Origin of the sequence: Heyndrickxia sp. FSL W8-0423, from assembly GCF_038009395.1 — a bacterium.
Classification (GTDB): Bacteria; Bacillota; Bacilli; order Bacillales; family Bacillaceae_C; genus Heyndrickxia; species Heyndrickxia sporothermodurans.
In genome coordinates this window covers 1,495,514-1,610,856 of sequence record NZ_JBBPBE010000001.1, presented here as the reverse complement: position 1 = coordinate 1,610,856, position 115,343 = coordinate 1,495,514, and the positions used below count along the sequence as shown (strand labels likewise).

General features: G+C 34.8%; 113 protein-coding genes, 2 pseudogenes and 1 riboswitch (2 of these 116 running past the window's edge). Of the genes and pseudogenes, 27 read left to right on the top strand and 88 right to left on the bottom strand.

Going from position 1 to position 115,343, the window contains the following annotated elements; all coding sequences use genetic code 11:
- The 5 genes from MKY81_RS08110 to MKY81_RS08090 form a co-directional block, all read right to left on the bottom strand.
- Positions 1–1,256, bottom strand: partial view of a right-handed parallel beta-helix repeat-containing protein gene (locus MKY81_RS08110; protein WP_108072487.1) — the 5' portion only. Its footprint begins 142 nt before the window's first position; the window shows 1,256 of its 1,398 coding nt (coding positions 1–1,256); its start codon is at positions 1,254–1,256; its stop codon lies beyond the left edge, outside the window.
- 474 nt (positions 1,257–1,730) lie between these two features.
- Positions 1,731–2,225 carry a hypothetical protein gene (locus MKY81_RS08105; RefSeq protein ID WP_066233632.1) on the bottom strand — a complete coding sequence of 165 codons (495 nt, stop codon included), beginning with the start codon at positions 2,223–2,225 and terminating at the stop codon, positions 1,731–1,733.
- Between the two features lie 24 nt (positions 2,226–2,249).
- On the bottom strand, positions 2,250–4,400 hold the full coding sequence (locus MKY81_RS08100) for an FtsX-like permease family protein (protein WP_066233629.1): 2,151 nt from the start codon (positions 4,398–4,400) through the stop codon (positions 2,250–2,252).
- 10 nt (positions 4,401–4,410) lie between these two features.
- Positions 4,411–5,034, bottom strand: a complete 624-nt coding sequence (locus MKY81_RS08095) for an ABC transporter ATP-binding protein (RefSeq protein WP_066233626.1) — start codon at positions 5,032–5,034, stop codon at positions 4,411–4,413.
- Positions 5,035–5,100: 66 nt separating this feature from the next.
- Positions 5,101–5,385, bottom strand: coding sequence for a lactococcin 972 family bacteriocin (locus MKY81_RS08090; RefSeq protein ID WP_066233623.1), 285 nt, complete (start codon positions 5,383–5,385; stop codon positions 5,101–5,103).
- A 692-nt stretch (positions 5,386–6,077) separates the two neighbouring features.
- Between MKY81_RS08090 and MKY81_RS21105 the strand changes: the two genes are divergently transcribed.
- Together MKY81_RS21105 and MKY81_RS08085 are read left to right on the top strand one after the other, a co-directional pair.
- Entirely contained in the window at positions 6,078–6,389 is a 312-nt protein-coding gene (locus MKY81_RS21105) for a transposase (protein WP_107919767.1), read from the top strand.
- Between the two features lie 38 nt (positions 6,390–6,427).
- Positions 6,428–7,306, top strand: coding sequence for an IS3 family transposase (locus MKY81_RS08085; RefSeq protein ID WP_328797664.1), 879 nt, complete (start codon positions 6,428–6,430; stop codon positions 7,304–7,306).
- A 163-nt stretch (positions 7,307–7,469) separates the two neighbouring features.
- On the opposite strand, the gene MKY81_RS08080 is transcribed toward MKY81_RS08085, so the two are convergent.
- The 15 genes from MKY81_RS08080 to MKY81_RS08010 form a co-directional block, all read right to left on the bottom strand.
- Positions 7,470–9,092 carry a hypothetical protein gene (locus tag MKY81_RS08080; protein WP_341117460.1) on the bottom strand — a complete coding sequence of 541 codons (1,623 nt, stop codon included), beginning with the start codon at positions 9,090–9,092 and terminating at the stop codon, positions 7,470–7,472.
- Positions 9,093–9,094: 2 nt separating this feature from the next.
- A complete protein-coding gene (locus tag MKY81_RS08075) occupies positions 9,095–9,877 on the bottom strand; it encodes an ABC transporter ATP-binding protein (RefSeq protein WP_181294674.1) in 783 nt (260 codons plus the stop codon).
- 92 nt (positions 9,878–9,969) lie between these two features.
- Positions 9,970–10,926 (bottom strand): endonuclease/exonuclease/phosphatase family protein, encoded by a 957-nt coding sequence (locus MKY81_RS08070; RefSeq protein WP_341117457.1) that lies wholly within the window; start codon positions 10,924–10,926, stop codon positions 9,970–9,972.
- Between the two features lie 157 nt (positions 10,927–11,083).
- Positions 11,084–12,034: a DMT family transporter gene (locus tag MKY81_RS08065; protein ID WP_108072483.1), complete on the bottom strand. Its 951-nt coding sequence runs from the start codon at positions 12,032–12,034 to the stop codon at positions 11,084–11,086.
- A 273-nt stretch (positions 12,035–12,307) separates the two neighbouring features.
- Positions 12,308–12,985 (bottom strand): ribulose-phosphate 3-epimerase, encoded by a 678-nt coding sequence (locus MKY81_RS08060; protein WP_066236051.1) that lies wholly within the window; start codon positions 12,983–12,985, stop codon positions 12,308–12,310.
- Between the two features lie 4 nt (positions 12,986–12,989).
- A complete protein-coding gene (locus tag MKY81_RS08055; protein ID WP_341117453.1) occupies positions 12,990–13,214 on the bottom strand; it encodes a hypothetical protein in 225 nt (74 codons plus the stop codon).
- 32 nt (positions 13,215–13,246) lie between these two features.
- Positions 13,247–13,357 (bottom strand): transaldolase family protein, encoded by a 111-nt coding sequence (locus tag MKY81_RS08050; protein WP_341117450.1) that lies wholly within the window; start codon positions 13,355–13,357, stop codon positions 13,247–13,249.
- A gap of 93 nt (positions 13,358–13,450) precedes the next feature.
- Entirely contained in the window at positions 13,451–14,482 is a 1,032-nt protein-coding gene (locus MKY81_RS08045) for a zinc-binding dehydrogenase (protein WP_066235907.1), read from the bottom strand.
- 1 nt (position 14,483) lies between these two features.
- The gene (locus MKY81_RS08040; RefSeq protein WP_066235909.1) at positions 14,484–15,536 is read right to left on the bottom strand and encodes a galactitol-1-phosphate 5-dehydrogenase; all 1,053 of its coding nucleotides are present in this window, start codon (positions 15,534–15,536) and stop codon (positions 14,484–14,486) included.
- A 105-nt stretch (positions 15,537–15,641) separates the two neighbouring features.
- Positions 15,642–16,913 carry a PTS galactitol transporter subunit IIC gene (locus tag MKY81_RS08035; protein WP_066235911.1) on the bottom strand — a complete coding sequence of 424 codons (1,272 nt, stop codon included), beginning with the start codon at positions 16,911–16,913 and terminating at the stop codon, positions 15,642–15,644.
- A 50-nt stretch (positions 16,914–16,963) separates the two neighbouring features.
- Complete coding sequence (locus MKY81_RS08030; RefSeq protein ID WP_066235913.1) at positions 16,964–17,245, bottom strand: PTS sugar transporter subunit IIB; 282 nt, start codon at positions 17,243–17,245, stop codon at positions 16,964–16,966.
- Between the two features lie 105 nt (positions 17,246–17,350).
- Positions 17,351–17,629, bottom strand: a complete 279-nt coding sequence (locus MKY81_RS08025; RefSeq protein ID WP_066235915.1) for a PTS sugar transporter subunit IIB — start codon at positions 17,627–17,629, stop codon at positions 17,351–17,353.
- 12 nt (positions 17,630–17,641) lie between these two features.
- Positions 17,642–18,112: a PTS sugar transporter subunit IIA gene (locus tag MKY81_RS08020; RefSeq protein ID WP_066235917.1), complete on the bottom strand. Its 471-nt coding sequence runs from the start codon at positions 18,110–18,112 to the stop codon at positions 17,642–17,644.
- 29 nt (positions 18,113–18,141) lie between these two features.
- Positions 18,142–20,187, bottom strand: a complete 2,046-nt coding sequence (locus MKY81_RS08015; RefSeq protein WP_108072477.1) for a BglG family transcription antiterminator — start codon at positions 20,185–20,187, stop codon at positions 18,142–18,144.
- A gap of 226 nt (positions 20,188–20,413) precedes the next feature.
- Positions 20,414–20,722, bottom strand: a complete 309-nt coding sequence (locus MKY81_RS08010; protein ID WP_066235921.1) for an MGMT family protein — start codon at positions 20,720–20,722, stop codon at positions 20,414–20,416.
- Positions 20,723–20,810: 88 nt separating this feature from the next.
- Positions 20,811–20,855, top strand: a riboswitch (PreQ1 riboswitch).
- 8 nt (positions 20,856–20,863) lie between these two features.
- On the opposite strand from MKY81_RS08010, the gene MKY81_RS08005 reads away from it, so the two are divergent.
- Together MKY81_RS08005 and MKY81_RS08000 are read left to right on the top strand one after the other, a co-directional pair.
- Positions 20,864–21,349, top strand: a complete 486-nt coding sequence (locus tag MKY81_RS08005; RefSeq protein ID WP_341117441.1) for a QueT transporter family protein — start codon at positions 20,864–20,866, stop codon at positions 21,347–21,349.
- 262 nt (positions 21,350–21,611) lie between these two features.
- The gene (locus tag MKY81_RS08000) at positions 21,612–21,746 is read left to right on the top strand and encodes a hypothetical protein (protein WP_341117440.1); all 135 of its coding nucleotides are present in this window, start codon (positions 21,612–21,614) and stop codon (positions 21,744–21,746) included.
- 824 nt (positions 21,747–22,570) lie between these two features.
- Here the strand turns inward: MKY81_RS08000 and MKY81_RS07995 are convergent.
- The 7 genes from MKY81_RS07995 to MKY81_RS07965 all read right to left on the bottom strand — a co-directional run bounded on the left by MKY81_RS07995 (position 22,571) and on the right by MKY81_RS07965 (position 30,566).
- Positions 22,571–24,085, bottom strand: a complete 1,515-nt coding sequence (locus MKY81_RS07995; protein ID WP_341117438.1) for a GMC family oxidoreductase — start codon at positions 24,083–24,085, stop codon at positions 22,571–22,573.
- A 50-nt stretch (positions 24,086–24,135) separates the two neighbouring features.
- Positions 24,136–25,359: a M16 family metallopeptidase gene (locus MKY81_RS07990; RefSeq protein WP_341117435.1), complete on the bottom strand. Its 1,224-nt coding sequence runs from the start codon at positions 25,357–25,359 to the stop codon at positions 24,136–24,138.
- Positions 25,349–26,560: a nucleotidyltransferase family protein gene (locus tag MKY81_RS07985; RefSeq protein WP_341117432.1), complete on the bottom strand. Its 1,212-nt coding sequence runs from the start codon at positions 26,558–26,560 to the stop codon at positions 25,349–25,351. Before MKY81_RS07985 ends, MKY81_RS07990 begins: the two co-directional genes overlap by 11 nt.
- Before the next feature lie 13 nt (positions 26,561–26,573).
- Positions 26,574–27,464 (bottom strand): GNAT family N-acetyltransferase, encoded by an 891-nt coding sequence (locus MKY81_RS07980; RefSeq protein WP_341117430.1) that lies wholly within the window; start codon positions 27,462–27,464, stop codon positions 26,574–26,576.
- A complete protein-coding gene (locus MKY81_RS07975) occupies positions 27,461–28,702 on the bottom strand; it encodes an MFS transporter (RefSeq protein ID WP_341117429.1) in 1,242 nt (413 codons plus the stop codon). The genes MKY81_RS07980 and MKY81_RS07975 overlap by 4 nt, the downstream gene beginning before the upstream one ends.
- A gap of 343 nt (positions 28,703–29,045) precedes the next feature.
- Positions 29,046–30,203 carry a sedoheptulose 7-phosphate cyclase gene (locus MKY81_RS07970; RefSeq protein WP_341117426.1) on the bottom strand — a complete coding sequence of 386 codons (1,158 nt, stop codon included), beginning with the start codon at positions 30,201–30,203 and terminating at the stop codon, positions 29,046–29,048.
- Positions 30,204–30,221: 18 nt separating this feature from the next.
- A complete protein-coding gene (locus MKY81_RS07965; RefSeq protein ID WP_341117424.1) occupies positions 30,222–30,566 on the bottom strand; it encodes a cupin domain-containing protein in 345 nt (114 codons plus the stop codon).
- A 115-nt stretch (positions 30,567–30,681) separates the two neighbouring features.
- Here MKY81_RS07965 and MKY81_RS07960 point away from each other — a divergent pair, with 115 nt between their 5' ends.
- Positions 30,682–31,248, top strand: coding sequence for a ribbon-helix-helix domain-containing protein (locus MKY81_RS07960; protein ID WP_341117421.1), 567 nt, complete (start codon positions 30,682–30,684; stop codon positions 31,246–31,248).
- Positions 31,249–31,257: 9 nt separating this feature from the next.
- Here the strand turns inward: MKY81_RS07960 and MKY81_RS07955 are convergent, their stop codons facing one another.
- The 12 genes from MKY81_RS07955 to MKY81_RS07900 form a co-directional block, all read right to left on the bottom strand.
- Positions 31,258–32,544, bottom strand: coding sequence for an aminotransferase class III-fold pyridoxal phosphate-dependent enzyme (locus MKY81_RS07955; RefSeq protein ID WP_341117420.1), 1,287 nt, complete (start codon positions 32,542–32,544; stop codon positions 31,258–31,260).
- Between the two features lie 210 nt (positions 32,545–32,754).
- Entirely contained in the window at positions 32,755–33,099 is a 345-nt protein-coding gene (locus MKY81_RS07950) for a hypothetical protein (protein WP_341117419.1), read from the bottom strand.
- A gap of 26 nt (positions 33,100–33,125) precedes the next feature.
- Positions 33,126–33,476: a hypothetical protein gene (locus tag MKY81_RS07945; RefSeq protein ID WP_341117417.1), complete on the bottom strand. Its 351-nt coding sequence runs from the start codon at positions 33,474–33,476 to the stop codon at positions 33,126–33,128.
- Positions 33,477–33,727: 251 nt separating this feature from the next.
- Positions 33,728–33,979, bottom strand: coding sequence for an FAD-dependent oxidoreductase (locus MKY81_RS07940; protein ID WP_341117415.1), 252 nt, complete (start codon positions 33,977–33,979; stop codon positions 33,728–33,730).
- 146 nt (positions 33,980–34,125) lie between these two features.
- Entirely contained in the window at positions 34,126–35,904 is a 1,779-nt protein-coding gene (locus tag MKY81_RS07935) for an outer membrane protein assembly factor BamB family protein (protein ID WP_341117414.1), read from the bottom strand.
- The gene (locus MKY81_RS07930) at positions 35,897–36,904 is read right to left on the bottom strand and encodes a nucleoside-diphosphate kinase (RefSeq protein ID WP_341117412.1); all 1,008 of its coding nucleotides are present in this window, start codon (positions 36,902–36,904) and stop codon (positions 35,897–35,899) included. The genes MKY81_RS07935 and MKY81_RS07930 overlap by 8 nt, the downstream gene beginning before the upstream one ends.
- Before the next feature lie 65 nt (positions 36,905–36,969).
- Complete coding sequence (locus MKY81_RS07925; protein WP_341117411.1) at positions 36,970–37,980, bottom strand: phosphotransferase; 1,011 nt, start codon at positions 37,978–37,980, stop codon at positions 36,970–36,972.
- Positions 37,981–38,093: 113 nt separating this feature from the next.
- Positions 38,094–38,915 (bottom strand): PIG-L deacetylase family protein, encoded by an 822-nt coding sequence (locus MKY81_RS07920; RefSeq protein ID WP_341117409.1) that lies wholly within the window; start codon positions 38,913–38,915, stop codon positions 38,094–38,096.
- Complete coding sequence (locus tag MKY81_RS07915) at positions 38,908–40,164, bottom strand: glycosyltransferase (RefSeq protein ID WP_341117407.1); 1,257 nt, start codon at positions 40,162–40,164, stop codon at positions 38,908–38,910. Before MKY81_RS07915 ends, MKY81_RS07920 begins: the two co-directional genes overlap by 8 nt.
- A gap of 14 nt (positions 40,165–40,178) precedes the next feature.
- Entirely contained in the window at positions 40,179–41,420 is a 1,242-nt protein-coding gene (locus MKY81_RS07910) for a DegT/DnrJ/EryC1/StrS family aminotransferase (protein WP_341117406.1), read from the bottom strand.
- A 9-nt stretch (positions 41,421–41,429) separates the two neighbouring features.
- The gene (locus tag MKY81_RS07905) at positions 41,430–42,191 is read right to left on the bottom strand and encodes a class I SAM-dependent methyltransferase (protein ID WP_341117404.1); all 762 of its coding nucleotides are present in this window, start codon (positions 42,189–42,191) and stop codon (positions 41,430–41,432) included.
- Between the two features lie 387 nt (positions 42,192–42,578).
- A complete protein-coding gene (locus MKY81_RS07900) occupies positions 42,579–43,856 on the bottom strand; it encodes an IS110 family transposase (protein WP_100346401.1) in 1,278 nt (425 codons plus the stop codon).
- Positions 43,857–44,330: 474 nt separating this feature from the next.
- On the opposite strand from MKY81_RS07900, the gene MKY81_RS07895 reads away from it, so the two are divergent.
- Both MKY81_RS07895 and MKY81_RS07890 read left to right on the top strand, forming a co-directional pair.
- A complete protein-coding gene (locus MKY81_RS07895) occupies positions 44,331–45,212 on the top strand; it encodes a helix-turn-helix domain-containing protein (protein WP_341117402.1) in 882 nt (293 codons plus the stop codon).
- 156 nt (positions 45,213–45,368) lie between these two features.
- A pseudogene (locus MKY81_RS07890) lies at positions 45,369–45,560 on the top strand (QueT transporter family protein); the annotation flags it as partial.
- Between the two features lie 46 nt (positions 45,561–45,606).
- On the opposite strand, the gene MKY81_RS07885 reads toward MKY81_RS07890, so the two are convergent.
- The 7 genes from MKY81_RS07885 to MKY81_RS07855 all read right to left on the bottom strand — a co-directional run bounded on the left by MKY81_RS07885 (position 45,607) and on the right by MKY81_RS07855 (position 55,858).
- Positions 45,607–46,824 carry an MFS transporter gene (locus MKY81_RS07885; RefSeq protein WP_341117400.1) on the bottom strand — a complete coding sequence of 406 codons (1,218 nt, stop codon included), beginning with the start codon at positions 46,822–46,824 and terminating at the stop codon, positions 45,607–45,609.
- Positions 46,825–46,841: 17 nt separating this feature from the next.
- Positions 46,842–47,291, bottom strand: a complete 450-nt coding sequence (locus MKY81_RS07880) for a MarR family winged helix-turn-helix transcriptional regulator (protein WP_341117399.1) — start codon at positions 47,289–47,291, stop codon at positions 46,842–46,844.
- Between the two features lie 102 nt (positions 47,292–47,393).
- Positions 47,394–48,764 carry an MATE family efflux transporter gene (locus MKY81_RS07875; protein ID WP_108072470.1) on the bottom strand — a complete coding sequence of 457 codons (1,371 nt, stop codon included), beginning with the start codon at positions 48,762–48,764 and terminating at the stop codon, positions 47,394–47,396.
- A 29-nt stretch (positions 48,765–48,793) separates the two neighbouring features.
- Positions 48,794–50,974 carry an ATP-dependent helicase gene (locus MKY81_RS07870; RefSeq protein ID WP_327991769.1) on the bottom strand — a complete coding sequence of 727 codons (2,181 nt, stop codon included), beginning with the start codon at positions 50,972–50,974 and terminating at the stop codon, positions 48,794–48,796.
- Positions 50,975–51,074: 100 nt separating this feature from the next.
- Positions 51,075–52,334 carry an exo-beta-N-acetylmuramidase NamZ family protein gene (locus MKY81_RS07865; protein ID WP_108072466.1) on the bottom strand — a complete coding sequence of 420 codons (1,260 nt, stop codon included), beginning with the start codon at positions 52,332–52,334 and terminating at the stop codon, positions 51,075–51,077.
- Between the two features lie 68 nt (positions 52,335–52,402).
- Positions 52,403–54,007, bottom strand: coding sequence for a serine hydrolase (locus MKY81_RS07860; RefSeq protein ID WP_341118753.1), 1,605 nt, complete (start codon positions 54,005–54,007; stop codon positions 52,403–52,405).
- A 78-nt stretch (positions 54,008–54,085) separates the two neighbouring features.
- Positions 54,086–55,858: a glycoside hydrolase family 3 protein gene (locus MKY81_RS07855; RefSeq protein ID WP_108072464.1), complete on the bottom strand. Its 1,773-nt coding sequence runs from the start codon at positions 55,856–55,858 to the stop codon at positions 54,086–54,088.
- 376 nt (positions 55,859–56,234) lie between these two features.
- Here MKY81_RS07855 and MKY81_RS07850 point away from each other — a divergent pair, with 376 nt between their 5' ends.
- On the top strand, positions 56,235–57,938 hold the full coding sequence (locus tag MKY81_RS07850) for a M4 family metallopeptidase (protein WP_108072462.1): 1,704 nt from the start codon (positions 56,235–56,237) through the stop codon (positions 57,936–57,938).
- An 80-nt stretch (positions 57,939–58,018) separates the two neighbouring features.
- Here MKY81_RS07850 and MKY81_RS07845 read toward each other — a convergent pair whose 3' ends face one another.
- Positions 58,019–58,231 (bottom strand): hypothetical protein, encoded by a 213-nt coding sequence (locus tag MKY81_RS07845; protein ID WP_341117391.1) that lies wholly within the window; start codon positions 58,229–58,231, stop codon positions 58,019–58,021.
- 135 nt (positions 58,232–58,366) lie between these two features.
- On the opposite strand from MKY81_RS07845, the gene MKY81_RS07840 reads away from it, so the two are divergent.
- From MKY81_RS07840 to MKY81_RS07830, 3 genes are read left to right on the top strand one after another with little or no spacing between them, the layout of a single operon-like run.
- Positions 58,367–59,983 carry a spore germination protein gene (locus tag MKY81_RS07840; protein WP_341117389.1) on the top strand — a complete coding sequence of 539 codons (1,617 nt, stop codon included), beginning with the start codon at positions 58,367–58,369 and terminating at the stop codon, positions 59,981–59,983.
- A complete protein-coding gene (locus MKY81_RS07835; protein ID WP_341117388.1) occupies positions 59,980–61,185 on the top strand; it encodes a Ger(x)C family spore germination protein in 1,206 nt (401 codons plus the stop codon). The genes MKY81_RS07840 and MKY81_RS07835 overlap by 4 nt, the downstream gene beginning before the upstream one ends.
- A gap of 23 nt (positions 61,186–61,208) precedes the next feature.
- A complete protein-coding gene (locus MKY81_RS07830) occupies positions 61,209–62,327 on the top strand; it encodes a GerAB/ArcD/ProY family transporter (protein WP_341117387.1) in 1,119 nt (372 codons plus the stop codon).
- 44 nt (positions 62,328–62,371) lie between these two features.
- Here the strand turns inward: MKY81_RS07830 and dacB are convergent, their stop codons facing one another.
- The 7 genes from dacB to MKY81_RS07795 all read right to left on the bottom strand — a co-directional run bounded on the left by dacB (position 62,372) and on the right by MKY81_RS07795 (position 71,097).
- A complete protein-coding gene (dacB, locus tag MKY81_RS07825; RefSeq protein WP_066235948.1) occupies positions 62,372–63,874 on the bottom strand; it encodes a D-alanyl-D-alanine carboxypeptidase/D-alanyl-D-alanine endopeptidase in 1,503 nt (500 codons plus the stop codon).
- A 202-nt stretch (positions 63,875–64,076) separates the two neighbouring features.
- The gene (locus tag MKY81_RS07820) at positions 64,077–64,784 is read right to left on the bottom strand and encodes a response regulator (protein WP_235598417.1); all 708 of its coding nucleotides are present in this window, start codon (positions 64,782–64,784) and stop codon (positions 64,077–64,079) included.
- 1 nt (position 64,785) lies between these two features.
- A complete protein-coding gene (locus MKY81_RS07815; RefSeq protein WP_341117386.1) occupies positions 64,786–66,372 on the bottom strand; it encodes a sensor histidine kinase in 1,587 nt (528 codons plus the stop codon).
- Positions 66,373–66,526: 154 nt separating this feature from the next.
- On the bottom strand, positions 66,527–68,053 hold the full coding sequence (locus MKY81_RS07810; protein ID WP_108072452.1) for a tripartite tricarboxylate transporter permease: 1,527 nt from the start codon (positions 68,051–68,053) through the stop codon (positions 66,527–66,529).
- An 18-nt stretch (positions 68,054–68,071) separates the two neighbouring features.
- Positions 68,072–68,524: a tripartite tricarboxylate transporter TctB family protein gene (locus MKY81_RS07805; protein WP_108072450.1), complete on the bottom strand. Its 453-nt coding sequence runs from the start codon at positions 68,522–68,524 to the stop codon at positions 68,072–68,074.
- Positions 68,525–68,634: 110 nt separating this feature from the next.
- On the bottom strand, positions 68,635–69,663 hold the full coding sequence (locus MKY81_RS07800; protein WP_341117383.1) for a Bug family tripartite tricarboxylate transporter substrate binding protein: 1,029 nt from the start codon (positions 69,661–69,663) through the stop codon (positions 68,635–68,637).
- Positions 69,664–69,984: 321 nt separating this feature from the next.
- Complete coding sequence (locus MKY81_RS07795) at positions 69,985–71,097, bottom strand: AbrB family transcriptional regulator (RefSeq protein ID WP_341118751.1); 1,113 nt, start codon at positions 71,095–71,097, stop codon at positions 69,985–69,987.
- 192 nt (positions 71,098–71,289) lie between these two features.
- Here MKY81_RS07795 and MKY81_RS07790 point away from each other — a divergent pair, with 192 nt between their 5' ends.
- The 6 genes from MKY81_RS07790 to MKY81_RS21100 all read left to right on the top strand — a co-directional run bounded on the left by MKY81_RS07790 (position 71,290) and on the right by MKY81_RS21100 (position 77,541).
- Positions 71,290–72,171: a LysR family transcriptional regulator gene (locus MKY81_RS07790; RefSeq protein WP_108072446.1), complete on the top strand. Its 882-nt coding sequence runs from the start codon at positions 71,290–71,292 to the stop codon at positions 72,169–72,171.
- A gap of 152 nt (positions 72,172–72,323) precedes the next feature.
- Positions 72,324–73,880, top strand: a complete 1,557-nt coding sequence (locus MKY81_RS07785) for a sensor histidine kinase (protein ID WP_341118750.1) — start codon at positions 72,324–72,326, stop codon at positions 73,878–73,880.
- A 17-nt stretch (positions 73,881–73,897) separates the two neighbouring features.
- Positions 73,898–74,581: a response regulator gene (locus MKY81_RS07780; protein ID WP_108072443.1), complete on the top strand. Its 684-nt coding sequence runs from the start codon at positions 73,898–73,900 to the stop codon at positions 74,579–74,581.
- A gap of 105 nt (positions 74,582–74,686) precedes the next feature.
- Positions 74,687–76,084: a CitMHS family transporter gene (locus tag MKY81_RS07775; RefSeq protein WP_107957931.1), complete on the top strand. Its 1,398-nt coding sequence runs from the start codon at positions 74,687–74,689 to the stop codon at positions 76,082–76,084.
- 793 nt (positions 76,085–76,877) lie between these two features.
- Positions 76,878–77,270, top strand: coding sequence for a hypothetical protein (locus MKY81_RS07770; protein ID WP_066235967.1), 393 nt, complete (start codon positions 76,878–76,880; stop codon positions 77,268–77,270).
- A gap of 139 nt (positions 77,271–77,409) precedes the next feature.
- Complete coding sequence (locus tag MKY81_RS21100) at positions 77,410–77,541, top strand: hypothetical protein (RefSeq protein ID WP_181294675.1); 132 nt, start codon at positions 77,410–77,412, stop codon at positions 77,539–77,541.
- Here the strand turns inward: MKY81_RS21100 and MKY81_RS07765 are convergent.
- From MKY81_RS07765 to MKY81_RS07750, 4 genes are all read right to left on the bottom strand, one after another.
- On the bottom strand, positions 77,538–77,837 hold the full coding sequence (locus MKY81_RS07765; protein WP_066235969.1) for a hypothetical protein: 300 nt from the start codon (positions 77,835–77,837) through the stop codon (positions 77,538–77,540). The genes MKY81_RS21100 and MKY81_RS07765 overlap by 4 nt on opposite strands.
- Positions 77,838–77,877: 40 nt before the next feature.
- Positions 77,878–78,921 (bottom strand): hypothetical protein, encoded by a 1,044-nt coding sequence (locus MKY81_RS07760; RefSeq protein ID WP_066235972.1) that lies wholly within the window; start codon positions 78,919–78,921, stop codon positions 77,878–77,880.
- An 85-nt stretch (positions 78,922–79,006) separates the two neighbouring features.
- Entirely contained in the window at positions 79,007–79,372 is a 366-nt protein-coding gene (locus tag MKY81_RS07755) for a YiiX/YebB-like N1pC/P60 family cysteine hydrolase (protein WP_341117380.1), read from the bottom strand.
- Complete coding sequence (locus MKY81_RS07750; RefSeq protein WP_341117378.1) at positions 79,351–79,695, bottom strand: hypothetical protein; 345 nt, start codon at positions 79,693–79,695, stop codon at positions 79,351–79,353. The genes MKY81_RS07755 and MKY81_RS07750 overlap by 22 nt, the downstream gene beginning before the upstream one ends.
- Before the next feature lie 454 nt (positions 79,696–80,149).
- Here MKY81_RS07750 and MKY81_RS07745 point away from each other — a divergent pair, with 454 nt between their 5' ends.
- Positions 80,150–80,329 (top strand): hypothetical protein, encoded by a 180-nt coding sequence (locus MKY81_RS07745; protein ID WP_066235976.1) that lies wholly within the window; start codon positions 80,150–80,152, stop codon positions 80,327–80,329.
- A 246-nt stretch (positions 80,330–80,575) separates the two neighbouring features.
- Here the strand turns inward: MKY81_RS07745 and MKY81_RS07740 are convergent, their stop codons facing one another.
- Together MKY81_RS07740 and MKY81_RS07735 are read right to left on the bottom strand one after the other, a co-directional pair.
- Positions 80,576–81,568, bottom strand: a complete 993-nt coding sequence (locus tag MKY81_RS07740) for a S8 family peptidase (RefSeq protein ID WP_341117375.1) — start codon at positions 81,566–81,568, stop codon at positions 80,576–80,578.
- Between the two features lie 147 nt (positions 81,569–81,715).
- On the bottom strand, positions 81,716–82,978 hold the full coding sequence (locus MKY81_RS07735; RefSeq protein ID WP_341117374.1) for an ATP-binding protein: 1,263 nt from the start codon (positions 82,976–82,978) through the stop codon (positions 81,716–81,718).
- Between the two features lie 343 nt (positions 82,979–83,321).
- On the opposite strand from MKY81_RS07735, the gene MKY81_RS07730 reads away from it, so the two are divergent.
- Positions 83,322–85,397: a carbon starvation CstA family protein gene (locus MKY81_RS07730; protein WP_066235982.1), complete on the top strand. Its 2,076-nt coding sequence runs from the start codon at positions 83,322–83,324 to the stop codon at positions 85,395–85,397.
- Between the two features lie 4 nt (positions 85,398–85,401).
- On the top strand, positions 85,402–85,596 hold the full coding sequence (locus MKY81_RS07725) for a YbdD/YjiX family protein (RefSeq protein WP_066235983.1): 195 nt from the start codon (positions 85,402–85,404) through the stop codon (positions 85,594–85,596).
- Between the two features lie 78 nt (positions 85,597–85,674).
- Here the strand turns inward: MKY81_RS07725 and MKY81_RS07720 are convergent, their stop codons facing one another.
- Positions 85,675–86,298 (bottom strand): 3'-5' exonuclease, encoded by a 624-nt coding sequence (locus tag MKY81_RS07720; protein WP_341117373.1) that lies wholly within the window; start codon positions 86,296–86,298, stop codon positions 85,675–85,677.
- A gap of 226 nt (positions 86,299–86,524) precedes the next feature.
- Here MKY81_RS07720 and MKY81_RS07715 point away from each other — a divergent pair, with 226 nt between their 5' ends.
- The gene (locus tag MKY81_RS07715) at positions 86,525–86,950 is read left to right on the top strand and encodes a universal stress protein (protein ID WP_341117372.1); all 426 of its coding nucleotides are present in this window, start codon (positions 86,525–86,527) and stop codon (positions 86,948–86,950) included.
- Between the two features lie 53 nt (positions 86,951–87,003).
- Here MKY81_RS07715 and rlmN read toward each other — a convergent pair whose 3' ends face one another.
- From rlmN to metA, 3 genes are all read right to left on the bottom strand, one after another.
- On the bottom strand, positions 87,004–88,065 hold the full coding sequence (rlmN, locus tag MKY81_RS07710; RefSeq protein WP_066235989.1) for a 23S rRNA (adenine(2503)-C(2))-methyltransferase RlmN: 1,062 nt from the start codon (positions 88,063–88,065) through the stop codon (positions 87,004–87,006).
- Positions 88,066–88,239: 174 nt separating this feature from the next.
- Complete coding sequence (locus MKY81_RS07705; RefSeq protein WP_325948882.1) at positions 88,240–89,235, bottom strand: alpha/beta fold hydrolase; 996 nt, start codon at positions 89,233–89,235, stop codon at positions 88,240–88,242.
- 94 nt (positions 89,236–89,329) lie between these two features.
- Positions 89,330–90,238: a homoserine O-acetyltransferase MetA gene (gene metA, locus MKY81_RS07700; protein WP_107958618.1), complete on the bottom strand. Its 909-nt coding sequence runs from the start codon at positions 90,236–90,238 to the stop codon at positions 89,330–89,332.
- 187 nt (positions 90,239–90,425) lie between these two features.
- Here metA and MKY81_RS07695 point away from each other — a divergent pair, with 187 nt between their 5' ends.
- Positions 90,426–90,851: an SRPBCC family protein gene (locus MKY81_RS07695; protein WP_325948883.1), complete on the top strand. Its 426-nt coding sequence runs from the start codon at positions 90,426–90,428 to the stop codon at positions 90,849–90,851.
- Positions 90,852–91,184 (top strand): ArsR/SmtB family transcription factor, encoded by a 333-nt coding sequence (locus MKY81_RS07690; protein WP_066235998.1) that lies wholly within the window; start codon positions 90,852–90,854, stop codon positions 91,182–91,184.
- Between the two features lie 59 nt (positions 91,185–91,243).
- On the opposite strand, the gene MKY81_RS07685 is transcribed toward MKY81_RS07690, so the two are convergent.
- The 7 genes from MKY81_RS07685 to MKY81_RS07655 form a co-directional block, all read right to left on the bottom strand.
- A complete protein-coding gene (locus tag MKY81_RS07685) occupies positions 91,244–91,873 on the bottom strand; it encodes an efflux RND transporter periplasmic adaptor subunit (RefSeq protein WP_066236000.1) in 630 nt (209 codons plus the stop codon).
- A gap of 35 nt (positions 91,874–91,908) precedes the next feature.
- Entirely contained in the window at positions 91,909–93,522 is a 1,614-nt protein-coding gene (locus MKY81_RS07680) for an MFS transporter (RefSeq protein WP_341117371.1), read from the bottom strand.
- Positions 93,523–93,732: 210 nt separating this feature from the next.
- Positions 93,733–94,164, bottom strand: a complete 432-nt coding sequence (locus MKY81_RS07675) for a MarR family winged helix-turn-helix transcriptional regulator (RefSeq protein WP_341117370.1) — start codon at positions 94,162–94,164, stop codon at positions 93,733–93,735.
- A gap of 216 nt (positions 94,165–94,380) precedes the next feature.
- Positions 94,381–95,085: an N-acetyltransferase gene (locus MKY81_RS07670; protein ID WP_108070563.1), complete on the bottom strand. Its 705-nt coding sequence runs from the start codon at positions 95,083–95,085 to the stop codon at positions 94,381–94,383.
- 97 nt (positions 95,086–95,182) lie between these two features.
- On the bottom strand, positions 95,183–96,406 hold the full coding sequence (locus tag MKY81_RS07665; protein WP_066236013.1) for a cation:proton antiporter: 1,224 nt from the start codon (positions 96,404–96,406) through the stop codon (positions 95,183–95,185).
- Positions 96,406–96,909 carry a cation:proton antiporter regulatory subunit gene (locus MKY81_RS07660; RefSeq protein ID WP_066236014.1) on the bottom strand — a complete coding sequence of 168 codons (504 nt, stop codon included), beginning with the start codon at positions 96,907–96,909 and terminating at the stop codon, positions 96,406–96,408. The genes MKY81_RS07665 and MKY81_RS07660 overlap by 1 nt, the downstream gene beginning before the upstream one ends.
- A 50-nt stretch (positions 96,910–96,959) precedes the next feature.
- Positions 96,960–97,508, bottom strand: coding sequence for a tyrosine-type recombinase/integrase (locus tag MKY81_RS07655; RefSeq protein WP_066236017.1), 549 nt, complete (start codon positions 97,506–97,508; stop codon positions 96,960–96,962).
- Between the two features lie 187 nt (positions 97,509–97,695).
- On the opposite strand from MKY81_RS07655, the pseudogene MKY81_RS07650 reads away from it, so the two are divergent.
- Positions 97,696–98,182: pseudogene (locus MKY81_RS07650) on the top strand (cation:proton antiporter regulatory subunit).
- Positions 98,183–98,274: 92 nt separating this feature from the next.
- Here the strand turns inward: MKY81_RS07650 and MKY81_RS07645 are convergent.
- The 7 genes from MKY81_RS07645 to MKY81_RS07615 all read right to left on the bottom strand — a co-directional run bounded on the left by MKY81_RS07645 (position 98,275) and on the right by MKY81_RS07615 (position 105,855).
- Positions 98,275–98,835: a GNAT family N-acetyltransferase gene (locus MKY81_RS07645; protein ID WP_066236021.1), complete on the bottom strand. Its 561-nt coding sequence runs from the start codon at positions 98,833–98,835 to the stop codon at positions 98,275–98,277.
- Between the two features lie 15 nt (positions 98,836–98,850).
- Positions 98,851–99,915: a C45 family peptidase gene (locus MKY81_RS07640; protein ID WP_341117367.1), complete on the bottom strand. Its 1,065-nt coding sequence runs from the start codon at positions 99,913–99,915 to the stop codon at positions 98,851–98,853.
- A 171-nt stretch (positions 99,916–100,086) separates the two neighbouring features.
- On the bottom strand, positions 100,087–101,016 hold the full coding sequence (locus tag MKY81_RS07635) for an ABC transporter ATP-binding protein (protein ID WP_328007301.1): 930 nt from the start codon (positions 101,014–101,016) through the stop codon (positions 100,087–100,089).
- A 3-nt stretch (positions 101,017–101,019) separates the two neighbouring features.
- Positions 101,020–102,081, bottom strand: a complete 1,062-nt coding sequence (locus tag MKY81_RS07630; RefSeq protein ID WP_066236027.1) for an ABC transporter ATP-binding protein — start codon at positions 102,079–102,081, stop codon at positions 101,020–101,022.
- A gap of 17 nt (positions 102,082–102,098) precedes the next feature.
- Positions 102,099–103,118, bottom strand: coding sequence for an oligopeptide ABC transporter permease (opp3C, locus tag MKY81_RS07625; protein WP_341117362.1), 1,020 nt, complete (start codon positions 103,116–103,118; stop codon positions 102,099–102,101).
- Positions 103,118–104,047, bottom strand: a complete 930-nt coding sequence (opp3b, locus tag MKY81_RS07620; protein ID WP_341117360.1) for an oligopeptide ABC transporter permease — start codon at positions 104,045–104,047, stop codon at positions 103,118–103,120. Before opp3b ends, opp3C begins: the two co-directional genes overlap by 1 nt.
- Before the next feature lie 137 nt (positions 104,048–104,184).
- On the bottom strand, positions 104,185–105,855 hold the full coding sequence (locus MKY81_RS07615; RefSeq protein WP_341117358.1) for a peptide ABC transporter substrate-binding protein: 1,671 nt from the start codon (positions 105,853–105,855) through the stop codon (positions 104,185–104,187).
- A gap of 325 nt (positions 105,856–106,180) precedes the next feature.
- Between MKY81_RS07615 and MKY81_RS07610 the strand changes: the two genes are divergently transcribed.
- Positions 106,181–106,516 (top strand): DUF3899 domain-containing protein, encoded by a 336-nt coding sequence (locus MKY81_RS07610; RefSeq protein WP_341117356.1) that lies wholly within the window; start codon positions 106,181–106,183, stop codon positions 106,514–106,516.
- A 36-nt stretch (positions 106,517–106,552) separates the two neighbouring features.
- Here the strand turns inward: MKY81_RS07610 and MKY81_RS07605 are convergent, their stop codons facing one another.
- Positions 106,553–107,308 (bottom strand): MerR family transcriptional regulator, encoded by a 756-nt coding sequence (locus MKY81_RS07605; protein ID WP_108070543.1) that lies wholly within the window; start codon positions 107,306–107,308, stop codon positions 106,553–106,555.
- A 137-nt stretch (positions 107,309–107,445) separates the two neighbouring features.
- On the opposite strand from MKY81_RS07605, the gene MKY81_RS07600 reads away from it, so the two are divergent.
- A complete protein-coding gene (locus MKY81_RS07600) occupies positions 107,446–107,817 on the top strand; it encodes a DoxX family protein (RefSeq protein WP_108070541.1) in 372 nt (123 codons plus the stop codon).
- Between the two features lie 203 nt (positions 107,818–108,020).
- Here MKY81_RS07600 and MKY81_RS07595 read toward each other — a convergent pair whose 3' ends face one another.
- Positions 108,021–108,617: a hypothetical protein gene (locus MKY81_RS07595; protein WP_341117353.1), complete on the bottom strand. Its 597-nt coding sequence runs from the start codon at positions 108,615–108,617 to the stop codon at positions 108,021–108,023.
- A 166-nt stretch (positions 108,618–108,783) separates the two neighbouring features.
- Here MKY81_RS07595 and MKY81_RS07590 point away from each other — a divergent pair, with 166 nt between their 5' ends.
- Entirely contained in the window at positions 108,784–110,226 is a 1,443-nt protein-coding gene (locus MKY81_RS07590; RefSeq protein WP_108073408.1) for a DDE-type integrase/transposase/recombinase, read from the top strand.
- Between the two features lie 245 nt (positions 110,227–110,471).
- Here MKY81_RS07590 and MKY81_RS07585 read toward each other — a convergent pair whose 3' ends face one another.
- The 8 genes from MKY81_RS07585 to MKY81_RS07550 form a co-directional block, all read right to left on the bottom strand.
- On the bottom strand, positions 110,472–110,822 hold the full coding sequence (locus MKY81_RS07585) for a hypothetical protein (RefSeq protein ID WP_341117352.1): 351 nt from the start codon (positions 110,820–110,822) through the stop codon (positions 110,472–110,474).
- 59 nt (positions 110,823–110,881) lie between these two features.
- Positions 110,882–111,148 carry a hypothetical protein gene (locus tag MKY81_RS07580; RefSeq protein ID WP_341117351.1) on the bottom strand — a complete coding sequence of 89 codons (267 nt, stop codon included), beginning with the start codon at positions 111,146–111,148 and terminating at the stop codon, positions 110,882–110,884.
- Positions 111,149–111,197: 49 nt separating this feature from the next.
- Positions 111,198–111,401 (bottom strand): hypothetical protein, encoded by a 204-nt coding sequence (locus MKY81_RS07575; RefSeq protein ID WP_341117348.1) that lies wholly within the window; start codon positions 111,399–111,401, stop codon positions 111,198–111,200.
- Positions 111,402–111,454: 53 nt separating this feature from the next.
- A complete protein-coding gene (locus MKY81_RS07570; protein WP_202299731.1) occupies positions 111,455–111,655 on the bottom strand; it encodes a hypothetical protein in 201 nt (66 codons plus the stop codon).
- 524 nt (positions 111,656–112,179) lie between these two features.
- The gene (locus tag MKY81_RS07565; RefSeq protein WP_341117341.1) at positions 112,180–113,514 is read right to left on the bottom strand and encodes a phage portal protein; all 1,335 of its coding nucleotides are present in this window, start codon (positions 113,512–113,514) and stop codon (positions 112,180–112,182) included.
- Positions 113,515–113,568: 54 nt separating this feature from the next.
- Positions 113,569–114,423 carry a hypothetical protein gene (locus MKY81_RS07560; RefSeq protein WP_341117339.1) on the bottom strand — a complete coding sequence of 285 codons (855 nt, stop codon included), beginning with the start codon at positions 114,421–114,423 and terminating at the stop codon, positions 113,569–113,571.
- Positions 114,424–114,436: 13 nt separating this feature from the next.
- A complete protein-coding gene (locus MKY81_RS07555; RefSeq protein ID WP_341117338.1) occupies positions 114,437–115,171 on the bottom strand; it encodes a terminase large subunit domain-containing protein in 735 nt (244 codons plus the stop codon).
- Between the two features lie 143 nt (positions 115,172–115,314).
- A protein-coding gene (locus MKY81_RS07550) for a hypothetical protein (RefSeq protein ID WP_341117337.1) crosses the window boundary here: on the bottom strand, positions 115,315–115,343 show its 3' end. Its footprint extends 364 nt past the window's final position; the window shows 29 of its 393 coding nt (coding positions 365–393); its start codon lies beyond the right edge, outside the window; the stop codon is at positions 115,315–115,317.

The following is a 115,343-nucleotide window of genomic DNA, read 5'->3' as shown; positions in this document are numbered from 1 at the left end:
TCGTCTTTCCATACCCAAATACCGGACTTGCCCTTTTCTTTGTGAAATACATTTTTAATCAGTTTATTTTTTTGATTGGTTGTAAAATAGTTGGCGATAAATAAGCGAGATGGTCCGGCTGTCAAAATGTTTTTTTCTATCACATTGTTTTTTATATCATGCTGTAATAAAAGCTGACCTCCATCCAGCCCCTTCGTATCATTCCGATAAATGATATTTTGAGAGATCGTCGAATTTATCGTACCTCCCCTTTTTTCATCATATCCGCCAATCGAAATCCCGGTGTAAAAGTTGTTATAAATAATATTGTTTTTAATGTTTATATGTTCTGCATATTTTTTAGCGTGTTCGGAGGTTGCTTCGATACCGATATCGTTTTTATAAATAGTATTTCTTTCAATGTTTATATTTTTTCCACCATCGACGTAAATTCCGCCAGCAGAATAATCTTTTCCATAAGCGGGATTGCCGTAAGAGGATATTTCATATACTTTATTATTTTTTACTATCCCATTACGTACATAGTCAGCTTTTTTATTAGCAGAGGTTCCTTCATAGCCAATTAGATCTATTCCGATATTATCATTTCGGCGGATGAGGTTATTTTCTACTTTAAAGCCATTAATATTTCCATTAAGCACAAGAGATTCACTCGAACCGAGTTTTAATTCTTCCACAGTATTTTTCGAAATCGTTATGTCCTTCATTGGGCCGGTACCATATATTGCAATTCCATGAGCATTTCCATCTTTTGCACGTGTCTCAATCCGCCGTACATGATTATTTTCTAATTTAATATGGCTGCTTGATCCTGTTACATAAATCCCCATTACTGTTTCATCTGTTAATTTAGTTGTCAAATCCTGTATCGTGATTCCACTAATAGTTAGATAGTTTTTATTCTTAATATCGACAAGTGATGTATCGCCTTCAACATTCTTTATTTTTTTCCCACTAAGAACAACCTTTTCATTATTATAGGATTTAAAAATTATTGGTTTTGACTTTGTGCCGCTATGCTTAACAATAAGCTTTTCATAATAGGTTCCTTTACGGATATAAACGGTCGTTCCAGCCATCGCTTCAGAAGCTGCCTTTTTTAATGTACGAAACGGCTTTGATTTTGTACCATTATTTTGATCATTTCCATTTAAAGCCACATATATGTTCTTATCCTGTTTTGCATTCGTATTATTGAAAGCACAACCAATCAAGATAGCAACTGCAAACAGAAGGAGAAAAGCTAATTTTTTCATTTCATCGTTCCTTGTTAAAAATTTTGTGAATTTCATATTTAATAGTATCGGTATCTTGCTAGATTATAAAGAAATTTGCAATGAATAAGATAAGTAAATATTTGATTGCTTTCTTTAGAATTATTAGTTCTGCAAAAGATAGATTAAGAATCCAACATATTTAGGCTGTTATCGTTGAGGAATTTTCATAGGAAATATTCATTATTATCTTGTAGCTATATTGAATACGGAATTAAGGATCAGGTTGAGACCGCTGAAAAAACGCACCCCAAAAAATAGGTATCAATGTTAAAAGAAAAAAAAAATCACCTCAATTTGGGATAATAGAATTACTAAAACTATTTACCAAATGAGGTTCTTACTTAATTGCACTTTTTCGGTTTTTGAAGTGGTCAAACTAGGGATGGAATAATTCATAGCTAGATATAGTTTAACTTAAGCACAGATACTTTTTTAATTTACTTAACATTAATGTTAGTTAGAATATATCGGGTTCTCCATACTCTTTTTAGCATTAATTACTCGCTCTTCAATTTCTTTTAAAGCACCCTTATAATTTTCTTCCCCTGCTATTTTTTTTATTGTTTTTTTATTTTCCTTTGAAATTACGAAATTATCAACTACAATTATTTTTCCATCATTAAGAATATTGCCATTGTCATCTATCGAAATACTCACATTATAATCAGCATCTTCCTTAAAGCTAGGGTTGAGTTTCTTTGGAACAAAGGATGAAGCTTTACCATCATCTTGCTTAATGTAAACAATGTAGTACTTATTTTTATGGACAGTATCCGAATTTAAAATTGTGTTTTTTTCTCGTTGTGAACTCTCTTCTTTTAATGATGTATTTGTTATTTCATTTGTACCTTCTTTATTGCTTAAAAAGAAAGAAGAAATGTAAATTCCAAAAGAAAAAAAGAGTATTACAATTGTCAGGCTAATCATTACCTTTTTGGTTTGAGTCAATTTTTATTACCCCCTTTTTTAACATCACTTTTCAATTAGAATCTGTTTGGTAATATTATATTCTTTAATACTAATAAAACTGCTAATTAATAATACATCAAAACATGCAAGCCCTAGGGTTACTTTAGTAAGTAATAAAGTCCCACTAGTAATAAAAAAGCAAACCATAAAGGAGATATTCCAAAATACTAATATTACAAGGTAAACTAGGTTATGTTTTTCAAAAAAGTTATAACCAAAAATCCATTGTAAAGCCAGTGATTGTTTGTTTATTTCTAGATAATACACCGAAGAAAAGAATAGTAAAACAGTTGCTAAGATTAAGTATAGGATACAGTATATTGTTGTTAATTCGAGTACCTCTCTATCATTTGCTATCTTTAATTCTACCATTGAATAAGCAACTGAAATAGGTTGCCATATTTCATTTAAAGAGTATTTTTCCAAGGCATCCTGTGTTAACTTGAAAGGATTTTTATCCCCACTATTTTTAGTATAGTATCCATATCCCATAGAAAGGGTGTTTGCTAATATATTGGGATCAAACTCTTCATTAACAATAACAGCAATTGGATCATTGATCTCATAATTATTATTTTGTCCCATATTGGTAGAAAAAGTAAAGTAAGATTGTTTATTCATAACATACAAAATATTCGCTTTAGGCGGCTGAATATCTTTCCTATTATATATATCCATATAATCTTTTTCTATAGTGCTTTTGATATTATTTTCATGTTTTTTAAACTTTATTGGCACAATAACCGTTATTTCGTTTTTTCTAGTCTCCGGAACCTTTACTCTTTTGTTGTTAATATCAATAATTGGATTAACGGATAAATAATTTTTATTAATTTCTATTTTTCTCCCTTCCATACCCCAAGGGTTTGGGTCTAAGGGTAAGTCAATGGAACTATTCATATAGTAAGGGGATGGAGAAATAAAGATAGCTCCCTGAGACTCAAGATCCTTATATAATTGTTTAAATTGAGTTTGCTTTTTTTCATTATGTAGAAAGTTAAACAAACTTGGATTAGGAGTCGCTACTACTCCTAAATAGGAATAATCTTTCAATAATGACCATTTTTCTTGTTTAGTCATAGTACTCTTTAAACCAAGAAAAGCACTGATCCCCTCTTGTAAACCTAGAATAAGAAAAATAGCTATAATAAAGCGAACAACAATATTTAAATAAAACAACAATTTGATAGGCTTTCTATTTTTGATCATTTGAGAAATATTTATACTTTTAGTTGCCAACCATGTAACAATAAAAATAAATGTGACTATTAAAAGTACTGGAATAATATTTTTCATCCAAAAGTATAAAAAGGGAAAAAATTGTTGGAACTGATTATAAAAATATAAATATACTATTAATGCTATGAATCCAGTAGCAAAAGAATTAAGAAAAATATTAATATATTTTCTTAATAAATAACCTCCAATTTGCCAAAAGTTATACCCAAACAAATGTCTTACTGCTATTTCTTTATAGGCATTAATTACATCGTATAACAATGCAAGCATTATTAAAAAACATAATATTAACAATGCTTTATACATCATATCTTGGTAGGGGTATTTAGTAATCAAACTTTGAGACTGCTCTTTTGAAGTTTTAACAGTAAATCCATATTCTAATGCTATCTTTTTAAACCTTTCTGCATTTTCTATACCGTTCAAAGTATAAGTTCCTTTAATATCTCTTGTTTTTGAAGCAGAAATCATTGGACGAATTTCAATTGGGTCAAAACTATGAAAAATTTCAAGCTGGCCGACTTGGTTATTATCATAAGTTTCTATTGTTGAAAGAAAATCATTAGGATCACTATATCTATTCAAAAATTCCCCCGACTTTAGTTTAATATTTTTGAAGTAGTTGGTATTTTCACGAAAAGCTACATAATACACCCTTTTATCTTTATTGTTTTTATACGTTTCATAAGACGTTCGTTGTAAGTCCACATTTGCATTTACTGCCATATCTTCTAATAAACGAAAATTTTCAACCTTGCTTTTTTGAGGATTTCCTCCTTCAACAACGATGTTCAATTTATCACCTGAATTATCATTATTAAAAGATTGAAATTGTATATATTCAAATTGTTTTATTGATAAAAAACTTACAACTATAATAGTTGTTGTAAAGAGAAGGAAAATTAATTTTTTCATAACTATCCCCTTATAAATGTACTGTTCTTGAAAAGAATTTGGTTAAATCTTTATCGTGAGTGACCATAATAATAGTTTTTCCTTGTTTTTGTAATTTCTGAAACAATGCCACAATAATATCTCGATTTTCAATATCCAGTGATCCAGTAGGTTCGTCTGCTAAAATCAATGAGGGGTCTTTTAGTAGTAATCTAGCAATCGCAATACGTTGTTGTTCTCCACCACTCAAGGTATGTATTTTTTCCTTACCATAATCTTCTAGACCTACCTCTTTTAAAACTAAAGATATAGCTTCACTTTTTTGTGTTTTTTTCATCTTTTTATGTTTAAGTGCAATTTCTAAATTTTCATTTACTGATGCATTATCGATTAAAGCATAGTTTTGAAAAATAAAGCCTAATTGATCTCTTAATAAAAGTCTTTTATATTTTTTTTTATGAATATCTTTATCCATTATTTTTATAATACCTGAATCAGCTTCTTCTAAAGTACCAATTATATTTAAAAGGGTTGTTTTTCCTTGTCCGCTTTTCCCAACTACTCCAACGAATTCTCCTGATTTTACTTCTAGGTTAAAATTTTTAAAAATAGTTTTTCTATCAAATGTTTTATTCATATTAATTATTTCAATCATATATTATCTCCTTTGTTAAAGTAAAAAGGGATTTATATATTTCATAAATCCCCTTTTTTTACTTAGTTACAATATAATATACTTATTATAAGTGACAGCATACGGTCCGTTATAATCTAAATTCAATTGAGACCAATATCCTGGTTGTGCAATTGGACCAGTGTAAGTAACACCATTTTTTGTAATTGTACCATAATGTTTGAAACCGGAATGATAGTAATGGTTATACCACTGCTTGGTTGTTTTGCTATATCCATAATTCCATGTTTCCGCAGCCTTTGATGCTATTGGTACTATTGCTCCTAAAACTAACAATGCTAATAGTGAAAAAGTGATTACTTTTCTTTTCATATTCTCCCCTCCCCCTAAATTGAATTTTTATCGTAGAATATTTTTTATTTCTTCTACTTGTAATTCAGTATAACAATTGTTAAATCTAGTTTGTATTGGGAAATTAACATTAGTTTCCATCATTTTATTTAGCTTTTATTTTCCAATTTTCCTAAAGATGTTTTTTAAGACAACCCTTCGTCTCATTTAAACGCCTAACTCCTATTTTTAAAAAACCGATTTTTGGTTCATCATTCAAAATCCGATCAATATGCATCCTTTCATTGCCGATCATAAAGTTTTAATAAACAATTCATCATTTAAAAATCCGGTGTCAGTCTTTCGTCCTAGTACAATTACTGTTTCCTTCCTAAACAGATTGGATCGTCTGATCCGATCGCTAAATGATATAAGTATTTTCAAAAATAACGTATTGAAAATTAAAAGTTGACTTAAAATTGGAAAGACATAGGGTAAAGTTTCGACCCACCTAAAAAGCTTGCTCTTTTTTCTTCTGTTTCTTCTAATTTCAGAATCATATGATTCTATATTTAAGACCTTTTCTTTAACTCTTCCTAATCCCTATCTTCCAAACAATCAAATTAACAATAAACGTTATAACTATATTAAGATAGCTCTATAGCCCCTAAATGAACTTGGACAGTAAGAGTAATAAATATTATACTACTTAATGTACCAAGGAGGCTGACATAATGAAACGAACAAAACACTCAAAAGATTTCAAATTACAAGTCGTAAAAGAAGCCACTGAGACAGGCAATAATTCGTTAGTAGCACGTCGATACGAACTGAATCCGAACATGGTAAGTCGTTGGATTCGTGAATATAAAGATGGCAAATACGGTGAAGTAGATGTTACTGTGCTGCCAGATATTGATTCTAAAGAGTTATCCGAGGAAAATGAAAAGCTAAAAATAATATTAGGTGAAAAAGACCTTGAAATCGCCATTCTACGAGATCTTATAAAAAAGAAAAACCCTCACTTGCTGAAAAACTTGAAGTAGCCGATCGTTGGATTCAAAAAGGCTACCCGATCAAAAAAGTGCTGAAAATCATTGGTATTTCTCGATCCACATACTATTATCAAAAGAACTATCGTGTGGAAGAGAAGAAAGTAAGTGAGGGACGGCCAGCACCCGGTTATTCCATCAAAGAGGACGGCCAAAAGGTATCTGATGAACAAATCAAAGAATACCTACTTGAAGAAATTGCAGGCGATGGCTTCAACTATGGCTATCGTAAATTAACAAAATTACTTCGTCGAAAATACCATCTTATCATTAACAAGAAAAAAGTTTACCGGTTGTGCAAAGAACTTGATATTTTACGCCCGCAACGGCAAAAGAAAGTCTCATACCCTAGAAAACTAGCACGAAATCGGACGATTAAAAGTTCGAACAAATTATGGGAAATTGACATTAAATATGGCTACATCGAAGGTGAAGACCGATTCTTCTTTGTATTGTCCATCATCGATGTGTATGATCGTAGTATTGTCGAATACTATATGGGATTAAGCTGCACAGCAAAAGACCTAAAACAAACTCTTTTGCGGGCATTATTCAAGCGCCAGCAGATAAATGAAAGGGAAAAACCTGTGATTCGCACAGACAATGGGCCACAGTTTATCTCCCATACCTTTGAAGAATTTTGTGAAAAATATACACTAGAACATGAAAGAATTCCACCAAAAACGCCAAATATGAATGCTCACATTGAGTCTTTTCATAGAATTTTTGAAGATGATTGTTTATCAAGATGGCAATTTGAAACGTATGCACAAGCCTATGAATCAGTCGCAGAGTTTATGGTGTTTTATAACGAAAGACGCATGCATTCTAGTATTTTAGACTTATCGCCAAATGAGTTTTATGAACAGCAACAATGTGAAAACGTGAAAATCAAAGAGGTACGGGTTTAATCGCCCCTTCCATTTTTTCTTCCTTTTGTCCCAAAAATTATTTCAGCCATTTCTGGAATGGAATCAAGGGCGACGATAGTCGGGCGAAGCCTTTACCCTTGAAGGAATGGAAGCAATGGCTATGATCTCAAAAGGACAAAAGGAAACGAAAAAGAATGTAATTTTAAGATAAAGTGAGATTAAGAGAAATACTGTCCAAAATTCGGGGGTTAATCCGATAGATTCCAATACTACTAGACAAACTGAAAAAATGAATCCCAGCGAAAACTGCTATCGGGATGAGAAGTAAGAAAGCTTTCCACCCTTCGCTCTGACCGACCGTTTCAAATGCTTCTGAAAATGGAATAGCTTTTTTCAAAACTAAGAAGCAAATCATTGTATATAAAAACGAATCGATTAACACAACTGCTAAATCAGGTACAATTCTCCCACCATAAATGACAACAAAGATGATACTTAATAATAAATAGACGGGAATGTAAAGTTTAACTAAAAAAGCTTTTAATGTCCCTTTAAATAATGTGGAGTAATCCTTGATTGGTAATGTTTTATATATCCATGAACCTTTGTATTTCCCTGAATAACGAAGCATCATGACAATGGTAGGGATGATAATCATGCTAAAATAAATCGTTAAATACGAATGACCCGATGCTACTTGTTCATAGCTTCCTTCCCTGATTACACTAAAGATAAAGATAAAGGGAATAACAAAGGAAAACCCCAGTGATGGATACACTTTTAATTTAAAATCGCGTTCTTGTTTCATCATTAAGCTAGCAAATCGAAAGAAAGCACGCTCTTCTTTACTTCTACAAATACAACTTAATAAAGCATCTTTCCATTTACTTTTCTTTTTCACCTTTATTTTGCTATGACTGGATAGCTTTTGCAGATTTTTTTCAAATGTTGGAACTAAACGAAGATAAATGTAAAACGCAACAATTGGAACAATTAATGCTAAGCTTGAAAAGATTAGATAAAAGGAAGCAGTCTGCCCATTAATTAGCCATTCAAATGGGGCTGCATACCACATTGGGACAATAAACACATGCCACCATTGTGGATGAAGAACAATATTGAAATCGAAAATTTCAAATGATCGAATGAGGACTTGATATCCGACCATTAACGCCAGTGATAAACCAATTTGAACATAATTAATCATATCCTTCAGTTTCTCGCCATCGAAAAACCGTAAAATAAGGATATATAGTAAAGCGGTGATAACAACAATTAATAAATTAATTAAGATTAATTCAATAATGCCAATTAGAAAAAATACAATCCCATGTTTAAATAAGCCAACGACCATCGGAATCGTTGCAATCGAAGACGTTAGAAAAAATAAATAAATACTTATGTGTACAAATTTAGCAACACTGATGGTTTTTCGGCTAATCGGTTTTGTTTGTAAAATATTTTTATCCCGAACATCGAGCAAAACGGAAGAAAAATCTGAGATCATTGAGGACATGACCATAAACATCGTAATCCCAAAGAAAATACTCATTTGAAACATATAATGATTTCCTAATGCAATAAATGGAATGGTAAAAAGGCCTACCAGCACATAAATCCAAAGTGATTTAATAAAGCCGTTTCCTTCCTTCGTATCTTTCGCTTTTTTTCTTTTCGTTGATTGACTGAAAATGGTAGGTACCCGTCTTTGATCCATCATGAGTTTTACTTGTAAAATCCGTCTCATGATCGAATAATCGACACCCATTTTCTCAAACATACCTTTAAAACGATCAAGAACTTTTAATGTACGAAAGTCTTCCATCTCTACACCTCTTGAACGATGGTTACGAATCTTTCACCAATTTCTTTATGTTCATTAAATCCTGTTAATTGATTGAAGATTTCCTCCAACGTTCCTTCTTTGTTTTGATTTTGTAGATCGGCAAATGTTCCATCTGCAACGATTTTCCCGCCATTTAATAAGATAATTCGACTACTGATTTTTTCAACGACATCCATGATATGTGAGGAATAGAAAATCGTTTTTCCTTGTTCCGCGAGATTAGCCAAGATTTCTTTAAAAATCATGACACTGTTTGCATCCAAGCCATTAATCGGCTCATCTAAAAACAAAATTTCCGGATTATGTAATAAGCTGGAGATAATTAATAATTTCTGTCGCATCCCTTTAGAGTAGGATGAAATTCTTGAATAATACACTTCCCCAACTCCAAACAATTCCATTAATCTTTTAGCCTTATAATCTACTAAATCAAAGTCCATGCCGTATAGTTCACCAATAAATGTTAAATATTCATGTGCAGTTAAATTATCATATACTTCAGCAATTTCAGGGACATAGCCGATTTTCCGCTTGTAGTCAATGTTTCCATCTGCAATATCTCTTCCGAATAGCTTTACTTCACCAGTGTAACCTTCTTCAATCCCAAGAATGATTTTCACAGTTGTGCTTTTCCCCGCACCATTGGGACCAATGTATCCGATAATTTCTCCTCGTGTAACATGAAGATCAATTCCCTGGAGAACATCATTTGTTCCATAGCTTTTTTGTAAGTTACTAATTGTTAAAATTTCTTCCCCAATCATCCCGTCACCTCCACAACATATATTTATAATATTAGCATAATTTTACATACAATTAAAACCCATCGTTTATGATGGGTTTTCTAAGATTCACTCTATTTTTTTAATAGCAACTTCGAAAATACTCCCGCATGGTCGGATGGCCAAAGCCCCGAATACGATCGACTATTAGGCGTATCTCCGACAGTCTCTGCCTGTATTGATTCCCAACCATTTTTAAATAAAATAAAATCAATGCGGCTCGTTAAATTCGAAACATTATTTAATAAGTCTGGATCTTGACAACACGTATTTCCCGCTCCATTACCACTTTCTTCCCATGCATCTTGAAATCCGACATCAATAAAGCGCTTATAAGTAGGTGTATCATAATTATGTGCATTCGAATTCAAATCTCCTGTTACGATTAAAGGAAGATTTGTATTAGCTGGACCCTCTAAAATTTCTTTTGCTTGGTACATTTGAATATCGGAATTCGTATCTAAATGCGTATTTATCATCCTGATGTTCTGTCCCTCCAGCTGTATGTCGATTGAGGACCATCCTCGTAAAATTTCAATTTGCTGACCTGCTATTTGAACGATAAGATTTGTTTTGAAATTTTTAGCCATTCTTTTATTTATCGTTAATCGATAGCCTTTACGAACTAAAATGACATCCCTATCTAATAAACGTACAAGATTTCCATTGTTATCTGGAAGCTCGACGGATGTATTTTTGTTTTGAATAGCTACTTCATAATCTAAACCTCTTTTTTTCAATTCAATCAATAATAATTGAACAAAATCATAAGTGACTTTTCGATAATTGGGGATAATTAATTGCCACCATACCGCTTCTTGCAGACCAATAAGATCTGGTTTCTTTCCGGCAATCTCACGGGCGATTGCTTTTACACGAATAGGGAGGTTCGTTGCAAGGAATTGCCGATACACCTTTGACACAAGATTGGGAATTTTCTCTCGTGTTGAAGTAAATAACGGTGGTAATTCTACACCCATATATAGATTCCATGTGAGAATCGAAAGATGAAAACCATCCCATATTTTCATCTTTTCACCTCCAATCATTAACACACTCCATATAGTAAATGAAAGGTGTCGTTGAATGGCTACGAATTTTTTCTAAAATGAACAATTCGAGAAGAAACTAAGTACAACTACAGCAAGTCGGATTGTAAAAGTGTAATATGGGGAACAGCCCTTTTGTTTATAATGATATGTTCTCTTCCTTATTTTCTATAATGTTTACCTTATCTGTTTTAACCGTCGATAAAATAATGATTGTACTAATAATACAAAATGAACCTAACCAATCGACAACACCAAAAGCAACATGCAGCCAAACAATTGATAGAACAGCTGCTGCCAATGGCTCAATACAAGCTAGAAGGCTCGTCTCGGATGCGCTGATATACTTTAAACTTTCTAAATAACTATAAAAAGCAATGAGTGTTCCAAACAAGACAATAAACGCTACTGCAAAAAATGCGTTAAATGACCAATGGCCTTCAAACTTCCAAGGTGGATGGATAAAACTAAAACTTACTCCTCCGATCAGCATTCCCCATCCCACAACGATTGTTGATCCCCAACTAGCAAGCAATTGATGAGGCTGTAATGTATAAAATGCCAAGGCAATAGCTGAAGCTAATCCCCAAAACAATGCCAATCCAGAAATTGATAAGCTTTGAATATTGCCATGTGTAACAAGAAGAATCGTACCTAACAAGGCTAAAATTACCGCTGCCATCTCCTTAAAAGTTGGCAGCCTTTTCGATTTCATTGCTAGGTAACAAGAAATTAAAACCGGTGCTAAATATTGCAAAACAGTAGCTGTTGCAGCATTCGATTCTTTAATCGCCGCAAAATATGTATACTGGACCGCTAGCATCCCAAGAATACTAAACAATAATATGCGAAAAATATCATACTTGTTCTTCCATATTCCACAAATACTTTTTGATTCCTTTTTTGCTGCTATTCCTAATAGAATTACACCGGATAATAATAAACGGATTACGACTAACCATTCCGGACTAAACCCTTGCTTTTGAAAAAGAAACTGTGCTACAGTCCCTGAAATCCCCCATAATGAAGCACCAGTTAGGACTAGTACGATTCCTTTCGTTCTAGTATAAGATTTACCTTCTATGTTCATGTTTTCTCCTCTAATCCCTTTTATTAGTGGTGATAAACGGTAAAACACTTTTTTACATTATCATAATTTTCTATCATTATATCAAAAATTCAAATATTTCTTAGTTATTTTTGTTCTTCACTATCTCCCCAGGAGAGAAGAATTAAACGCAATTACCCCCATTTATGTAAATGGAGTTATTCGCGTTTTTGTATTCGCAATTTTTTTGGAGCAATGGAAATATTCTTTTATCGATGCATTACATTAAAGTAACTACATTTCATTGACATTCTGTTAATTAACATTTGTATTATTAAATATTGCTCTGATCGAATCAACTTTATTAGTAAAACTTCCAGTCTGGTGGTTGAACAATGCAGATGTCCCTAAAACATATACATTAGCTCCTCTTTTTAGCAGATGTGGAATTGTTTCTTTGTTAATGTTTCCATCTACCTCAATTAGTGGCCGGTTCTTGATTTTGTTCAGAATTTTATTTAATTCATCCATCTTTTTTAACACATGATAATTAAACGGTTGTCCAGCGAATCCTGGGTTAACGGTCATCATCAAAATCATTGATACATCTTCTAAATAAGGTGTGATCATTTCAATCGGACTTTGTGGGCTTAGGGCTAATGATGGTTTAATTCCATACTCCTTCAGTTTAGCTAAATCCCTATGAATATCCTCACTTGCTTCGACATGAAAGGAGAGATATTCTGGTTGAATTGGAGCAAACATATCAATGTATTTACTAGGATTGATGGTCGCTAAATGAATATCAAGAGGGATTCTCGTTTTTTGTTTGATTTCTTCCAGAACATATGGACCCATGGCTAGATTATTCACAAACACTCCGTCCATCACATCACAATGTAACATATCGACATTTGCCTGTTCTAATTCTTCAAGTTGGCTTTTTAACTGTAGTTGATTGGCACACATAATAGAGGCTGCAACTAGTTTCATTTGATCACCCTCTTGTCCCTTCATTTAATAATTCCCCATCTTCATTAAACTTTTCCAGACTAGAAGCGGTTAAAGGTTTATTAAGCATATTTTTTAATTGCATGATTACTTTTAATCCTTCAAAGGTAGCGGGAATTTTTATTCCAATTTTTGTTTGATCATATGTACGAATTTCCTGGCAGTCATTATACATTTCCTCGTATGTTTCTCCGACCGTTTGAACAAACACAGTTCCATCAGTTTTATCAAGAATTTCTTTAATTATCGATTTCCTTCTGTTAAAAGAATCGAAGGGTTTGTTGTCACACCTTTCATTATTCCAAGAGAAAAAGCTTCCGTAATTTCATTAATATTTGCAGTATCAAGATACATATGGAGACCTCCTATATCAATGATGAATAAACCCGCAAGCCAAATATAACTTGCGGGTATACTACTTTTATATGAAACAATTAGTTTGTTACTTTATGACTGAATCATCACTTTAATTTCTTCTCCAGACATAGCTGCTTCAAAGCCTTGTCGCCACTCATCTAGTGAAACGGTTTTGGTAACCATTTTATCAGTTGCAATTTTATTTTCTTCTAAAAGCTTTAATGCAATTTTCCAAGAGCTTGGTTTTTGGGAACGGGAACCGATATACGTAATCTCTCGTTGAATAATAGATTCTTGATCTATCGGATTCGTTTTATTTGCAAATAGACCGACTTGGACAAACGTTCCTTTTTTCTTCACTAATGGAAGTCCTTGATTTAAAGCAGGTACTGCACCGGAGCATTCAAACACTTTATCTACACCATACCCGTTTGTATGCTGTAACACAACTTCCTCTAAATTTTCTTGAAGGGAATCAACAATAACATCAGCACCTAAGGATTTTGCTAATTCTAAGCGCTGTGCATCTTTTGTAATCCCAGACATAATCGCAAATGCCCCTTGGGCTTTAACCACTTGAAGAAGTAACAAACCGATTGGTCCAGGTCCAAAAATTAGTACTTTGTCGTCTTTCGTAACAGTGGTTTTTTCTAATGCAGCATGGACACAGCATGCTAATGGCTCCGTTAAAGCCGCAGATAACAAGCTGATTTTATCAGATAAAACATGTACACTTTCTTCACGAGAAACGACGTATTCAGACATACTTCCATTAACCTGTGTACCAATCCCTTTTCGGTTTGAGCAAAGATTATAATCTTTTGATAAACAATATTCGCATTCCCCACAAGTTGTAAAGGTTGTTTCACTTGTTACCCTGTCACCAACTTTTATATGTTTGACATCTTTACCAATTTCAACAACTACGCCGGAAAATTCGTGTCCGAGTGTAACCGGTGTTGTTGGATTTTTATATTCCCCTTTAAATGTATGAATATCTGAGCCACAAATCCCTGTATATGCTACTTTTATTTTCACTTTATCATCATATGCTTGTGGTTCATCTATATGTTCTAAGGACATTTGGTCATATCCTTGATCCAGTTTCATTACTGATTTCATTTTATTCTAACTCCTCATTAGGGATAATCATTACTTTGTTGTATTCTTCTTCACGATTAATCATCATGTTAAATGCTTTTTGGGTATCTTCTAATTTATAGCGATGAGAAACTAATTCTTTTAATTTGATTTTTCCTTGTTGAACAAACTCGATCGTATTCATCCATTCTTTTCCTGGGAATGGTGCAGAATAGGAATTCCAAAATCCTTTTAACGTTAATTCTCTTCTAAAAATATTTTCGAAAGCTTTTTCAGAAAGGGTGACATCAGAATAAGCAATTCCCAGGTAACCTACTTTCCCTTGTTTGCGAGTAATTAGTAAGCATTGTTCTTGGGTAATTTTTGACCCCGCACATTCAAAAGCGATATCTACTCCTAATCCATTTGTATATTCATAAATTTTTTTGATCAAATCTTCTTTTAATGGATTGATAGACTTTTCACAGCCCAAATCCATTGCATCCTGCAGTTTTTTATCGGATATATCGATCGCAATGATTTCTTTCACTCCTGCTACACGAAGCCATTGAATGGCAAGAATCCCGATTGTTCCCACACCAAATACGGCGACTACATCTCCAAGCTGAGGATGAATATTTAAAACCCCATGTAAAGAAACTGCTGAAGGTTCAATCATCGCTGCATCTTCAAAGCTCATTTCACCAATTGGTAATACGTTTTTTGCTGGAATGTTCACAAATTCAGCAAAAGCACCAAATGACTTTGATCCAATCATCCCATGATTTTCACATAAAGAAAATTGACCTCGCAGACAATATTCACATTCATTACAAGGAATAAAAGGAATCGCTGCAACACGATCTCCAATCTCCACATTCGTGACATCTTTTCCTTTTTCAACAACATAACCTGCGAATTCATGACCCATAATGGCAGGAAGCGGATATTTCCATTTGCTGACCATTTTATGTGTATCTGATCCGCATATTCCGGCAGCCATGACTTTCACCTTCACCTCATTTGGCTGACATTCACTAATTTCAATATCTTGATAAATAATTTCATTTTCTGAGTGCAAAACTGCAGCTTTCATGATGTGCCTCCTTTTTAGAGATTACTAGTTTAATAGATCACTGATCTATCTTGTAAAAGAGAAGATATCGGCGTGAAGGTCGATTTCCTTATAGTCTTAAACTCATTAGAATATTGCGTGCCAAGCTTGTGAAAATTTCAAAATTAACCAGTTAAACAAGTTACCACCTAAATCTAAGCTTGTAATCTTCGTTGCACCTTCTGGCATTTTAAATTGAGCACCTTCCATCATTGCTGTGTGTACTCCGGCGAAATTAGTAGCCATGTAAAGTGCTAATGCTACCATGACGGTACCTGCAATCAGTGAATGAATGATATTTCCTCTGCGTGATCCAACAACGAAAGCGATATAGAAAGGAATTGTTGCTAGATCACCAAATGGCAAGGTTTTATTACCTGGTAAAATTACAGCTAAGAATAATGTAATAGGAACGAGAATTAATGCTGTTGACATAACTGCCGGATGTCCTACTGAAAGTGCTGCATCCAGACCGATATATAATTTACGATCACCGTAACGTTTTTGTAAAAATGTACGTGCTGCTTCTGAAATTGGAATTAGACCCTCCATTAGGATTTTTACCATGCGTGGCATTAGTAGCATAACTGCCGCCATCGAAATTCCAATTTTTAATATACCGCCAATGTCATAACCTGCTAGAAGACCAATAATAATCCCCAAAATCAATCCCATCATCATTGGTTCTCCAAAAATACCAAAACGTTTTTGAATACTTTCTGGATTTGCATTTAATTTTTTGATACCAGGGATTTTCGATACTAACCAACCAATTAAAATTCCGATTGGAGCAAAAGCTGCAGTAGAACCTGTTGGCATGGAAATACCTTCAAGCCCATAGAACTTTTGGACCATTGGAGCTGTTTTGTCAGCAACAAATAAGACAGCGATTTCATAAATAACTGCGCAAAGGATAGCAAACCACCAGCTTCCTGTGATGATATAGCCTGTTGCACCAGCTGCAATAAAGTGCCAATAGTTCCAAATATCAATATCAAGTGTTTTTGTCACTTTCAATAGAATTAAAATAATATTTACAATTAAACAAACTGGGATAAGGATCGCCGCAACTGGTGAAGCCCAAGAAAGTGCAGCCGCAGATGGCCAACCTGTATCGATAATCGTTAAATTCAAGCCGAATCTTTCAACCATTTTTTGTGCTGCTGGACCTAAGTTATCGGTTAATACACCAATAACTAAATTAATCCCAACAAACCCGATACCAATGGTAATTCCTGATTTAAACGCTTTACTAAACCCTACTCTAAAAATTAATCCTAAAATTAAAATGGCAATTGGTAAGATGACAGTAGGTCCTAAATTTAAAACGTACTGTACACCGGATAATAGTTTGTCCATGCTTAACCCCCATCTCGTAAACTACAAAATTCATTTTTGCTAACAGTGTTTCACTTTAAATGGTCGAGAATTTTTTGATCTAACGCTTCCATTCCGATTCCCGTGATATAGGCTGTTGCTGTAAGTGCTGGAATATTGTAAGTTGTTGGTAGAATCGTAGTAGATACGATTAAATCCGCGCTTTCTTGACGAGAAGCAACTTCTGCGATTTTACATTGTACAACCTCAGCATTCACCCCGTTATTTTTTAATAAGTTTTCTACTCTTTCACAGACCACTGTTGATGTTGCGATTCCTGCCCCACAAGCGACTAATACTGTATATTTTTTCATGACATTCACTCCAATTGTTATTATTTAATTTGTTCTTAAATGAAAGTAAATCAATTAAATTACTTGGTTTTTAAAGTAAATCATTTCGCTGAAGAATATTGATTATTATTTTAAATGATCAATAATTTTTTGATCTAATGCTTCCATACCTATTCCTGTTATATAAGCTGTTGCCGTTAATGCAGGAATATTATACGTAGTTGGTAAGATTGTTGTTGATACGATTAAATCAGCCCCATCTTGGCGTGAAGCTACCTCTGCAATTTTACATTGTACAACCTCGGCATTAATACCATTATCCTTTAATAAATTTTCTACTCTTTCACAAACCACTGTTGATGTTGCGATTCCTGCTCCACAAGCGACAAGTACTGTTTTTTTCATTATTATTTCCTCCTAATTGTTTTCTTCCATTTGGTTAAATACCGTATAAATATCTTCAATATTGTTTGCTAATAACATTTGCTCGATTTTGCTACCGTCTTGAATGATCTGCATGATTTGTTGTAAAACTGTTAATTGACTATGCGGTTCATTCAAGCCTAGCATTAATACTACGTTAACGTCTGATTCTTTGGTTTTGTCATCCATAAGCTGAAACGACACAGGTTTTTTTAATGTTGCCACAGCAATAAATTGTTCCTTAACGAATTCAGGATCTGTATGGGGAATGGCCACATTATAATTATTCATACATAATCCCGTCGGGAAGACGGATTCTCTTTCAATTACTTTTGTTAGAAATTGATCTGTAACATACCCCTGTTTCAATGCTTCTTTTGCCAGTATTTCAAATAATTGTTCCCTGTTCTCACACTCTAAATTGACTTTTATTAAATCATCTTTTAAGAATTGCCCTAAAGTCATCTTCGTTTCCCCTCCTTGATGTTGCATGCTTATTTTGAATAGGTTTGAATGAGTTCATATAGTTGATCTAGGGCATCCATTTGTATCATTTTTTTGATATCTGCAGATGTACTAGCTAGCTTCATCAATTGCATTAATGCTTGAAAATGCTGATTTTTATCAACTGCTGCAATAACAACTACAAGATGAATTTTTTGATTGCCTCCTACATCTAATCCATTATTTATTTTTAATAAACTCATCCCTATTGAACGAACACCATCTTCCGGACTTGCATGTGGGATCGCTATATTCATTCTAAGCAAAATATATGGAGACATCGTCGGATATTGCTCAAGCATGGTATCCACATATTGCTTTGTAATAACCCCTTTATTCAAAAGTGGCTCCGAAGCGATTTTTATCGCGTCATGCCAACTATCCACATGGTCTCGTATAACCATCGTTTCTGGTGTAATTAAATCAGACAAATAACATCCTGCCTTTTGTTTAGTTGGATCAGATTCTTGAATCGAAAAATAATCCTGTAATGCATTAATTAATCCCTGTTTTTCTTCAATTTTTGCATACTTTCCAATAATATCCACAATTTGATTCACATTAATAACGGATGAATTTAATCCAAAAATCGTTTTCATTACACGTTGGCGAAGCTGAACTTTTTCAAAATCAGTAATAAATCGTTCAACAATAAAAAGCTGTTTGTCTGTTTGCAAAGGTACTGGAGAAAAGACAATATCAATTTCTCTATTGAAATTTTCAAATTCACGAACAGATAGTGCATTATAGAAATAAATTTCAGGAAACAATCCTCTTAATGTATTTTCCATCAACTTTGATATAGATACTCCATTTGGACAAACAACGACAGCCTTTTTCTTTATTTGAATTGTTTCACCACTATTGATTAAATGTCCACCGAGGAAGATTGTAATAAACATAACTTCACTTTCAGGAATACTACATCCTATATATTCTTCCAGCGGTTTAATTGAATCTTTGACAATATAATGGATTGCATCAAATTCTTCACTAAATTTCTCAATCATCGAATAATTGGTCGTTAAATGATATTTAATTCGATAATATGCCGGTTTCATGTGCAAAACTAATCTTTCCAGTAATGCATCTTTATCTTTTAAAACGATAACTGCTTTTTTCTCAAAAAGATCTAAACTATCTCTCAATGCTTGGATGAATTGTGGCAATTCATTTTTTGTTAAAAATTGTGACGATAATACATTTGATGTTAGCAACTGCAACGTTAGAAATAAACGTTCAGCCTTTGGAATATCTTTCCCATCCTGAATGAGGATTTCAGCCGCTTCAAATTCCTTTGTATCAGATAACTCTTCATAATCAATATGGTAAGGATTAGATACGAGCTTACCTCTATTTATTCTTTTTGAAATAATAGCAATAACATAAGGGAGAAGTTTCATTCTTTCATCACTAAATTTCAAATGAAGTCTCGTTTCAACCTCTTCCATTTGTGCTTTCAGCCTTTGAATCTCTTTCCCTTGTATTTCAATTATTTGTTCAATATAGGATTCACCATTATAAATACTAAATACGGATTGTAAAACATCTACTAAAAGTTTTCTTTTGTTCCATTCAGTTCCCGAAAGATCATAGCCTTTTACTCTCGAATAAACAATTGTTAAATCATATTTAGCGACTATATTTTGAGCCGATTTCAGATCCCGCAGTATGGTGTTTTTGCTCACTTCCATTACGGAGGTAAAATGTATTAATGATAATTCCTCATTACTGCTTAAAATCATTAATAGAATTAGAACTGCTCTTTCTTTTTCCGAAGGAATATATTTTTGTTTAGATGGTTCAATCGTTTCAGTAAACAATTCGATTAATACCGGATTCACAATAAACTTCCCACTATTTGTTCGTTTAATGGCCGGAAAATTTTTTTCCAGTAACCAGTCATTGATTTTCTTAAAGCTATAACTAATTTGCCTTCGAGATAATTGATACTTTTCCTCAAGTCTTGCATTTGATATTTCGGGGTTACCAATAACCTCTTTTAATAAAGAATTACTCCTTTCATCTAAATACATAATTGATTCCCCCTAACATATTTTTAGTTTATCAGAAATTATCAAGCTATTGGTTGCGCTTTCATAACCATTTGTTGCAGGGAAAATGTGCAACGTGATGATGTATTATTATTTTTTCATAAATTTAAATAACTTAAGAGGAGGCAATTGAGCATGCAATAACCTGTGCAGTACATATCGTTGCACAGGCCCTGTCGAAACATTTCATATTGTTTTATCTTGATAATTATTTCGGATGAAACCGATACTTTCCAAGATCAATCCGATCATTCAAGCCGAATTCAATTCCTTCATTTTCAAGAGAAAATTTTTGTATTTGAAAATATTCATCATCCGTAAAGCCAATTTGGCCTTTCGCATTTACCACACGATGCCATGGTAGTCGGTGCTTTTTACTCATTGAGTGAAGGATGCGGACGACTTGTCTCGCTGCCCTCGGACTTCCCGCTAATGTCGCAATTTGTCCGTAAGTCATGACTTTACCTTCGGGGATATGTTGAATAATTGAAATGACTTGTGAAGTAAATGGAGTCATATGCATCTTTTCCTTTTTCTACTAGTTTTGCAGTAATGATTGACGTGATTGTAATATATATTATACTATAATAGCTTGAATATTTTTGAAAGACGTGGTTCGTAACCATCCCACGATAAAAAACTAAGGAGAGAAAAATATATGAAAGTAAAAACACTCGTTGTAAATGCGATTATTGCCGCATTGTATTTTGTAATTTCCCTTGTTATCCAGCCGATCGGATTCAAGGCGATTCAATTCCGGATTCCGGAAATGTTTAACCACTTAATCGTTTTTAATAAAAAATACTTTTTTGGAATTGTTTTAGGAGTCATTCTTGCGAACTTCTTTCTATCACCAATGCCGAATTTTGATCTAATTTATGGTGTGGGGCAATCAATTATTGCATTATTGATTACGATTGGGGTATCATATTTTATTAAAAATATATGGGGACGTATGATTGTTAATACTATTGTGTTCACCTTTACAATGTTTATCATTGCTTATGAGCTGCAGCTAGCCCTTGACCTTCCTTTTCTTATTACCTGGCTAACTACCGCAATCGGTGAATTTGTAGTCATGGCTATCGGGGCACCAATCTTTTATTTCTTAAACAAACGCGTCCATTTTGAAAAACAAGTATAAATAAGAGCGATTACTGTTAGAGCCCTTATTAAGACTAGAAGGTTTTTCTTTAATGGCAGTGCTGAAAGAAAAAAATTTCTCTCAGTTAAACGTAAAAGGGCATGACTGATGGCATCTACATATTCTTTTGAAAGTGTATGTTTATATTCGATTTGAAAAAACGCATTTTTGCTCATCATCCATGCCCCTTTCATGAATATATGTATTTATTGTACCAGAATGCACATTCATATTTCAGCAAAAATGGGTTAACTTTCCACAAATGGCAAATGATACTGTAAAGAAATACCGACAAAGAGAATTAGCTGAATTTCCAAGGTGGACGGATGAAGCTGATACTAATGCTCCAATGAGCATTCCCCACCCTACCACTATGGAAGAACTCCAATGCAAGTAATCGGAATGGTTGAATGATAAAGCAGCAGAGGAAACTCACTCAAATTCTAATCCTGAAATCGATAAACTTTGTATATTTACATGAGTAACAAGGAGAAACGTGCCTAATTTGCCAACTGTTTATTCTTCAAATATCCCCATATCCCTCTTGAATCTTTTTTTCGGTCAATCCCTAAAAAATCACACCTGATAAAAATAAGCGAATAACAACTAGCCAGTTGTGACTATAGGGGGTTTATAGGGAACTAAAAATCTTTAACCAGAATAAAATCCCAGATTTCGGACAAAAAGCAAGGGATTTTTGCTTTTTAAAAGACTTAGCAGAAGGTACTCTTTTTCGAGAACAGCACCGGTGGAGCTATACTAAACAGATTGCCCCCTACACGCTGAAACATGTTTGGAGGTGGTCAATAGTTGGCTTCTTATTAGGTGAATCATGTCCGCAGAACCACCATGTTAACCATATTGTTCGTATTATTAAACCGTAACGTAATTTTAGAATAGTGGGAAAATAACAATTTAACTTATGTCCAAAATTAGGGAATAAATTCGAAAACGACTCTTTCAAGGTACTTGCACCTGAAATTTAAACGATTTACTTCCTACTAAATGACCCACAACCAACATTACTCTTACTCGTCAACAAATCCAAATAAATGATGGGTAGATTATTTAGATTTGATGTATTAAGTAGGTTTAAACACCTAGTATAAATACAATATTACGATATCCCATAAGTTATAAAACATAGACTTAACCTAAGGTTCATCCCAAATACATAAAAATACAAAACTAAATAAAAACATACTTAGATTGACACCACTATTAAATTATAATATTATCTGCAATTCTCATTGCATTAGCTTGTATTGTTAATGTAGGATTTACACCACCTGCAAAAGGCATAAAGGATCCGTCAGCTACATATAAATTATCTAATGAGTGAAATCTACCGAATTTATTGACTACTGAGGAACTTTCATCTGAACCAGCCCTACAAGTTCCGTGTAAATGTGCACTTCCTAAATAATAATTTGATGGTGTACAGCTTATGTCTTTAGCTCCCATTGCCCTTAGTATTTCTTTTGCACGCTCTTTCATGTAATATAACCTCCGAGAATCTACTTCATGTGTCTTGTAATCAATTAGAATCCTAGGTAAACCCAATTCATTTTTTTTATTAGATAATTTCACCCTATTTGTAGCCATCGGTTGATCAGCAAGTATACATTCTAATTGTACAAATACTCCTTTATTTTTACTAGGTATATCAAACCAAGGATTAGTTTCATAGATTAATCCACCTAATCCTGAGGGGCAATTTCCATCAACATAATAATCTGTAATAGATATAGTTGAATATAGTCCTTTTAGTAATGGCTTTACTTCATCAAATTGATGCTCATTTACCCATCCTGATACAAACTCACTAACTTTAAAGCTTAATCCTGCACCAACTAGTCCATGCTTATTACCGATACCATTTGGCCACCACTTGTTAGTAGAACGTAAAACCAATGCAGAGCTCTGAATTGCGTTACATGCTAAAACAAAATGCTTTGCCTTTACTTCAAAATTTTCACCAGTTTTAAGATTTATACACTTTATTAAATCAACTGTATCAGGTTTACATTGGATAATTTCCATTGCTTTAGTATTTGTATAAAGGGATACTTTATTATCTTTTAATAACGGTTTCAATATTCTTGTAAAACTATCTGCCTTTGCACCAACGGGACATGCATAATCAGTACAGCTTGTTAAATTCCCGCAAATCGGAAATCCATTATCAACATTAGAGTTAATTGCTAACGGTGTAGGAAATGGATTTAAGCCTAATTTTTTTCCAGCTTCATTAATTAAAATTCCTTGTTGACTATATGAATGAGGAGGGTGCAGTTTTCCTGTACTGTATTTTGGATAAAATGGGTCTTCAGTTGTATCTCCACAAACAGTCAACATCTTTTCTACTTTATTATAATAACTATCCAATTCATGATAACCTATTGGCCATATTGGATCTAACGCATCCTGTGCTACGTAATCTCTGGCATTGAAATCAACATCTCTATATCTAAAAGAAACTCCTCCATAGAAAACAGTTCCTCCACCAACAGCTATCGCTGTCCACGGATAACCATTTAGCTTTATCTTTCCATCTAGATTACGTGCATATGCTTTCTCTGAATTTTCCATAATTGAATTTAAATTAGTGCCCGGGGAGATAAAATCTCCCTGTTCAATAATGGCAACTGAGGCACCTTTGTTACAGAGTACTTTACTAAGTATGGAACCCGCTGCACCACTACCAATAACACAAACATCATATGTTTTACTCACTACTTCACCTCAAACAAGCTTTATTTATAATTTTTCCCCTCTAATTTATATTAATAACCTATTGATATATAATAAGGTTCATTTTTCAAAAAAAGCTTTTCCATTACACAGAATACTTGCTCTAATGTTATTAACTCTATTTTATTTAAAATAGTTTGAAGTTCATAAACCTTTCCAAATAACATATAATTCCTACCAATATCAAAAACCATGTCTTGGGGGTTATCATACGAAAAAACAATATCTGCCTTCAAACGTTTTTTTAATATATTGAGATTTAGGTCCTTTTTCTTGTCGAAATTTTTAATCGTCTTCAATATTTCATTGAATGTTCTATTTTTCTTTTCCGGAGAAGTAATAAACCCAATTAAAAATTGTACACCATCTTCAAAAAAATTAGGTTTCGACCATACTTCGTATAAAAAGGAACGTTCTTCCCTTGTTCTAAGAAAAAGTTTTGAACTCATTCCTTCACCCAAATATAAATTTATCAAGTCATATATCCATCTTTCCTCTGTTTTCCAATCCCCTATTCTATAACCTAAACAAGAGTAAACTAATTCTGGGTTAATAGTTTTATTAAAAATACGTTTTTTTTCCAAACTATTTATTTTCATATTGTTACTTAATAAATAATCCGAATTATGATGGATTCTCTTCTTTATTTGTGATAAACTAAGCATGATTTTATCAAAATCACAATTACCGAATATGCTCACAAATATATTGGAAGTAGTAAACTTTTCTTTAATAAACCTAGAAATACTAGAACCATCTATAATATCTATAGTACTTTCAGTTCCAATAACAGATCTTCCCCTTTGACTTTCCGGTCCCCATAATAACTTCATCATCTCAGTTTTTATTAAATATTCAATTTCGTTATTTACATATTTTATTTCTTCTTTAATAATACTTTTTTCATTTTCAACATCAGAATCATCAAATTTAGGATCGAAAATCATTTCAATTAGAATTTTAAATGCTTCGATACTAGAATTTGAAAGAGCCTTCATCTCATAACAAATAAAGTCTTGACTAGTAAAAGCATTGATAGATATTCCCTTTCCTTCTAAATATTGAAGAAATTTAGATTTCCTTATATCTCCAATGCCTTTAAAATTAATATGTTCAACAAAATGACTCATTCCCTCAGGAAAGCCTTGGTCGTCTGCGCGTATGAATAAATTAGTAATAAAAGAATAGTTGTTTTTATTTTCTTGATAATAAACTTTAATCCCATTTTCTAATTCTACAAAAATACTAATCTCCAACCTTTACAATTAATTTCTCCTTCTCCTCTTCTAATTCATCTTCCTCAAATAGACAATAATTACTAAGCAAAAAACTTCCTACCGGGGATATAACAAAATAATTATTATTTTCTTTATAGAATTTCCAATTATCACTAGTATTTTCTAAAATAGGAACAAAGTGCACATGAATACCATTTTTAAACCTTAAATCAACAGGAATAATCCAATCTAACTTTTTTACAAATTTTAAACATTTATCCCGTTGATAATAGTACTCTCCTAATAGTCGAATATAGTGAATATATAATTTTAAAAACGATTTACCACCATACCGTTTTAACGTTAGTGGAATTACGTGTCTTATTTCCATCATAAAACTATACTTAATCAAATGAATAAACTTTATTTTTGGATCGCTATAACTTGACCTTAATATTTGGTTAAACATCTTTTTTAATCTTTTATACTGAAAATGTAGTTTCCACTCTTTGATTTTACTATTAACAAACCCTGTATCGATAGTGCTATTATTAGTTAAAAAGTAATAATCAACCGCATCTCTTAGCCTATTAAATTTATTACCTCCTGCTTCTGCAATCAGTATTATAAGATTCCATTCATCACTCGGTATATAATACTTCATTGAGTGATACTCAAATAATCTTCTTCGACTCCACATTCCTTCATCAGTAAGCCACGTACATTCTGATATAAGAAATCCCCCCACATTAAATTCTATATACACAGGGTTGTCGCTTTTCAATTCTTTATAAACTGCTATTACCCCACGGGCTTCGCCTTTTTCTAACGAAAAAGTAGGAAAATAATCAAGCTTATAACCTTCCTCTTTTAACATTGGATATATTTCAAAAAAACTTTCTATATTTTTTAATAAAAAATCAAAATCTACGGATTGACGGGATATGTGACTTGGATAGTATTTTCTCATTGCTAAACCTTTTAATACTACGTAGTCCACCTGCAATCTATTGAGGGTTGAGATTACCTTATTAATTTCTTTAAGCTTCCCCTCATTAATCATTATAGAATTTTCCTCATTATTATTTGGCATTTTAAAATCAGGATATCTATCTAAGAAAGGATCGATTAAACGGTGATTCTTTATTAAATTAATAATAGAAGTTCTATCATATGATTCCAGGTCATTTTCACTATGTCTTTTTGTGGCTATATCAAATAGAAATCTTTCAATACTCATTTTTCTTTACCCCTTATTTAATATTAAATCTACCTATATATGATTTCTCCCTCCAGCCATTTTGCTTAAGGTTTTCTAAAATTTTTAAAGACTTCTCCGAATGTGGTTCCACACTTCCTTCTAATACAGTTATTTCATTACTAATACAGAAGTTTTCAAATTTCCTTTTTAAAAGGTCATATACACCATTTCCAGAGAATTTATTTAATACATAGGAGTCTACCAAAACAGCTTTTTCATCGTGCATTTCAAAAGTAATATGTCCAACAAACTCTCCGTTTTTTTCAGCTATAAAGATTATTGTATTCTTCGAAAGGAAAAATTCGTTATAATATTGAACAATATTCTGTTCAAGCCTCTGAAAATCTACTAAATCTACAAATCCGCCTAGACTTATTCCCATCTTATAGGAATCAACTAAGCAAGAAATAACATTATGGCTATCTTTTTCTTCAAATGTCCGAACGGTAAACTCCCCTTTTATTCGCTCCTTAGTTTTTCCAAATAAATCTTTTTCAACCAAAGTAACAACAGAGTATACATCAAGTTTTAAAATATTCTCCACACTTAATCGTTCAAATCCATTTAATGTATTGGTATATTCTAAAAAAAATAAATGAATTTCGTATTCAAGTTCATATATTCTTTTATTAAGATATTGTGATAAGTTTTGAATAAAACTATTATCAATAAGATGGCAATCACCAAAAAGTAAGTCTACATAGCATTCATTTAATCCGCTAAATTCATTGTTTCCAAAATAATATCTCCCTACTATTTTATCTTTGCTGTTATCTTTGCCATAAATAAACCATTCCCCATCAAATGAACTTACAGTATAATCATCTAACTTTTTAATAGGAACAAATTCCTGTAAATTCGGAAAACTTGTAACCTTTATCATTTAAATAATGCCCCTCCTTTATTTTTAACTACTTTTTTCTGAAAACCAAAGTAAATATATACCGATAGAATTAGAAGAATGATACTTGATGATAGAAAAATATAGTTAATTTCAATCAATTCGCCTAAAGCACCTGCAGAGATAAAAGAGATGGGAGCTGCTAATTTCATAATCATGGATGATGTTCCTGAAACCCTCCCTAGTAAATGACTCTCTATTGTCTTTTGCCTAAGAGTTATATAGTAAATATTCGTTGTTATTGTGCCGAAGCTAATTAGTAATAATCCAATTGCAAGACCAGTCCAATGTGTAGATATAAAGTTCACAAAAAAACCAATTGCTGTTATGACCACCGAAGTGATAAATATTTTATCTTGTTCTAATACATCTTTTAACTTATTAGAGGCAAGTGCCGCAAAAACACCTCCAAGTGCGGCGGCAGAGTATACAATACCCAGGGTTTGATTAGATATCTCTAAATTATATAAAGCATAAAATGCAAGGACAGCACCAGAAGCAGCAGAAGCAATGTTCATAATAGTAATACTTATTGTTAACATAAAAAGTCGCCTATTATCGACTAATGCATTCCAACCCTCTAAGAACTCCACTTTTAGTGAGGATTTCTTTTTGTATACATCCTCCTTTGCCTCTTTTTTTGGCTTAGTAACTTTTAACCTACTACTACAGAACAACATGATCAACGTACCCATGATTGTAATTACTAATCCTATACTAAGGTCAACCATATACATCATTCCCGCTAAGATAGGACTAATTAAATTTACTGTTGAATCTACTAGAGTTAATGAAGAGTTAGCTTTCACTAATTGATCATCTTTAACAATCTCTGGTATAACTGTGTCATATGAATTACCTAATGTATAACTAAAAGTAAAAATAAAGAAACCCAATATATATATATGCCAAATCTCCAGCATTTTAAAAACTAATAAAAAATACAGAATCGCCAAAGACAGAATGATTATCAATGATGATAGAATCATAACGTTCCTTCGGTTATAACGATCAATCATAATTCCAATTAAGATACCTAACAAAATATTAGGAAGTACTTGTATTGCTCTCATTGTTCCCATAGCTAAGGTAGATTGAGTTAGAAAAAAAATTACAATAGGAAGCCATAAGGTGAAAAAATTAAAAGAAATTTCTGAAAGTATATTACCAGTCCAAAGGAGCTTGAACTGATTATTTGTCCATATAGAATTTTTTTCCAACTTGGAGTTATTAATAATAATTACCTCCTATCCCGTTTAAATACAGAAAAGCAGGAGTATAACTCCTACTTTTCTATTTTTTCACTTTTTAGCTTCCGATTATTTTCTTTTGATTTTTTTGATTTTTTTGTGTGTAATTACTGCTGGCATTTTTCTCACCTCCTTAAATTTTAGTATATATGTTACTATATATATAGTAACATATATACATTGAAAGTCAAATAAATTTTTAATTTTTTCTTAATATTTTTGAAATAATAGAGGCTATCATCAATTAAATTGACCGTATAGGAATTGCTTTATAGATTTTCTCACTACCCAATGTTGGAATCATTAAAAGTGTTTAGCGGCTTAAGGTCTTTTCTTCTAAATTTTTTATAGCTTCTTGTAGACATGAATAATTAAGATCACTAATATTTTTTATAATACAGGCTTTTCCAATTTCAATTGGAAGTATTAAATTCAAATTTCCACCTCTATGTAAGGAGATTTTATCTAAAGATTTATATAATTCATCTATATCTAAGTTTGATTTATCAACAAGGTCATACCCTATATTTAGTAGCAAGTTCAATATTCTATCTCTTGATGTTCCAGAGATTAAGCCCATTAGAAATGATATTTCCGTTGATATCGCAATATCCATTGCAACAGCAAGCCCATGCTTGATTGAATAATTAGTTGATTCTTCTATAAATGGGCTAAAGGTATGGCCAAAATCAACTAATCTCTCTAGGTCTTTTTCATAATAATTTTTCTCTAATTCCCTTTGCATTAAAGAAATGGCAATCTCATTTATTTTCGTACCTATACTGTCTACATCATTAAATTTTGAATCTATGATGTTGTTAAAGTTTGATTCAATTAATTCAAATAACTTTAAATCAAATATTAATGCCATTTTTATTATCTCTGCTAACCCAGCCATGAGATTCTCTTTATCTAAAGTTTTAAGTAAACTTATATCATTAATAGTTGCAACGGGGTTATGAAATGATCCCAGTATATTTTTAGAGGTTTTATGATTAACTCCATTTTTAATTCCTATACCAGCATCAATTTGAGCTAAAAGAGTTGTTGGAATTCTTAAATAGTTTAACTTCCTTTTATACATCGATGCAGCGAATCCGACTATGTCCAGAAGTATACCTCCTCCAATTCCAACCATTAATGATTTTCTATCTAAACCGAAATCCATCCCACTTTCACAAACTTTTAATACATTATTAATGTTTTTATTTATCTCAGTAGTTTTAATCGTAATAATCCTATACTGATATTCCTGTAGATGGAAATTAAAATAATTTTTTATTTTATCTAAATAAAGCTTCTCAATAGTTTCACTTATAATAATTAAACATTTCTTCTCCTTTATAGTTTCTTTAATTAAATGATTATCAATATTAAATATTTGCCTATCTAGATATACATCAAAATGAAAATCCATTAATCCATGTGTTGGTAAAACAACTTTGTTTTCCTTTAATAATACCTTCTCCATCAGGTTGTCCTCCCGTAATTAATTAGATTTTGAAACTTGGAATATAAATAAATTCATATTGTTCTGACTGTCATTTTTAAGTTCATGTTCACCGTAAAGAGGATTAATAATTACATCACCAGTAGATACTTCATAATTTACGTTATTAATTATCATTTGTCCCTTTCCTTCTATAACAAAATAAACTTCTTCATTTTCTTGATGTCTATGTCTGCCAATTGTTGAACCGGGTGGCACTACTACAAAGTCTATAAAATCAATAGAAGTCTCAAAATTAGAATCTAATCTAATCTTTTTTAAAAGCCCAATCCCGCCATGACTAACTTCATATATTAGATCACTTTTGTAAACGTTATAAATCATATTTCTTCTCCACCCTTTCCAAAAGTAATTTTTCTAACTGTTGAAAATAACCTTAATTGACTATTCCATTTCTTCAATGATATATTTTTCTTATAAAAAATTAGGATGTGAAAGTATGTACCTCGAAGAAAGAGACTTTAGATCAATTAGTAAACGATGTGAGGAACTTATTCAAAATAAGTCCCCATTTATTTCCATATTAATTGATATTGATAATTACCATGAAACCAGTAAAATAGAAAATAATGAAAGAATAAAGTTAATTAAAGATTTTTTTAATAAAAATCTATCTGTTAATATGGAATATTTAGGAAAAGATGAATTTTATTCGATAGATACCAATTTAAAATTAGAAAGTATAGCAAGTGAGTTATTTAACTTAAAACTAAAATTACCCAATGAACTTATGGATTCATTCTGTGCTTCTATTATTGAGTATCCTCAAAATGGAAAAGACTCAATAGAAATAATTCGTTTATTAGAAGAATCGATCTATCAAGGCAAACAAGAAGGAAAAAATAAGATTGTTTTTGCTCATGATGCAAAAATGAAACTCAAAAGCAATTATTACTCATTAACCCAATTAGAAAGACTTAACGATTTGTCCAAAATGATTGGTAGAACTGAGTCCTCTCTTTTGAGAGAAGCTTTAGACAATTTATTTAGAAAATACTATGATTAAGCTTTTGTTTTATTCAGAAAAAAGTTTGTTAATTATTATTAATCTGTCACTAGTATCTATAAAATCACTAGCACCGTCCATTTGTCTCCAAGCACTAATAAATCTTCTTTCGTCGTTTATGGAGAAACTACCAGTATTGTAATTAGAACTCAATTGCTCAATCACTTGAGTGATTACTTTTAACACAAAATCGTATACTTCATTTGTTATAGCTAAATTTGGACACTGATTATCTCCATTAAAAAATAGTAAGCCATTTAATAAACACAAACGATAGAACTTTTCTTCTATCTCATCATTTGGGAAAACAAACTGGAACAGGTTCCCGTTCCCATTTACATTCATATCTATTGGACTATTTTTTAATATTTCTCTTAGGTTATTTAAAAATGTGGCACCAATATTTCTTATTTGCATGTAACCATTTTGATTACGCATCTTTTTTAAAGTTCCAAGCGCAGAAATATAAGGTAGTAGTTCATAATATGAGGTATATGTGAAATCCCTCGAAAACTCCATTACCTGTTCGGGTCCTACTACACAGGATAGTCTATTTCCATTGGATAAACCTTTTGCGAACACATAAAGATCAGCTCGCTCCCCAACCATTTCTAATGAATTACCAGATCTATATCTATAACCTTGTTTAACGTCGTCGCAAATAATGTATATTTCATGTTCTCTACAAATTGAAAACAACTCGTTATAAGTTTTCTCTGAAAGATATACATAATCCGGGGATATTACAAAAGCCGCTATGTTACCTTTATTATTAGTTATTGCTCTCTTCAATAGATCTGGAACAAAAAATACATCTAATATATCATTTTTATTCAATTCATGAGGTCCATTATCGTGATACCAAAGTGGATCCCAGCCATGATAGCCTGAGCTTAATATTATTGATTTTTTTGAAGCCATTCTTACCATATTAACGCTTGCTTTAACTGCTTCAGTTCCTGTAGAAAAATAAGCTATTTTATAATGATCACGTTTCAAATCTCTTAAAATTATTTCTGACAAGGCAACAATATACTGATGTGGTCCGGTTACAGTACTTGATTTATTTGAGATTGATTCTATTAATAATTGATTAATATCACTATCATTATGCCCTAAAAGTATTGACCCTTTACCGTTTATAAAATCAACGTAACGTTTTCCATTTATATCCCAAATATACGCCCCATCACCTTTTTGAAAGATTATTTTCTCATCTTTGTAAGGATCTAAAGGTGACCATACATCTGTAGAGACAAAACTATCAATATTATTTATCAATTCTTTTGTAGACATTATATCCTCCATAATTTTCTATAAATGAAAATAAAAGATTTATTAATCTGTTAAACTATCAACTCAAAGTAATAGGTAATTTTTTTCAAAAGTAGAACAAACAACAAAATTCTTCCCTCTAGCATCTTTGCTAAGTGTATTACCAGTGACTATCCTCGTCAATTTACCTATCATTCAAACCATCTTTTCAAATTTAAGTTCAAGAGTTCATTAAACCAATTTCTCTTTCCTCGATCGCTTTACACCGATATAGCTTTCGTGAAGTGTATTTAATATGCTCTGACTTTCTTTGGAAGCCGCAAGTATCTCAGCAGGTGGTGTTATAACTGGATGAATTACTTTAGTGAACTTCTCATAGGAGGCATACATAATTCGTTCAATAATATTATGCCACTCAACAGGAATACGCCAATCACTTTCATATCCAGTTGCAAGCATGTGTTCTACCGTTTCCGTTATTACTTCTTCCCGTGTAAGCGGTTGGATAGGGCTACGAACTGGAATAAATAAAGCAAGATCAACATTAGCCTCTTTGTCACAAACAAGTTTTGCCATTTCACGTGACAAATAAGGAGATAAAGTTAATCCGTCACACGATACGTCCCTGTCATTCGCCAGAGTCCCTTAAGATTAGATTCACCCAATAAAGAATATCCATCAAGAGAAACAGGTCGATTACCAACTTGGAGACGATTCAATGTGCCTTTAGACAAATTCCGTCGGATTTGACGATATGCACAATCAATCAAAAATACGATATCATCTAAAATAGGATTATCTACTACTTTAGGAGAAATAACATTTGTGGCACCTATGTAAACTTCTCCTTTCTGTCTTAGTACAATATGCAAACCACATGCAAACGCTCTTTTAGGAGTTTTTAAAACTCTACTTGGTGATGTTTCATCCTCGGTACTTACTATTGCTGACACACCATAACCACTGACCAACTTTGGTATACTTACAGCAATATCAGGAACAGTGTCAAGTAAGTCTTGAGATTTAACTCTGCAGCTAACACTATTTTATTACTAAATAATCGCTCCCCTGATTCAAGTACTAAAGCATCAACGCGCTGCGCATTATGTTCTATTCGCAAACCAAGTTCAGTTATTAACGTACCACCGAGAAAAATAAATGACTTTTCCAATATTTATTAAAGATCAATTGGATAAATGCATGTTCATTTGGTATATAAATTGCTCTTTCCGGTCAGGATCCTGGCACGACCATGTTCACTCTTAAGAAGAGTAGATGTTACTTCTCCAAAACATCCAAGCATTGCACCTGCAGCAGTTGATGCTGCCCACGGTCGATTAGACTCACCTACTAATGCAACCGGCAACTTTTTTCTTACAAGTGAAAGTGCCAATGAAAGCCCAAGTACACCATTTCCCACAACAACAACATCATCAAATACATGTTGATTTTTCATAATAATTCCGATACCTTATTTCTTATTTGGAATTCAACCACATTGTAATAATCTAATCTCTTATACCCTTCCGAAAATATGGGATAAGAAATCTCCATCTTAACTTTCAGGTAATAACCGAATACAACTACAGCAAAACGGCTAAATTAGGATTTAGAATCTTCAAGAAAAGGGAGATTTCTGATTCTTAGTATTCTACATCCTTCTGTATCAGATATTAGAGCAACATTATTTTCAATTAACTCTATGCTGCGAGTTTCCATTAATGCTGTTTTGATTATTTCCTCCGATGAATCGTAGGCTTGAATTACATTTCCATCTTTGTTTATTTTTATTATGGTACCTGTTCCCCCATCAACTATTAATATATTGTTATAGTCTAGTACATAACAACACCTTGGCCAGAATAGGTTTATCACTCTTTCACCTAAGTGAATTTCTTTTAACTCCCATTTAATATGACCATTTTCACTGACAGATAAAATTCTATGATTAGCAGAGTCAGCGATAATCGTATTATTGTTAGTTGTATTACGATATGCCCAGTGTGGATCGTATAGAGTATTGTTTTTATAGCAACTATCATTTTTAAATATCCATTTAGCACGATTCTTTTCATCAATTTCAACAACTGTGTCCGCAGGTGAGTCGACAACAAGCCAGTTTCCATTATTAAGGATATCAACATAATGGGGGTCTTTAAGCTTAACCCACCTACCATCTGTATAATATTCTGTCACAGATCTTAATATCTTCTTGTCTGAGGATATTAAGATGATTCTTCCATTTCTTCCGTCGGCTATTAGCGTTTGATCTTTATTAATTTTCTTTGCACATCTTGGCCAAAATAGTGCACTATCCCCTGAAGATTGATCTCCGTTTCCAAATTGCCAAACTACATTATTATTACTGTCTATCTCAATAATTCTATTATTAGATGTATCTGCAACTAATATATTTTCGTTATCTAGAACCTGAATAGATCGTGGAAACGACAGTAGTCTCTGTTTCACATTTGTACCACCAAATACCCAAATAATTTCTCCATCTTGATTAACCTCGATGACTCTCTGGTTTCTACTATCGCATATCAATTTATTTCCATTTTGAGTCTCTTCAGACCACGCTGGATAAAATAAATGGTTACTTTCGTAAAAACCATCCCTTACGTTCGAATAGCACCATGTTATTTGGTTATCCCTGTTAACCTCCACTATTCTATTATTCATAGAATCGGTTATAAGAACATTGTCGTTTGCTAACACTGTTGCAGATTGAGGATAAGTTAATTGATTAACATCGCTCCCAGGTTGTCCTAGTATGCCATGTTGCCAAACTACTTTTTCATTTGGAGATAGTTCGAATACGAGTTGAAGTTCTCTATCAGTTATAAGAACATTACCGTTTTCCAGTGTTTTAATACAAATCGGATCTATAAAATATTCTTCTGGAATACGCCATATTTTTGTGTTAATAGAATCTTTATAAAAAACTTCTAACTCTTTATTAGCACCATCAAGTACTACAATCCTCCCGTCAGCCCAACTATCAAAAGTAATTGGCTTAAAATTTTCTCTTTTGCTACTATGTTTCCATACTATATCACCATCATTAATTTGAACAATTTCATCATCTAAAATAGCTAGAAATGTATTATTACCAATATACTTAATAAAAGTAATACCACATAATACAGTGTCACTCGGACTATATAAAGATGTTATTTTTTTGGTTTCCTTGGACACTAAAAATGCTGGTAGATCTTTATTTGTAGGATCAAAAATGAAAACTTCACCTGTTTCATATAATTGCTGTGCAATTACCGGGTCTTTAAGATATGGCCTTTGGTTATATTTATCTTTTCTTATACCTATCTCTTTTTCTAACTTAAATGGGATATTTTTAATTGATATTGGTTTATTCATATTCAATTATACCCTCGAATAAAAAAGATTTTGTTAGATACTCAAATTCTGCCCTATCCAATGCTATTTCTCCACCTCGAACAATACCGGCAGTACCACCGGAGAACAACATACCAGCTTTGTCTTCCACTAATTCTTCCAGATCCTCTATCTGTCTCATATCTCGACGAGCATCATAAATAGTAATTCCCTTAATCATATATCTCTTCAATACATTCAATAATAATAAATTTATTTTTGATGTAGATGTATATCCTAGAACCATTAAACCTCCTAGATCGTTAATCCAAGCAGCAAAATCTTCAAAAGATACTATTTTTTCAATTGACAAATTATCATAATCTGTATATGTAAAACTTGGAGGTAAATATCCGATAATTTCTAGTATTTCTCCGTTGAAATTATGAGTAGCAGAGACACCAATAATACAGTTAAATGATAAATTTCTTAATTCACGTATTACTTCTTTTGTCTTCAATACTCTATCAATACTAGTTACAATTCCAACCCAGGATAAATTGCTTTCCTCACTTAGAGATAGCAAAGTATTAGTTATCTCTTGTTCATCTCCATCAATTCTTAAATTCATATCTCCAAATTTAGAGTACTTAACTATATCAAGTTCAGGGAAGAATTGTTTAAATTGAAAATAGTATTCATTCCCGTGATCAGCTGTATGAATTAGATTTTCCATGTTACGACTCGTATAACCGTAATTACTTCTTATTTGTTGCTTAATATCTCGAAGCTTTTGTCCAGCATAGTGCCCCTTAACTAAATATCCAATAACATCACTTCTTGAAATGTAATCAGAGTAAATATCCATATTAAAATCTGATGTAAAACTTTCAAGAACTTGAAGTTTGGTTAGTTGCCTTTTTGACACATGCACTATTTTAATATCATTACTTTTAAGTTCTTTTATAAGTTCTTCTTCAATACCCTTTTGTACACCATCTGGCTTTAATATCACAAGACCATGCTCTTCTTTAATGTTCAATTGAATTCACTTCCTTAAGAAATATTGCTAATTTATATTTGTGTTTTGTTTGAAAGATGGTAAAACTAGATTATTAAAAAGTTATTTATTTTTTCAATCATCCCTTGAACAATTATTATTGTATTATAGTTAACATTTGAGCTATCAAAATGTTCATTTAATTCATCCATGCAAATGATCGAGTAAATTAGTATTACACTCAAAAAATACTTAAATGCTATCAAATCTTTACCGTTAACAGGTGCTTTTTTCATAAATCCATCAAATAATGTATAAATTTTTTCTATTTCAATCTCTTGTTTTAAAATGGGCTTATTATTCATATTTGGCCAATACCATGCACTTACAAGAATGCATTGCCAAGCGATATCTATCAAACTGTAATTCCAATGTGCATCATCTAAGTCTATTGGAATGAGAATATTACTTTTATACTCACGGATTACATTATAATAATGCAAATCACCATGTATCCATGAACATGTTAATTGTGAGAAATCTACTATGCCTTGAAAATCCTCCAATAAAAATTTCAAATCATCCAAGCGATTCGAAACTAATTTATCAAGTCGATTTTTTTCATCAAAGTAATTGAACAATATATTAATATACTTATGGAAAGAATTGTTTGTAATTTTTGGAAAGTTTATCTCACTGCACTTAGGAGTAATTAACCTTTCTCCTTCCATATTTACTGTTTGTTTAGCAATTTCTCCAGCTAGATTGCCGAGTTCCTTCAAATCATTCTCATCATCAGGAAATAAGACCCTTCCAAAGAGCCACTCATGCAAGGCAAAAACCCTTTTATTCCAAACAAAAAAACTTTGTTTCTCTACTGTTTCCTTGAGCTGTGCAGTTTGGATTCCACTTTTCCTAAGGAACTTTTGATAGTCTAGTACTTGAACAAACTCCTCGAATTGCAGGTAGTATGGTTTTTCTTTCAAAAAAAAGTGCCCATAATCACTTTGCACCCTCCATCTAACACTATCACCCCAAGTACCATATTTTTTTACAACTTTTGGGTTTGTAATATTATATTTATTCTCGAGCAGCTCCAACAAGCTTATTTTAGACATTTTAATACAACCTTCACATTTTTTTGATCACTCTGAATCTATTCAATTTTCTTCAGTAAACTTAGTAATGACCTCACCTCTATTAAATAAATCTTTTATCAGTATTTTATATACTAATACTTGCTTATAACACTATAGTTGTCCTTTTTTAACCAAATCCTTTCAAATCCATTTATGGTTTGACTAGGAGAACTCTCAAAATATTTATTTAGCATATTAATAATATTAGACTTATCACCAAACAAACCTTTAATTTGGCTATCATAAATTTTGATTGCACTGACCTTTTTATCTATGATGCCTTCTAGATCAACATAAAAAGCTTCATAATGGCTATTAAACCCCTTATCGTTAACATATTTAATATCCTCGATTGCGCAATATGGGAAATCCTCATAAAAAATGCAATTATAATTCTCTTTAGCTAGCTGCTTTCCAACAAAATTAACTATTTGGTGGTCAACATGCTCTCCAATTGCTAAGGGGAAGAACAATTTACAGCCCTTTACAAAGTTATGTTTAATAATTTGAAAAAGTTCTACAATAATTTTTATATCCGATTCTTTTATATTTGAAAATAACTCACGTTCATTTGTATAAAGTGGTGGATTTCCTCTAAAAATGGCATCTAAATAATTTAAGTCGTGCCTTTTTACTCCAAGGTGATCAATTGCTTTCTGATCTTCTGCATTTCTTCTTTGGTTATATAATATTGGGTCTATGGAAATAACGTCATTTATATTTAAATCATGCATGATAGTATTTTTTGCTAAGGGACTTAGTTTTATCCTAGAATCGGGGCGACCAGAAAAAACATTTAATACTAATATCTTTTCCGTTTCTTTAAATCTATGAATATAACCATACAGGCTTAAAATTGCGTCATCAAAATGCGGTGAGATAATGATAGAGTCATATGACTTTAATTTATCCATCTAAAGCCTCATCCTCTCCACCCACGATACTGTTGTAATCTTTCAATAGAGACATAAATACTACATCCTGTTGATAGATGTCCTTTATTTCTTCTTTTGCTTTTTTCACTAACCGTTTAGCAATATCTTTTTCATTTAGTATTTTTTCAACTCTGGATGTAAAACCATTTACATCCCCCGGCTCAACTAAATAACCTGAAATACTATCCTTTATTAATGTTTGTAATCCTCCAACTTTAGAAGCAACTATTGGGACTCCGGCAATAATTCCTTCAATTGCAGATCCCCCTAACTCTTCATGTTTTGATGGCATTACTAACACACATGAGTTATTTAAAACACAAGGAACAATTTCTTTAGATACAAATCCGGTGATAAAAAATCTATCAGAAATATTGTATGTTTCTACCACTCTTATTAGCTCCTTTTTTTGAGGACCATCGCCACACACAAGAAATTTTGCATTTTTATCTTTACGAGCAATATTTCTTGCTACTTCTACAAATGTTTCCCACCCCTTTTCATATGATATTCTACCAAGGTATAAAATTATATCCCCGCTGGGGAAATTAACCTTGGGTAAATTTTCCGCACAGCATTGTGGCTTTGTATGCATATGATTTATATGTTGATTCCCCACTGTATCACTGAGCTTTTTAAACTTCGCAACTAATTCTGGGAATCTTCCGACATACTTATCCCTAGTTCGATCAGTTAATACATATACAATCTCACTTCTGCTAATGGTTTTATTCTCCATAAAGATTACTAAACGATTTATTAACAAATCAAACCAATTAGTAGTTGAATAGGTGAAATTCCGACTACAGTGTATTGTTGTAATGAGCTTAGATTTAAAGATTTTACTAGCAAATATTCCTAAAATAAATGGCCAAATGACACCGCTTGAGTGTAGGTGAATTATATTATATTTTTTTTGGAAATTTTTTAATATCCAAAACAAACTCCCAAGTGCCCAACTAAAGTCTAATAAAAATGTTCCTGAATACTTAGATTTAAAAGGAAGAGTGAGTCGACGTACAGAATAAACCTTTAAGTTCCCCTTTTTCTTTAATTTTCTCTTTATTCCAGGAAAACCTGTTGTTAATATATCCTGGTCCACATTCTTATAGGATAACCATTCTGCTAGATTAGTTACTTGTATTTGTTGTCCTCCGAGAGGATCAAATCTGCTTGGCCACGACTTATTTTCGAAGTAATAATGTGGTGTTAACCTTAATATCTTCATTCAAATTCCCCAACTTATAAAGTAATTATCTCTTTAAAGTTTTTTATAAAAACATCTAGTAATTCCTTGTCACTCAATAGCATGCAATGGTGTAGGACAACTAGCTCTTCAATTGCTCCTTCTGCAATTGGGAATGATTGATTTCTCCAATACTCTTCTGACATTGATAAGTGCTCTGGATACCTATTTTTTAACCAAGGACAGAAAAGCTTATTCTTATGAATTGCATTATAAGGACTGTGGATATGAAAATCTCCCACTACTAACTTTTCTTGTAATTTATTTACTACATCTCTAGCATCAATGAATGGATACTCATTCTGGTCTATTTTAATAATATAACTATAATACGTTTGCTTATTAACGCTAATTGGCCTTTCCTGTACTTTAATACCCGGTATCTTTAGTAATTCATTATCTAAGTACTCAGCGGCCTGTTGACGATAGTCATTTTGGTTTTCTAGAAGTTTAAGTTGCTCAATTAAGATTGCAGCTTGAAATTCTGACAAACATCGATTACTCCCCTGTATCTTTCCTACTTCAATAAGTTGTAGGCTACCTTTAACTGCCTCATTCTGGTCAGCTAAAACCCTTCCATCCGCTCTAAGTTGTTCCAATCTTAGCTTGACTTCATAATCATTAGTAATAACAGCACCACCTTCTCCGGCTGTTAATACTTTTGCTTGCTGAAAGCTAAAACATCCTAGATGACCAATGGTACCAACTTTTTTCCCATTCCATTCGGAGCCATGGCTCTGTGCACAATCTTCTATAACATATAAATTATGTTTTTTTGCAATGCGCATAATTTCATCCATGTCACAAACAGAACCATATAAATGAACAGGTATAATTGCTTTCGTTTTACTAGTAATTAATTCCTCTATCTTACGCCAGTCCATACAGTACGACTCAGGATCCACATCAACTAAAACTGGTTTTGCATTTACATTTAGTACAACACTTGCTGTCGCTAACCAAGTTAATGCAGGCACTAGGACTTCATCACCGTAGCCCACTCCGAGTGCCTCCAACGCAATTAAAAGTGCATTTGTTCCACTGGTAGTTGGTACACAATATTTTGTATTATTATATTTAGCATATTCCATCGCAAATAACTTTTCTTTGCACTCTTCGCCAGTCCAATATCCACTAACTGCCCATCTATTCGAATCTAATACGTTATGTAGTTCTTCCCTAACACTTTGTGAATAAATTGGCCACTGTGGCCAATTATATTTAACTTTTATTTCCACAGAAATCACCTACTTAACTAGGACTACAAGCATATCTCTGCACTTATAGTTCCTATTATTCTCTTCATGAAATTTATTCAGTTTTTCCTGAATTGTCACTTCTTCTATTCCATAATTAGGATAAATAAATGGATAATCAATTTCTTCTGTAGTCTCTATTTTCGCTATTCTTAATCCAGATTCTTTAAATATATCGATATAATCTTCAAAATGAAGTCGATTTAACCAATCGGATTTAAAAATAGCTTGTAGAATATTCTCAACATCTTTAATTCTATATCTTTTAGAAAGCATCTCTCTAATTTCTTCTTGCGAATAGGTTAAATGAATCCAATGGGGCAATATATAATCTGTGGAGAAATCTGTAATTTCTCCTTCAATTTCAATATCTAAATGATGGCCGTCTGGTGCTGACCAAATTGGACCAAAGTGTGAGTATAGAGCCCCAGACTTTTTTAATAGTCTTTTACACTCTTGAATGGTTTCCTTTAAATCAGTTATGTGTTCAAATGCATTGCTAGAAAAGACATAATCAAAATATTCAGATTCCCTCGAAATAGAGGAGCCAATCCCTTTTATACGCTTTATAATACCGTTATCTAAATTTTTATTTAAAGGATCTACTGAAACCCATTCCTTTACTCCAGAGTCTAGAATTATATCACTATCTAATGCTCCTCCTATTTCTAATACTTTTTTGCCTTTTAGATCAAAAAGTTGTTTAAAGTCATTAAATACAGTATGTTCACTATAGGCTATAGTACCTAACATATTATTCCTCCCTCTATAAATGTTGATTTATCAACGGTTTGAGCCGTTGGTGGGGTGTCAAAAAAATATTTTTCGACACGCTTCCTAACAATATTTTTATATTATGAGAAACTATTCCATTATATGGGTACGCTACGCGGTCACTACTGGTTAATAGTGGTAAGTAGTGTCAGAGAATTATGTGATGCACAATGGATCTCTGCGTAACTTATGATGACGTACCCTCCCATGTCTCTGGGCATCTGTGTGCCTACATTCCTTCGTTCGGTCTAGTCATAAGGCAGAGGCTAGCGAAGCTCCTTTAGGGACTCTAGGTCGAATGGTGAATATAATGCCAGCTTCTCCGTGTCATCCTGTTGTCTAGGTCTGTAAAGGGGATGTAGAAATCTATATAGCCTCTGCGAGACTAGGAATATCCTTCATCATTCGCTGCGCATCAAATGCTTTGTGCTTCGTGCTGATTCCATGTAACACTTTTAATAGTTTTCCGCATAGAACCACGATAGACTGCTTCTTACGTAATGGATTAACCTGACGATTTGTATAATATTCGTGCAGTTTTCTAAAAGCCTCATTATGTCGAATCATCGGCATCATAACTCTAAATAGGAGGGCACGCAGCTTTCTTCTGCCACGTTTGGAGATGCGCTTTTGCCCTTTGTGCTGTCCGGAAGAACTCTCTCGTAATGTTAACCCCGCGAGTTTGATTAGTTGGCGTGGGTCTTCATAGTATGAAAAGCTTCCGATTTCAGCTAATAAATCAACTATCGTTGTATCTCCTAGTCCTGGTACCGTTGATAGCCACTCGTACTCTACAGAAGTTTTTACAAGCTCAACTAAGTGTTGAGTAATCCTCTCGATATCTTGTTCCAGCTGATGGTAACGGCGAACGAGCGTGGCGATTTCAATACGGGCCATCTCACGTCCTTCTGTTACTCCAATGGAATAAGCAGCGACTTCAATGAGGCGCACTGCTTTTGGTCGTTGGGGAGATTTGAGCCCCTCAATCTTTCGATAAAGGGATAAAACCTCATCAGCTTGTTTCTGTTGGAGATCACTCGGAAATGGGGTACATTCTAGTACGGCCATTGCCATCTTTCCAAATGACGGGAAGATCTGAGTGAACTCAGGAAAATAGCGATCTAACCAGCGAATAATCATGTTTTTGACAGCACTAAGTTCCTCTGTCAATTTCCCTCTAAACGTTGATCCAACACGAAGTTCAGCCTCCATGTCTTTCAAGATACGTGGATAACTGAAGCGTCCATCTTTAATAAGACGAGCGATTACTAGCGCATCTTTACGGTCATGTTTGGTTGGTAAATTGTCATCCAATTCCTTTGACTTTTTAACGTGCAAAGGGTTGGTCATGACTAGGGGAATACCCCGTTCCTCAAGGAAATAAGCTAAATTTAGCCAGTAATGGCCTGTTGGTTCAATCCCGACAATGACTTCCGTTTTTTCGTATTCTTTCATTGCAGTTAAAATACGTTGATAAAAACACTGGAAGCCATCACTAGACTGTAATACTGGGAAAGATTTTTGGAGCACCCGACCACGATCATCTACAAAGCAAGCAAAATGTTTTCGCTTGGCAATGTCAATTCCTACTACGAGTGTATTCTCGGTGACTTGATTTATTTTCTGATTTTGTTTAAAATCCACTTTGGAGTCCTCCTTGGTTAACTAAGTTAGGGGTCAATTCGCGCTATGATTTGACACCCCGTATCATACCAAGAGGGCTCTTTTTTGTTCAAGTCCCCGAAAATCCTTCTAACAGGAATGCTCCTTAATATATTTTTTAAAAAGCAAAGATCACCAATTTAATGCATTGCACCAGTATCTTTCTCTCCTGAATTCAGGATACTTACATTTTGGGTTGGAATTAGTGATCCCGTAATATTATGATTTGAACTAATAACCATCAGCGTTGTAAGAATTATGGAGTAAAGTATTTTTTTCATATTAATATGGCTCCCTTTGTAAGATATATTAGAATATTACCATTAATAAAAATACTGTGTATTTGAGAAAAACGCCGGTTATTACTTCAAAACATTGACACTTATTCCTTTTTTCTCACTAATTCATAATCTATAATAACTATAGTTATATAATTAATGAGGTGAATAACGAACTATGACTAGTTTACTAGGAGCAAAGATTAAAGAGATGCGCAAGCGGTTTTATATTTCCCAATATGATTTAAGTACTGGGATATGCACTCAAGCTTATATTAGTAAAATTGAAAAAGGGGATGTATATCCTTCTGCAGATACTTTGATGAAGATAGCAGATAAACTCGGTATCAGTATTTCCCTACTTCTAGATATCTCAAATATCCCTAGGCATGAATACATTATTGACGTAATAACTCAAATAAGGGAAGCGGTTTATGATAGAAACTATGATCTTGTAAAAGAAATAATAACGAGTGAAAAAAATAATAAATTCGTTAACGATGCTAAATTCAGGCAATTTTTAACCTGGCATGAAGCAATTTGTTTTTTTTATAAAGACGGCAACTTTAACCAAGCAATTAAAACATTAGATAATGCGATAAGACTTACTTCTTCTAAAGGAAAAGTTTATGGTGAACGGGAGGTTGAAATATTAATTAGTAAGGGCAACTTATACACCGACAATAATAATTATGAAATGGCATTAAAAACTTATAAATCTGCACTATCTCATTTAAAAAATATACCTAGGTTGGAAAATATTTATATTCCCGTGAGGCTATATTACAACCTTTCTCGATGCCTGCGTTTTAGTAAAGACTACTCAAACTCACTAATAAACTGTGATTTAGCCTTAAAAATAGGTAAAAAAAATAAATTACTTTATTTAAAAGGTGACCTTTTTATACAGAAGGGCCTCAACTACAAAGCCTTAAATAATTTTAGAGATGCTATTGAAAACTTTAAATTGGCAGAAATAGCTTTTACTTTACAAGATAGTGAAGAAAATATTAAGTTCGCACAATCAAAAATAAAAGAAACTTCTCTTTTATTATCGTAAAATTCACAGTTCTATCTCCCCCAAATGGAATTGGACAATAAGAGTAATTATACTACTTAATGTACCAAGGAGACGGCATTATGAAACAAACAAAACACTAAAAGGATTTCATATTAAAAGTCGAAAAAAAGCTACAGAGACAGGCAAAAATTCCGACGTATGATTGTAAATACAATTGTGTTCACCTTTACAATGTTTATCATTGCATATGAGCTGCAGCTAGCCCTTGACCTTCCTTTTCTTATTACCTGGCTAACTACCGCAATCGGTGAATTTGTAGTCATGGCTATCGGGGCACCAATCTTTTATTTCTTAAACAAACGCGTCCATTTTGAAAAACAAGTATAAATAAGAGCGATCGCTGTAATGGCGAATCGCTCTTTTTAATATGGTATTACATAATTTGAGATGTGGATGTAGCTGTTACTGTTTCTGCTTCCGATTCTTTCTTTTTCATAAAAAGGAATGTGTAGATAATTAATAAAAGAACTACACACACAATCGAAAATCCATAGATAAAATGAAATCCTTTATTTGCAGCAAGGATGCCAAGCCCTGTTGAACCGATGGCCATCCCGAGATCCATGGAGGAAAAATACATTGCGTTCGCCGTTCCTTGTTTTTCTTTAGTAACAAGACTAACCGCTATGGCTTGTAAGGTTGATGTCACCATGCCATAAGCCACTCCATAGAAGAATGCTGCGATAAGTAAGGTACTTGTGCTATGGGTGATAGATAAGAGAAACAATCCTATGATTCCACAAATTGCTGCAGGGTAGATGATTACTTTATGTCCTAGCGTATCATACAATCTTCCAGAAACTGGTCTTGCCGCTAACATGACAATTGCTACGATTAAAAAGAAGAGAGAAACCGATCCACCGAGATGTTCTTCCTTCCCCAGTTCCCTTAGAAAACTAATGACACCTCCAAGTGTAATTGAGAAAAGTGCACATAAAATACTTGGAACAAACGCTTTTTTATCAAAAATAGATTCCTTCAAGGAAAGCTTATGCTTCGGTTCTTCCTTCGTCATAACCGATTCTTCTTTTGAAGGCTTTATAAAAAAGCTGAAGATAAATGTAAGGACGGCTAAAACGACTGAAATAATTAATAAAAAATTAAATGGTAACGTAGCTAACAAAGCAAGTGCTACCATAGGAGCCATACTTGTACCAATACTTGTAGCTAATCCATAATAACCGATTCCTTCACCTAATCTCTTTTTTGGAATAATATTTGTAGCTAAAGTCGCTAAGATGGTTGTCATAATTCCAAATCCAATCCCATGAAACACCCGTAATAAAAGCAATAATGGAACTGACTGTTGATTGTATGCAATCGCAAGTGTAATAGCCACGAAAGCGAGTGAATAAATACTCATTTTTTTAACATTTACACGATGAATAAGATAACCGATGAACGGACGCGTAATAATTGCCGCTACCATAAAAACTGTCGTCATCAGCCCACCTTGAGCGGGGTTATTTTTGATATCGGTAATAAAAGCTGGAAACCCTGCAGTAAGCAATTGTAAACATAAAAAAAATAAAAAAGCCATTAAGACAATGGCTACATACTGACCTGTCCACAATTTATTCGATTCTTTCATACATTAATTCCTTCTTTCTAGTTGTTTACATCCTCTAGTAGTGAATCTGCATTGTCTTCAATCTGTTGCAATACTTTCAAATAAATATGGAGTGACTCTTCATCAATTCCATTGATAATTTTTGAAAAAATCTCTTCCAAATACGGAGCAACTTCTTCAACTAAGTTCTTTCCTTTTTCCGTGATCATTATTAAAAAGGAACGTCGGTCTGATGGATTCACTTTCCGTTTAATAACCTCACTTTTTTCAAGTAAATCGAGAATTTTCGTCAATGTTGCCTGATCTTTATCCGCTCTTATTGATAGTTCCTTTTGTGAAATATGATCATGCTCACTTAGCGTTCTTAGAACACTCCATTGTTCAGAAGTAATATTATAAGATTTTAAGTAAAAATTAATTGTACGACTCATTTTTTTACTAGTCCGCACAGAAGCAAACCCGATTGATCTATCTTTTGAAATGGCCACCTTACACGTTCTCCTTTCAATTATATTTTAATTATATACTAAAATATAATGTGTGTAAATATAATTTGTATACGAACTATATTACGAAAAAAGATGACATTGTCATCCTTTCATAACCATTTTTACAATCACGAATTTCCGTTTTTGAATATAAATAAGTCTTGCTGCTAATCCAATCCCAGCTGCCAGTAATCCGGATGTTAAGCCAATCCAATATCCTGGTGCACCAAGGGAGGTGAAATGTGCTAATAAATAGCCAACCGGTAAGCAAATGAGCCAGTAAGCAATAAGGGTCGTAATAAATGCGACGTTAACATCTTTGTATCCCCGCAGTGCCGCTTGTGCAGTCGCTTGAATCGCATCAGAAATTTGGAAAAATAAAGCATAAATTAAAAAATGCGCAGTTAAGTTAATAACGGCTAGTTCATTTGAATAGAAGCCTGCTACCTTGTATCTAAATAAAACTACGAGTAAACCGGTAAAAAGAGCAATGATGACAGATAAACTAATTCCTAACCAACTATATGCCTTCGCGTCTTTATAACGTTTTGCCCCCACTTCAAAGCCGACCAAAACAGTTAAAGCTAAAGAAATACTTACAGGAACCATATAGAGAAACGAAACGATATTAAGAGCTGATTGGTAGGCAGCAATCGTTGTCACACTGAACTTACTAATTAATATCGTCACAACGGCAAACATACTCGTTTCAAAAAAGGTTGATAATCCCATCGGGACACCAATTTTTAAGATTTCCTTGCATTTTTCAACTGAAAACTTTTTAAAATTGGAAAATACTCGATATGCCGAAAATGGTTCTTGTCGTTTAATGATGTACGCTGTTATCCCTGCTATAATCCAATACGTAATGGAGGTTGCATAACCTGCACCTGCTCCCCCAAGTTCTGGGAGACCCCAATGTCCATAAATAAACAAATAATTTAATAAGAAATTAAACGGTAACGATGAAATCATAATCACCATAACGACACGTGTTTTTCCGAGTCCGTAGATAAATGATCTTAAAACATTAAAAATAAATAGTGGAAGAATGCCATAACTTAATCCAACTAAATAGTCATGTGCTGTATTTTGCACACGAACCGGCAGATTCATTCGATTTAATAATGGATCTAATAGAAAAAAGCCAAGTACAATTACTAATAATGCGATCATTAACGATAGATAGACGCCATTGACTACAATAGATGATACTTCTTTATTTTTCTTTTCTCCAAAGCGCTGGGCGACAATTGGCGATACGGCTAGTAGAATTCCGCTTAATCCTGTAAATACCGGATTCCATATAGAAGATCCAATTGCCACTCCCGCCAAATCGGAAGAATGATACTTACCCGACAAAATCGTGTTAAAAAACACCATCGAAAACATTCCTAATTGAGTGATTAAAATAGGAATGAGTAAAATAAATATTTGTTTTATTTTTTCCTTCATTGTATACGTTTGATTCATTTTTCCGGTACTCCTACACGTAAATAATATTAATCGACTGGTTCCAGAAGTCCCATTTCTATACATGTTGAAAGGGATAATTTCTTGTTGCTAGATGGAAATTGAATGTCGATGCTCTCCTGTCCGATATGCGTAATTTCACCATGACCAAACACACGATGTTTGATCATTTTTCCTTCCACCAGTTGTGAACGATCCTTTATTCCATTTGGATTAGAAGGAACTTTTGACTTATTAGCGACAGCATTTAATTGTGCCTTTTCCTTGACGGGAGCAATAATTTGGCGGATATTGCTTAAAAATGGGGATTCCTTTACAGGGCTGCCATTTTTCTTTTCGTATGAAAGGAGTTCTAGATGCTGCTTTGCCCGAGTCATTCCAACATAGAAAAGACGAACAGCTTCTTCCATTAGCTCATGATTCCCTTCATCATAGCTTTTTGTTTCTGCCTTTGAAGGGATCATTCCATCCACTAAGTCAATCATGTACACGCGTTTAAACTCCAGCCCCTTCGAACTGTGGAAAGTAGAAAGTGTCACGACGTTTTCATTTTTTTGTCGCTTTGAATTTTTCATCAATGTTTCTAAATATTTTAAACGATGTGCAAACTCTTCCATCGTCTCTAATGTATCCGCAATTTCTTCTAATGTATTGAGAATTCCCACGAGATATTCCAGATTAAAGCCAAGTCGTTCGCTCATTTTCTCGAGAGCCTTCTCGTATCCTAGCTCATAGCGAATATATCGGATAGCAGAAAGAGGAGCAATTCCCTTCATATCACGGAAAATTTCCTTGCATTTTTTCAGTTGTTTTACTTGATATTCCTTTAACTGGACGAACTGAAGAAGATTGTCAAAAACTGAATCGTTATTACGTACAGCTTTTAATTCGGCCATTTGCTGTTTCGTAATATACCCATTAAATTTCATATGGATTTTATCTAAAATATCTACACGTTTATCATTAAAAGTCATTCTCATGAAATTCAATATGTCTTCAACAACCCAATGGGAAAAAAATCGATTGTCCGAGTCTTTTATATAAAAAGGGATGCCAGCTCGATCAAATAGATTAATAAGCGGAATTGATGACGAGTTGTTTCGGTATAACACAGCAACATCTCGATAGTTTGCAACTGTAGAAATTTCTTTCACTAAATACGACGTTTGATTTTTATCATTAAAATGACGTTTCACGATAATTGGTTTAGCAGCTGGGTTATCTGTAAACATATTTTTATCATAGCGATGCTTATTTCGCTTGATGAATTGGTTGGCAGCATTAACGATATCCTTTGATGAACGATAATTTTGCTCCATCTTAAGAATCGTTGCTTCCGGATATACTTTTTTGAAATCCATTAAATATTGTGGTTCCGCCGCACGCCATGTGTAGATCGATTGGTCATCATCGGCTACAACACATAGATTTTTATGCTTCTGTACGAGTTTTTCAATGATTGCATGTTGAACCATCGATGTATCTTGACTTTCGTCGGTAAGAAAATAGTCATATCTTTGTTGATACTTTAGAAGAAGTTCTCCCTCTTCTTCTAATACTCTGTTAGCTATCGTTAACATGTCATCATAATCTACTAATAATTGATTCGAACTTGTTCGTTTAACTTTTTCATATTCTCGTAAAATTTGTTCTGCCTGGGGAACAGTACATTCAACGGTTGACCATTTTTTCTGTGGAAGAAGTTTATTTTTTATATAGCTAATATAGGTTGTTAACTCCTCTAGTTGATCCTCTGTTATCACTTCGCCCACCATTTGTTTAAATAGTTCTCGAAGGATCATTTTTTTATTTAAAGGGCGATTGTTTTGATTTACTGTTGTTCCGCCCTCGATTAATTGATAAGCAATCTTTTGATGAGTGAAATGTTCGCGTACTATTTCAAAAGCTAAACTATGAATCGTTGAAAAATTAACTGGAGGAAGAGATGGAAAGAAACGTTTGAATCTCTCTTCCATATCGATGGCGGATGCTTTACTAAACGTTACCGCTTTAATCCTTGCCGGATTCACACCTTTTTCTTCTATTATATAGCCAATTCTCATGATGATGGTTGTCGTTTTTCCTGAGCCGGGGGTTGCTAAAAGTAGGAGTGGACCCTCAGTCTGAAGAACAGCTTTCTTTTGAACATCGTTCAGTGAAACACCTAATTGCTGCTGTTTAGACTCAAAAAATTTTTCTCCTAAAGACATTTGCTAAAACCTCACTAAAACTATCAAAATATATATTGTTCTAATATTACCATACAAGCTGAAGCACAAAAAGCTGCTAGCAATGCTAGCAGCCGATTTTTTAATAGAGCAAATATTTCTTTCTCGTTTTCTCAAACTTCTTTAAATCGTTTTTCCAGTTACTTTCAATCTCCTTGAGGGAAGTTCCGTCGTTTATCGCTTTTCGCACCCATCCATTGCCGATTAATTGGTCGAATGCAGAAATTCCGCTGCTATTTTCCGGACGGAAGGCAAAATCGTTTGGATAAAGATCATGAATGGTTTTGACGATCGCTACTCCCGTTTTTACAGATTGATAGCTTTTTCGGTCAGTTACATGAATTTGAATGCCACCGGAGAGTTGGCCATTAAATTTCGAGCTCGTTGGGGTGAAGTAAGCACTTCTAAACATGACACCCGGAAGCTTGAGATTATTTAATGTTTGGGCAAGTTCTTCTCCGTCTATAAATGGTGCACCGATCAGCTCAAATGGCTTTGTTGTTCCTCTTCCTTCCGAGACATTTGTTCCTTCAATAAGCGCTGCACCCGGATATACAAGTGCAGTATCTAAAGTCGGCATATTTGGTGATGGAAGCACCCACTGAAGCGGTGTTTCATCGTAGTACATATTCCGTTTCCAGCCTTTCATCTTAACAACTATTAGATCGGCACCTATCTTAAACTCCTTGTTGAAGTATTTTGCCAGTTCTCCTACCGTCATCCCGTGCTGCAAGGCAATTGGGTATAGACCGACAAATGAGGAGTATTTCGGATCTAGCACTGTCCCTTCTACTTTTGTACCGCCAAGCGGATTCGGGCGATCTAGAACGATAAATGGGATATTATTTTCTTTGGCAGCTTCCATTGCATAGGCCATTGTGTAAATATACGTATAAAATCTAGCACCTACATCTTGGATATCGAATACAAGAACATCTACACCTTTTAGCATTTCGGGAGTTGGTTTTTTCGTTTCTCCATAAAGACTATAAACAGGAAGACCTGTTTTTTCATCGATATAAAATGGAACGTAGGATCCTGCTTGTTCACTTCCTCTTACACCGTGTTCCGGTCCAAATAAGGCAACCAAATTAATTTGTTTATTATTGTAAAATTTATCGACGATACTCGTTAAGGACTGATCAACACCAGTCGGATTGGTTATGAGTCCGACTTTTTTCCCTTTTAATAAGTTAAGTTGATCTTTTAACAATACTTCTACTCCTAGTTGAAACGACTTGTCTTTATGCTTTTTCGCAGGCTCGATTGGTTTCGCTAAAGCTGCAGATAAACATGAAACAGATAGAATCACTGCTATAATCGCGACTAACCACTTTTTCATCTCGATTCTCCTCTCTTAAGTGAGAAGGAGCTGGTTTCCCCAACTCCATTTCCTACATACTCCTTAATCTAGCGATTTCGTAATTCCCAATCATTACTATTAAAATGAAGCTTTACCTTTTTACCTTTTGACTTAATTTGCGGGTCTGCGATATACCATCCTCTTCCATTTACTGAAGCATCTGTCTCATATTGAAAGCGAATAAATTTTGTACCCACAGGAATCGCATAGGTTGCTTTTTGCCATTTCATACTTGATCCTGTATATTCCGTTCCAAGGGAAGTCCAACTCTTACCGTCGTTGGAAATTTCCACCTTCCCATAATCGGCATCCTTCTCAATTCTATACCATGTTTCGAACGTAAGTGTTGCAGGTTTTTTAATGTCTACTTCTGCTTGTAATATTGATTTTTTGTTATCTCCATAACCGGCAAACCATGCTTGTTTTTTTCCTTTCATTTCAACAGGAATCGCATCCCCCGCTTGTCTTGCAACGAGTCTTCTCGTTTGGTTCGTTGAAACGGTATTGCGGGATGGATGAACTCGATTTGTTAAAAGAATAACAACTGTTTGGTTCTTTGGACTAATCACTAATGAAGTTCCTGTATATCCTGTATGGCCCATCGTATTTTCCTCTGCAAACCCATCCATATACCAACCTTGATTCAATTCATAGCCAAGACCATGATCATCCCCTGGAAATGCTTGATTCATATTTTTCTCCATTAACTTCACCGTTGAAGCTTTTAAAATTCGTGAATGACCGTATTTCCCTTCATTTAAAAATGTCTGTCCTAGGATAGCTAGATCATTGGCGGTTGAAAAGACGCCCGCATGTCCTGCTACACCATCGAGGGACCAGGAATTTTCATCATGAACTTGCCCCCATACGAGACCTCTATTCGTCCAAGGTTGATATTCCGTTGCAGCAATTCTTGATTTCAAAGATGCAGGTGGATTGTACATCGTATCCTTCATGCCAAGCGGTTTCGTAATATGTTCTTTTACATACTCATCTTGCCTTTGCCCTGACAGCCTTTCCACAAGAACACCTAAAGTAATCATATTCAAATCACTATACGTGTAAGTTGTTCCCGGAGCATTCGTGAGCTTATGCTTTAACACAATCTCTAACCTATCCGCTCTTGATGTGCCCATTTTATAAACGAGAATTCCTGGTTCAAATCCAGAAGTATGGGTCATTAGTTGACGTATCGTGACTGTTTCCTTGCCGTTTTCCGCAAATTCCGGAATGTACTTAGCTACAGGATCATCTAGTTTGAATTTTCCTTTTTCATATAACTGCATCGCTGCAATCGAAGTGAAAATTTTACTAATGGAAGCTATATCAAAAATCGTATCTTTTTTCATTTGGATGGGTTGATTGGTTTCAGTAAACTGATCATCCGTATAACGATAGGCATATCCATATGCTTGATGTTTTACCGTCACTCCTTTTCTTGCAACATAGGTGACAGCACCGGGCATGACTTTTTGATTGATTGCATCATTAATAATTGAATCCATTTCTTTTAATGGGGCTTCAGACATTCCGGCTTGCTTAGGCTTTCCCGATAGTAAGACGGGTAAAGATGGTCCAGGATGATCCCATGTATATTTTGTTTGCATCACATCATCTCGCTTGCTAGCTTCTATTGTTGATATCCCCTGCATTGAAAACAATAAAGTTGTACTCAACAAGGCCACTGAACATGTTTTAATGATTTTCTTGTTCAATTGGATCTCCCCCTATTAATAATGTAGTCCCGTACCAAATGAATATAGACCGGGAATTGTAACCGGAAGCTTTCCACTTGGTGAAATTTCTCCTACTAACGCCTTTGCCAGTGCTCTTGTTGAGATATCACGATTTCCATAGGTTAAAATATTCGCATCTACCTCGGGAAATGACATAATATCGTATGGATTTCTCATCGATGCAATTACAACAGGTTTACCTGTTTGCTTTAGTGCTTTAACCATTGTTTGCTGGGCAGTATTTGTATTCGCATTATACGTGGCAACGACGATGACATCGGTGTTTTTTGCTTTATCCACTGCCGTTTGAATTTCCGCTGCAGTTGGTGAAGTATTTGTGCCATAGGCGATAGCGTCCAAACCTTTATCGGTTAGTAGTGTGCCTAGTCTTTCAGAATTTGCCGTCGTTGGGCCGGTAATTAACACTTTTTGATTGCGCTTAAGAGGTAGAGTGTGATGATCATTTTTAATTAATGTAATGCTTTTTTCAGTGATTTCATCTGCCATCTTTAGATTTTCTGGTGTTCCTATTTTTTTAAGCATTTTTTCCTTTGTGAGTGGCTGTTTGATAATCCCACGCTTATATTTCGCTAGCAGAATTCGAGTTACTGATTGATCAAGGCGCTTTTTACTAATTTTCTTTGTTTTTACTGCTTTTAATATAGATTTATAGGCAAGTTCAACATCTGGTGGATTAAGCAAAATATCTGCCCCTGCTTCGAACGCTGCTACTGGCACTTGATCAGCAGGCAAGACATTTGCTCCTGACATATCTAAACTGTCGGTAATTATTAATCCATCATACTTAAGCTGATTTCGAAGAACCCCGGTCATAATCGGTTTGGACAATGTCGCCGGTAAGCCGGAAGAATCTAAAGCTGGAACGACGATATGCGCCGTCATGATCGCATCAACACCGGATTTAATCGCTGTCCTAAATGGGTTTAAATCAACTTCGTAAAGCGTCTTTAAATCATGATTCACAATTGGTAGCCCATAATGGGAATCGACATTGGTATCTCCATGACCTGGAAAATGCTTTCCTGTTGCAATGACATTTTGCTTTTGTAATCCTTCAATCTGTGCAGTTCCTAAGGTTCCTACTAAATTGGGGTTTTCAGAGTAAGAACGTACGCCAATGACTGGATTTTCCGGATTCACATTAACATCTAAGTCAGGAGCGAAATCCATATTTATTCCTAAACTTTTTAACTCTGTTCCGATAATTTCCGCCGATTTTTTTGCATAAGTCACAGATTTAGTTGCACCTAGCGCCATGTTTCCAGGCAATACAGTTGCTGGTTCGGTGACACGTGCGACGATTCCACCTTCTTGGTCGGTTGATATGAATAAAGGAATCTTTGATTTTTGTTTCAAAGCAATCTTTTGTAGTCCATTAGATAATGCTTGGACTTGTTTCGGATTAATAGGGGTGCCAATATTGTCGTTCCAATTAAAATAGATGACTCCACCGATATGGAATTTCTCGATAATTTCTTTATAATTTGCCCCTCCGCGTTTGGAGTTTAAATTCGTTTCCGTATAATCTGGGTCGGTAGGTGTTTTTCCATATGCATGAATGATAAAAAGCTGTCCGACTTTTTCTTCGACAGACATGCTTTTCAGCTTTTTCTTCACCCACTTTTTAGCTATCTTCTCCTGGTTCCCCTTCGGTTTTCCCTTTGCCTGAGCAGTTGGTGCATTTGGCAACATTAATGAAAGCAGAAACACGAATGTCAGCATGAACACCCAAATTTTTTTAGGCATTTGTTTTCCTCCCCTAAGTTCAAATTTTTGTAAGGGCTTACTTGTATTAAAGTCTATCAATACTGATGAATTTGTCTATATAACTTTTGCCCTTTTTTATTTAGAAGATTCCCTATATTCATAACTGGATGCCTATGTCTTTTTACATATTTTCGAAAGCGGCATTCAATACACAATCATGCCCAAAATGCTTGTGAAAAAGACACTGTAAATAGACATAGACCAGTTTTATAATCGATTTCTTTAAAACTAATTAATATGCGTTTTACTTACTTTTACGTGATTTTTTGCCTAAAGTTAAAATAGTCTGAAAGTTACTATTATTCTATCTATTTTTTCTATAAACTTGACATAATCTAGTAGAGGAGGAGATTGAATGAATAAGAAAAAATTCGTTATTCCTATGATTTTGTCTGCGGCAATTATAGGAGGATCGTTTTCCGGAGGTGCTGCTTATGCAATTCAGCCCGATGATTCAGGATATCCAAAGATTCAAAAGATGGATGCCAAGAAAAGTTTAAAAAGGGATACCAACCATTCTATCTTTGCTAAGAAGCTAGGAGTAAAGAAGAAAAAAGATGTTGCAGCAATTAATTATGTTGAAAAAAACAAGAATCTCTTAAAAATGAAGGAACCTGCGAAACACTTAAAGGTCAAAAAAATGGAGATTGATAAATTTGGTATGACCCATGTACGTTTGCAACAAACAAAAAATGGAATCCCGGTAGAGGGTGCTGAAGTCATTGTCCATTATGACAAAGAAGGGACCGTACAAACTGTCAACGGCCAATATAGTAATGATATCGCAGAGACAGATTTAAATACAAAAGCAAAAATTACTGCAGATCAGGCCATTGAAAAAGCGAAGGAGATCGTCTCTGCACCAAAAGACTTAGACTATGAACCTACTCAAGAGTTGGTCGTTTATCCTTTTAATGGCGAAAACTATGTCACTTATAAAGTAAATGTGAATTTTCTTGGGGAACATCCTGGAAATTGGGATGTATTTATCGATGCAAAAACAGGCGACGTTGTAGATATGTATAACGAATTAATGCACGTCGATGGCGACGATTATAAACCGATGAAGGGTGTAGGCACAGGGGTATTAGGAGAAAAACGCGAACTTCATATTTCCAAAAAGAAAGATCCGAAATTAGGAAATGGAATGATGTTTTTTCTAAATGATATTAATCATGACCATTTAGGAGGAATTACTACCTACGATTTTGAAAAGGAGTTCGATTCAAGAACTAATCCGCTGCCTGGTAAACTATTTGCAAAGAAAAACAATTCTTGGAATGATGATTATGATCGTGCAGCAGTCGATGCCCATTATAATTCCGAAAAAGTTTACCACTATTATTTAGACAAACATGGCCGTAATTCTTTGGATGATAAGGGCATGGAAATAAAGTCAACCGTTCACTACGGAGATGGCTATAATAATGCCTTCTGGAATGGACGACAAATGACTTATGGTGACGGGGACGGACAGTTCATGATTTCCCTTTCAGCCGGTCTTGATGTAGCAGCACATGAAATGACGCATGGAGTAACTACCCACACAGCTGGATTAAAATACCGAAATGAATCTGGTGCACTCAATGAAGCATTCTCTGATATTTTTGGTGCATTAGTGAATGAAGACAGCTGGGAAATTGGCGAAGATATTATGGCCCCTGAAGCAAAAGCCTCCGGAAGAACAGCCCTAAGAAGTATGAGCAATCCAAACAAGTTTCCGGTGAACGCAGCCTACACTCCTTACGGAAATGGAAGTGGTGTATATCCAAAACATATGGATGAATTCTACCATCTTCCAATTAATCTAGATAACGGCGGGGTCCATGTCAATTCCTCCATCATTAATCATGCTGCCTACTTAACAGGAGAACAAATTGGAAAAGACAAACTTGGACAAATCTATTACCGAGCACTTACCGTTTATCTAACTCCCGATTCAAACTTCAGCGATGCCAGGCAAGCACTTATCCAATCTGCCATTGACATATACGGCGAAAACAGCACCGAAGCCCAAGCAACCGAGTACGGCCTAAACCAAGTCGGCATCCTCCAATAAATACCATATCGGTGTCAGGCACCATTTATACATTTTTTTGAATATTTATTTCATTTTTTGTATAAATGGTGTCAGGCACTTTATTTTTTTTGACGTTCTGTGTTTAGTGATTGGATGAGGAGGAGGAGGATGAAGAAGCTTAGTGTGATGATTTCGATGGGATCCATGACGCTGAAAGGGATGATGACGTTGTTTATTGCCTTTTGAAGTTTGTATCCCATGAGCATATCTATTCCTACGGCAAAAGATAGTAATACTACTAGTAGACCAAAACTGATGCTTAGTAATTTCATTTGTTCTTATCCTTTCATAACAATAACTTCTATTATCTTTTCCGATTTTTAGAAAATAATTGATACTTGCATAAATTACCTTTAGATTGGGGAAATTTTGAAGTATACATAACCTTACGAAAATGAGGAGACATCATGCCCAATTGGTTGAAAATTTTCAAAAAGAACAAAAAACAAAATGTAAAAAAAGGGAAGGATATTAGCGGGCAAGCTACCGTCTCCATATCTGAAGATGAGATTGGAACCGATTTAGATGAAAATATAAAAAAGATTATTAAAGCGACAGGTAATAGTTCCGATATTGTGATTCGCAAAATGCATTTAAGTGAATCAATCCGTTTTGCGGTTCTTTATACTGACGGACTTGTTGACGATAAAACGATTAATGATTTTATCCTAGAAGGTCTAATTCATGAAAAGGAAATTCCCTATCCTGTTTCCGCTCAACATGCCCTTCACTTTATAAAGAATGAAATAATTGCCATTGGAGGAATTACCTCCATTTATAGATGGGATGATTTATTCCAATCGTTATTCTCGGGTGCAACAATCATCCTGATGGATAAAGCGAATGAGGCATTAAGTGTGAGTACTATAGGTGGGGAAAAGAGACAAATTTCTGAGCCAAGTACGGAAACGACAATACGAGGTCCACGAGAAGGATTCACCGAAACCCTTCGAACTAATACCGCCTTAATTCGCAAAAGAATCAAAAATCCAAATCTATGGCTTGAAACGATAAAAATTGGAAAAGAAACACAAACAGATGTTGCGATTATGTATATTAACGGCATTGCTAATGATGACATCATTAAGGAAGTTAGAAAAAGATTAAAGCGGATTGATATCGATAGCATATTGGAATCAGGGTACATTGAACAGCTTATAGAAGACCAAACATTTACATCTTTTCCGACACTCTATCATACAGAAAGACCTGATGTTGTTGCTGCAAATATTTTAGAAGGCAGAATTGCCATTTTAGTTGATGGAACGCCATTTATCCTTACCGCCCCAGCTTTATTTGCAGAGTTTTTTCAAGCAGCCGATGATTATTATACTCGATTTGATATATCAACAGGTATCCGTTTATTAAGGGTGTTAGCTTTTTTCATCTCTCTTACCGCACCATCGATTTATATCGCGGCTACCACCTTTCATCAAGAAATGATCCCTACTCTCCTTCTCATTACAATCGCTGCCCAAAGGGAAACGGTCCCATTTCCCGCCTTTGTAGAGGCAGTCATTATGGAAGTGATCTTTGAAATCTTACGTGAAGCAGGGGTAAGACTTCCAAAGGCAGTTGGACAAACGGTTTCGATTGTAGGTGCCCTAGTCATCGGTGAAGCTGCGGTGCAAGCTGGAATTGTTTCACCCGCAATGGTGATTATCGTCTCCATTACCGCTATTGCTAGCTTTTCAACGCCATCCTTTTCTATGGCGATTGCCGCTCGCTTAATTCGATTTTTATTCATGATACTTGCTGCAACATTTGGCTTCTATGGATTAATTATAGGAGGGTTAGTCATGCTTATTCATTTATGCAGTTTACGTTCCTTTGGCGTTCCGTACATGTCTCCATTAGCACCGTTTATAAAAAACAATGTGGATGATACAATCACCCGAATGCCAATATGGGCGTTTAAAGAAAGACCTAGATTGATTAGCCAAAAGAATATTATTCGTTCCGGTAAAAATCAAAAACCACAGCCACCAAAGCAACATTCTGATAAAAACGGTGAAGGAAAATGAAAAGAAATTGTCTACTCCTCACCATACTTATTACTTCCATTACATTTCTTACTGGTTGTTGGGATAAAAGTGAGCTTACAGATTTAGCAATAGTGAACGCAGTTGGTGTAGACAAAACAGATAATGGAGAATATCTGCTTACCTTTCAAATTATTAATCCTGGTAACGTTGCCAGTGAACAAGGAGGTGGAAGCAGCGGTATACCTGTTACAGTATACAGTACCACCGGAAATAATTTAGAAGAGGCGGCAAGGATTGCATCAAAAGAAATATCACGTAAGGTCTATTATGCGCATGCTAATTTAGTCATCATCGGGGAAGAATTGGCTCGAGGAGACATTACAAAAATATTCGACATTGTCGAGAGAAATCCTCAATTTCGAACAACTGCTTCAATCGTAGTTGCCGAAAATAGTAGAGCAATCGATATGCTGAAAATTCTAACTCCAATCGACAAACTTCCGGCAAATAAAATTACTAAAGCATTGAAATTTACTGAAAAGGCGCTAGGTGAAAGTATCGATGTAAGTGTAGGTGATGTCATCAAACGGTTAACTAACCCCGGAAAGGAACCGATCATGAGCACATTTATCATAAAAGGGGATCTCGAACAAGGGCAAGGCCAATCCAATACGGAAACAACCGAAGCAGCAGCACGGCTATCAGCTGGAGGGTTGGCAATTTTCAAAGAAGGAAAATTAGAAAAAGTCATCTATGGTCAGACAGCTCGTAGCATTGTTTGGATATTAAACAAGTTAGACCAAACAGTAATTGGGATAAATTGGGATGAGCAAAAACTTCCCATATCCTTTGCTGTCAATTCAAGAAAGTCGGAAATTCATCTAAAAATAAAAAACAATAAACCGATTTATACAATTCATATTAAAGCAGAAGGCGATATTAGAGAAGCTACAGTGCCTATAGACTTAACAGATCCAAAAATACTGCAGCAATTGGAAAAAAATATAGCAAAAAAAATAAAAAAAGAAATGTTACATGCCGTAAAAATTATTCAAAAAGAGAAAACTGATATTTTTGGATTTGGGGAGATATTTTATCGTAAATCACCGGATTTGTGGAAAAAGGTCGATCAAGATTGGAATGAAATCGTCTTTCCAGAGCTTACTGTTAATGTAAAAGTCGACGTATTTATTAGAAGAACCGGATTAAGGAATAATCCATATTTTTCGGATTTAAAGTAGCATAATGGGAATGGGTGATTTTCATGGAAAAAGTAAAAATAACACCGATACAATTATTTGTTTTATACGTTTTATTTGAACATGGAAGTGCACTTGTTATTTCCTTAGGAACAGATGCGAAGCAGGATGCATGGCTTTCAATTCTAATCGGTATGCTTGGGGGATTATTTTTGTATTACATCTACTATCGACTATATCAATTTTACCCAGGCAAACCACTTACATCCTATGCCCAAGAAATCATTGGTTCCTTTTTTGGTAAGCTCGTTGCTTTTCTTTATATATTATATTTCCTCTATCTTTCGTCAAGGGTACTTCGAGATTTTGGTGAATTATTATTAACCTTTGCCTATCCGAATTCACCACTTTTTATAATAAATACGATCATGATTTTAGCGATTATGTACGCTGTCCATAAAGGGATTGAAGTGCTAGCGAGAACAGGGGAATTACTTTTTGCTTTTCTCTATTTTTTAGCCATTACCGGTTTTTTACTTGTCATCATTTCCGGCTTAATCGATCTTAACCAGTTGAAACCCATCCTTGAAGAGGGGATAGTAAGAATACTTGACGTTGCATTTAAACAAACCGTTTACGTCCCATTTGGTGAAATGATTGCCTTTACTATGATTCTTCCCTATTTAAATACACCATCTAAAGCAAAGATTGTTGGTTTTTCAGCAATCATTTTAAGTGGGATAAATCTAGCCCTAACAATGGCGGTTAATATAGCAGTTAATGGGATAAATCTCGTTTCTCGTTCCCCTTTCCCACTTTTAACAACCATTCAACGAATTGAAGTAGCAAGCTTCTTAGAGCGTCTTGATGTTTTTTTCATGCTTGCTGTCATTATCGGGGGATTTTTCAAAATAAGTGTCTTCTTCTATGTCGGTCTGATTGGAACGGCAGACTTATTTAAGTTGAAAAATCATAAAAAGCTCGTCTTTCCAATCGGGCTCATCATCCTAATTTTGTCAATGTCGATCGCTAGCAGTTTTGCTGAACATATGAAAGAAGGATTAGTTATTGTACCTATCTATTTACATATACCATTCCAGGTCATCATTCCGATAATGCTACTCATGGTAGCCTTTCTTAAACATTTCATTCAAAATAAAAAGAAACATAATATATCCGGGTAACAGAAAAAAGAGCTCGATATGAATGAGCTCTTTTTCCTATTCTATTATTTTTTTGTATCATAACTGGCAATTGCTTTTGCAATTTTATCTTGAATTTCTGTAATGCCGGAAGATACATAATTATTATTTAAAATAGAAAAGATGATTCGTTCGCCACTTTTCATTGTTACATATCCGGATAATGTGCTCACAGTGGTCAAGGAACCGGTTTTTGCAATGACATTTCCTTTTGTCGGAGGTTCTTTCATCCGATTTCTTAACGTGCCACCGACAAATCGGTCATCATCTCCAGCAACAGGCAAGGAAGCTAGGTAAGATGGATACCAGCTTTTTGATTGTATCGCAAATAAAAGTTGGGATATTTCATTTGCTGGAATCATCGCAACATGTGACATCCCTGATGCATCCCTAAGCATCAATGTTTGTGTATTCACACCCAGTGAGGCAGCGGTATCTCTAATCACTTTCAATCCTTTATCCCAGCTTCCTTCCCCATAAATAACCTGACCCATTTCCTTTGCTAACATTTCTGCATGTCCATTATTGCTTAGTTTCATGAAAGGAATGAGTACATCCTTTAATGGCATTGATTTTTTTTCGGCTAGTAGTTGACCATTTTTAGGTGTTTTGCCAAGCTTCATATCATTTTTCCCGATGAATTGAATTCCCTTTTCTTTTAAAGAGTGTTTAAACAGTGACAATGCATATTCTGAAGGTTCCCAAACAGCCATCCATTCCTTAGCTGCACTTGCACCAACAGGAATTGTTCCATCAATTACAATTGTATTTTTTCCATGTTCCCGTTGAATCGTAATATTTTTCTTGCCATCCTTTTCAACAGTTACCGCTTTGTTAATAATTTTTACATAGTCGGTTTCCGGTGTCGCAGTCCATTTAGCAGGTTTTCCAACTTTTGAAGAAGGGGTGACTTCTACTATAACAGTACCAGTATCATAGTCTGTATTTGGTGATACAGTAAGTGCGGAAACCTGCGATCCATAATATTCCGTTTCGTCTGTCCATGTCAAATCTTGTGATAAGCGGACATTATCATACCATGTGTCGTCACCGATTAAATCTCCATGAATTTTTCCAATTCCTTGCTTTTTCAACTGATCGGCTAATCGGTCTAAATCTTCTTTCAGAAGTGTCGGATCTCCTTTTCCTTTTAAGTAGAGATTCCCTTGAAGGACCTTGCCTTTAACATTCCCATCCGTCAATACCTCTGTTGTAAATCGATAATTTCCCCCAAGTGTTTCTAAAGCTGCAGCGGCTGTTAATAACTTCATGTTGGAAGCGGGTCGCAATCGTACATCTCCGAAATGCTCATATAAAATTTCCCCGCTATCTGCTGAGCGAAGACTTACACCGGTTACTGAACCATCTAATTTCTTATCATTTAAAATTACGTTTATTTGGTGACCTAATTCAGCATACTCGTCCGATGCATTTACATAGGTTGTTGTTTCCTTATTTACATAAGGAATAATTGCTACCATAAATACTGCTAAGACAAGTAACCATTGTTTTATAAATCTTTTCCCCATCCAGTTTCCCCCTTTATTATCTCTTTTTCTAGCTATTAAAATAGTATGAAAGCGATAAAATTTTTACCTCTATTTTTAGATTTATCCTCTAAAATGGTTCTTTTGGATTGCCTATATACAGGCCTATTTACATAGTAGAATTTAATAGGAACATCTAGTATTGACCTGTATGCTGAAATATAATCACATTGTCCATGGACGATTATTTTTTAACCAAGTACACTCTTTCTGGTCTCCCTACCGTCCCATATGCTAAATCAGCTTCAATTTTTTCCCCCGACACAAGATGTTCCAGATAGCGCCTAGCTGTTGTTCTGCTCACACCCATTTCTTGGGCAACAAACTCTGCCGTTACTCCAACCGAAGCTGTTTTGAGAACTTCTAACACCTTTATTAAGGTTAGTGGATCAATTCCTTTCGGCAGCTGAGATTTATCCTTCGGAAGACGATTTTTTTCCTTTTGCAAAAGCTGATCGATCTGTTCCTGTGTAATATGTGGATAATCCATACCTAATGTCTCTAGCTTGCATTGAAAATCTCGATATTGAATTAATGCCTGTTTAAATCTTTCAAATACAACAGGCTTAATAATATAATCAAAGACACCTATGCTAATAGCTTCTTGCACTTTATCAATTTCCTTCGCTGCCGTAATCATAATCACGCCCATCTGTTTACGCTGTTGTTTGGCTTCTTTCAATAATGCGAGACCATCCATATCCGGGAAGTGAACATCTAATAACAGAAGGTCAGGTTGCAAAATATCGATATAGCTTTTCGCTTCTAAATAACTCGCGGCAATCCCCACTGTTTGGAATCCCTCTATTTGTTCAATGAATCGCTTTTGTATTTCAGCGACCCTTAAGTCATCCTCAATAATAAGTACCTCGATCGTTCTATTGCCAATCAAACTAAATCCCCCCATTTTTTGGTATAGCTACCGTGAATACCGTGCCCTCTCCTTCATTCGTTGAAAAGGTTATCGTTCCCCCAAGAGCATGGATCTCTTTTTGAACGAGACACAAGCCAATCCCCGCATTCGTATTCTTATTCTTTGTCGTATATCCTTCCTGGAAAATTCTTTTCGCTTCGTCCTTCGCGATTCCATTTCCATTATCTTCAACCTCTATAATTAGCTCTTTTCCGAGATCGGTTAAAAAGAGCGCTACTTTTTTCTCTTCTTTTCCATTTTCCCTAACCGCATCAAATGCATTATTGATCAGGTTGCCAATAATCGTTACCAATGAATCCCGACTTATTTCCGCGGGGACATCGATGAAGCTACTATCGCGATCAATTGAGAAATCTATTTTCAGCTCACTCGCCAAACTGACTTTGCCAAGAATGAAACCAGCTAATATTGGGTCAGGAATCTCTTTCATGAGAAAGTGAATAATTCCTTGTGCGACATCCACCTCTTTGGAAATAAAATCAATTGCTTCCTTGTATGATCCTAGTTGAATGAGACCAAGTAACGTATAAAGTCTGTTCGAATATTCATGCGTCTGGGCCCGTAACCCTTCCGCATAAGCTTTTACATGTGAAAGTTCCTGAAGCAGGTAAGACAGATCATTTTTGTTCCTAAGGCTGGCCACTGCCCCAATCACTACTCCTCGTTTATCAAAAATTGGAATTCGATTAGCTAAATAGACTTCTCCTAGAATCATAAATTCTCGATCATATTCAGCTTGTCCGGTCTTTACGACATCTAGTAGCCGTGTATTTTCGAGAACGTCATCAATCCGTTTCCCTCTAAGAAGAATATCATTCGGTACGTGAAGAATTTTGTGAGCCGTTTCATTTACAACCGTTATTAGACCTTTCGTATCTACGGCAATAATCCCTTCATGAATGGATTCCAAAATAGCATGCTTCTCCTGATACATCCAAGCAATTTCCTCCGGCTCAAGTCCAAAGATCGCCTTTTTGATATGTAAAGATATTAGGAGAGAAATCAGTAAACCGCCTAGCAAAATCCCTATTGTCGTCATGAAAATCCTTTTTTGAACTTTAGAAACTTCCTCAGCAATATCGGTTTGAAGATAACCGACAGAAACGACGCCAATCACTTTTCCTTGATAGAAGATAGGCGCCTTCCCCCTCAAGGACGGACCTAGTGTTCCGGTTGATTCTGATATGGCTGATTTTCCTTTAAAAGCCGCTTCATTGTCACCGCCCACCATCTTTTGTCCAATTCGGCTGGGATTAGGGTGGGAATAACGAATTTCATTTCGATTGCCAATTACGATGAATTCTGCGCCCACCTGTTTTCGAATCCTCTCCGCAATAGGTTGGATAATACTAGCCGGATCTTTCGTATAAAAGGCTTCTTGAATATTTGGCATATTAGAAATGGATTGTGCTACAGCTAAAGCATTTTTTCCCTTTTCATGCTTTAAATTGGACTCCATTATATTTTTATAAGTAAATTCAAAAATTCCCCCCATTAACATAATGAGAAAACTTAATCCAAGCATTAATTTCGTATGTAATCGCATCCAATCACCTCTGCTGTAAAAGCAATGTAACTTAACAAATCGAAATGAACTTTGTTTGAATTGTTACATTTTATAAAATTCTTAATAATTATACTATTTTTACAAAAAAAACTCCTCAAAAAAGGAGTTTTTCATCTATTACACTTATTGATTCTTACCCTTCTACATTAATAACCACTTTCTTGCCTCTTGCTTTTAACAATACTGGGATGGTTAACCAAAGGACTGTCACAATTAAAAACGCAAGGGAGATTGGGCGAGTGAAGAATACCCCATAATCACCATTTGAAATAGTTAAGGCTCTTCGCAAATTGTTCTCAATCATCGGTCCTAATATAAGCCCTAATACTAGGGGAGCGATAGGATAATCATTCTTGTTAAGGAAATAGCCAAAAACCCCACACCCTAGTAATAATAGTAAATCATTGGTTGAAACCTGTACGGCATAAACCCCAAAAATGGAAATAGCAATAATCATCGGGATTAAAAACTGTTTAGGTGTTTGAATAATTTTAGCAAATACTTTAACAAGTGGTAGATTTAGAATGAGCAGCATAAAGTTTCCTATAAACATACTTGCAATCAATCCCCACGCTACTTGTGGATGATCATCAAACAATAATGGGCCCGGTTGGACATTATACATCATTAATGCTCCCATTAATATGGCCGTAGTGCCCGATCCTGGTATTCCTAATGTTAATAAAGGAATCATCGCACCACCGGAAGCTGCATTATTGGCGGTTTCAGGAGCCGCTACACCAGCAATCGTTCCGGTCCCGAATTTCTCAGGATTTTTTGAAATTCTTTTTTCCAATAGATAAGAAAAAAAGGAAGCTAATGTCGCACCTGCACCTGGCAAGATCCCAACGAAGAAGCCTAATATTGAGCCACGAGCGATTGGCCCCGCCGATTCCTTCATTTCTTCTTTTGTTGGAAGCATATTATTAATTTTCGCAATGCTTTCGTCCTCTTCTTCTTTTTCCAAGATGGTCTTGAAAACTTCACCGAGGGCAAACAAACCAACTGCAATTGTCAAGAATTCAATTCCTTGGTAAAGCCAAGGTATATCAAATGTAAAACGGGCAATCCCGGATACGTTATCTATCCCAATGGTTCCAAGTAGTAATCCGCAAACCGTCATGATTAACGCTTTAGTTACTGATTTTCCCGCTAGTCCACTTACAGCAGCAAGTCCTAACAGCATAAGCGAAAAATATTCAGCAGGTCCAAATTTAAGCGCTATATTGGATAATGGTTGGGCTAAGGCAATCAAGGCAATGATTGTGACAACGCCACCTACAAATGAACCAATCGCAGCTATAGATAGAGCGCTTCCCGCCCTTCCCTTCTTTGCCATTTGATAGCCATCCAATGTTGTCACTACCGAAGAAGATTCACCAGGGGTATTTATTAGGATCGATGTCGTTGAACCTCCATACATCGCACCATAATACACACCCGCAAGGAGGATGATCGCACTTGTTGCGGCAGTCTCTGGAGGAAGCCCGCCAGTGATCGATGCTGTTACCGGGATCAAAAGGGCCACACCGCTCATAGGACCAATTCCCGGCAGCACTCCTACGGCCGTGCCAATTAATACACCTACAAACGCAAATAAAATATTATACCAAGTCAATGCCGTTTCAAAACCATGTAATAAATAATCAAATGTACTCATTATGCAACTCCTCCTTTCCTATGAAAACCAAATCGGCCAACCGGGAAGTGTTCCTTTTAATAGACCTACGAAAAGATAATAGATTAAACCGGAAAATCCAGCCGATATGATCAAAGAGGTGATCCATTTCTTTCGTTCCATCGTTTGAAAGCAAATAAAAAGAAATAAGAATGTTGTAATAACATATCCAATCGTTTCTAACGTTAATATGTAAATAAGGGTTGCCGCGAAAATAATCAAAAATGGCTTGTATTGCAACTCTTGTTTTTTCCCTTGACTTTGTGTACGGAGTGTTTCATAAAATAAACGGATACTTAATAAGGACAGTAGAATACCAAGAATAAAAGGAAAAATATCGGGTCCCACTTTACTGCCATACGAAGAACTAGCAAGTTGCTTACTTCCAATCATAAATAAGACACCTACAGCTAGAAAGACAACAGCGGCAATACGATCAAATTTAATGCTCATTTACAATCCCCCTCCTATAAGAATTAAACTAAAGCTATTCAAACGTGACCAATTCCAATTGTTCCGAATCCTGTTTGGAACTGATCACGATGAAAAGTCAACCTCACTTATTACTTTTGCATACCTAATGCTTCTAATAGTTGTTGAACTTGTGTTTCTTGTTCGCCTAAAAATTTCTTGAATTCTTCGCTATTTTTATATTCCATTTCCCAGCCTTGCGTTTCGACTTCTTTTTTCCATTCAGGCGTTTCAACTAGCTTGCCGATTGTTTTCTCCCAGTATGATTTCGCTTCGTCGGACATTTTCTCTGGACCAAACACACCGCGCCAAATCGTAAATTCTGCGTCAACACCTTGTTCTTTTGCTGTTGGAATATCTTTGAATTCTCCTTCTAATCGTTCAGAAGCAGTAATAGCTAATACTCGAACTTTACCCGCCTTTAAAAATTCCTGCACACTTGAGGCATCTGTCCCGATAACATCAGCATTTCCACCGAGCAGAGCAGTGATTGCTTCCCCGCCCCCATCATAAGAAACATATTTGACCTTCGTCGGATCGACACCGTATTTGAAAGCTGGAAGAATGGAAACTAAGTGATCCATTGATCCTGGTGCTGAGCCACCGGCGAATGTGAGTTTGCTAGGATTTTTCTTTACTTCTTCTAGAACGGATTTCAAATCTTTAAATTTTGAATCCGCTTTTACAACAATCGCTCCATAATCTTTTGTCAACTGTGCTAATGGGGTTGTATTTTTATAACCATAAGGACTATTTCCTTCTTTTTTCAAATTATTAATAATGATTGGCGGAGAATTCACAAATAACATATCATTATTTTTCACCTGTTGGGTTGCGTATTCCGCCATAAAAACGGCGCCCCCGCCGCCAGGCTTATTCTCGACCGTCATCGGAACTTCGACAAGCTTTGTCTCGCTTAATACTTTTGTGAATGAACGTGCAGTTAAGTCCCATCCACCACCTGCACCGGAAGGAGCCACAACCGAAATCGCTTTCTTCGGATAGCCTGTACTTTCCTTCTTCTTATCAGTGCCTGAAGCACCATCGCTACTGCAGGCACCTAAACTTAAGGCTAAAGCTCCTGCACAAAGAAGTGTTGAAATTTTTTTCATTTTTAACATATAAATCCCCCTTGTAAACGTTTTCTAAATTTTATAATAACTTGGGCATTTTGTTTGATTAATCATTTAAAAAGCATTAAAAACATAAGTCATATTTTGTTCATAAAATACACGAAAAGTTGCCACCAAATCTGTATTCAAAAAACTTTCTCTTTTATAGTTTGGACTAAGTAAGTTGAACTCGTCAGCGAAACGAACCTAGTAAACAATTTTATTGTTAATATGTTTCTCCCAACAGCTCTATGAAGCACTTCCTTTACAATAAAAAAAAGAAGAGTTTAGAAGCTCTTCTTTTTGAACGAGTGTATTTAAAGTGTCTATTTAAGCAGATATACGCGACTGTGTCCGCGCTACTTTTCGAAGTTCCCATTGCTTTAACCCTCTAAACATTGTAGGAAGAACAATACAAACAACGAGTACACGTAGCACTTGGACGACGACGACAAAAGTGGAATCTGCATCAAGAACGGCAGATGTCGTAGCCATTTCTGCAATCCCACCAGGGGCAAATGCGAGCATCGAAGTAATGAAAGAAATACCTGTGATGATGGATACAAAATAGGCACAAACGAGCATCGAAACGATCAATCCAATGGTCGTTAAAAGTGAAACCCACATTGTTTTTCCAATACCCGTGAGCATCTCTTTATAGAAACGTGATCCAATGCTTGAAGCGATAAAAATTTGCGATAAAATAATGGCACTATGAGGCCACCAGGCGATCATATCGTGACCGGCAAAGGTGGAACCTAAAGTTTGCAAACAACCAACCCCCAGCATTCCGCCGACTAACCATGGGGCCGGAAACTTCAAGTGTTTACCAATATAATAGCCACCCCATACCCCAAATGCTAGGATCAAAGTCCATAAGAGATAACTCCATTCAAATCCAGAGACACCCCCGGAAGAAACAACATCACTATTGGCTATAACATGGTTGGCAGGATGATGCGACCATGTCGAAGCGAAGAGCGGTATTGTCAGCACGACAAGAAAAACACGCATCGTTTGAATGATCGTTACCACGATGGTATTGGCCCCTACCTCTTCTGCAATACTAGGCATAGCACTTAACCCTCCTGGTGAAGTTCCGAAAAAGCTTGTAATCATATCTGTTTGACTAAATTTCCAAAGAACCAATCCGGATATAAGGGCAAAAATAATGGATAGAAATAGCATAACCAAAATAACTAACCAATGATCCTTAAACGTATGAACGACAGATAAATTAATTTTTTGTCCCAATTCAATTGCTAATATACATTGACCTATTCTTAGCCAGTATGGCGGGAGTCCTTTTTGTTCACGGGGAATCTTTAAAAATGCTGGTCTTTTAAATGAAAGAAAGGCTGCAATCAGTAAAGTTCCAATCATCCACCCAATCGAAAGACCTGCCAAAGAAAGAACAAGTCCACCGATACTGCTGATGATCATAAAACAAATGCTTTGAAATAATGATTTCCTTTTCAACCGATGTCCTTCTTTCTTTTGATATCTGTACTCTTGATGTGAAATAATAATTGATTCGCTATATAAATAACTATATTATAGATTAAGAAATAAATAAAATATTGATTTCTAATGATGAACCATCAAAAAAGTTGATGGCTAGATAAGGAGATTTCTATGGATGATCGAGATTGGCTCATTTTACAAACCCTTTACCATGAGAAGAATATTACGAAAGCAGCAAAAGAGTTATATATTTCCCAACCTGCATTAACGAATCGGCTGCAGCAAATTGAGAAAGAATTCGGGGTTCAAATTGTCAATAGAGGCAGACGTGGTGTGCAATTTACACCACAGGGAGAATATTTAGCAAAAAGTGCATATGAAATTCTCATAAGCATTCGAAAAATTAAAGAGAATGTTCGTAATATGGAAAACTATGTAACGGGAACTTTAAGGATTGGTGTCACAAACTTTTTTGCCTATCATAAACTTCCCGAACTATTAAAGCTTTTTAAAGATCAGTATCCAAACATCGAATTCAAAATCTCGACAGGTTTCAGCGGAGATATCGCTAATTTAGTGAGTAATGAAGATATCCACATAGGCTTTGTAAGAGGCGATTATGGGTGGAAGGAGAAAAAGCATTTATTATTTGAAGAAAAAATTTGTATTGTCTCGAAAGAAAAAATCGACATTGAACGTCTTCCACAATTACCAAGAATTGATTATCGGACAGATCATTTATTAAAAACATTAGTGGATCATTGGTGGGGGGAAAATTATTCTAAACCGCCATTAATAAGTATTGAGGTTGATAAAGCGGAAACATGCAAAGAAATGGTGATCAATGGATTAGGATACGCCATTTTACCAAGTATGATTTTAGACGATATTGACGGCCTTTATAAATCGGAAATCCGAACTAAAAATAATGAAGCCATTTTACGAAAAACATGGATGTTTTACCATGAAGAATCATTAAAGTTAAGTATGGTGAAGGCTTTTGTTACCTTCATAGAGAATATCGATTTTTACAGCATAAATAAACGTAAGTAGAAGATTCAGTTAAGGAAGTAATACACCCGGGATTACTTAATTGATATGAACATTTGAAACTTTTATACTTATTGACGAAGTGGAAACAATATTTCCATTCAACTTCATACTGGGAGGGATGCTGCCTGAAGTCCATAAAAGTATCATTGCAGATGAAAATACTTGGGCTTGTATTGTTGCTGGGATTCCTTCTAATTTTCCTCCTTACAGGAATTTTCAGTTATATGGAGAGCAAGCAAATTCAAGAGAATAAAGGCAGGATGGCACTTGAAATATCGAAAACGGTCTCATTTATGCCTACGATAATAAATGCTTTTCAAACGGCCGATCCTTCTAAAACGATCCAGCCGTTAGCAGAAAAGATTCGAAAAGAAACCGGGGCTGAGTTCATTGTCATAGGAAATAAAGATGGTACGCGGTATTCACATCCTAATAAATCTGAGGTCGGGAAAAAAATGAAGGGCGGTGACAATGAAAGGGCCCTCCTCAATGGGGAGTATTATATTTCCAAGGCGAAAGGTTCTCTCGGGCCGTCCCTTAGAGGGAAATCCCCCATATTCAACAACAGAGGTGAGATTATTGGTCTCGTTTCTGTAGGATTTCTAATCGAGGATATTCAACAGCAAATAATGAATCATCTCATTAAAGTACTTATTGCTTCTCTTTTCGCGCTTATCCTCTCGATTATCGGAAGTATTCTCCTGGCTCGCAATATTCGTAAGGACACAATGGGTTTAGAGCCATATGAAATTGCTGGACTGTATAAAGAAAAGAATGCTGTTTTGCATGCGGTGAAAGAAGGTATTTTAGCTATTGATCAAGACGGCTTTATTACGATGATGAACCAGCCTGCGAAGAAACTTCTTCATATACAAGGGTCTGTCAGGCATAGGAAAGTGGATGGACTCTTTCCATCTAATTATCTTTACGAGGTATTGAGAACAGGCATTCCTCAAATTGATAAAGAAATGGTCTGGAAAGATCAAACTGTCATTGTGAACTGTACGCCCCTTTTTGATAAAGATAAGATTACAGGAGTAGTAGCATCCTTTCGTGACAAAACAGAAATTGAACAGATGGTCAACACGATATCGGAAGTAAAAAGATACTCAGAAGATCTCCGAGCTCAAACACATGAATTCACGAATAAATTATATGTGTTATCCGGATTGCTCCAATTAGGTGAATATGATCAGGCCGTTAACATGATCCAAAGTGAAACAACGGATTTACAACTGCAAAATTCTGTTGTCTTTAACCAAATAAGAGATACAAAAGTACAAGCTATCCTAATAGGGAAATTAGGAAAAGCGTCTGAAAAGAAGCTTAAGTTTACAATCGTTCCGGAAAGTTATTTAGAAATGCTACCACCTCATATGACACTTTCCAATTTAATTATCATACTTGGAAACCTTATTGATAACGCGTTTGAGGCCGTGTATGGGGTAGAGGACCCGATCGTTAAATTTTTTACAACAGATATTGGAAGCGATGTCATTTTTGAAATAACGGATAACGGAAAAGGCATAAGTGAAGAAGAAAAAGCACTTCTTTTTAACAGAGGATATACCTCAAAGCAAGGAACAGAACCTAGGGGATTTGGTTTGTCAAATGTCGAAGAAGCTGTAAATGAAATGGGCGGGATCATCGAAGTGCAGAGTAATTCTGAGAACGGTACTGTATTTACGGTGTATCTCCCTAAGAAATAAGCGAGGTGTTCGTAAGCTTGTCTAAAATAAATGTAGTCATTGCGGAAGATGATTTTCGGATAGCAAATATTCATGAAAAGTTTTTAGAAAAATTTGAGGAAATTGAAGTAGTTGGCAAATCTCTGAACGGAGAACAAACTTTGCAGTTACTCAAAACAAAAAAAACTGATCTATTGCTTTTAGACGTATATATGCCTGACATGCTAGGGTCTGATTTACTTCCTATCATTCGTTCGGAATTTCCAAAGGTGAGCATTATCATGATCACTGCGGCAACGGATAAAGAGTTTCTAGAAAAATCCCTAAGCTACGGGGTGGAAAATTATTTAATCAAACCTGTGAGCATGGAGAAATTCGACGACGTTATTCAAGATTTTATTAAAAGGCACTCCCTTCTTACATCCAATCATGTCGTCAACCAGCAATATGTAGATCAACTTTTCAGACATAAAAAAAAAGAAAGTAGCGGAAATGGGGGAAAGTTACCAAAAGGGATTGATGAAATCACTTTAGAAAAAATAAAGGCTGTTCTTCAAGAAAAAAGAGATGGTCTTTCAGCTGAAGAAGTTGGAAATGAAATCGGTGCCTCCCGGTCGACAGCTCGCAGATATTTAGAATATCTTTCATCTGTACATGAAGCAAAGGCGGGAGTTGTTTACGGTATTGTGGGAAGACCCGAACGAAAATACTATCCAATTTAATACGAGGAAGATCCATAAGTTGCTTTCGCACAATTGGATCTTCCTCTTTTTATTTAACACGCAATCCAAATTTCAAATTACCTGGATGGGACTTTCGTGAGCAAAATGAGCAAAATGCATTTAAATCTTTTTAATAACATTATTATGCAAACGGTTACAATACTGAAAATTTCACCTATACTCAATATACAAATAAGAGAGGTGAAAATCATGTTAGCAATATTAGGATTTTTAATGATTATTATATTTATGGTTTTAATTATGACCAAACGACTTTCTGCCATGATTGCCCTTATGGTCGTTCCCGTTATTTTCGCTCTTATTGGCGGATTTGGAAGCAAAATGGGTCCCATGGCTCTAGAAGGTATAAAAAGTGTAGCTCCGACAGGAATTATGATTTTGTTTGCGATTCTCTTTTTCGGCATCATGATCGATGCAGGAGTATTCGATCCGATCATTTCAACCATCTTGAAAGTGGTCAAAGGGGATCCGGTAAAAATAGCAGTAGGTACAGCTATACTTGCGCTAATAATTTCCCTTGATGGTGATGGAACAACAACATACATGATTACGATTTCAGCGATGCTCCCATTATATAAACGCATCGGTATGAGACCACTCGTACTAGCCGGTATTGCGGTATCCGCTTCCGGGGTCATGAATCTCCTTCCATGGGGTGGACCGACTGCACGAGCAATGACTGCCTTACATCTTGAAATGTCAGATATCTTTACACCTGTTATCCCTTCTATGATTGGCGGCATATTATTTGTATTATTCATGTCTTACTGCCTTGGAAGAAAAGAACGTAAACGAATAGGCGTTTTAACTATTGATTACAGCACAATGGCTCAAATGGCCGTTACTGCAGAAGATGCCGGCTTAAAACGTCCTAAGCTTATCATTGTGAATTACTTACTAACGATCTTACTTTTAGTAGCTCTCATCATAGAATTATTACCGACGACCGTATTATTTATGATTGGATTTGCGATTGCGATTACGATCAACTATCCGAAATTAAGTGATCAAAAAGAACGAATTGCACACTATGCTGATAATGCGTTATCCGTTGTATCAATGGTATTTGCAGCTGGAATCTTCACAGGTATTCTATCTGGTACGAAAATGGTGGATGCGATGGCAAACACGATGATTACTCATATTCCTGATGCCTTCGGCTCACACTTTGCATTGATTACAGCAATTATTAGTGCACCATTTACATTTTTCATGTCAAACGATGCATTTTATTACGGAGTACTACCTCTACTAGCGAAAGCGGCTGGCGGTTACGGAATTGATCCTGCAATGATTGGACGGGCATCACTTTTAGGATTACCAGTTCATTTATTAAGCCCATTAGTTCCTTCAACCTACCTATTAGTTGGAATGGTCGGAGCAGATTTTGGAGACTTACAGCGTTCATTCCTAAAATGGGCTTGTGGGTCAACAGTCGTCATGATTTTAGTAGCTTTATTATTATCAATCATACCATTATAAGAAAAGCTCGGAGGTTATCCTTCGAGCTTTTTGCTGTCCAGCGCACCCTTCCACTACAATCAGCTTTCTTAACGGAACTCAAGTTGAAAAAAATGAGAAAAGAAATTCAATAATCGTTGTATTTAACTAATTTGAAAACGCAAACAAAATATAATAAAACTTCCAGAAGGCATAAAAAAATATTCGAAAAAACTATTCGAAAACAGCGTTCAGATAAAACCCATAATATAAAGTTCCCTGTGTCAGATATTGAAAAAATGATATTACAATCTTTATGTAAACAAACAAAAAGGATATTACTCATGCAGCAGGGGAAGGATCCTATACAACAAACCAAATTGAATACTTTACTGCTTGTCTACGGGCATAGAAACCAGCACATTTTAAGCTGGGATTGGTCATATAGGGATACCAAACAATATATGCATACAAATATACTATAAAGCATCTATAAGCTTGAAATAGGTAGTCCTTATGCTTTAAGCGTACAAAAAAGGTATTCTGTGATAGGAAACTTGTTAATTTGATCATAATGTCAGTAATCAAGTGGTTGGAAGGGGAGGGTACTATTGAAAAAATCCTATAGTGCTTTAGATGTTTTACATAATAAAATAAATGGTAATAATCAAAAAAGCATTTTTCATAGTTTTTTTCATCCAAAAGGTATTTAACTCTGAAGCTGCCTTATTACCACTATCTTCGAGGTCAGATATTTATTGAAGATATAAAGGATAATTACACAAGTGAAATTCCTTTCACATTTGATATAGCTCATTTTGTTTTAATGCTTTATATGGACTTTCTTCAGCAAATTAAAAAAGGTGTAGGAAATGAAGAAGTGGCAGCTTTTTTAGTACATGGAATGAAATCATTTTTTCCAGAAAAGGATTTTAAGAAAATAGTGTTTAAGCAGGTAAATAACACTCTATTCCAATTTCAAGAAGTCGAGGTAGAAGGGGAGGAAGATGATAATGAAAAATATGCTTATATCTATATGCGAGTAAAAGAAAAGCTTATTTTACGAGGGGAGGTTCTTTTATATGATTTATCTCCATATTTAGGAGAATTAAGTATTACTGTAGAACATTTAATCTATATTATTTTTTTGGATTTTATAAAGAACATTCAAGCCAATGGTAATACTGTAACAATGCAAGAGAATGTTGTAAGTAAACTAAAACATTAATAGTAAATTAAGACGAAGTTTAGAAATCGAAGAGAAAGATCCCGTAGAAATTTTTATAGATGGAGACATGATGATATTAAACAAATATTTGCCTTTTAATGAATGGTAATTACTAGAGAAGTAAAAAAATGAAAATAAAATATTTGCAGGAAAAATTATTTTATGTCCGGAAGGGGCAAAAGAACTTTTAGAGGAGTTGAAAAAGACAATTTATATCCAACTAAAAGAACCCTTTCACTTTGTAGAAAGGGGTCTTTTAGTTATCCACTAAGTTATTTTTATTTTTTTTGTCAGTATCCAAGCCAAAAAAAGGTAAATAGGATAAATTAAAATAGCAAAACCCATATTAAAAATCCAAGGTATAGTTCCAATGAAGACTTCAGATGAAGCACCAGCAAACCATTTTATTAAAAAATATAAACTTAATATACTAGAAATTAAAATAAGACAAAACCCTAATTTATGACTCTTAAATATTTTTATAACTAAGTATCCAATAATAAGAGAACCTACAGCAATCACACCTAATAAAATGTAATATAAATCTACAATTTTTTGAATATCCAAGTTATCCCTCCGTTATATAAAAGAGTTTATTATTTCTTTTTTATTGCTGGATATCTTTTATTAACACAATGTCCTGAATGCTACCAGAAACTTTTACAGAATTTTTTTCTTTATTCTGATTTATATTGTAAGAAGCTAAATAGGTTTGTTTGTCATTTTTAACATATGTATAAAATAAAATATTTTTCTCTGTATCTAAAATGGGATTCGATATTCCTTTTTTGATTTTAACAATTTTGATGTCTCTATCTAAATTTTTTGAGTGTTTAACTAATAATGTATTATTTTCTTTGTAATGTAAAGTGTAAAAATACTCATTATCCATAAACATTTTTACTATCCCAGTTTCTTTTATTTTTATTCTTTTTTCTTTCCATGTACCATTTGTATATCTAATAACAAAACTATTACTATTATTTGTATCAACTAAAGATATATATATATAATTTTTCTTTTTAAGTATTTCGGTTGCTATATAAGCCCCATGAATATTAATTTTTTTATCAACAGTTCCTCTTTTTAAGTCAATGATCATTAAAGAATAACTTGAAGATTCATCATTCGTTTTCATATCTTTTATATATACAAATAAATTATCATCATATTTACGTATTAAAAAAGGCACACCTTCAAATCTTTTTGTCCAGATTTTTTTGTTTTCTCTAACAAATTGATAAGTATAAAAATTAATATCTCCTTTTTCGTCATAATTGTAAAGTGTTATCTCCCCATCATTATATGGAATAATTGATAATGGAGAGGGATACCTAGATTCTTCAATATCAACTTTATTAGATGATATATGAATCAGTTCTGAATTATAACTCCCTGGAATTAAAATTTTCTTTTCTTTTAACGGTATTATCTGCTCAAGACCATTTGCATTGATTTTGGTAGTAGACATTTTTTTTAGATTATAGTTGTAGTATTCCAATTTACTAGTTTTCTCTAATAAATTACTTTGTAATAAAACTATTTCATTTTCAGTTGATGATGGTCGCACTTTTGAATTGGTCTTTTCTTTTTGTGAGCAACCAAATAAAAATAATATACTGGCTAGAATAATTAAATATTTCCTTTTCATTTAAACCCCCACCTATAAATAAAAAATGCTGTCCTATGAATAATATAAAACGTTCTAGGACAGTCACCTTTTTAAAGAATTATTTTTAATTTAAAAGACTACTTTTCTTTAAGTCACCCGGCCAAACAAATTTTCCTCTATTATAATCTAAATCATAACCCATAAGTTGCCAGGCTCTCCATACTAATTGTGAACAGTAGAACTTATCGGTAGTAGTTTTATTACCAAATGCAAAGTTATAAGGTTTGTTTAGAAATGACTTTGCTAATCCCACAGCAGATTTTTTTTCAGAAGCTGTAGCACCTATAACATCATGTCTTGTAGCATCGGGATATCTTTGTCTAAAATTATTTGTCCAATATCTTACCCCATTTTTACTAGCAACCTTTTGGTTGCCAAAAGATTCAATAGTACTGTATTGATCAACAACTATTGCTGCATGTCCACCCAAGAACTACCGGATGAACTACTGCCACTCATTGTTATTAATACAGAACCTGTTATTCCCATTGAACCATCTGGTTTGGGTTCTGCAAAAGGAGTTACTTCTTCACTTTGTCCAGATTGCTCCGTATTTTTGTTCAAACTTTTTCCTTCTTTTTCAAGATTAATCAATTCCTCATAATCCTTTTTCCCTTGCTCATATTCTGCATAATCTGATGATGTCCATCCTTCGAACTCATTTTTCGAGTTTTCCTCTGCATTGGCGTTTGTAACGTGTGAAGCCAAAATTAAACCTGAGGAAACGACCAAAGATAATACAAATTTCTTCAAAATCTCCACCCCTATCAGAATTTTTAGATTGTTACAAAATGATAATAACACTATTTTCGGAAAAAATATACATAAAAAATATTTTTTTCTACTATAGTAATCGCGTGTAAGTTTTTTCTTTTTTTGCAAAAAAGCACATATGAATTGGCCTAAAAAGTTGATTATATAATAGAGAAAACCCATGCATATAAAAAAGATTGATCAAAATGCTTGGGTTTGACTTTGAGTAGATTTAGTTTTTATAAAAAACTTCCACATTAAATCAGAATGAAATATCTCCGGATAATTTATAAACTTCGGAACCATATTTCAAATTTACAATTACTCTTAGTGGGTATTTTATACTATATGTAAATGTAGTATAAGAACACTATAACTTTCCAAAAAATTGCTTCAATTAAAAAATAGATCTTATATACTTATGTAGAAATAACAATTTTCAAGGAGGGGTGCTATGAATATTACACTAGGAAAAGATGAAAGAGTAACCAGTTCTGAGCAGTTTACTACTAATCTAGTTCTTTCATGGTTAAAAGCAGATTTTTCTTTAACAAATAAGAGAGTGGTAGGTTTTCAACCAAACACATTATTTGGTTTGTTTCCACTCGGGAGAAATGAAGTTTCATTTCTCTAAAAAATATTAAAATTGGGTTTAAGTACTCCATCCTATCCCCTCCATTCAAGTGGATTAGAGCGAAAGGAACCTGACTCCTGCGGAATATAGAGGAAAGGTCGAGACCCCACAGGCGGAAGCCGAGGAGGCTCGACTTCTCACCGCGAAAAAGCAGGTTCCTGTAGCGGAAAAGAACGGTCCTTGTTCCTCCCGAAAACAACAAAGAGGAAATATACTTTTTTCCTCACAACCTTTACGGAAAGAGCCTTAATAAAACACCGAAACTGTTTGTGCCGGCAGTTGCAGACTTTTGGATTCAATCGTAATGGTAATTTCCTTTTCACCGCTTTCTTGTGTCGTTGAGAAATTCAATAAACCATTACCTTGTGCTTTTTTACTTAGGCCAAGATCTTCTGTCGTTTTGCATAATTGTGCGTATAGTTCCGCTTCAGTTAGTACACGACCAAATTCTTTTTCAGCAATATTTTTTACTAAAGCAGCCGCACCACTTACATGGGGAGTTGCCATAGAGGTACCCGAAAGTTTAGCGAATTTCCCACCCGGATAAGTGGAGAAAATTTCAACCCCAGGTGCAACTAAATCAATTAGATCATTCGTATTTGAAAAATCCGCTAAATTCTTTTCTAAATCAACCGCACCAACCTGCACGACTTCAGGGTATGCTCCTGGATATTCCATTTCATCCGTATCATCTCTGCCGTCACCACTATTTCCCGCTGCACAAACGACTAGAATATTATTTTGAACCGCTTTTTGAATCAATCGATGCTCTTCTTCCTCTTCTGGTCCGCCTAGTGACATGGATATAACAGAAACCTTCTCTTTATTCGGACCTTCCCAATTAATTGCATAGTCAATCGCCTCATTAATCCACTTGATATCTCCTTGTCCATTTCCATCCAATGCTTTTAAGACTAAAACCTTTGCCCTTGGTGCAACTCCTACAACTCCATAATTATTTATTGCTGCTAGAATTGTCCCACATACATGTGTTCCATGACCATGATCGTCTTGATAATCACCCGTGTTCGTGAAATCTTTTCCATCAATAATTTGATCTTTTAAATCTGGATGTGTTTTGTCAACCCCTGTATCAATGACAGCAATTACAATGCCTTCTCCATAATTTCCTTTTTCCCAAGCTTCCTCCGCATGGATTAATCCAATACCTGCTGGAATATTTTCCTCTACTGAATCAACAATCTCTATCACCTTATAAGGAATTAACTTTTTTTCCATCGTCTTTCCCCTTCCATTGATAGATTGAAAACCTTTCTTTAATAGTAATAGATTTATTTAAAAAAACAAGATATTTTACTGAATTTTCTAAAAATAGTTCAATCGTACGGAATCCATCTTCCTAGTTTTAATAAAACAAAAAAAGGCCTACACCTCTTTCCGTATTCGCGGGAAAGAAAGAGTTAAGACCGTTCCTACTCCTTTCGTACTATTAACTTGGATATTGCCGTCCATTTCATCGATAATTTGCCTTGAAACCATTAGTCCTAATCCCGTTCCCTTTTCTTTTGTAGAGTAAAAAGGAAGCCCGAAATTCTCCATCGACTCTTTGCTCATTCCTTCTCCATTATCAGATATTGATATGTACACATGCTTGTAATCAGCGGTAACTTCTATATCTATTACTCCATTCCCACTAGAGGCTTCAATTCCATTTTTAATAAGATTAATAAGCAGTTGCTGAACCCTGCTACTATTTCCAGCTAAATAAATTGGCAACTTTTGGGCAAAATTTAATTGAACATTATTAAGCGTTGCAAATGTTGATAAAGAGCGTACGGCCTTATTTATTTCACGTATGATATCTAGCTTACTGACTTCATTTGATTGACTTTTGCCTAATGCCAAATAATCCGCAATGATTGAATTAGCTCGATCTACTTCTTCAATACATATTTTTATATATTCCTTTTCAGACCTAGATAAATGGTTCGATGCCAGTAAAATTTGCATAAATCCTCTAATACTCGTCATCGGATTCCGAATTTCATGAGCAACACTTGCCGCAAGCTGACCAATCACATTAAATTTCTCCGCGTTTTGAAACTCTTTTTGTAAAGCCGTTTTTTCAATTTGTGATTCAATTAAATAAATCACAATCCAAGTAACAATTACATTTTCTAACAAATATGATATATAAATTGATAGATTTGTTGATGTTATACTAACTGTCATCATCATACTTCCTATAATCGGAAGTAATAGGGAAGCAATCAATAAAAACGTGGATGAAAAGATCAGTTTCTTTTTTAATGTCCATGAAAAAAATTGCTTTTGTATTCGTATTATAAATATACTGCCTACGATAATTACGCTTATGGCAGGAAACATCCCAATACCACCCATACAAATACGGACAATAATGTAAAACGATGAAACGATAAAGCCTACGATATTTCCTCCGTATATAAAGGATAGATACCATGGGATAAATCTTAAATCTAGATGTTTCCCCACTCCCAGTGGTATGGCAAAGGTCAGTGAAAGAGAGATGCTTAATATACATATAAGTCCAAAGATAATTTTTCGTTTCAAATCATTGATTTTACCATTTGCTAAAACTAAAAATAATACGAAAGGAAATAACACCATTAATACTTGAAGTAAGATTCTTTCAAACTGAAATTCCATCAAACTTGAACCCCTTTTGAAAACTATGATGTCTCTACTGTAAGATTCGATATAAATCGGGAAAATCCTTTATTAAAAAATAGACTATGTTAAAACTTGTTATTGACTTTTTTATTTAATAGCTTGGAACGAAAAACAACCGGGAATTTAACAAATTCATTAAAAAGGAAGGATTTGTCGAAAACTTTTTTCCAGAAAAATAAAAATATGTCCCACTGCATATTGAATGATACAGTTATCCCGGTTATTATTTTTATAATTACAAATATTTTAACTTTTTAACTAAAGGAGGGGAGAAGTTAATTATTGCATTATTTTTTTAAAGGAAGGGGAAGACATAACCGTGAATAAGAAATTACTTTCTATTTTGATTTGGACAGCTATTTCGGTTTTTGGAGCGATTGCATTTGCTTTACTTGGTCTTGCAAACGGTGAAACGATTTCGGCTGCTTGGTTAATTGTTGCGGCTGTTTGTACCTATGCAGTAGCTTACCGCTTTTATAGTAAATTTATTGCGTATAAAATTTTTAAATTAAATGATAAGCGTGCAACACCTGCGGAAGTAAATGATGATGGAAAAGATTACGTGCCTACAAATAAATGGGTATTATTTGGTCATCATTTTGCCGCGATTGCAGGTGCCGGACCACTTGTAGGGCCGATATTAGCCGCACAAATGGGTTATTTACCCGGAGCACTTTGGATTATCATCGGTGTCGTCCTGGCCGGAGCTGTTCAAGATGCAGTTATCTTAATGGGATCTATGAGAAGAAATGGAAAATCGCTTGGACAGATGGCGAAAGAGGAAGTAGGGCCATTTGGTGGGATTATTGCATCCATCGGAATTCTTGCAATTATGATTATTTTATTAGCCGTACTTGCCCTAGTCGTTGTGAAAGCGCTCGCCGGTTCTCCGTGGGGAGTATTTACCATTGCTGCAACCATTCCAATTGCCGTTCTCATGGGCATTTACATGAGGTACATACGCCCAGGAAAAGTATTAGAAGGTTCTATTATTGGCTTTATATTATTGATGCTTGCGCTTTGGGGCGGGCAATTTATCGCCGCAGATCCGGAATTAGCAAAGATGTTTACATTCACTGGTGGTCAGCTTGCCATTATGATTGGTATCTATGGATTCGTCGCTTCCATTCTACCTGTTTGGCTATTATTGGCACCTCGGGACTACTTAAGCTCCTTTCTAAAAATTGGTGTCATTTTCTTATTGGCTGCAGGAATCTTAATTGTCCTTCCTGAACTACACATGCCAAAGATTAGTAAATTTATTGATGGATCAGGACCTGTGTTCGCAGGAAATCTCTTTCCGTTTTTATTTATTACGATTGCTTGTGGTTCCGTATCTGGTTTCCACGCTCTTGTTTCTTCGGGTACAACACCGAAAATGCTTGAAAAGGAGACCCATTCCCGTTTTATCGGCTACGGTGGTATGTTAATGGAATCCGGTGTTGCCATTATGGCATTAATTGCAGCATGCTCTTTACATCCCGGTCTTTACTTCGCAATGAATGCACCAGCAGCAGTTATTGGCGGTGATGCAGCTAGTGCGGCAACTGTCATTTCGGAGTGGGGTTTCCAAGTTACAGCAAATGATATTACAAATGCCGCCAAAGACATTGGTGAATCCTCCATTTTGTCAAGGACTGGTGGGGCACCAACATTGGCTGTCGGTATGGCAGAGATTTTTACCAGCTTTTTAGCAGGAGCAAAGGCTTTCTGGTATCATTTTGCGATTCTTTTTGAAGCATTGTTCATTCTTACGACAATTGATGCGGGAACACGTATCGGAAGATTTATGTTACAGGATTTAGTCGGAAATTATTATAAACCGTTTGCAAAAACGAATAATCTCTTCGCGAATATCGTTGCATCAGCTATTATTACAATTGGGTGGGCCTACATCACCTATCAAGGAGCGATTGATCCATTTGGCGGTATTAACTCCTTATGGGCATTATTTGGAATATCGAATCAGATGTTAGCCGCGATTGCACTTGCCGTTGCTACAACGATTATTATTAAAATGGGAAAAGCACGTTATGCGTGGGTGACCATTATTCCATATGTCTTCCTAACAGTAACGACATTAACCGCAGCATTTATGAAACTATTTTCAAAAGTACCGGCAATCGGCTTTTTCGCCCATGCCAAAATTTATCAAGACGGGATTGACAGTGGGAAAGTACTCGCACCTGCTACCGATATGGATGTCATGAAGCAAATTGTCTTCAATGATCGATTGGATGCAGTATTGACAATGATTTTTATCGCTATTGTGTTATTAATGGTTATAGCATCCTTTAGAGTTTGGTATAACATTTTGGTCAAGAAGAAAAAAGCGGTATTACATGAATCACCTTACGTACCATCAAAATATCCGAACATACCAATTGGAAGGTGATGAAATGAAGAAATTGTATCAGACGATGACAAAGATCCCCTGTCATATCAAAACGATTTTCGGCTTACCAAATTACCAAAATTATGTAGCGCATCGGAAGAGAAAGCATCCAAATGAGCCGATCATGTCTGAAAAGGAGTACTATATGTATGCCTTAAAGGAAAGATATGAAAGCGGAAAAGTTAATCGGTGCTGTTAAGAAAGAAGCAGATGTCGTAAAGGCATCTGCTTCTTTCAATTAATTCATTAATTTAATATAGTATGTTAATTGAACATGCTAAAAAGATGACACATCCCGTTTTCTTTTTTTGCTGGAAGAGACTAATGAGGAGCGATAGTAACCTGGCGCAATTTCCCCAGCTTTAATATTCGTTTTAGAAAATACGGCATCCAAATCATATAATTCAAATTCATTCGATAGTTGAATCATAATTTCAGCGCAAGCTTGTGCATCGCTTAAGGCATGATGATGATCGAGGATATCAATGCCGTAATGATCACAAACTGATTTAAGTGAATAGCTTGACTTGCCTCCAATTAATCTTCTTGATAGCTGATAACTACAAAGCAATTTACTCGGAACCGGCAGCAGATTATATCGATTAAGACTATCTCTTAAAACATAACCGTCAAAGGCTAAATTATGTGCGACAATCACCTGATCTTCTATTCGATGTTGAATGGATTGATAGAATGTATGAAATGTCGGAGCGCCTGCAACATCAGAAGGTTGAATGCCATGCACCGATATATTCATTCGATCAAAAGGCTCTTCCGGATCAATTAATGAATAAATAGAATCGACTATTTTATTCTCTTCCACAAATACCATTCCTACTGAACAAACACTATATCGATTGCGATTCGCTGTTTCAAAATCGATTGCGATGAAATTATTCATGTGTAAAACTCCTTTCCGACATTCACGAAGTATATTTACTTTCTATTGTATTATAAGTACGTTTAAGGATTCCAGCTTGACCATCGTTGTAAATAAAGGAATTTTTCCGAGGATTAAAAAAACCATAATACTGATATGATTCATTTTAAAAATTTTGGGTAAATAAAGAATAAGAATGGAAATTTTTACTCTCCATTTTTACTAATATAGAAAGCTGGTGTATCTTATGTTATTTTCTAACATTTTATTAGCTTACAATGACACCGATTTATCTAATAAAGCTTTAGAGACCGCAAAGGAATTGGTAAAAGCAAATCCGGAAGCTAAAATTGATATTTTATATGCTGTTCAGCTTGCAATTCCTACCTATACATCAGGGATAGTTATTCAAGAAACACAGGATAAAATGAATGAGTATGCGAAAGAAACTTTAGAAAAAGCGTTAAGGCAATTGTCCGGGCTTCCTAACCCGATTCATACATTTGTCGTTGACAAACAACCTATACCGGCCATTTTAGATCATACAGAATCACACGGAAATGATTTAATTATTATGGGAAACCGAGGCTTAAGTGGAATAAAGGAATTTTTTGATAGTGTTAGTCATGTGATCGTTCAGAAGTCTCCTATACCTGTATTACTTATAAAATAAAGATATACCAATTTAGATACAAAAAAGGAGCTTGGAATCCCAAGCCCCTTTTATTATTTTGCTTTTTTCAATTGTTTACTGCGAAGTTGTCCGCATGCTGCATCAATATCTGTTCCATGCTCTTGACGGACGACACAATTGATGCCGTTCTTTTTCAATGTGTCATAGAATTCCAAAATGGATTCTTTTTCGCTTCTTTTATATTGAATATGTTCACTCACCGGGTTGTACGGAATTAAGTTCACATAGGCTAAATGACGTTTATTTTGAAGAAGCTTAGCAAGCTGTAATGCCTCTTCTTTATGATCATTTACATCATTTAATAGAATATATTCAAAAGTGATTCTGCGATTTGTTTTCTCCAAATAATAATCAATGGCTGGCATTAATTTTTCTAATGGATAGGCACGATTAATTTTCATTATTTGCGTACGTAATTCATTATTCGGTGCATGTAAAGAAATTGCTAAGTTTACTTGTAAGTCTAGGTCAGCAAATTCATAGATTTTCGGAGCTAGTCCACTCGTTGAAACCGTAATATGTCTTGCACCAATGGCTAGCCCTTTCGGTGAATTGATATTTTTCAAAAATGTAACTAAATTTGTAAAGTTATCGAACGGTTCGCCGATTCCCATGACAACGACATGGCTGACCCTTTCGTCCTTTCCAACTTCATCTAAATGAAGCTGAACATTCATAATTTGTTCGACGATTTCCCCGCTCGTTAAATCACGATTTTTCCGCAAAATCCCACTAGCACAGAATGAACATCCAATATTACAGCCTACTTGGGTTGTTACACATACTGAAAGACCATACTTTTGTCTCATCAATACCGTTTCGATTAAGTTACCATCAGGTAATTTGAATAGAAATTTAACAGTCCCGTCCTTTGATTCTTGTTTAATCTCTAGTTGTAGAGTATGCATGTCAAAATGTTCTTCTAAAAGTTGAATACATTCCTTATTAATATTGCTCATTTCGGAAAAGCTTTTGACACGCTTTTTATATAACCATTCCCACACTTGTTGTGCGCGGAATTTTTTTTGACCATTTTCTAAAAACCATTCCGTCAATTGTTCTATTGTTAATCCATAGATGGATTGTTTATTCATTCGTTACCCTCTTTTCAAAGATACTTTACACATAACCTCTATTTTACATGAAATACGAACGATTTTCTATCACTAACTCTCAATTCCTTATTGTACCAAGATATTGATAGTCTCATACCTGCCTTCTCTTTTTCCAACTAGAAAAGGCCAGTAAAACGATATTGTTTTCTGGCTTTATTCATTAAAATTTTTATGCCATTCCTTTAAAGTATCCAAAACAAATCGTTGAAAGCTTTCCGCCTCTTCTATCATCGGTGTATGGGCTGATTGTTCAAACCAGATCCATTTTTTAACGGGTGCTTGAAGTTTGTAATAAAAATCCTCCGCAAGTTCACCTGGACATGTATAATCGTAACGCCCATTACAAAATGCAATTGGGATCTGAATCGATAAATCATCTTGATATAAATCAATTGCTTCCGCTTCTTCCTTTAATGAAGATTTGGAGAACCATTGCCCCTTTAACCATTTGATGACATCAAATAAGTGATACTCAGGGCGCTTAAATAATGGCAGGAGGAATAATTTCATAAAGCTACCCTTATGAATCACTCCACCACCCAATTTTTGTAACAAGTGATTATGGATATGTTCTGAACTCACTTTGTCCCAAGGCGGGGCTCCAATCCTTATTAATTGGGTATATGCTTTTTCATTGCCAACTTCTTTTGCTTTTTGGAGAGTTTGTTCGTATGATGAATGTTCAAGTTGTTTCCAATTGACGATTTGCGAAACAGAAATATATCCATGAAATAGCTCTGGGTGACGCTTAATCGCCAAATAGGAAAGAACGGTCCCCCATGAATGACCTAATATATAAACTTTATCTTGTTGAAATCGTGCGCACAATTTTCTTACTAATTCAATAAGATCATTTAACATCCGCTCAAGTGTCATCGATTCTTCCGTAATTTTTTTTGAATAAGAAAGACCGGCGCCACGTTGATCCCAATTGACAACAAGAAAATCTTTTTCATATTCTGAAGTATATTGACTAATAAAACCAATTTGTGCTGCACCTGGGCCTCCATGTACCCAAAGTAGGATTGGTTTCCTACGATCTTGACCACGAATGAGAACCCATTGTTCTACTCCGCCAATTGTCATCGCTTCAAGAGAAGCAATACTATTAGGTCCATTCTGAATAGCAGAGGTTTTGCGAATAAACATGAATTCATCTCCTGATGATTTAAAAAGGTTCAATAATAAAATTATTGCAGTATTATTGTATTTTGACCAGAAATTAGCTTGAACAAAAAGAACATTATTCCCACTGATATGGTGTTTGTTGATAGACGTAATAATTCAGCCAGTTGGAAAATAATAAATGGGCATGAGCCCTCCATCTATGTTTTGGCCTTTTATTTGGATCGTCATTCGGAAAATAATGCATTGGCATATACGCTTTTCCGCCTTTTTTTGTATCTCTTTCATATTCCTCTGCAAGTGTTCCAACCTCATATTCTAAATGGCCGGTAATCATAATTTGTTTTTCATCTTTAGATATCATTAAAAGTGGACCAGCTTCATCCGATTCTGCAAGTAAGATAACATCTTCGCATTCGTTAATTTGACTTTTTACATTTCCTGTATAACGAGAATGTGGAGCAAGGAATTCCTCATCGAACCCACGTACAAGTTTCACATTTGGGTCCAGAACCGAATGTTTAAATACACCTGTACATTTCTGCCCAATCTCAAATTTATCTATTCCAAAGTGATAATAAAGAGCGGCCTGTGCCCCCCAGCAAATATGAAGTGTAGAGGTCACATTCGTTTTTGACCATTCCATAATCTCCATTAATTCCTGCCAATAGTCCACTTCTTCAAATTCGAAATGCTCGACAGGTGCCCCAGTTATGATCATTCCGTCAAAGCGCCTATTTTTCACATTTGTAAAAGTTGTATAAAACTGCTCCAGATGCGATTTACTTACATTTTTTGACTCGTGTGTAGCCGTATGAAGAAACATAATATTGATTTGCAGTGGAGAGTTTCCAAGAAGTCGGAGCAACTCAGCCTCTGTCCTTTCCTTTTCAGGCATCAAGTTTAATATAAGAATATTTAACGGACGAATATCCTGACTATTCGCTCGCTCATCATCCATCACAAAAATATTTTCTTTCTCTAAAATTTCACGCGCAGGCAATAATTTCGGTATTTTAATTGGCAATCCTATCGCCTCCCCTATCTGAATTTTTTCATAATTCCATTATAGGGGTGCTCCTTATGTTTGTCATCCATTAGGATTTCTCTTTATTTTATCTATAACCTTTTCGTATGTTGAAGTTTTATCAAAGCATGTTATAATAAAAAAGTAACACCTTATAGTGTCAAATTCATTTACGGAGGTTATTATTATGGAAGATAAGAAAAACGGGACATTGCCCGATATTCGATACACAATTATCTTAAATGCGCCCATTGAAAAAGTTTGGAAGGCAGTTGCTACTTCAGAAGGTATAGCGGGATGGTGGATGCCAAATACATTTGAACCCGTACTCGGGAAAGAATTCGTCCTACATGCCGGACCGTATGGTGATTCCCCATGCAAAGTAACAGAATTAGATCCTCCAAATCGTGTAGGGTTTGACTGGGGTAAAGATTGGCATTTGGCATTTGAATTAAAAGAAGTAGATGGAAAAACGGAATTTACCCTTATTCATTCGGGATGGGATGCAGATAAGGTGACAGAGTTCAATCAACCACACACAGTTATTCGAGGAATAATGGATAAGGGCTGGGCAGGCCTTAAAGGAAAGCTTGCAGAATATTTAGAAGCGTAAATGCAATATTCAGAGTCAAAGCATGATGTTTTTCAGGCGATAGCTGACCCAACGCGCCGTCGTTTATTACAATTATTATCAGAAAAAGAAATGTCGATAGCCTCCATTACAAAGTGCTTTTCAATCAGTCGAACCGCTATCAACAAGCACCTTAAAGTACTTTCTGATGCTGGACTTGTCACAAGCAAAAGAATTGGAAGAGAAACGCGATACAGATTAAAACCTGAACCTTTAACCGAACTTAAACAATGGCTTTCCATCTTCGATAAATATTGGACAAGTAAGTTATTGGATTTAAAGGAATATATAGAAAGTAACGATGAAAAATTGTGATTAAAAGGTGTCAGGCACCGCATGTAAACTTTTCTTACATGCGGTGCCTGACACCTTTTTTAAAGCGATATTTTAATTTCTGCGTTCATTCCCGGTAAAACTTTATCTGAGGCTTGGTTGATAGAGATTTTGACAGGGACTTTTTGTGTTACTTTTGTGTAGTTTCCGGTTGAGTTTGAAGGAAGTACTGAAAATACTGAGTTTGTTGCGTATCCTATTTCCTCAACGGTTCCATCAAATGTCGTATCATCGTCGCCATCAACAGTAATATCTACACTATCGCCAACCTCAATGTCTTTCAGATCGGTTTCTTCTATGTTTGCAATAATATACATATGATCGAGGTCAGCTTCTTTTGCTAATTCCTGACCTGCTTGGACCATTTGATTTTTTCTAGCTTCGTTTTTTATAATTTTACCATCCATTTTCGCATCAACAGGGATTTCGCGTTTTCCATCAGATACCTTACCAACTACATCTTTATTAGAAACATTTTTTCCATCTTTAACATCCCAATTTGTAAGAATACCAGATGTAGGTGCAACAACTCCCATCATATCAGCTGAAACGACCGCATCATCCGTTTTGACATAATTTTTATTTTGAATGTAAAAATATCCGCCTAACGCAATTAGTAGAACAACAACAATAACTCCAATAATATTAGCAATTATAATACGTTTACTCATTGAACTTTTCTCCTCCATTTTTAATTTCCGTACTTTTACACAGTTGTTTCTTTCACAGAGGTAACTTGGACTTTCGGTTCTTTTTTCACGAGACCTATTCCTTTTCCCGTCACCATTTTTCCTATTGATGCAACAAGCATGATACAAGCGAAAACAAGCATAATCGTAAATAGATGATGATATGCTCCAAGTATGGCTGCTTTCTTTGTATTGGCTATTAGTTCATACGACGCCATACTTTGTGCCTTACTTAAAGGAAGACCGGATTCCATTAAACGATGGGTTAATTGAGCAATTTCCGATTTTGCCTCCGAACTGTTTTCCCCAAGATATTCTTGAATGTTTCCATATTGAAGTTCATTTTGCGTCGATAGAAACCAACCAACCATCGGAGTTATAATCGCCCCAATGAAGTTCCGACTCGAATGCAAGGTTAACGAACGCAATGATGCATGATGCAAATTACCTGCAAAGGCCGTTCCTAACGCCCCACCAACAAGTACCATACTTACACCCGCACCTAATAGCGCAATTTGAAAATATAAGGTTGGCAATGTAACCTCCGGGCCCATGACTCTCCATTGTAAAGTTACATAAATAACCCCGAGTGACCCGATAATCCCCATTTTTCCTGCTCCTAGCACCCCATAAAATAAAGTCTTCAGAATAGCGGTTACGACCATTCCGATAAAAAACCAAATATAAAAGTGCAAGAGATAATGAAACGGAAGATCTTTATTATGACGCAAAAAGCCATTTATACCAGCTATTGCAAGTATCATTAAGACATGGGAAGCAATCGCCATAATTGTTCCGGAAATTGGTTTGGCCGCTTTTAACGTCCGAAATGGAATTAATGGACTTTCAGCCTTCATATCAATTGAAAGAAACAAGATTAATAAAAGAAATGCAACAACAAAAAACGGCCAAACATATAAAGATGAAAAGCCTTTATCCATTAAGTTACACAATGGAAATGAAAGTACAACTAAGATTAAGATGAGCGTATATAGAAAAATTCCTGTTTTATCAACCGGTGTTCGATCCAGTTCATGTTCTTCGGTCTTAGGCAATCCAAAGAAACCGACTATTAAGCATAGTACGGCAGAGACAATATTTAATATATATAACCAGCGCCATGCATCTACACTTAAGGAAAATGAACCAAAGAATGCTCCTAATGCTGTAGCCCCAAACAATCCTGTAATAACCATAAACAAAAAGGTATTTCGGATTTTATTTGGAAACGATTTTAAACTAACAGGCAACATCGTTAAAAACAAAACGCCTGCACTTAAACCTTGTATCGTCCGTCCAAGAATTAAAAAGAACAAATCCTGTGAAATCGCATTAATAATCGACCCACATAGAAAAATTATTATTAGATATAAATAATTTTTTCGAAGTCCCAATTTTCTTGTGAACAAAGGTCCAAGTGGAACACCTAATGCGAATCCTAGATTAGATAAGGTTGAAGGCAAAAGGAGATCCTTCGAGCTTAAATGTAGCCCGTTTTGAACGATTTCTTGGTTCATCGTATATGAGAGATTGATAAAATATTGCGGACCAATCGCAAAAATCGTTAAAAATGAGATAATGATATAATTAGGAATCTTTATCGTCCTATTTGTAATGCCTTTTTGATTCATTCTGACTCCCCTTTCACTTTGTAATTGTTTACTACAATCAAATAAAAAGAATTTCCACAAAAAATGGAAATCCGCTCTTCATTTCATATATTGTATTATGCAATATGTATTATACAACTTATAATAAAAATAGCAATAGTATATTTTTGTCATTGCTCCATTATCCTTGCCCAATTAAAAAAGTAGATGATCCTAAATATTAATATAGGTTCATCTCTTCCATTTTTTAAAATCATTATTCAATCGTGACAGATTCTCTTCTAAACTTTTCAATTCCTCTGTTGACCAATCGCTAAGCATTTCTGTATAAGCCGAATAACGGGCCTTCTGGACCTTTCGAAGAATTTCATGCCCTTCATCTGTCAGTTCAACAAGGCTGATTCTGCCATTCTGGGCATCGGGAAAACGTCTTATGTATTTTTTTGCTTCTAATGCTGAGACTTGTCTACTGGCGGTAGACAGGTTTAATAATAAATTTTCTGCCAGTGAATTAATTGCTAATGGACTTGATTTTTCAAGTTCACTTAGTAAAAGATACTCTGAGCGATCCAAACTTCCTAGTTTAGGACTATGGGCTGTCGTTAAACGAACAAGTAGGGCAATTTCGTATTCAATCAATTGGAGTACATGATTAGTCAACATTCTTCCCCCTCTTACTTTCATCCCGAATTGTTATTTATTAAGTATATCATAGGAAACTCGGTGCTTTCCTCTATAATTAGGCGATATTCCCCTATTTTCTACAAAATAATTGAAAAATGAAAATGAATCAAACGTTTGATTAAAAAGTGTAAAATCCGCCACCCTATCACCTTTTCACAATTTCCCTTATGAAAAAATTGTAGAAAACCGTAAATACTATTCATCTATTCCTTTTCCAAATTCAACCCAAATTTCACTACCTCGCATTTCCATCCGGATTCCTCTCCACCCTTGTGATAATAGTTTTTGTTGACCTGTCGTGTCATTCATATTCAGTGTAACTTTTTTTGCCCAAGCTTTGTTTTCATCTACCAGCTTTTTCACAAAAACATACCGTAATCGCCCGCCGTACTTTTCTTTCAGGGCAGCGATTTCCATGCCTTGAAAAAATTTATCTTTTAAACTAGGTATATTAAATGGGGCTACTGTACAACAAATATAAGAGTACTTTCCTTTTAATTTAGATAGCTCATTCATTATAATTTTTGCTAAAATCTGTTGAAGATGGTTTCCTCTATTTTGTGGATGAACATTCGAGATTTCTTGGTAGACCACACTCGATAGTTCTTCTTCTACTAATCCGATATCGTAACCTAAATGTTCGGAATCAATCGGGGGAATTAAAAGTGCACGAAACGCAATAAGCTGCTCGTTTACAAACGCTCCAACCATTAAACCTTTTCCGTCTAAAATATATTCAAATTCTTGCTGTGTTAGTGGTTGTAAACTCTCTTTATCTTCTAGCGAAGCAACAACCATTTTCTGTAATAGTAATATTTGTTCAATATGAGAACTTGTTAATCTTAATACTTTATATGGTGTTCCATCATGTTTCAACGTACCTTCATAGATGATTTTCACAACTAATCCCTCACATGTTTTAAAATTACACTTATTGCTTATCATACATGAAATTGAATGTTTAAAAAATAAATGCCCCAACATGTGGGGCACCTATTCATAAGACCTTTTTTTCGTTTATCTTTTTTGTTTGATTACTCCATTTAAAGATCTTATCCAAAAATTGATAAATTGCTTTTGATTCTTTCGTCATGAGAGGCCCTAAAACAGCCAATATAAGAACATAAAGTGCCGTGAACGGTTTTAAAATTGGTAGTAATCCGCCAGCAAGTCCCAGATTAGCAACGATGATGGAAAACTCACCTCTGGAAACAATGGTTAGACCAATATTTGCAGATGCCTTATGGGATAACCCAGCTTTTCTGCCTGAAATCATTCCAGCGATAAAATTTCCAATAATCGTAAGGGCAACTGCCCCTAATGCAAGCCAAATGGCCCCACCTAAGGAAAACGGATCGATTGTTAAGCCAAAGCTAAAGAAGAAAATCGCACCAAAGAAATCTCTAAAAGGAATAACCAAATGTTCAATACGCTTTCGATGCTCTGTTTCTGAAAAGACAAGGCCTAAAAGCAATGCACCGATTGCCTCAGCAACGTGAATCGTTTCCGAAAAACCGGCAATAAAAAATAATGAAGCAAAAACGACAAGAATGAAAATTTCATTTGAACGGATATTAAGGAGCTTATTGATAATAGGCGCTCCCTTGCGAGCAATGATTAAAAATATAATCATGTACCCAAGGCAAATAAGAACAGATCCAATCGTGCCCAAAATGGAAGTAGAACCTCCTAATAAAAGTCCGGACATGATGGATAAAAAAACGGCGAGGAAAATATCATCGAACAAAATAATCCCTAAAATAAGCTCTGTTTCGGAATTAGCTGTTCGTTTTAAATCAACGAGTACTTTGGCCACAATGGCAGTTGAAGAGACGCTTAACAATCCAGCGATAATAAGGGACTCATAAAACGGAAATCCAACGATAAATCCATAAAGCAGACCCAACACAAAATTCATCGTTACATAGATTGATCCTCCGATAACAATGGATCGTCCTGATTTGATTAACTTTCCAACAGAAAACTCAATACCTAGATAGAAGAGGAGAAAGAGGACACCAATCCGACCTAAAAACTCAATGAACTCGGAACTCTCAATAAATTTTAGATTAATCACGCCAATCGTCGGGGCATGTGGACCGACAAGCATTCCCATAATGATTAAAAATGGAATGATTGAAAACTTCATTTTCCCTGCTACGATCGCCGCAAGCGCAATCAATACCAATGCTGTACCAACTTCTAATACTAAATGATTCATCAAGTATCACCACGCCCATTGGACAGCAGCTCACTGATTAGAGTTTTCAGTTCTTTTCTTTCCCCTGAAAGGACAAGTGTATCCCCTTCATCAATAAGAGATTCAGGGCCCGGATTCAATATTTTTTTCATATTTTTCTTTAAAATGGCTATAACCGTTACGTTATATTTGTTTCTAATTTCAAGTTCCCCGATATTTTTACGAATAGCTGGTGAGTTAGGCTCAACTTTAAACCATTCAATCACCAATCCATCAAAGGCCATTTCGATTGTTTCAAGTGTTTGAGGCTTGTAAATCATTCCTCCTAAAATAGCTGCAAGATTTCTAGCTTCGGAATCGTTTAATGTTGTGCTCGAAATACTTTCTTCATGATTCGAATCTTCATAGTAATACATTTCTCTTCGTCCATCATCATGAACAATAATCACAATTTTTTCTTTATTATTTGTAATAATCTCAAATTTCCTTCCGATTCCCGGTAACTCACTCTCCCTAATATTCATTGTATTTCCTCCCTCATATGTTTTGTAACAGATTTAGGAGCATTTGAAGCTCAAAGGTTTACATCTATTTCTGTTTGTATGATTTCGTCCTTTGTAATTCCAAGATATTTACGGGTTTCAGATGGTGTCGCGTGATGGAAATGCTTCTGAAGCAGTGAAATGGCAACGCCTCTCTTATATGCGTGGTATCCGAATGTTTTCCGCATGGAATTGGTTCCAATTTTCCCCTCAATCCCAACTGCAACTGCAGCATCATGAATAATTCGGTAAGCCTGTTGGCGTGTAATCGGTTTTTTTGTTTTAGTGGATTGGAATAAATAGGATTCTTTAGATAAATCGTTCGTGTGAATATAGTGCAGTAGAGCACTTTTTACTTTGTGGTTAAGATACACATTCCTATCAGGCAGGCTGTAAAAATTTCTTATTTTATCTTCCGTTTCAAAAACATCTTCTACCTTTAGTTCCAAAATTTCAGTGATCTTTAACCCCGTATTTATTCCAAAAACAAAGAGGACGTAATCCCGTTCTGAATGCTTTTTTAAATATCTCTTCATGGAATTAATTTGCTTAATATCCTTAAGAGCTTCAACGTATTCCATTTGCTTATTCTCCTTAATCAATGTTACTTAATCATATAATAACATATGGTTATGTAATATTACGAATGTGTTTTTGACAAAATTCAAAACAATACTGCTTCTATGAATGCCCCTTTATTATTCGTTCACAATCGGATAGTATTAAATATACAATAATCATTATGTCCAAAACTAAGGAGCGAGTAAATTGAATATCCGTGAATGTGAACTCCCGGGCATCGGACAGAAAATTGAAATTCAAACAGATGGAAATGAAAAAATCGTCGTCATTATGCATGAAGACGGTCAAAGAGAAATTTATCAATTCGACTCCATGAATGCGGAGGAAAGCTCAGGCCGTGTTACATTAACTGATGAAGAATCTAGACAAATTGCTGCAATATTAGGAGGAATTATTTATAAACCGAAGGCAATTGAAAACTTGGAGCATGCTTTTGACGAGTTAGTATTTGAATGGTGTAAAGTTGATGCAAACGCACGCATTATTCAACCGCGCAATTGGCGAAATAAAATTTAGAGATGAGTTTGGCGTTACAATCATTGCAATTATAAGGAAAAACCATGAAAGGATATTAAATCCGGGGGCAAATGAAACCTTTCACAAAGGAGATACAGTTGTTTTGTCGGGGGAACGCGCAAAAATTCAAGCGGTTATTGCTAAGTTGTTTAATTAGACTGAATTATTTCGGTTGAACACATATGATGATGCTTATATAGGGTACAAGAATAGGAATTTAGAAAGAGAGGCCTAAGCCTCTCCTTTTGTTTATACATTTTTGACCATGTAATCAAATTCATGCCCATTAATCATGATGTTTTTTTCCTTCATGTAACCAAGCTTTTCGTATAGCCGTTTTGCTCCAGGATTATCTTCTGCAACATTTAAGCTGACTCTCGTAAACCCTTTATCCTTTGCCACCTGTTCCACACTTTGAATAAGGAATGTGCCGATTCCTCTTCCTTGAAAATCAGGAACAACGCTGACCGTATCAATATAATAATCACCTTTGTCAGCTTCATTATCGAATGGCTCTACATGACTCTTCCCTATTCTTTTCAGTCTTTCAAGAATCGGCTTGTCCAACTCTACGGCATCGTCACCAGAATAGGCGATGAGAATACCTGCTACTTTCCCATCAATTTCTGCGACAATACTATTTTGATAGCTCAATCGATTATTTTCTTGACGAAATAGTTCTGATAGTACCTCTCTGATTTTCTCTGTTTCCTTTTCCCCTGTTAATGCTTCCGCAATATCATGTATCGCTAAATGGATATAATCTGCTGCTTCCTTTGCATCACTTTTCATAGCTAATCTGCATTCCATGTTGTTGTCACTCCTCTATTTTCTCGACCAATCTGCCCCAGCATCCATATGGACAAAAGGGATCGTAGTATCAATTTCTCCTGTTATCCTTTCAATAGTGATGTCCTCACCACTCAACCATCTATGCCAATCAAACTCATATGGCTCAACATCTCCACCAAGTGCAAACCATGCTTTCATTTCACGAGGTAAGTATGCCGAAGTATGAATCGTTCCCGCCCAGCTCCCATATAAATCGGAAAAAACACCTTTATCGGTATTATTCAATAAACGAAAAGCTTCCTGTGCTCCTGAAATTGCTTCTTGGTTTGCTTGTAAAATTTGTAACCTCCGCTTTGAATCAACGAGATGATGGCGATTTTCATCTTGCATTAATTCAAAATGATTCGTGCAAGCATTTGCTTGACGAACCTTCACACCCCGTGGAGTAGTTTCCACTATTTTTGTCGTACTACTTTTATCGTATACAACATATGTAAAGGAATGGCGATGTGGAATTTCTTTCAGCATTTCAACGGCTTCTTCCACATTTGCACATGATTCTAATACTAATCTTCCTATCATACAGCAAATAAACCCATCTCCTGGATTTTTGTGATTCATAAAGTTATAGCCCATCGAAAGTCCCTTTTCGTTCATCCCATCCATTCGTCCAGTGATTCGCTGACTCGGACCTATAATCGCATAACCTTGATCGGTCGGCTGAAAAAACGTATAGCGACCTTCATATGTCTTTGGATGATAATCATAATTACGAATTAAATAATGATCACCCGTTAAAATGGAACAGCCGGATCGAACATAATCTAAGCGATAGCCGCCGAATTCCATCAACACTCGTTCTATCGGCCATTCTAGTGCATCTTGCAAACCAAGCAATTCATCCCATATACCCGGAGCAAAGCGAGTAATTGCTTGTTTTACTTCCTCTACTTCCACAGTAAAGCGCGGTTTTCTTACTTGCCATTGCTTTTCGCGATTTTGAATAATGAGCGAATCCTTTAACTTTTTCCCTTGCATATAGCCAAAATCATAATGTGTGCCGCGAAATTGAATAATCTCACTATAAATTTGCCTCATGTTGATCCCTCTTAAAATTAATATGACTTCATATATTTAGGATACGGGATAATCTGGTGAAAATAAAGGATACAATCTTTTAAAGGACATATTTAGATAACGGAACTCGTGTCTGTCGCCGAATATAACAAAAGACCAAATCATAAACGATTTGGTCTTCATAGCGGCAATCTATTGCTGCTCTTTATATTTCTTAAATTCTTTCTCAGAGCAATATACAAAATGCCCCGGTGTCACTTCACGCATTTTAATTTCTTCGCCTTGTTCATATTGATGGACAGCTGGGTCATATGTTTGGCGTACACGTGTCCGTTCATAATCCGGATCTGGCAATGGAATAGCTGAAAGCAATGATTGCGTATAAGGATGTAAGGGATTATTGTATAAATCTTCTGCTGGAGCTAACTCCACTAGCTTACCAAAATACATAACCCCGATACGGTCACTTATATATTTAACCATTGATAAATCATGGGCGATAAATAAATAAGTTAACCCTTTTTCCTTTTGCAGCTTCTTCATTAAATTAACTACTTGTGCTTGAATGGATACATCCAATGCCGAAATAGGTTCATCCGCAATGATAAATTCAGGATTAACAGCAAGAGCTCGGGCAATTCCGATCCTCTGTCTTTGCCCACCGGAAAATTCATGTGGATAGCGATTGGCATGCTCGCGATTTAAACCAACCGTTTCAAGAAGATGTGCAACCATGTCCATTCTTTCTTTTGGAGATTTGGCTAATCCATGGATGTCAATACCTTCTGCAATGATATCCGCAACTTTTGTACGTGGATTAAGTGACGCATATGGATCCTGAAAAATCATTTGCATTTTTTGATGGAATTTTTTCAATTGTCCTTTTGACTTCTTCGCATGAACATTTTCTCCTTTAAAAAGGACTTCTCCACCTGTTGCATCATAAAGTCGAATAATCGTACGTCCAGTTGTTGACTTCCCACAACCAGATTCACCTACAAGGCCAAGCGTTTCTCCTTTATAAATATCGAAGGAAATATCGTCAACAGCGCGCACTTCATTCGACGATCCCATATTAAAATACTGCTTTAAATTTTTTATTTCTAATAATTTTTCTGCCATTTTTTATTTCGCCTCCTTATTAGGAGCTGACTTTTTATTAGCGTTAAATTTCTTCATGCGCATTTGAACTGCTGCCGGTGGTTCCACTTTTGGTGCATCCGGGTGGAGCAGCCATGTTGCAGCATAATGCGTATCAGATATTTTAAACATTGGCGGTTCTTTTTCATAATCTATTTTCAACGCATAAGGGTTACGAACAGCGAATGCATCACCCTTTGGCGGATTTAGCAAGTCCGGTGGTGTTCCTGGAATGACAAATAATTCTTCATCGTTCGCATCAAGACTTGGCATAGAACTGATTAATCCCCAAGTGTATGGATGTTTAGGATTATAAAAAATTTCATCGACGGTTCCTACTTCAACAATTTTTCCACCATACATAACAGCCACACGATCGGCAACATTTGCAACAACACCCAAATCATGGGTAATAAAAATAATAGAAGTATCTACTTTCTTTTGCAGTTCTTTCATCAAGTCTAAAATTTGACCTTGAATGGTTACGTCTAATGCTGTTGTTGGTTCATCAGCGATTAATACTTTTGGATTACATGCTAGTGCAATCGCAATAACTACACGTTGTCTCATCCCGCCTGAAAATTGGTGAGGGTATTGTTTCATACGAGATTCTGGTTTCGGAATTCCCACTAGTTTTAATAAATTGATTGCGCGTTTTCTCGCTTCGTCTTTTCCTAAATGTTGATGTTTCAACAGTGGTTCCATAATTTGCTTTCCGATGGTCATCGTTGGGTTAAGTGAAGTCATCGGATCTTGGAAGATCATCGAAATATCTTTTCCGCGAACTTTTTGCATCTCTTTTTCTGAAGCTTTTGCAATATCCTTTCCATTAAAAAGGATTTGACCTGACTTGATTTCGGAGTTACCGGGTGGCAACAATCGCATAATGGATTTTGTTGTGACCGATTTACCGGAACCTGATTCCCCAACAATCGCTAATGTTTCACCTTCATACAGATCAAAGCTAACTCCTCGAATCGCTTTAACTTCACCAGCGAACGTATGAAATGAAATATTAAGATCTTTTACTTCAAGCATTTTTTTCATGTTTCTCACCTCGCTCTTTAATCTCTCATTTTCGGATCAAATGCATCACGTAGTCCGTCTCCGATTAAGTTACTTGCAACTAAAATAATACAAATGACAATACATGGAATAATCATTAAGTGAGGTAAGAACTGGAATGTTTTATATCCATCCTCAATCAATGTTCCTAAAGATGCTTTAGGTGCTTGTAAACCAATACCGATAAAGCTTAAGAATGCTTCAAAAAATATCGCACTTGGAATTGTAAACATCGTATTGATGATTATAACCCCTGATAAATTTGGTAATAAATGTTTAAATAAGATTCTGCTATTTGATGCGCCAAGTGTTTTCGATGCCATGACATATTCTTGGCTTTTTAGTTTTAATACTTGTCCACGGACGACCCGTGCCATTCCTATCCATCCTGTGATAACCATGGCAACTGTTATTGATAATATCCCCGGTTCCATAATTAATAGCATGAGAATTACAACAATTAAATTTGGAATACCAGAAAGCACCTCTAAAATACGTTGCATCACGTTATCTACTTGTCCACCTTTAAACCCTGAAACAAGTCCGTATGTTACTCCGATTATCATATCGATAAGCGCAGCTAGGAAGGCAATATATAATGAAACCCTTGTTCCAAGCCACACCCGTGAAAATAAATCCCGTCCAAGACCATCTGTTCCAAACCAATAATATTCTTTGATATGTTGTTCTTTATATATATTGGTTTCAACGCCGCCAATTTTTTGACTGCCATCAAATATTCCAATTTTCTCTAAGCCAGGTATTCTAGGAGGCAGGTTGGCATGAGATGTATTTTGTTCAGTTGGACTAAAGTGTGATAGGTGTGGTCCAATAATAGCCATAATAATGATTAATACTAAAAGGACTAAACTAATAATCGCTCCTTTATTCTTCCGTACACGGAGCCAGGCATCCTTTGCGAATGAAAGCTGAGGTTTAGCAATTACTTCACTTTCATGTGGATTCACTGGAGCGGGCTCGAACATTTCTTTCGGTATTTTTTCTAACGTTTCAGCCATTATTTTTTCCCTCCCGCTACACGAATTCTCGGATCAATTATTCCGTAAAGAATATCGACAATCAAAATAATTACTGTTAATAAGAATGCAAAGAAAATGGTTGTTCCCATAATGATTGGAAAGTCATTCGTTTGAATTGATTTAACAAACTGCTCGCCGATTCCAGGTATCGCAAAAATTTGTTCAACAACCATGGAACCTGTCATTAAACCAACCGCCATCGGTCCTAATACCGTAATTAACGGAATCAGTGCATTTCGGACAGCATGTTTAAAAGAAATTTCCATTTTTGAATTTCCTTTGGCTTTTGCTAATGTTATATAATCTGAACTTAATACTTCAATCAGCTCTGTCCTCATGAACCGGGCAGCTGTTGCGATTGGGAAAATAGCCAATGCGATAGTAGGCATAATTGATGAGGCAAAACTATCCCATGAGGCCACTGGGAGCCATTCTAACTTAACTCCAATGATATATTGTAGTAGTGCAGCAAATACGAATGATGGGATCGATTTTCCTAACACTGCGAGGAATGTACTACCATAATCAATCCATGTATTTTGAAACATTGCTGCTAAAACACCTAGTAATATTCCGAAAATCGTTCCGATAAACATCGCTTGAAAGCCTAGCTGTATGGATGGTCCCATTCGATTGATGAGCAGTTTCGTAACCGGCTGATTATCAAATTGGAATGATACCCCTAAATCACCCTTTACAATGTTTAACATATATCTTCCGTACTGAACTGGAATTGGGTCATTTAATCCATACTTTTCTTGAAGGATGATCTTTTGTTCGTCAGATAGCTTTTCTTCTGCTCGAAACGGTGTACCCGGCAAAAATTTCATCAAAAAGAAAGTAAATGATGAAATAATAAACAAAGTAAGAATTAAATAAACAATTCTTTTTGAAATATACTTTGCCATCAAGCATACCTCCTAATCCAAATAATTTAAAATCTTCTAAATATGGTGATATATAAAGGGGAAAAGAGAGTAATCTTTTTATTGTAAAAAGATACTCTCTTTTTTAAGACCCTTAGTATATCCTATTGTCTATCTTCTTATTTTTCGATTGTTACATTTTTCAACGTATAATCTGGTCCAAATAAGTGTTCTTCAAAACCTTTCACATAAGGCTTAACTAATTTCAAATGGCCTCTTTGATAAATTGGGGCAATTGCTGCATCTTCTTGAACTAAAATCTTTTCAGCTTGTAGCAATGTTTCCCAACGTTTTTCAAGGTCATTTCCATATTTCACTTTTGCATCATTGATTAATTGATCATATTTTTTATTTGAGTAACCTGTTTTGTTGTTTCCACCATTAGTTACAAATAAATCAAGATATGTCATTGAATCTAAATAATCTGCTCCCCATCCAGCCATTTGAATTTCATAATCTTGCTTGTCTTGTTTTTGGATACGGATTTTAAATGGAACATTAGTTAATTTAATTGTTAATCCTGGTAAATTCTTTTGTAATTGATCTTGGAAAAATTCACTTGTTTTCTTCGCAGTTTCAGTATCATCACTTAATAATTCAATTGTTAAGTTTTTCACGCCTAATTCTTTTAAGCCTTTTTCCCAATATTCTTTTGCTTTTGCTGTGTCATAAGTTAGTAAATCTCCACTTGCATCACGGAAATCTTTACCATTCAATTGATGTACACCTTTAGGAACTAATCCGTTACTTGGGAAAGAACCATTTGAAAGAACTGTATCTGTATAAGCTTTCTTATCAAATGCCATTCCTAAACCTTTACGGATATTTTCATTTGCTAAAGGAGTTTTCTTTCCATTGCGTACTTGGTTAAATTTCAAATACCAAGAGCTTGATTCGACCATTTTTACTGCATCTTTATTGTTTGCATATTGTTTTGCATATTCAGCACTTAACGCTGCTGTTAAGTCAGCTTTACCAGTGTTATATAGGTTAACTGCTGTATTTGGTGTTTTTGCTACTTGTACATTTACTTCTTTTAATTTTACATTTGCTTTGTCATAATAATTGTCATTTTTTACATATTTCCATGTTAAACCTGTTCCATCCCAATTTTTTAATACAAATGGACCATTTGCAAGCATGTTGTCACTGTTTGTACCGAATTTATCGCCTTTTTCCGTAACGAATTTTTCATTTAACGGAGCAAAAGTAGCAAACGCTAGTAATGAATCAAGATATGGAACTGCATTTTCTAGTGTAACTTTTAATGTATTGTCATCAACAGCTTGTACACCTAGTTGGTCAGGTTTTGCTTTTCCGTTCATAATTTCAGATGCATTTTTTACTACACCTTGAAACATGTACGCATATTGAGCACCTGTTTTAGGATCTACTGCTCTTCTCCAAGAGAAAACAAAATCTTTTGCTGTTACAGGGTCACCGTTAGACCATTTAGCATCTTTGCGAATTTTAAACGTATAAACTTTCCCATCTTTACTAATTTCAGGTTTTCCTTCTGCAAGTGCTGGTACCGGAACATCTTTGTCATTTAATGTATAAAGACCTTCTAATGTTTGTCCGAATACGATGAAACTTGCTTGGTCTGTTGCTAATGTTGGATCTCCTGTTGGGATTTCCGCAGTCTCAATCATATTGAGAACTTGGTCATTTTTTGACCCGCTATCGCCATTGCTTGAGCTTTTCTTATCGCTTCCCGCACCACATGCCGAAAGTACTAATGCAAGTGATAGGGCAATAGCAGTAAATAGATAAAATTTTGACTTTTTCATTTACTTGTCCCCTTTTTCTTTTATTGAAAAGATTCTAAAAAGCTTTTCTATTAATATTATATAATATTATTCTGATTTGTACATTATTTTAAAAAACATTTTTAACTTTTTTATGACATATTTATAGGCAAAATTACATTTATCTTCTATTTTTTACACTTTTCAATCGAAATATCGTTATAAATGTCGAAATATTGTTTTATATCAAAATGGTTTTAATTTTATTTCACAAAAGTTTTGTTTTAATTTTTATATTTTTTACTATATAATTTTCATTATCTTTATCTCCTCTTTTCCATTTCTTTTATTGAAAGGAATGATTCGATTGGTTAAAAAATATGTTATATGGGTGATTGTTTCACAAATAGTTGTCTTTCTGTTTTCTTTGGTCTTTTATCACTCCATTCATTTATTGGCATATATTAATGTTTCCTTTGTTGTCGGTGCTCTTCTTATATTAATAGCTTTAACAGGCTACATTATAAATAAAGGATTTTTTGATATTGTATTTGCTAGTTTTCAGCAAATGTTTAGTAAAATGAACGATGAAGAACGGAGACCATTGTCAAAATTAATTCCATTAAGGTACCTTTTACCATTTACCGTGGGATTGGTTACGATTGTTTTAATGATCATTGCACTGTTCGTATATTATGGATAACAAAAAGGCGATTGGCGCACCAATCGCTTTTTTTGTTTACTTCTTAGTATAAATGCAAATCGCATCCCTCAAAAATTCGGTCATTCCTGGTTGCTTTTCATAGTATGATTTAAATCGTTCATCATCGACATACATTTGTGCAAGTCCTGCGTGGGCTTCTTTGCTGTATTCTTTCCAAGTAAAGGTCAACCATTGTTTATGCAAGTCTGCTGTTTTTTGTGCAAGCTCACTTGATGGATCACCCGTAGCGAAAGCTTCTACTAACGTTTCTATTACTTGTTTCTCTAGTTTTGTGAATCTTTCATATTGATCTTGAGTCATATTCATGAACTTTGCATTGGATTGGTCAATTGTTTCATTTCCGTACTTCTTTCGAACTTCATCACCGTATTTTTCTTCATTTTCCTCAATCATTTTTTTCTTAAAGCCCTCAAATTTCTCTTGATCCGTCATTTTTCTTCTCCCTTCCTTATAGCTAATCGTTTTATTTACATTTTCAATTAATAAATCTAGCTGTTTTCTTTTTTCGAGGAGTTTCTCACGATGATCCTTTAGTGCCTTTGTACTATCAAAGCCAGGAGTGTTCATGATCATTTTTATGTTTTCTAAACTAACACCTAATTCCCTGTAAAATAGAATTTGCTGCAGTCTGTCAACCTCAGTTTGCCCATAGATTCGATACCCTGATGAATTCATCCTTGCCGGCTTAAGAATGTCGATTTCATCATAATATCGAAGGGTTCTTGTACTAACTCCTGCTAATTTCGCTAGCTTTTGCACCGTATATTCCAACTTGATCACCTCCTCTTAATGTAAAGGTACACCTTTACGCAACGTTAATGTCAAATACTTTTTAATAAATTTTATAAGTAATACCCATTTTTTTGACATGGTTTGTCCTCTTATTCATATATTCAATTAAAGGAGGGATGACCATTCATACGAAAATCATTCGGTATTTAGTCGGTTATATTTTTATTACATCTGGAGTAATGAAAATAGTTAGTGAAGATTTGGGGAATTATTTTACTAGCTTAGGATTGCCTTACCCAATTTTACTAATGAATGCAGTAGCGATAATAGAACTTATTTGTGGAATCCTTATTTTAGCAAATAAATGGGTTAAACAAGCATCTATTCCGTTAATGGCCATTATGATTGCGGCAATCCTTTTAACAAAAGTGCCGATATTGCATACAGGATTGATTGCCTTTGCGTTCAATGCCAGGTTGGACATTATTATGCTGGGTCTATTAGCGATTCTTTACAAACAAGATATGAAAAACGTCCCTTTCAAATAACTGAAAGGGACGTGTAGTACAAATATAGTATTATTCGCTCAAATCTACATTATGATAAACTTGTTGAACATCTTCCAAAATTAAACGAAAAGTATTGATATATCTATATTTATACTTTTCACTTTTTGTATGAATTTTATAACATTAATTATAATTTATGTGGTGGGTTTTTACAATAGTTAAATTTCTGTATATCATATTATTTAAACTCTCTCACAAGTCAAAATCAATAATCCCTTTTTAGTCCTATCTTGGTTTCTAACTTTCCAATTTAAATCCATTAAACTAAAAGTATTATTTACTGTAAACTTTCCCCTATTAACTTCATTATCCTGTGCAATCACAATAATTTGATTTTCCGCAACTAATAACTGACTACCTGTAATACTAAATGTTTTATTTTCTACTATTGCAGGAATAAATATGGGATCACCTACAATTGTAATTGTGATTGGGTCACCAAGCCTATCATAGACAATATTCCCATTCTCATCCCTCATGAAGTCCTCAATTACTTCACCAGGAAACTCAATCACATAATTACAATGCCTAATCTTAGCTTTATATTTACTGTGACGTTTAGTTATGCTTTCAGTTAATGATAAATACTTCTCATCATCTAATGTAACTAAGTCACCCATATGGACACCTTCAAGCGTATGTATAAACCGTTCTTCATTCTCTGTTAAAGGTGAAGTTGTAACAATTGCTTGACGTTCTGCATCATTAATTAATACAGTTTGACTAGCCATATTAAATATAGATTCTATATCATCTTGATTAATTTCAAATAAATTCATTTTTCAACCTCCTAATCACCAAACGTTTTGTCAAAACTTTTATATAAAATAGGCTATAAACTACCTTAATAGAGGGATTTTTGAGCAAAAAAATTGCCACCCCCCTAAATCTAAGGATAATTGAGGTTACCACACACCCAACAACCTTAGAAAAGGAAGTGACAAGTTGTACCCTCAAATTATAACCTATTTACTAACTTTTATAAAATTCCAAGAACAAATAATTCGAACATTACTCACCCTACTTATTGGGAAGAGTATGTTTGATAAACCGAAAGATCAGCAGCCTGTTAACAAACCTTATCGAAAACTACAAGTTGATGATCTTCCCATTATCGAAATCCCAGAAAAGCTGAATTATCGAAATCTCCTAACGGAGTACCAAGAGAAGCATGGGAAATCTCTTAAACCCGTTCGAAGACACAAGAACGCAAAAGTGTCGGTACCTAAAGGAATGAAATGTCCTAAGTGTGGTGCACCATCTGATTATCTTTATGCCAATAATGGTGATAAGGGACAGTATCAATGCAAGGTATGTTCTTGCCTTTTCAGCGATAAGAATCGTTTTTCGAAAGAGGCCATTTTGAAATGTCCTCATTGTTCTAAAACACTCGATAAGATCAAGGAGCGAAAAGATTTCGATGTGTTTAAGTGTAAAAACGACGACTGTCCGTATTATCAAAAGAAATTAAACGGTATGTCTTCCAAAGAAAAGAAACAGTTTAAAAAGGATCCCCAGTCGTTTAAGTTAAGGTATATTTTTCGCCAATTCCACATTGATTTTCAACCATTATCCAAGAATTCACCGGAGTTGCCAGTTGTTGATCTGTCTAGAATCTATGCTTCTCCGCATACGTTAGGTTTGATATTGACCTACCATGTGAATTACGGTCTTTCCGCAAGAAGGACCGCTGCCCTTATGCAGGATGTTCACGGTGTAGCTATTTCTCATCAGACGATATTGAACTACGAAAATAGTGTGGCTCTTTTACTTAAACCTTACGTGGATCACTATCCTTATGAGCTTTCAGATCAATTCTGTGGTGACGAAACCTATATCCGGGTCAATGGAAAATGGCATTATCTCTTTTTCTTCTTTGACGCGGTGAAAAAGATCGTCCTTTCGTACCGAGTGTCGCCTAATCGTGATACAGCATCCGCCATTCAAGCGATAAACGACGTCCTACTGAAGATGGAAGAGATCCCTGAAAACCTTACATTCGTAGTAGATGGAAATCCAATCTATCTTCTAGCCCAGCATTTCTTCGCTCAGAATGATATTTCTTTCGATGTGAAGCAAGTAATCGGGCTGACAAATGAAGATCCCATCTCAACCGAATACAGACCGTTAAAACAGATTATCGAAAGACTGAATCGCACATTTAAAGGAAATTATCGCTCTACACAAGGATTTGGATCGGATCATGGATCTGTTTCTTTTGTCACCTTGTTTGCGGCGTATTTTAACTTTCTACGACCACATGCATCCCTAGAGGGCAAGGTACCCGTTGTGAATCCAAAGTTATCAGGACTTCCTACCATGCCTGCGCGTTGGACAAAGCTCATCGAGTTAGCTCAACGATGGATAGTCGAACAAAGATCCGCCTAACTTTTTGTTTAGCAGAGCCCTTGGACCATTTAGCAATCGGCGGAGCGAACTCTTGACAAACCGAACTTGCCAATGGTTTAAAATGAAAATACCAAGGGCTTATTTGGTATGCCTTCTTTTTGTCCCCTTCGCCCTTGTTAACCTTGGATCAAACCATTGGCGTGTTTGTCAAGAGCGATTGCGGGAGCTCCCCACCTAATAAATGGAAAGTAACCTAAACAACTATTTAGTTTTCATAGAACTTTTTACAATACCTCACCAAACAACATGAAAAAGTTAGATTCATTTGCTATTTGGTCATCTGTCTTTAATGTACGAATTTTACGTTCTAATTGGTCAATACGTGATTGTATAGATTCAGCAAAATCGGATATAGTTGTATCATCCATCTTAATTGACTTCATTAAGGTTGGATTATTGGCAACTGATTCAAGAATAGATAACGCTGACCGGTAAATATTACGCTTACTTGTGGCTGATTGTGGGTTATATTCTTCAAATGGCTGCATGTCGTTTTCTTGGAGGTATATAGTTAATTCTGATTGAGATAAATTGATTCCTTTTGTTTCTAATTCTAAGCGTTGTAGGTTGTTCATAATATCATCCCTTTCTAATAAAAGTAAAAACACCCACTAAATTAGTGAGTGCTGGAAAATTAATAAATTCTTTCTATTTTATATATAATAGTTTTTTCATTTGGTAATATATACGATTGTGAACGAGCATCCCTTGTATGTACAAAAGTTTCTGTTCTATCTAATACCTTATATTTCGTTTCCGTATTTGAACTATGGAATTGAGATGACTCTTGACATAAAATAACTACATTATCTTTAAAATATATAATGCTTGTTATTTCTCTTTCTGTATATATTTCCCCAACTTTCAAATCATTTAATATTTCATCTTCAAAGAAACTCAATTAAATATCTTCTCCTTTACATTGACTTTCTATAAGAATATAAAACACTTTATAATTTTATTTCTAAAGTAGAAACCGTAGCAGGTAGACTCATTATATCAATATTTTCATCATCCTTTGAATAAGAAGCTATTCCAGTAAATTCTGATACTTTAATTTGAAAATCACCAATTTTTAATACTGTATTTTCGTCAACCTCTAACTTTTTCGTAATTTCATGATTCTGTTCGATAACTATAATTCTCTTGGACATGAAAGCACCTCCCTTCGATCTACTACTTTCGACACAAAGGGAGATAATTCCTCTTAATATTCTTTTAATTCCTGTATTGTTGCTAATACAATATTTCGACCATTAAACTCATAATATACTTTATTATCATCTGAAAATGAGTGATAGGTGTTTACTTGAATATATTCTTTTGCTTTCTTAAATGTTTCTGCTTCAACTATTCTTTCAACTGTGATATTGCCGACTAGATGATATGTAATTTCAAACTTTCTCATTAATTATTCCTCCAATTTGATTAATTTTATAGGTAGATTTTTCCCTACTTTTTCTGGGTGTGTAAAATGACATGCTGCGACACTCATTTCCATTAATTGGGGTATCGAGTGTTATAATTCATCTAATAAAACCAAAATTTTATTCAAAATTACTTATACAATATTCATTTTAGGTTTACATAATACTGATTCTAGGAAGTTGACCATTTCTCAAACCCTTGATAACACTACATTTCACAAAGTCCAAAATTTATCAAATATACACTATTTTATACATCGTTGATTTACCAACGTTTATAGGCATTAATAAGTTTGTGAATTGGTTATAGAATGTATAAACTTTTAATTTGAGATATTCAATTGGATAATAAAATTTCACCCAATATACATGAAGCCACCCACCAATACCACTATTAAAAAATTAATGGATGACCTCATATAATAACATGGGCGAAAAAACCAATATTATCACTAATATGTCAACTGTTGATTTAATAAGGTTTACATTAAATTGTCAAGTATGTTTACTTTACACTAATATCAATTTTGTTGTTCCCACTATCTACCTTTTCAACATCAACACTAGCTAATCTTTTTAACTCCGTTGCTACATCATTCACATACGGATTCTTGGCAAGTATCGTTTCTAAACTGATCGCTTCCATACCATTTAATTTCTCAAGGTTCTCAATTGTTTCCTTATCATTGCTTGGCATATTATAATGGAATACAAAGTCTAATGTATCAAATGATTCATCATCAAATGTCACACCTTGTAAGCCTAACAATTGTCTGATCTTCTCATTCCGTTGCTCTATACCTTCCCTTATATATTGTTCATTTAATCCTGCCTTAACGTTTGCCAATGAGAATAATAACCTTATAGATACCTCTGACAAATTGGACACATCTGTCTTGTTCATTGATACCGCAGGTGTACTTGATGTATCTAACAATGCTTGGAGCAATGTCTTATAGATTGTCTCAAATGATTTATAATCCAATTTATTACTTACAAAGTCAGCGTCTGCCCCATCATCAAGATTGATTCCCTTACCAATTACCTCACTAGGCAATGATTCACCCTTTAATGTCTGTCCTTTAGTAACAAATATCGGATCAATAAACTTGTAAAATGAATCAGTATATTTACTAATCAAGTCCTCCATACTGTCCAATATTTCAATCCAATCATCTAATTCACTTCTACCCTCAACATCTGATAATTCATTATCATTATGATAAACAATAGGCAATCCACTAAGAGATACCTTTCTATCTACTAATCTTAATGTGCTACCTTCATTATCATATTTATCAACGTATTTATCAGTAAAAACTGTATAATATTCAATTCCATCATTAGCATACGCTTCAATGAACGCAATCAAATGATTTTCATGGTCATAAACTGGATAACCTTCACTAGAATCAATTAATTTTGATTTAATTACTCCATTGTCAATGTAAACATACTCTGCTACTTGTCCATATTTTAACACCTTGTCCAATATCTTTTGATTCAAACGATCATATTTACCCTTCTTATTCACCTTCAAATATTCACTAACAACCTTTTCATTCCCAGTGAATGTGATTGGATTCCCTAATAAATAATTCTGTTGAAATGAAAGAAGAGTTTTCGCATATTGAAGGACTATCCTTCTAGGAGTAAATTCTTTCCCATTATATTTATAGCTAGTCCTTTGCTTAATCTTATGACTTCCATTTAGATATTCCTTTTTGGACATTACATCTAATACACGTTGCTGATTACTAATTGATTTGACTTCCTCTATAAACCAATCACTAGCATTATCATATTTTGATTTAATATATTCCTGTAGTTTATCAGTCAATTCTTATTCCTCCTTTACAAAATAAAAAGGCTAAGTTCCCGATTTAACCTAACCTCAAATATCCACATAATATTTACTTTGTTTCATTGCTTGACAACACATTGCAGTTGCAATTACTAAGTCATCATGTAAATTAGTACCCTTTTTATTTCCCATTTTCCCTTTAACTTCTTGATAAATTTTCATTTCCTCCAATGTCTCAACACATTCAATATTAATCATGCCTAACTCAAAGTTTTCCTTTAAGTCATTAATAATAATCGGCTTTGTGGTTGTAGTAGTCATAAAACCAAGTTGTAATTTCTTCTTACCCTTTTGGTCGAATATCTTCTGCTTTAATAGATTCAAATAACCATACTCTTTACGCAACTTTTCAAGTAGTGGTAAACCATAACTATTTCTTTCCACACAAATAAAGGCATAATTAAAAAACCTGCCTAAACTGTTCAAGATTTCCGCAAACTTATAGACAGGGACATCATTTGCATAGAATGAAGCCATTTGTTGACCTTCTGCATTATAGATAGCCATTGTACTATTATCATTCTCTCCACCAGTACCCGAAGCAACGTCAACACCTGCATAATGTTTAATTGATCTTTTAGGTAGATGGTAGATAAATAGATTTTTATTGATGTATGGTTTCAACGTGTCCGGTAATTCGTCATATATTTCCTTAGTTTCCAACGGGGGAATGACATTTTGCAATCTTTCAATGATCTTTTTAGTATCAAATACTGCATTGTTACTTTCTGCAAATGCTTCATCTGGAGTAGTGGGAAATTCCCTCATAAACTTTTCCAATGAGTTTGTTTCAATATAATACCTTCTGAACATCAATTGTCTGAAACTTGCTTTATAGTTATCCCTAAGTATCATTTCATCGTGTTCTAAGTCCTTAGTGGACATTCTAGCCCCTTTGTTATGTAACTTGAACCATGGTCTCGGCTTCATCAAAACTATGCTTAAATTGGTCACTATAAGCCTTTGCAAGCCAACTATAAAAGTGTGCTTTCCATACAGATTCTTTACCTCGCCATGCCTTTACAAACATTTCTTGATACACGTTATATCCCATTGCAGTAGATTCAATTATGATCTTACTGTTTGGATTCTTAGCCAATGCAGGAATAGAAGTAGCTATAATTTCCTCTTGTGCTTCATTAGGATACTTAGCCATTTCTGAAAGGTGAATTAATTCAAATGTATTACCCGAAATAGAATCTTCACCGCCAGCAGTAGCAACTTGAATCCTACTACCGTTTTCAAAATATATTTCATCCCTGTTGCTAATTAATTTTTTAGGGAACAATTCACCATACTTATCATGAGGTAATGAAGCGTACATTTTATTAATACGTCTTAATAATGACTGTGTCACCTTGTTATGGTGAGTCATCATTAAATAGTTTGTATCAGGTTTAGTACATGCTGAATACAACATATAAGCCAATGACCACGTTGTAAAGCCAATCTGTCTCCCTTTCAGAATGATATTATATTTAGTCATTTCATTTGTGAATTGTTCCTGTTCGGGATTTAAAATAAATGGAATTGTTTCTCCATTGTTATCAATTATCTTAATGAAATTCTTAAAGAATAATCTAGGATCATCTAATACTTTTTGCAACTTCTTATTTTTACTTTTTACCGCCACTATCTCACCTCCAATAAAAAAAGAAGGACTAAATATAGTCCCCCTACGTCAAATTTGACGGCCAGTTATTCAATTCATAAAAACTAAATTGCTTATAAACGCCCATAGCAACATTAGAAAGACATTTCAACCAGTAACCCACTTTAATCCAACACTAAATCATCATCTTCCT

Bases quoted from the DNA above. Each gene is read 5' to 3' on its own strand.
- MKY81_RS08100 (WP_066233629.1), bottom strand. From the start codon at position 4,400: ATGAAAAAATTAATTTTCCTTCTCTTTACAACAACTATTATAGTTGTA.
- MKY81_RS08095 (WP_066233626.1), bottom strand. From the start codon at position 5,034: ATGATTGAAATAATTAATATGAATAAAACATTTGATAGAAAAACTATT.
- MKY81_RS08090 (WP_066233623.1), bottom strand. From the start codon at position 5,385: ATGAAAAGAAAAGTAATCACTTTTTCACTATTAGCATTGTTAGTTTTA.
- MKY81_RS21105 (WP_107919767.1), top strand. From the start codon at position 6,078: ATGAAACGAACAAAACACTCAAAAGATTTCAAATTACAAGTCGTAAAA.
- MKY81_RS08080 (WP_341117460.1), bottom strand. From the start codon at position 9,092: ATGGAAGACTTTCGTACATTAAAAGTTCTTGATCGTTTTAAAGGTATG.
- MKY81_RS08075 (WP_181294674.1), bottom strand. From the start codon at position 9,877: ATGATTGGGGAAGAAATTTTAACAATTAGTAACTTACAAAAAAGCTAT.
- MKY81_RS08070 (WP_341117457.1), bottom strand. From the start codon at position 10,926: ATGAAAATATGGGATGGTTTTCATCTTTCGATTCTCACATGGAATCTA.
- MKY81_RS08065 (WP_108072483.1), bottom strand. From the start codon at position 12,034: ATGAACATAGAAGGTAAATCTTATACTAGAACGAAAGGAATCGTACTA.
- MKY81_RS08060 (WP_066236051.1), bottom strand. From the start codon at position 12,985: ATGAAACTAGTTGCAGCCTCTATTATGTGTGCCAATCAACTACAGTTA.
- MKY81_RS08050 (WP_341117450.1), bottom strand. From the start codon at position 13,357: ATGTATCTTGATACTGCAAATATTAATGAAATTACGGAAGCTTTTTCT.
- MKY81_RS08045 (WP_066235907.1), bottom strand. From the start codon at position 14,482: ATGAAATCAGTAATGAAACTGGATCAAGGATATGACCAAATGTCCTTA.
- MKY81_RS08040 (WP_066235909.1), bottom strand. From the start codon at position 15,536: ATGAAAGCTGCAGTTTTGCACTCAGAAAATGAAATTATTTATCAAGAT.
- MKY81_RS08035 (WP_066235911.1), bottom strand. From the start codon at position 16,913: ATGGACAAACTATTATCCGGTGTACAGTACGTTTTAAATTTAGGACCT.
- MKY81_RS08030 (WP_066235913.1), bottom strand. From the start codon at position 17,245: ATGAAAAAATATACAGTATTAGTCGCTTGTGGGGCAGGAATCGCAACA.
- MKY81_RS08025 (WP_066235915.1), bottom strand. From the start codon at position 17,629: ATGAAAAAAACAGTACTTGTCGCTTGTGGAGCAGGAATCGCAACATCA.
- MKY81_RS08020 (WP_066235917.1), bottom strand. From the start codon at position 18,112: ATGACTTTAGGGCAATTCTTAAAAGATGATTTAATAAAAGTCAATTTA.
- MKY81_RS08015 (WP_108072477.1), bottom strand. From the start codon at position 20,187: ATGTATTTAGATGAAAGGAGTAATTCTTTATTAAAAGAGGTTATTGGT.
- MKY81_RS08010 (WP_066235921.1), bottom strand. From the start codon at position 20,722: ATGACTCCATTTACTTCACAAGTCATTTCAATTATTCAACATATCCCC.
- MKY81_RS08005 (WP_341117441.1), top strand. From the start codon at position 20,864: ATGAAAGTAAAAACACTCGTTGTAAATGCGATTATTGCCGCATTGTAT.
- MKY81_RS08000 (WP_341117440.1), top strand. From the start codon at position 21,612: ATGGCAAATGATACTGTAAAGAAATACCGACAAAGAGAATTAGCTGAA.
- MKY81_RS07985 (WP_341117432.1), bottom strand. From the start codon at position 26,560: ATGAGTATTGAAAGATTTCTATTTGATATAGCCACAAAAAGACATAGT.
- MKY81_RS07980 (WP_341117430.1), bottom strand. From the start codon at position 27,464: ATGATAAAGGTTACAAGTTTTCCGAATTTACAGGAATTTGTTCCTATT.
- MKY81_RS07970 (WP_341117426.1), bottom strand. From the start codon at position 30,203: ATGGAGAAGGTATTATTAAAGGAAAACAAAGTTGTTTTACCAACACAT.
- MKY81_RS07965 (WP_341117424.1), bottom strand. From the start codon at position 30,566: ATGATTTATAACGTTTACAAAAGTGATCTAATATATGAAGTTAGTCAT.
- MKY81_RS07960 (WP_341117421.1), top strand. From the start codon at position 30,682: ATGTACCTCGAAGAAAGAGACTTTAGATCAATTAGTAAACGATGTGAG.
- MKY81_RS07955 (WP_341117420.1), bottom strand. From the start codon at position 32,544: ATGTCTACAAAAGAATTGATAAATAATATTGATAGTTTTGTCTCTACA.
- MKY81_RS07950 (WP_341117419.1), bottom strand. From the start codon at position 33,099: ATGGCAAAACTTGTTTGTGACAAAGAGGCTAATGTTGATCTTGCTTTA.
- MKY81_RS07940 (WP_341117415.1), bottom strand. From the start codon at position 33,979: ATGAAAAATCAACATGTATTTGATGATGTTGTTGTTGTGGGAAATGGT.
- MKY81_RS07935 (WP_341117414.1), bottom strand. From the start codon at position 35,904: ATGAATAAACCAATATCAATTAAAAATATCCCATTTAAGTTAGAAAAA.
- MKY81_RS07925 (WP_341117411.1), bottom strand. From the start codon at position 37,980: ATGTCTAAAATAAGCTTGTTGGAGCTGCTCGAGAATAAATATAATATT.
- MKY81_RS07920 (WP_341117409.1), bottom strand. From the start codon at position 38,915: ATGGATAAATTAAAGTCATATGACTCTATCATTATCTCACCGCATTTT.
- MKY81_RS07915 (WP_341117407.1), bottom strand. From the start codon at position 40,164: ATGAAGATATTAAGGTTAACACCACATTATTACTTCGAAAATAAGTCG.
- MKY81_RS07905 (WP_341117404.1), bottom strand. From the start codon at position 42,191: ATGTTAGGTACTATAGCCTATAGTGAACATACTGTATTTAATGACTTT.
- MKY81_RS07895 (WP_341117402.1), top strand. From the start codon at position 44,331: ATGACTAGTTTACTAGGAGCAAAGATTAAAGAGATGCGCAAGCGGTTT.
- MKY81_RS07885 (WP_341117400.1), bottom strand. From the start codon at position 46,824: ATGAAAGAATCGAATAAATTGTGGACAGGTCAGTATGTAGCCATTGTC.
- MKY81_RS07875 (WP_108072470.1), bottom strand. From the start codon at position 48,764: ATGAATCAAACGTATACAATGAAGGAAAAAATAAAACAAATATTTATT.
- MKY81_RS07870 (WP_327991769.1), bottom strand. From the start codon at position 50,974: ATGTCTTTAGGAGAAAAATTTTTTGAGTCTAAACAGCAGCAATTAGGT.
- MKY81_RS07865 (WP_108072466.1), bottom strand. From the start codon at position 52,334: ATGAAAAAGTGGTTAGTCGCGATTATAGCAGTGATTCTATCTGTTTCA.
- MKY81_RS07860 (WP_341118753.1), bottom strand. From the start codon at position 54,007: ATGCAGGGGATATCAACAATAGAAGCTAGCAAGCGAGATGATGTGATG.
- MKY81_RS07855 (WP_108072464.1), bottom strand. From the start codon at position 55,858: ATGCCTAAAAAAATTTGGGTGTTCATGCTGACATTCGTGTTTCTGCTT.
- MKY81_RS07850 (WP_108072462.1), top strand. From the start codon at position 56,235: ATGAATAAGAAAAAATTCGTTATTCCTATGATTTTGTCTGCGGCAATT.
- MKY81_RS07845 (WP_341117391.1), bottom strand. From the start codon at position 58,231: ATGAAATTACTAAGCATCAGTTTTGGTCTACTAGTAGTATTACTATCT.
- MKY81_RS07840 (WP_341117389.1), top strand. From the start codon at position 58,367: ATGCCCAATTGGTTGAAAATTTTCAAAAAGAACAAAAAACAAAATGTA.
- MKY81_RS07835 (WP_341117388.1), top strand. From the start codon at position 59,980: ATGAAAAGAAATTGTCTACTCCTCACCATACTTATTACTTCCATTACA.
- MKY81_RS07830 (WP_341117387.1), top strand. From the start codon at position 61,209: ATGGAAAAAGTAAAAATAACACCGATACAATTATTTGTTTTATACGTT.
- dacB (WP_066235948.1), bottom strand. From the start codon at position 63,874: ATGGGGAAAAGATTTATAAAACAATGGTTACTTGTCTTAGCAGTATTT.
- MKY81_RS07815 (WP_341117386.1), bottom strand. From the start codon at position 66,372: ATGCGATTACATACGAAATTAATGCTTGGATTAAGTTTTCTCATTATG.
- MKY81_RS07810 (WP_108072452.1), bottom strand. From the start codon at position 68,053: ATGAGTACATTTGATTATTTATTACATGGTTTTGAAACGGCATTGACT.
- MKY81_RS07805 (WP_108072450.1), bottom strand. From the start codon at position 68,524: ATGAGCATTAAATTTGATCGTATTGCCGCTGTTGTCTTTCTAGCTGTA.
- MKY81_RS07800 (WP_341117383.1), bottom strand. From the start codon at position 69,663: ATGTTAAAAATGAAAAAAATTTCAACACTTCTTTGTGCAGGAGCTTTA.
- MKY81_RS07795 (WP_341118751.1), bottom strand. From the start codon at position 71,097: ATGATCATCAGCAGTATCGGTGGACTTGTTCTTTCTTTGGCAGGTCTT.
- MKY81_RS07790 (WP_108072446.1), top strand. From the start codon at position 71,290: ATGGATGATCGAGATTGGCTCATTTTACAAACCCTTTACCATGAGAAG.
- MKY81_RS07785 (WP_341118750.1), top strand. From the start codon at position 72,324: ATGAAAATACTTGGGCTTGTATTGTTGCTGGGATTCCTTCTAATTTTC.
- MKY81_RS07775 (WP_107957931.1), top strand. From the start codon at position 74,687: ATGAGCAAAATGCATTTAAATCTTTTTAATAACATTATTATGCAAACG.
- MKY81_RS07770 (WP_066235967.1), top strand. From the start codon at position 76,878: ATGGACTTTCTTCAGCAAATTAAAAAAGGTGTAGGAAATGAAGAAGTG.
- MKY81_RS07760 (WP_066235972.1), bottom strand. From the start codon at position 78,921: ATGAAAAGGAAATATTTAATTATTCTAGCCAGTATATTATTTTTATTT.
- MKY81_RS07745 (WP_066235976.1), top strand. From the start codon at position 80,150: ATGAATATTACACTAGGAAAAGATGAAAGAGTAACCAGTTCTGAGCAG.
- MKY81_RS07740 (WP_341117375.1), bottom strand. From the start codon at position 81,568: ATGGAAAAAAAGTTAATTCCTTATAAGGTGATAGAGATTGTTGATTCA.
- MKY81_RS07735 (WP_341117374.1), bottom strand. From the start codon at position 82,978: ATGGAATTTCAGTTTGAAAGAATCTTACTTCAAGTATTAATGGTGTTA.
- MKY81_RS07725 (WP_066235983.1), top strand. From the start codon at position 85,402: ATGAAGAAATTGTATCAGACGATGACAAAGATCCCCTGTCATATCAAA.
- MKY81_RS07720 (WP_341117373.1), bottom strand. From the start codon at position 86,298: ATGAATAATTTCATCGCAATCGATTTTGAAACAGCGAATCGCAATCGA.
- MKY81_RS07715 (WP_341117372.1), top strand. From the start codon at position 86,525: ATGTTATTTTCTAACATTTTATTAGCTTACAATGACACCGATTTATCT.
- rlmN (WP_066235989.1), bottom strand. From the start codon at position 88,065: ATGAATAAACAATCCATCTATGGATTAACAATAGAACAATTGACGGAA.
- MKY81_RS07705 (WP_325948882.1), bottom strand. From the start codon at position 89,235: ATGTTTATTCGCAAAACCTCTGCTATTCAGAATGGACCTAATAGTATT.
- MKY81_RS07695 (WP_325948883.1), top strand. From the start codon at position 90,426: ATGGAAGATAAGAAAAACGGGACATTGCCCGATATTCGATACACAATT.
- MKY81_RS07690 (WP_066235998.1), top strand. From the start codon at position 90,852: ATGCAATATTCAGAGTCAAAGCATGATGTTTTTCAGGCGATAGCTGAC.
- MKY81_RS07685 (WP_066236000.1), bottom strand. From the start codon at position 91,873: ATGAGTAAACGTATTATAATTGCTAATATTATTGGAGTTATTGTTGTT.
- MKY81_RS07680 (WP_341117371.1), bottom strand. From the start codon at position 93,522: ATGAATCAAAAAGGCATTACAAATAGGACGATAAAGATTCCTAATTAT.
- MKY81_RS07675 (WP_341117370.1), bottom strand. From the start codon at position 94,164: ATGTTGACTAATCATGTACTCCAATTGATTGAATACGAAATTGCCCTA.
- MKY81_RS07665 (WP_066236013.1), bottom strand. From the start codon at position 96,406: ATGAATCATTTAGTATTAGAAGTTGGTACAGCATTGGTATTGATTGCG.
- MKY81_RS07660 (WP_066236014.1), bottom strand. From the start codon at position 96,909: ATGAATATTAGGGAGAGTGAGTTACCGGGAATCGGAAGGAAATTTGAG.
- MKY81_RS07655 (WP_066236017.1), bottom strand. From the start codon at position 97,508: ATGGAATACGTTGAAGCTCTTAAGGATATTAAGCAAATTAATTCCATG.
- MKY81_RS07645 (WP_066236021.1), bottom strand. From the start codon at position 98,835: ATGGAATGCAGATTAGCTATGAAAAGTGATGCAAAGGAAGCAGCAGAT.
- MKY81_RS07640 (WP_341117367.1), bottom strand. From the start codon at position 99,915: ATGAGGCAAATTTATAGTGAGATTATTCAATTTCGCGGCACACATTAT.
- MKY81_RS07635 (WP_328007301.1), bottom strand. From the start codon at position 101,016: ATGGCAGAAAAATTATTAGAAATAAAAAATTTAAAGCAGTATTTTAAT.
- MKY81_RS07630 (WP_066236027.1), bottom strand. From the start codon at position 102,081: ATGAAAAAAATGCTTGAAGTAAAAGATCTTAATATTTCATTTCATACG.
- opp3C (WP_341117362.1), bottom strand. From the start codon at position 103,118: ATGGCTGAAACGTTAGAAAAAATACCGAAAGAAATGTTCGAGCCCGCT.
- opp3b (WP_341117360.1), bottom strand. From the start codon at position 104,047: ATGGCAAAGTATATTTCAAAAAGAATTGTTTATTTAATTCTTACTTTG.
- MKY81_RS07615 (WP_341117358.1), bottom strand. From the start codon at position 105,855: ATGAAAAAGTCAAAATTTTATCTATTTACTGCTATTGCCCTATCACTT.
- MKY81_RS07600 (WP_108070541.1), top strand. From the start codon at position 107,446: ATGACCATTCATACGAAAATCATTCGGTATTTAGTCGGTTATATTTTT.
- MKY81_RS07595 (WP_341117353.1), bottom strand. From the start codon at position 108,617: ATGAATTTATTTGAAATTAATCAAGATGATATAGAATCTATATTTAAT.
- MKY81_RS07585 (WP_341117352.1), bottom strand. From the start codon at position 110,822: ATGAACAACCTACAACGCTTAGAATTAGAAACAAAAGGAATCAATTTA.
- MKY81_RS07575 (WP_341117348.1), bottom strand. From the start codon at position 111,401: ATGTCCAAGAGAATTATAGTTATCGAACAGAATCATGAAATTACGAAA.
- MKY81_RS07570 (WP_202299731.1), bottom strand. From the start codon at position 111,655: ATGAGAAAGTTTGAAATTACATATCATCTAGTCGGCAATATCACAGTT.
- MKY81_RS07560 (WP_341117339.1), bottom strand. From the start codon at position 114,423: ATGTCCACTAAGGACTTAGAACACGATGAAATGATACTTAGGGATAAC.